The organism is Comamonas sp. HJ-2, assembly GCF_053615495.1.
Genome location: NZ_JBSIFD010000005.1, coordinates 1 through 115,343 on the forward strand (window position 1 = coordinate 1; position 115,343 = coordinate 115,343).

Below are 115,343 nucleotides of genomic sequence, written 5' to 3' on the forward strand. Positions count from 1 at the left end.
GCCTCTACATCCCACCAGGAAAGGGATACCGCCATGTCTGCCCCGCCTGCAAGACGGTCAAAGACGTTATCCCGCCGGACTACTCCCTCACCCTACCCGATCCAGTCAGGCGGACCGTGGTGCAGGGCTGGAAGCTGGTGCCTGTGGAGCCGACAGAAGCCCAGCTGGCAACTGTTCGCAGCCAGAAAAGCCATCCGTGTGCACCAGATCGCTGGGACTCAAACAACCGGCGTATGTACATGCGAATGCTCGCCGCGGCGCCACTGCCACCAGGGGAAGACCCCCAACACCTGACGGACGGCGAAATCATTGCTGCCCAAGAAAGCCTTATCGCGGCCAAAGATGCGCTGTATCGCTCACGTATCGGTCTGCAGTGCTCGCGCTGCAAAAAAGGGACGTACCGCGCTGACGGCAATGGGTACTACGACTTTCACCGCTGTGACAGCTGCCGGCACGTACCCATGTGGGGCAGCGATGGCAATGAATTCGGAATCCAGGAGAAACGAAATGGCCCGTCCATCTAAACGAGAGATCCGCCGCGCTCGCCAAGAGAAGCAGCAAAACCGCAACCCCGAGCCCCGCCACTGAGCGGGGTTCTTTTTTGGAGCAACGCATGAACCCAGCGGTTCTTGATGCCTGCTGCGGCAGTCGAATGATGTGGTTCGACAAAGCAGACCCGCGCGCGGTGTTCGTGGATCAGCGCCGCGAAACCATCACCGTCACTGACAACTCACGCGGCAATGCGACTGGCCAGCGCGTGCTGCGCATCGAGCCCGACTGTCTGATGGACTTTCGCGCTCTGACCTTCCCAGATGGGGCCTTCAAGCTAGTGGCGTTTGATCCGCCTCACCTTGTCCATGCGGGACCGAAATCATGGCTTGGAGCCAAGTACGGAAAGCTAGGACCAGACTGGCGCGAAGACCTGCGCCAAGGCTTTGCCGAGTGCTTCCGCGTGCTGGAGCCAGGTGGGACCTTGGTGTTCAAGTGGAACGAAACGCAGGTGAAAGTGAAAGAAGTCCTAGCCCTGACACCAGAGAAGCCACTGTTCGGTCAAGTCAGCGGCCGCTCGGGAATGACTCACTGGCTCGTTTTCATGAAGCCATGACCCAGGCAACCAGCGCCAGCACCGTGGGCCTGCCAGAAGACAAGGCCTACATAGCCCACCACTTCAACTGCCCTACTTGCTGCGCTGCTGGTCTATCCGGCGGCAAACAGGCGCGCTGCCCCCAAGGCCAAACGCTGTGGGACGCATACAACCGGGCCACTAGCTTCAGCAACTAAGCCAGCAGCACCCTTCATGCACTGCTCCGCGCCGGAATGCTGGACGGCATTAATCACCAGCCCAGTGAGGCTGGCCGCAAATATTTCACCGCACCGAAAGCGAAATCATGACTGCTACAGCTACCCCATTCCCCTTCATTATTCTGTCCAAGGAGGCCGCGGCGAAGGCCTTAACCATTTCCATCACCACTTTTGAAAGCGAAGTGCGCTCCAAGCGATACCCTCCGGCGCGTGAAATCTCACCTGGTCGCATCGGTTGGCTGTATGAAGAGCTGTTGGCTGTGGCTCGTAACCTGCCCGTGTCACACGGACTGCCGCCACGCAACAGCGGTTATGGGCGTGCAGGCAAAGCCAAAGAAGCCAGTTCCTCCAGGCGCTGATCAACCTTGCCGAGCCAGTAAATGCGCTCGGCATCATAGGAGTAGGCGTTGTAAGTGCCTTCGATCTTCTCTGGCATATGGCCCACGATGGCCTCGGCAATCTCCTTGGGGCAGCCTAGCGCGGAGAGCATGGTGCGTGTTGTGCGACGCAAGTTATGAGCACTCCAGTCCGTCACAGGCAAGATCTTTCTCACTCGCCCCTTGCGCTTTGACTTCGGACTATATGGCTGCAAGTCGTAGAGGTATCCCGAAAAAGTATGGGTGCTATAGCGATTGCCTGTGGCACCCACAAACAAATTGCCTTCATCGTCTGCCTCCCTGCGGCGACGTTGAATTATTTCTCGGGCCCGGCCAAGCAGCGGAACCCGTAAGTCTGTCGCGTCAGGGAAGCGCGCATTCTTGGTCAGCGCCTTCGGGATCGTCCACCACAGGACGCCATCCTTTTCAGCAAGGTGCTCGACATTCATCCCAAAAATCTCAGATCCTCGGGTACCCGTCCACAAATACAGAATGACGGCATCCCTGCCGATCACATGCATATTGGGCAGCCAATTCAGCAGCACACCAATTTCGTCGTCGGTCAAAAAGCGCCTACGCCGGCCGATGTGCTTGCCACCCATCTTCTTCCCCTTGGACAGCAAGCGCCCTTTCTGGACTGATCGCCACCAGTTCGGCGTTTCCCCAGAAATACGGCCTGCGTCTAAGGCATAGTCCCAGGCACCGCCAAACATGGAGCGCAACTTCTGCGCTGCACATGGTGCGTCAATTTTTTTGTCTTCAAGGATTCCAAAGGCGATCTGTCGAGTGACGGAGTCTGCGGGCATGTTGGCGAAATCTGGGTTCGCCTCAAACAATCGCAGAAAGGCACTTTTCGCGGCAGCCAGACCTTCAGGCTTTCGCGAATGGGCCAGGTGCCCGTCCACATAGTCCTGCGCCAGACGCTTCACGCTATAAACAGCCTCTTCCTGGGGAAGCAAAGCCTTTTTGCTCTCTTCTTTGGCCTGCTTACGCTGCTCAACAATATTGACACCCGCCTCACGGTCAGCGCGGTACTTTGTCCATATGCCAAGCGCCTCCTGAATGTTCATCTCAGGCCAAGACCCCAGCTTGACCTGCTTGAGGCGACCGGCAACATCTCGATAGCGATAAGTCCAAGTCTTGGACGATTTAACTGCCACAAGGCGTAGGCCTGGGCATCCCTCAACGGCTAGCACCTCACCGGGTGCAAGCAGCTTGGCTGCGCGAACGTCAAAGTACATAACTTCCTGAGCCCTCGGCCTTAGCCTCAACCAAACCCAATCAAACTCGTCCGTATAGGGAAAAGAGTCAGTATAGGTTTTAGTATAGGTTTTGTGGAATTTATGCAGTTTTCAGAGGGAAACTGCCGTTCTACCATTGAACGACACCCGCGTCTGCGACGAAGCCACGGCTGCAGCTGTCTTCGACACGCTCACAGTTCCAAGCTGCGAGCTTGGGCTATCGTACATCAAGGCTGTGTAGCCTCCGTTCAAAATCGGAGCATTTTGGCAATTTTTTGCCTCGGAGTTTCCCCGAAAGCAGGGTTTTGAGGACCAGCCTTTCTTCCTCGTTGTTAGGGACACTCCGGTCACGACTGCCTAGCCTCAAATCACATGGGTAAAATTGTGCGGGATCAAAGAGCCTGCATTCAACTGCTGCTCCAAGCGTCGAGCAAAGTCCTGGTCCTGGAGCACGCAAGTCTCGCTACGGGCAAGCAGGTTGCTCTCGTTTTGCGCTTGACCAAGATCTTCAATAATTTCTGTAAATACTGGCCAAGTACTGACCGCCCCTGCCGAATCATGCCGCTTTGCTTCTGCGATTTTTTCCTGCCCGCTGACCGCCGTGCCTTGTCTGAAGCACAGGCGGCTGAACGATGGAAGCCGGCCCGCGGAGCTGCGGCATGACGGAGCAGCAGCTTTATGACCTGGCTCCTGCGCTGGAGCTGATGGCTTTCGGTCTGGTGCTGGCCCTGGGGCCTTTGTGCTGGGTCTGGTGGCGCAGTCGCGGCACCGGCCCCGGCAAACGTCTGCAGGCCCTTTGCGTGCTGACGCTGTTCCTGACCTTCGATCTGGTCTTGTTCGGCGCCTTCACACGGCTGACGGACTCGGGCCTGGGCTGCCCTGATTGGCCTGGCTGCTATGGCACGGCCAGCCCTATCGCAGCACATGCCCAGATCTCCGAGGCGCAAGCCGCCATGCCGACCGGCCCGGTCACCCATGGCAAGGCCTGGGTGGAAATGATTCACCGCTATCTGGCGACCACGGTCGGCGTGCTCATCATTGCCATGACGGTCATGAGCTGGAAGCAGGCGCGGGCCGCCAGACGCAAGGGTCAGCACGCGCCTTTCAGCGGCGCGGCCAACCCCTGGTGGCCGACTCTGGCTCTGGTATGGGTCTGCATACAGGGCGCTTTCGGCGCCTTGACGGTCACCATGAAGCTGTTTCCGGCCATCGTCACCCTGCATCTGCTGGGCGGTACCGGCTTGCTGGCCTTGCTGGCCATTCCGGCATCGGGACTGAGCCAGCAGCAGGCCGGTCGCTCTGCGGCCCCGATTGCCGGACGCTTGCGCATCGCGCTATGGCTGTGTCTGGCGCTGCTCATCGTCCAGGTCAGCCTGGGCGGCTGGGTCAGCACCAATTACGCCGTGCTGGCCTGCACGAGCTTCCCCGGCTGCCAGGGCAGTTGGTGGCCGGCCATGAATTTTGCCGAAGCGCTGCAGATCTGGCGCCCGCTGGGCATGCTCAAGGACGGCAGCCACATCAGCTTCGAAGCGCTGACCGCGATCCACTACACCCACAGGCTGGCAGCCTATGTGGTGGTTCTGGCTCTGGCCAGCCTGTGGCGGGCATTGCGCCATGCCCCTGCACTGGCCAAGCAGCGCCGGCTGCTGGGATTTTTTGCGGTGCTGCAAGTTCTGACGGGTCTGTCCAACGTGGTGTTGGACTGGCCCCTGGTGGCGGCCGTGCTCCACACCGGTGGAGCCGCGGCCCTGGTAACGATTGTGGTCTGGAGCCTGGCCGTGACGCGTAGCCATGCCGTCACCGCCCCCGACCCTGAAATGGCGCACCGCCCTGCCTGAGGCATAGCGCAAAAGAGTGATTGCATGAGTCAAAGTGAAGCCTTGTTGAACAACACCTCGCGAATCAGCCAGTTCTACGCGCTGACCAAGCCGCGCGTGGTGCAGCTCATCGTGTTCTGCGCCCTGATCGGCATGGTGCTGGCCGTACCCGGCTGGCCCACAGCCAATCAGTGGATCCATATGGGCGTCGCCTGCATCGGCATCTGGCTGGTGGCGGCTGCCGCTGCGGCCTTTAACTGCCTGGTGGAACGTCATATCGATGCCAAGATGAAGCGCACATCATGGCGTCCCACGGCGCGCGGCGAACTCTCCAGTCAGCAGGCACTGGCCTTCTCGGCCATTCTCTGCATGATTGGCGCCACGATCTTGCTGGTCTGGACCAATGCGCTGACGATGTGGCTGACACTGGCCACCTTTGTCGGCTATGCGGTGATCTACACCGTGGTTCTCAAGCCCGCCACGCCACAGAACATCGTGATCGGCGGAGCTTCAGGCGCCATGCCACCCGTGCTGGGCTGGGCCGCCATGACGGGCAATGTCGGCCCCGAGGCGCTGATTCTGTTCCTCATCATCTTCCTCTGGACTCCGCCCCACTTCTGGGCACTGGCCCTGTATCGTGTCGAGGACTACCGCCAGTCCGGCCTGCCCATGCTGCCCGTGACCCATGGCAGCGAATACACACGCCTGCAGATTCTGCTCTACACCGTTGTGCTGTTTGCGGCCGGTCTGCTGCCCTTCATGTACGGCATGAGCAGTTGGCTGTATCTGTTCGCGGCTGTCGTTCTGGGTGCAGGCTTCATCGCCTATGCCGTGGCCCTGTACCGCAATTACTCGGACGAGCTGTCGCGCCGCACCTTCCGTTTTTCACTGCTTCACCTGAGTCTGCTGTTTCTCGCCCTGCTCGTGGATCACTACCTGTTCATGGCCTGATCTTTCAAGCCCCGCCATTGCAAAAGCCCGGCTCGCCGGGCTTTTCTACGTCTGTCGGAAAGTGATCTTCCCGTGCGTTTCGAGTCTAGGTTTGGGTGCGGACTCAATGGATCTTGTGCAGCCCAGCCAAACCATGGGTTCCGTGACCAGGACGCAACGCACCGCCGACGGCTCAACGGCGGCTTGGCCAGACACCCACTCTGATCACCCCGATCACCAAAAAAGGCCAGCCCCGTCTACAGGGCTGGCCTTGAGCCTGCATCCGGCAGACCTAATCAAGCGTCCATTTACAGACCCTTGAGCAGCTTGCCGTTCACTTCCTTGCCGTACATGGAGTATTGGCCATGGTGCTTTTCGGCCGTGGCCTGCAGATTACCGTTGAAGCGCGGATCCTGGCCACGCTCCTGGCTGTTGATGAAGGTCGCCACATCCCAGGCTTCCTGATCGCTCAGCGTTGCATTGCCGTAGGGCATGTTGTTCTTGATGAAGTTGGCCGCCTTGTCGATGTCATGCATGCCTGCACCCCAGTTATAGGAGTCCTTGCCCCACAGCGGCGGGAACACGGCCACATCGCCGACAAACTGGCCCTTGCCGTCTGCAGCGTGGCATAGCGCGCACTTGGCTTCATAAACCTTGGCACCGGCTTCATAGGTGGGAGTCTCTTCGGGCTTGCCCGCCTTCTTGAAACCTGCACCGGGCAGCTTCTCGCCCGTGGGGGCCTTCTGTGCCATCCAGTAGGCATAGGACTCCAGTGCCACCAGAACGTCATGACCGTCGTCCGGTGCCTTGCCGTTCATGGAGTACATGAAGCAGCCGCGCACGCGCTCGGCAAAGGTGTCCACATGGTCGGTCTTCTTGCGATAGGCCGGGTACATGGGGTAGGCCCCCCACATGGGGGCTGCGCCCTTCAAACGACCTGCGTCGAGGTGGCAGTTGGTGCAGCTCAGCGGGTTGCCCGAGAAGCCTACGGCATTGACCGGCGTGCGTGTGAAGATCGCTTCGCCACGGCGCACCCACTCGCCCATGGGGCCTTCCGGATAGTCGCTGACGCCAGGAGGGGTGAATTCACCGGGCTTGGCTGCCACGGTCACGGCCTTGGCGTCTGCAGCAGGCGCGGCCACCTTGGCTGGTTCTTCAGCCTTCTTGGGGCTGCTGATGCTCATGCCATACCAGAGCGCGCCGCCCAGACCGGCGAACAGGCAGGCCACCACCGCGTATTCAGCGAGATTGGAGCTTTTGGAAGCAGTTTGTTGTTTGTCCGACATTGTCAACTCCCGAACTCTTAAGGCTTGGCGGTTGCTGCGGCAGCAGCGGGGTTGTGCAGGCGCTGGTAGTACGCAGCAACGGCCTTGACGTCATCAGCCGTGAGCTTCTTGGCCACAGCCCCCATCAGACCCAGTGGGCCGGCCTCGCGCTGCCCCTTGTTCCAGGCATCGATCTGACTTTGCATATAGTCGGCAGATAGATGGCCGATGGCCGGAAAGTCCTTGCCCACGCCCACGCCACCGGGGCCATGGCACTGCGCACAGGCAGGAATGCCGTCGGCCCAGCGACCACGCTCGACCAACCAGGCACCGCTATCGTCGCTCTTGCCGGGCAAGGCACCACGCACGCTCTTGATAGGCAGTTGCAGGCTGGCGTAATAGACGGCCACATCGGCGCGTTCCTGCTCGCTCAAGGCCTTGGCCATGGGAGCCATGACAGCGGACTGACGGGCTCCAGCCGCCAGCTGGTTCAGCTGACGCTCCAGGTAACCGGCGTGCTGGCCCGCCAGCGCGGGGAAGCCAGGCTGGCCCTCGCCCTTGGCGCCGTGGCAGGTGACGCAGGCAGCCGCACCGCCGGCCGAGCCGGACTGAGCGATCTTTGCACCGGAAGCGACATTGCCGTTCAATGCAGCCTTGGCGGCAGCAGGTTCTTGCGCCCAGGCGCTGGTCGCCATCAGCATGGAAATGCCGACAGCCACCCACGACCGGGGCAGAGTCTTTGTGTTCAAGCGATTCATCTTGGGAATGGAGGTTTAAGCGGCTCAGATCTGCCGCACATCAGGCGTGTGCTGAACGCCGACGTCTGACCTGGAATGTCACGGGCCAAAGCAGCCCAATGACAGCAAGCACATTGCCCGAAGATACTTATAGAAGATTAAGAGCCAATTAATGCTGCAAACAATTGGCCCCCCAATCTGACTAATCAGTAATCAGGCGGCGCAGCACAGGACTTCACCGGCAGGCATAAACGCACCACCAGCCCTGTCGCCGCTTCTGGCGCCATGCCGTTGTGCACCTGCTCGAATGCATAGCCCTTATGCTGCTGCCACTGGGCCAAGGGCAGCAGCTCCAGCTCACCGTCGCTGCACTGTGCAATGCGCTGCACTATCGCCAGCCCCAGACCGCTGCCATGGGCCTGATGCTGCTTGCGCCAGAAGCGCTGGGTCGCCACGGCACAGTCCTCGCTGCTCAGCCCGGGCCCATGGTCAATCACCGTGAACTCCACATAACCGGCAGGATTGACAGGCATCGTCTGCGGCTTGTCGCCGCCGACCTGCGCCAGCTGCGGAATGTGGCGCAGGCCGAGCAACACCGCAGAGTCGCCCGGCTCGCCACTTGCCTGCTGCCCATAGCGCAAGGCGTTTTCCATCAGATTACGCAATGCCGACACCAGCAAGGGCTGAGGCACGGCCACACGCAAGTCCTGCAGCCTGGCGTCATTCAGGGCTTGCCGAGGCAACCAGCGCAAGCGCAGCGAGCCTGAAGGAATGGCCGTGGCGGCCAATCCCCAGGCTTTTTCCAGAGCCTCCCACGCACAGGCGGGCTCGCTACCGCAGGCCATGGCGCGAGAGCCTCCTGCACCTTCGCTCACCGGCTGGCAATCCAGCCTGGCCAAGAGCAGCAATTGCTCCAGCGTGTGCTGCAAATGCTCCACGCCCTCCCCCGCTTGCTCCAGCGCCTGCCGGGTCATCTGCCACTGTGCGGTCTCCGAAATCGGCCTGGGCGCAGCATCCTCTTTGCCAGCGCCGGGCTGATCCCTCAAAGCGACCATCTGAGACCCCGCATTGGCCACCGCCATCTGCGCCACCTGTACATGGGTTTTGACGGCAGTCAGCGGAGTGCGCAGCTCATGGGCGGCATCGTCGCTCCAGCGACGTTCGCGCTCAATGGCTTTGTGCACGCGCTGCAGCAGGTGATTGATGGTCTGCACCAGTGGCGCAAGCTCCTTGACCTGCCTGCCTTGCGCCACGGGCGAATCATCTCCGGGCGGACGCTCGCTCAACTCCTGGCGCAGCGACTCAAGGGGGCGCAGGCCGCGTGTCACCCCCCACCACATCAACACCATGCTGGCCAGCAGAGCCAGCACAAAGGGCAGGATGATGGTGTAGGCGAAACCATGTATCAGCCCCTCGCGCACATCGATGCGGTCGGCCGTGGCAATGCGCACGCCATGCTCCTCAAGCACATAGGTACGCCAGGGCTTGCCGCCCTTGGTGATGCTCGAGAAGCCCAGCGGCAGCGGCCCCTGGAAGCTGGGCGCACCCGCAGTGCGAGCCAGCACCTGAGAATCGGTAGGCTCGGCCGCCTGCTCGGAGGCCGTATCTGCGGAGTCCTCGGCGCGGCCGGTCTTTGCAGTTTTGGCGCGCGGTGCATCCAGCGGAGATGCCGGAATCAGTGCCGGGCGAGCCGCCTTGCCGCTCGCCTCGTCCGACACAGCATCTGCATCCGGATCCATAACATCATGCGTAGGTGCGGTATGCACTTCGCTGCGAATCATGCTGACCTCGCAAGCCACACCATCACGTGCCACCACATTGAGCATGGGACCCCAGTCCTCGGGACTGGTGTTGTGCGGCTTGAACTGGTGAACAATGCCCGCCACCATGCGGGCCGATGCAATCAGCCGGTCGTCGAGCACGGAGCGCAGCTCATGCCTCATGTCGGCAAACATCCATGCCGCCACACCGCCCCACAGAGTGCACAGCGCCAGACACAACCAGACCAGCAAACGGACCCGCAGGCTGCGCATCAGCAACTGCCTCCCTGCACGCGCCCTAATCTGAAGCCCACACCACGCACGGTCTCCACCATGTCCGAGCCCAGCTTGCGACGCAGATGGTGCACATGCACATTGACCGCGTTGCTTTCCACATCAAGGCTGTAGCCATAGAGGCTGTCGCGCAGTTGCTCCAGGCTCAGCACTCGCCCGGGCGACTGCAGCAGCGCGCGCAGCAACGCCCATTCACGACGCGACAGGTCCACGATGCTGCCCTCCCGTATGGCCTGGCCAGCGGCCAGATCCACTTTGACATCGCCCAGCACAATCCAGTCCACGGTACGCCCCGCCGCCCTTCGCAGCAGCGCATGCAGCCGCGCCGCCAGCTCGTGCAGATCGAAGGGCTTGACCAGATAGTCGTCAGCTCCGGTCTGCAAGCCTTCGATGCGCTGGTCCACTGCATCACGTGCGGTCAGCACCAGCACTGGCAGCTCCAGCCCCTGACGGCGCCACCGCGCCAGCAGATGCAGACCGTCCTCATCGGGCAGACCCAGATCCAGCACACATACATCGAAGTGGGAGGATTTGAGCGCCGCATCAGCCTGGCTGGCGCAACCCACCACGTCCACGCCAAAGCCCTGTAGCTGCAGGCCCGCCTTCACCCCGCTGGCGACCAAAGCGTTATCTTCCACTAACAGCACATGCATTTTTTCACTGCGCAACCGCCACCCGCACCATCACATCCGGAGATGTGAGTACCCGTTACGCACCTTGTTTATCCGAAGCGGTCGAGCATCGCAGATTTGTCTTTTCGCAGCGTTAACCCCTGCTTAATCCCTTGCGCCCAAGATGCGGGCTGCCTCATCCAAGACACTCAGCCACCACCATTCATGTCTCTTCGCTCTGCCGCAGCCCTAGCTCTGCTTTCAGTCCTGCTGAAGGGGATGACTGCCTGGGCGCAGCCGCTGACCCTGCCCGGCCTGAGTGCCGACAAGCCAGCTGCGCAACCCGAAGTCCTGACTGCCGAACAGGCTTTCGAGCTGGTCCACACCGAGCAAAGCGCCATCCAAACAGAGGCTGATGGCCGCCGCCTGCTGGAGTTGCGCTGGAACATTGCTCCTGGTCACTATCTCTACCGCGACCAGTTGCGCCTGCTCGATGCTCAGGGTCAGCCAATACCGCTGCAGATTCCTGAAGGTCGGACCCTGAGCGATGCCTTTTTTGGCCGTGTGCAGGTCTTTCACCGGGAGTTGCGCATTCAGGCCGCGCTGCCTGAACGGCCGGCGCAATGGCCGCTGGAGCTGCAATGGCAGGGCTGTGCCGAGATAGGCATCTGCTACCCGGTACAGCAGCAGAGCATCAGCGCCGCTCAAGCAGGCATGGACGGAAATGCGGATGCCCCGACTCCAGCCCTTGGCGAAGGCAATACCGAAGCAGCTCAACCCGGCTTGTTGCAGGCACTGGCCTTGCCCGCCAGTGTGCGGATAGGCCCTCTCGCTCTGCCCACCATGGCTCTTGCCGCATTTCTGGCATTGTTTGCCAGCCAGTGGTGGGCGCGGCTCAGGCAGCGGCAAAGCAATCAGCCTGTAGAGACTGTGCTGCTTCAGGCCACGCTTGCCGGACTGGTGGCAGCGCGCACGGCCTACGTCGTGCAATGGTGGCCCGAGTACTGGGCGCCCGTGAGCGCATCTCCCGCCAGCGTGCTGCAGATTCTGGATATTCGCGACGGTGGCTGGAACCTTTGGGCCGGACTGCTGGTGGCGGTTCTCTGGGCAGCCTGGAGCTGCCGCAGCCATGCACTCCTGAAACGTGGCGTGCTGCAGTCCCTGGGTGTGGGTGCGTTCATCCTGATGGCAGCTTACACATTGCGAAATTGGGTTGAGCCTTCAGAGTCTTCACTCCCCTCTCTGACGCTGATCAGCGCTGCCGCTCAGCCCACGGATCTGCGCAGCTACGGCGGTCAACCGCTGGTCATCAACCTCTGGGCCAGTTGGTGCCCGCCCTGCAAGCGCGAGATGCCGGTACTGGCCCAAGCGCAAAAAGACCATCCAGGTGTGCGTTTCATCTGGATCAACCAGGGTGAAGACGCCGCTGCAGTGCTGCGCTATTTGCAGTCCATGCCTCTCCCCCCAGCCCAGGTGCTCCTGGACCCAGAGCAGCTCGCCGGTCAGCACTGGCAGCAGCGCGCCCTGCCATCCACCTATTTCTATGACGCGAACGGACGCCTGCGGTCCACGCGTACGGGGGAGCTCTCTCGCGCAAGCCTGAGCGAGCAGTTGCGCATCATTGCGCCTCCAACACAGGCCCCATGACTCAAGATGGACAAAGGTTTATCGTGCCACGTTTACAGCCCCTGTCACGCCAATTGATGGCGCTGATTCTCCCCATCTTCGCTGCAGCCGCAGCCACCGTAGTCGCCGTGGCCTATACCCGCGACGTGATTGCCGCCAGTGGCGCTGCAGCAAGCGGTGCGGCAAGCAGCGACCTGCCCTCAGCGCAGTTTCTCGCCGAGCAAGGCCTGCAGATCGTGGGCCCCATGCAAAGCGCCGGCGGCCTCAAGGCCTGGGCCGCCTACCGCGACCAGCAGCCCATCCCCATCTACCGCATGCCTGACGGCAAGCACTGGGTGATTGGCACCGTCATCGATGCCCAGGGCAAGGACGTCAACGCCAAAGCCTTGCACAACGCCGTGCAAAAGCCCATGGGCCAAGAGTTCTGGACCGATCTGGAGCGTACACACTGGATTGGCGACGGCAAGCCCGATGCCGCCCGCATCGCCTATGTGTTCACCGATCCCAACTGCCCTTATTGCAACCAGCTCTGGCGCGATGCCAGGCCACTGGTGCAAGCTGGCCAGTTGCAGTTGCGCCATATTCTGGTGGGCATGCTGCGCCCCAGCAGCGAAGGCAAGGCCGCCGCCATTCTGGCCTCTAAGGTACCCGAGCAGGCTCTTGCCAGCCATGCCATGGCCTATGCCGACGCTCATGGCAAGAATCCCGATGTCCTGGGTATTGCACCGCTGCAGCGCATCCCCCTGTCGGCCCGCGATGCACTAGCCAACAACGCCGCGCTGATGAGCAATGCAGGCCTGCGTGCCACACCCGCGACGATCTGGAAGAATGCCCAGGGGCTGGTGCAGATCCGCACCGGCATGCCGCCCGGGCTACTGGACGAGTTGATGGACAAAGCTCCCGCCAAGTCGCCAGCACATTAGGATTCAAGTCACCGCATAGCCCCTGCACAGAATTTGCAAGCGGCTATCATCGCGCTAGCAAATCTGCCCCAACACCATGAGCCGACCTGACTGGAACACCCTGCTGCCCGCCCTGCGCCCCAGCACCCTCATCGTGCTGCACGCACCCAGCACGCAAGCACTGGTCCGCGCACGCGGCAACTTCAAGAACCTGAAAGCCGCCAACCCCGAGTTGGAAGTCTGGATTGTCGTCAATGCCCAGGCCGTGCAAGCCGTGCTGGACCAGCCGGACGACATGGGTCCTGCTCTGGCACATGTGCTGCTGTGCCCCAACACGCTCAGGAACGCCGGCATCAGCGCACCGGACAATATTCAGGTGCTGCCCATGGGCGCCGTCGAAGCCATCGCCCGCATGCAGCAAGGTGGCTGGACCTATATCCGCAGCTGAGCAGGCTGCGTCCTCGGCACTCCAGAGCCGTGCGCACTCCGGGCTAAAGACCCCAGTCCTTGAGCGCAGGCAACGCCAGCTGGGTTGCGGCATAGCCTTCATCGATCGACTCGCGCCCCCGGTAGAAGTCCATCAGCCCGACATGCGAGAGGCGCGGAGCAATCAGCACCTCGGCCGGGTCACCCGCCATGCGGCTGCGGGTGATGCGCATCTGCATGATGTTGACACTGGCCATGACCACATTGACCAGCGAGGGCACAGGCACAGAATCCCCGTCCTCGGCATCGCCCTCCCCCTTGCGGCCCCTGCGCATCACGGATGAGGACAATGTCTTCACGCTCGTCATACTGCGCATCCATGCGCCCGCCCAACCGAGCGGTGAGCCATTCGCCGCCAGCGCTTCAGGAATCTGGCCCAGCGGCACCGGAGGCTCTTCCTCATCCAGATGCAGCTGCGAGACCCTGAGCTCGCGGGAATGCAGGTTGATCTCGCTCTCGCTCATGTCAACGGGCTTCATATGCCTGCGCATGATGTCGGCATTCAAATCGACGGCGATGACGATGTCCGCACCCATGGCGCGCGCCAGCGACACCGGCACCGGGTTGACCAGACCGCCATCGACCAGCAGCCGCCCTTCCCGCATCACCGGAGTGAACAGGCCGGGCAAGGCGATGGACGCGCGCACGGCTTCGGCAATCGAGCCCTTGCGCAGCCAGACCTCGGCACCTGTCTGCAGATCGGTGGCCACGCAGCCGAACGGCGTGCCCAGTTGCTCCACGGTTTCCTGGACGAAATTCTCGCGCCAGAACTCGATGATCTTCTCGCCCTTGAGCAATCCGCCGCCCAGATTGAAGTCCATGAAGCCGAAGACCTTGCGCTTGCCCAGGCCCAGCACCCAGCTCTCGAAGGCATCCATTTCGCCGGCGGCATAGGTTGCACCGACCAATGAGCCAATGGAAGTGCCGCAGATGATGTCGGGGCTGACACCGGCCTCGCGCAGCGCGCGCAGCACGCCAAAGTGCGCCCAGCCTCTTGCGGAGCCGCTGCCCAGGGCCAGGCCCACCACGGGTTTGCGTCGCAATTTGTTCATGTAGCCCCCTTGCTGCTTCTACAGTCGACTCAACCGGGCTGCTCGCCCCTTAGCAGTGCCAGCATGCCTGCTTCGTCCAGCACGGGCACGCCCAGCTCCTCGGCCTTGGCCAGCTTGCTGCCCGCCTCGGCCCCTGCGACCACATAGCTGGTCTTTTTGCTGACCGAGCCCGAGACCTTGGCACCCGCCGCCTCCAGCATATCCTTGGCGGCGTCGCGGCCCAGCGTGGGCAAGGTGCCGGTCAGCACCACGGTCAGGCCGGCCAGAATCTGAGGCGCCTTCTCGGCTGGCTCGCCTTCCTCCCAATGCACACCGCAGGCGCGCAGCTGCTCCACCACCTCGCGGTTATGGGGCTGGGCAAAAAAGGTGTGAATGCTGTCGGCCACCACGGGCCCGACATCCTTGACTTGCAGCAACTCCTCCACGCTGGCATCCATGATGGCATCGAGCTTGCCGAAATGCTTGGCCAGATCCCTGGCCGTGGATTCGCCCACATTGCGAATGCCCAAGCCAAACAGAAAGCGCTGCAGCGTGGTGCTCTTGGATTTTTCCAGGGCTGCCAGCACGTTCTGGGCCGATTTCTCGGCCATGCGATCCAGCGCTGCCAGCGAGCTCAGGCCCAGCCTGTAAAGGTCAGGCAGCACGCGCACCACCTGGGCATCCACGAGCTGATCGACCAGCTTGTCGCCCAGACCTTCGATGTCCATGGCTCGGCGGTGAGCAAAGTGCAAGATTGCTTCCTTGCGCTGTGCGCCACAGAACAGGCCGCCCGTGCAGCGGTGGTTGGCCTCGCCTTTTTCACGCACCACCTCGCTGCCGCAGATGGGACAGGTCTTGGGCATGCGGAAGTTGGGCACATAAGCAGGCCGCTCGCCCGGCACCCGTCCCACCACCTCGGGGATCACGTCGCCCGCACGGCGCACTATGACCTGATCGCCCACGCGCACACCCTTCTTGCGGATGTCGAACAGATTGGACAGCGTGGCATTGGTCACCACCACACCGCCCACCTGCACAGGAGCCAGGCGGGCCACGGGCGTCAGCTTGCCCGTGCGCCCCACCTGCACATCGATGGCCTCCATGAGCGTAGGCATCTCCTGCGCCGGGTATTTGTGCGCCACGGCCCAGCGCGGCTCGCGCGACTTGAAGCCCAGCTGACGCTGCAGTGCCAGGCTGTTGACCTTGTAGACCACGCCGTCGATTTCATAGGGCAGATTGGCACGCTCGGCACCGATGCGCTCGTGAAACGCTACCAGTTCAGAAGCACCCAGCGCAATACTGACTTGCGGTGCAACCGGAAAGCCCCAGGACTTCAAAGTCTGCAGCATGGCGTAATGCGTGCCGAAGTCCGGCCCGCCCTGCTGCGGCGGCGTGATCTCGCCCAGACCATAGGCGAAGAACGACAGCGGACGCTGGGCCGCGATATTCGAGTCGAGCTGACGGACCGATCCGGCCGCCGCATTGCGCGGATTGGCAAAGGTCTTGGCACCTGCGGCCTGCTGGCGCGCGTTGAGCTTGTCCAGATCGGCCTTGGCCATATGCACCTCGCCTCGCACCTCCACCACGGGGGGTACATCGCGGCCTGCGGACAGGGTCAGGGGAATCTGGCGAATGGTACGGATATTGTGCGTGACGTCTTCCCCCACCTCGCCATCGCCGCGCGTGGTGGCCTGCACCAGGCGACCGTTTTCATAACGCAGATTCATGGCCAGGCCGTCGAACTTGGGCTCGGCCACATATTCGATGGCTGCAGCGGACTCATCCAGCCCCAGCTCCTTGCGCACACGCTGGTCGAAGGCAATGGCACCCGTGGCCTCGTTATCGGTCTCTGTCTGGATGCTCAGCATGGGCACGGCATGGCGAACCGGAGTCAAACCGTCCAGCACCGCACCGATCACGCGCTGCGTGGGAGAGTCCGGCGTAACAAGTGCGGGGTAAGCCCCCTCCAGTGCTTCGAGTTGCTGATAGACGCGGTCATATTCCCCGTCGGGAACCGTGGGCGTATCGAGCACATAGTACTCATGTGCCCATTGATGGAGTTGGGCGCGCAATGCCGCCACCTTGCTCGTCACGCTTTCGGGCACGCCTGCATTGATAGCTGTCGATGGCTTCTGGCCCTGGGGTTCAGCGGAAAAAAGATCTAAATTCTCGGTCATGCTCTGCCCGCTGGAAATTCAAAGTCCGGGATAAAAAAGGCCAACATTGTTGGCCTGTTTGTTTTAGCTGAAAAGCCTTCTGGCAAGAAGTGAGCCGGCCGACAGCTCTGCGCTGTCGAGCTTGTCGTAGAGCAGCTCCAGGTCATGCTGAATCGGGTCCAGTGCCGAAACCGGCAGCAGATAGCCGTTCTGGTCGCAGAGCACGCCGTCCATGGTCTGGCACAGTTGCTCCGCCACCTGACGCAGACGCTCAAATGGCTGCTGCCCACGCGGCACCTGGGCCACGTCCAGGCTGAGCAGGAATTCGCGCACGACGGACTGATCCAGATCATCGCCCATGGCGGCCTGGGGGTCGTAGTTCAGCACCAGCACCGGAGGCAAGCCCTGGATGGGGGAGGCAAGCACCATGCGGCCCGGCATGGGCGTGATGACAAAGCCCAGGCGCTGGGCATTTTGCTGGACATAACCAGCACTCCAGGACGCTTGACGCGCACGCAGCATAAAGCTCAGCTGCGCATCGTGCTCGCTGGCGAACTGATCGAGCTCGCGTGCACGCGAGACCTCGTTGAGCATATTGGGCACGTCGGCCATGGCGCCCAGCGCATCGGCGAAGCGCTGCACCTTGGTGACGAACTCCGAAAACTCGATCTCGTTGAGTGCACCGGTACGGTTGGCCAGCTGGACACCGGCCTGAAAGCCCAGATAGCGCTGGCCGGTCTGCAACGGCTCCCACTGCTTGCTGTCCTGGTTCATGCCTTCAATGGCAAAGGGCTTGTTACCGGCACGGCGGGTACTGGGCTGGGCCTGCAAGGCCACTTCACCAGGAACAATCTGGGCCACAGTGATCGGAGCAATCGCATCGATCAGCGCATCCAGATGGCCGCGTCGCTCCACTGACGGAGCGGGAGGAATCGAAGCGGCCAGAGGAGCGTCCGTCAACACGGGCTCCACAGCCTGCGCGGCCTGCTCGGTCACTGCAGCAATGGCTGCATCCGTGCCCTGAGCGTTCACCTCTTGCACAGCATGCGCAGCCTCGGTCGTCTCGGCTTTGTGCTGGGCGGCCGCCAGAGCTTCCTGACGCTGCGCTTCCTCATGGGCTTCGCGCGCCACCAGGCGGGCCAGCTCGGCATCGGCTTCGGCAAAGCGACCTGCGGATTCGGGCATCTGCAGGGGCTCGGTACCGGGAATGGCCTTGCCGAAATCCCCCAGCACGGGCTCATGCTGGTATTTGGTCAGGTCCGCACCATGACCGACGGTGTTCATTCCGGGCTCGAGGCGCTGAGGATCTGTGCTTTCTTCCTCAGGCTCGGCCCGCTTGGGCGCATTGCGACGCGCAGTCCAGGAGTTGTAGGCAACGATCAGCGCCAACAGCACCACACCCAGGACGGCCAGACTGATTTGCAAGTTACTCATGTGAGAAAACGGTTCTTCAATAGGGGATGACCGGGCTCAGGATAGCTCAGCCATGGAGAGGGCGGACTCCATGTCCACCGCAACAATTCGTGAAACGCCCTGTTCCTGCATGGTCACACCAATCAGCTGCTCGGCCATCTCCATGGCGATCTTGTTGTGACTGATGAACAGGAACTGGGTTCCCTTGCTCATGCTGTAAACCAGCTTGGCATAACGTTCGGTATTGGCGTCGTCCAGCGGCGCATCCACCTCGTCCAGCAGACAGAATGGCGCTGGGTTGAGCTGGAAGATGGCAAACACCAGCGCAATCGCGGTCAGCGCCTTCTCGCCGCCCGAGAGCAGGTGAATGGTCTGGTTCTTCTTGCCGGGCGGCTGGGCAATCACCTGCACCCCGGCGTCGAGAATCTCGTCGCCGGTGATCACCAGCTTGGCCTGACCGCCACCGAACAGCTCGGGAAACATGCGGCCAAAATGGCGATTGACGATGTCGAAGGTGCCGGTCAGCAAATCCCGCGTCTCGGCATCGATCTTACGAATGGCTTCTTCCAAGGTGTTCATGGCCTTGGTCAGATCATCCATCTGCGCATCGAGGAAGGTCTTGCGCTCACGCGCCAGGGTCAACTCATCCAGCGCGGCCAGATTCACGGCCCCCAGGGCTTGGATTTCGCGGTGCAGGCGGTCGATTTCACCTTGCAGGCCGTGCATGCGCACATTGCCTTCGGCAATCGACTGAGCCACAGCAGCCAGATCGGCCTCGGCTTCGGTCAGCAGATTGCTGTACTGCTCCAGTCCCAGGCGCGCGGCCTGTTCCTTGAGCTGGAATTCGGTGATGCGCTGACGCAGCGGGTCCAGTGCCTTTTCCAGGCTCTGGCGGCGCTCGTCGCTGGCACGCAGCTTATTGGTCAGATCCTCATATTCGCTGCGGCGCTCGGCGACGTCTTTTTCGCGCTGCATCTTCAGATCCAGCGCATCCTGCAGGCCGCCCTGCGCTGCGGCATCAGACAGTCTTGCCAGTTCGTCCTGAGCGCGTTGCTGCTCCTCGGCCAGGGACTTGGCCTGCTGGCTGGCGGTTTCGATGGTGCGCGACAGCTCGGCGCGACGCGCGTGCAGCGTGCGCTGCGAGAAGGTCGCCTCCTGGGCCTGACGCTCCAGACTGCGTAACTGCTCGCGCGATTCGTTCAGGCGGCGCTCGGCCTCCAGCACGCGATCCCCCAGCTGGGCATGGCGCTCCTGGCTGTCGGCCAACTGCATGTCCAGCTCTTCAAAGCGGGCCTCGGCGGCGACCTTGCGCTCTTCGATATCGGAGAGCTGGGTTTCGACTTCGGACAGATCCGCCGAAATTTGCGCATTGCGTGCGCGCGCCTGCTCGGCCAGTTGAGACAGGCGCAAGGTCTCGACCTGCAGCTCATGGGCACGGCTTTGCGACTCGCTCGCTTCGCGGCGTGCGGACACCAGACGCTGCGAGGCATCGGCATAAGCGCTTTCGGCGCGCACCAAGGCCGAACGCGATTCATCGGCGATCAGCGCCTGGGCGCGGACTTCCTTTTCCAGGTGCTCGATTTCCTGCGCCCGCGCCAGCAGCCCCGATTGTTCGGAGTCCTGCGCATAAAAGGTCACGCTGTGCGCGGTCACCGCATGGCCGGTGGGCACATAAATGGTCTCGCCAGCCTGCAGATCGGCACGCTTGGCCAGGGCCTCGTCGAGCGTGGGCGCGGTATAGCAGCCCGTCAGCCAGTCCACCAGCACGGCGCGCAGGCCGGCATCATTGATCTTGAGCAGATCGCTGAGACGCGCAAAGCGCGCAGCCACAGGTGCGCCCGCTGCCTGAGCCTGGCTGAAAAAGGCCAGCCGGGCCGGCGGAGCGTCCAGCCCCCCGGAGCCCAGAAAACCGCGCACCATGTCGAGGCGACCGACTTCCAGCGCACCCAGACGTTCGCGCAGCGCGGCTTCCAGCGCATTTTCCCAGCCCGACTCGATGGCTATGCGGCTCCACAGGCCTTGCATGCCGTCCAACCCATGCTTGGCCAGCCAGGGCTGAAGCTTGCCATCGGTCTTGACCTTTTCCTGCAAGGCCTTGAGCGCATCCAGCCGTGCCGACAGATCGGCGTGACGACTGTTTTCGGCATTCACGGCCTGCTGGCGTGCGCGCCTATCCTCATCGAGTTGCGGCACGCTGTCCTGCAACTCATTGAGGACGGCATCGGCCATCTCGGCCAGCTCCTGCGCCTCGGCCAGCTGCGCCTGCAAATTGTTCAGGCGCGCTTCGTCCGGCGTTTCCAGTGCATTGCGGTCGGCCCGCAAACGTTCGTAGCGGGTTTCAAACTGACGGCGCTGCTCATCGAGACTGCGCTGCTCGGCGGCCAGCACCTGAATCTGCTGCTGCACCTGCACCACCGAGTTGCGCTGGTCTGCATCGGCTTTCTGCGCCTTATGCAGAGAATCTTCCAGATCGGGCAGGCGGGTGCTTTGCTCCTCGAGCTGGGCAGCCAGCATCTCGGCCTGCTCTTCGGCATCCATGCCCGCACCCTCGATGTTCTCGATCTCGCCCTGGGCCTCTTCGCTACGGCTGCTCCACAGCAGCAGTTGCTCGGCCAGTTGCTGCAGACGCAGTTGCACGCGCTGGCGGCCCTCGACCACATAGCGGATTTCGGCCTCCAGCTTGCCGACCTCGGCCGTGGCTTCGTAGAGCTTGCTCTGCGCCTGATTGACCTGATCGCTGGCGTCGTAGTGCGACTGGCGCAGGGTCTCGAGTCCGCTCTCGTTGTTGCGGATATCGGCCATGCGCTCTTCGAGCTCGTTGACGACCTTGAGGCCTTCGACACGCACGCGGTCCTGCTCGGCCTCGGCATCGGCCCGCTTCATGAACCACAGTTGGTGCTGCTTGAGCGTGACCTGGGCGTTCAGGCCGTTGTACTTGGCCGCAACTTCGGCCTGCTTTTCCAGCTTGTCCAGATTGGCATTGAGCTCGCGCAGAATGTCTTCCACACGGGTGAGGTTCTCGGTCGTGGCCGAGAGGCGGTTTTCCGTCTCACGACGACGCTCCTTGTACTTGGAAACCCCGGCCGCTTCTTCGAGGAACAGGCGCAGCTCTTCGGGGCGCGACTCGATGATGCGGCTGATCGTGCCCTGACCGATGATGGCGTAGGCACGCGGTCCCAGACCCGTTCCCAGAAACACGTCCTGAACGTCGCGACGACGCACGGGCTGGTTGTTGATGAAGTAGCTGCTGTTGCCCTCGCGCGTGAGCACGCGCTTGACGGCGATTTCGCCGAACTGCCCCCACTGACCGCCTGCGCGGTGGTCGCTGTTGTCGAAGGTCAGCTCCACACTGGCACGGCTGGACGGCTTGCGATGCGTGGTGCCGTTGAAGATCACGTCCTGCATGGACTCGCCACGCAGCTCGCTGGCCTTGCTCTCCCCCAGCACCCAGCGCACCGCATCCATGATGTTGGACTTGCCGCAACCGTTGGGCCCCACCACGCCGACCATCTGCCCCGGCAGAATGAAATTGGTGGGCTCGGCAAAGGATTTGAAGCCGGAGAGCTTGATGGAATTCAGGCGCACGGTGTCGGTGTCGGTCTAGAGGCTGGCCAGCAAAGGCTTGTGATTGGGAAAGAAAAACGGCAAAAGCGGTTGCACAAACGCAAAACTTGAAAAAGCCCTGTTCTTGCTTGCAACCGTCAACAGACGGGAATCATAACGCGGCCTGCCCCCTCGTCAGCCAAGATTGCTGCATACACGCAAACCATAGCGGCCTGCGCAGGATCGGCAAGGGATTGAGGCAGATTTGGATCGAATAAGAGAGCAGCGGATGCCTCAGGTGCGCGGCTGAAAAGCAATCAGACCCGCCCCCAGCAGACAGACGGCCACCCCTGCCATATCCCAGGCGCTGGGTTTGATGCCATCCACCAGCCACAGCCACAGAAGCGCCACGCTGATGTAGATGCCGCCGTAGGCCGCGTAGACACGACCCGAGGCCGAGGGATGCAAAGTCAGCAGCCAGACAAACAAGGCCAGGCTGACTGCGGCGGGCAGCAACAGCCAGGCGCTGCCGCCCTGCTTGAGCCAGAGCCAGGGCAGGTAGCAACCCACAATCTCCGCCACGGCGGTCAGGACAAACAGCAACAGGGTCTTGATCTCAGGCAATTCAATCTCTCACACAGCGAATGCATGCATTGTAGAGAGCATGGACTGCCTCAGCGCATGGACACCGGGCTGAGAGCTGGCGTCGGAGATCCCGGCACATTGCCATTGGTGACCAGGCTCTCGAACTCGCTGACGGGCACGGGCGGACTCATCAGATAGCCCTGCCACGCATAGCAGCGTATGCCTTCAAGAAAACGGCACTGCGCCTGGGTCTCCACGCCTTCGGCGATCACATGCAGACTCAGGCTCTTGGCCAGAGCCACAATGGTGCGGGCAATGGCCGCGTCATTGGGATCGGTCAGCACGTCACGCACAAAGCTGCGGTCGATCTTGAGCTGGTCCAGCGGCAGCCGTTTCAGATAGGACAGCGAGGAATAGCCGGTACCAAAGTCGTCCAGCGAAAATCCGATGCCGTAGGACTTCAGACGCATCATCTTGGCGATGGTGTCGTCCACGTCGGAGACCAGCATGCCTTCGGTCAGCTCCAGCTTGAGCCGACGCGCATCGGCCCCATGCTCGGCCAGCGCCTTGAGCACCTGTTCGACAAATCCGCTCTGATGGAACTGCTTGGGACTGACGTTGACCGAGAGCACCAGTTGCGCATAACGGGGGTGCTTGGCCCATTTCGCCAGTTGCTGGCAGGCGGCCTGCAGCACCCAGTCGCCCAGGGGGAGGATGACGCCTGTTTCCTCGGCCAGCGGAATGAAATGCGCAGGAGGGACAAAGCCTTTTTCAGGATGCTTCCAGCGCAGCAGACCTTCGGCGCCAATCACCTTGCCCATCTCCACCTGGGGTTGATAGAACAGCTCGAATTCACCGGCCTGCAGACCGGCACGCATGTCCTGCTCAAGCGTACGGCGCTCCTGCAGCGCCGATTGCAGCTGGGGGTCGAAGAAGCAACTGACATTGCGCCCCTGGCTCTTGGCCTGGTACATGGCCATTTCAGCGCGGCGCTGCACTTCTTCACCCGTCAGTTCTGGCTCGCCAAACAGGCTCAGGCCCATGCTGACGGTGATGGAGCGCGGAATGCCGCCGATCTCTATGGGCTCACGCAAGCGGCTCAGCCACTGGTCGGCCTGCTGCTCCAGCCTGGCGGCAGCCGCCACGGAATCGCTGCCAAGGTCCTCGATCAGCAGCACAAAATCATCGCCGCCCTGACGAGCAATCGTGGCCCCTGAAGGAAGCAGACCACGGATGCGCTGACTCATCGACTGCAGCAGCAAATCGCCCTGATCCAGGCCATAGGTCTCGTTGAAGGCTTTGAAGTTGTCGATATCCAGCAGCACCACACCACCAAAATGGGCCTTGCGTTGCGCCACGGCCAGAGCCTGTTGCAGCCGATCAGCCAGCAGGCGCCGGTTGGGCAGGCCAGTCAAGGCGTCGTAGAAGGCCAGACGGCGGACCTCCTGCTCGGCCGCCATGCGCTGGCTCTGATCCTGCAGCACCATCAAGCACCCTTCGGCTTGCAACACGGCACTGACCGCGACCGGGCGGCGCAGGCCGTCTACCCCACTGAGCATCAATGTCTGCGCAGACACCGTGCAAGCCGACGCCTCGGTGGCGAGCTCGTCCCACTGAGCCTGCACATCGTCGACACGCTCGGATTGGCGCAGCTGCAATGTCCGGCGGGCCTGAGCCTTGGCGACTTCCCAGCGCTGGATGACGCGCTCGCGCTCAGCGGCATCGGGGAACATGCGCTCCCACCACTGCTGGGTTGATACGCCGGGCTTGCCCCCATGGCCGGCCAGACGCAGAAACTCTTCGTTCCAGTAGACCAGGCGCCCATCCAGATCCTCCATGACCAGACCCACCGGAAGTCTTTGCATGAGATTGCGCAACTGCTGATGACCCAGCCGCTCCATCTGCTCGAGGCGCTTGCGCCCGCTGATGTCCTGCACCAGCACCTGCAGGCGCCGTGATTCATGACGTCCGGTCAGAAACGCATTGAGTTCGACCCAGACTGGCCCGCCCTCCTTGGAACGCAGACAGAATTCGCCCGCGTTGTGCTGGAACTGCTGCAGGTCCAGTCCTTCAAGCAGTTGCTCACAGTGCGCCTGGTCTTCGGGCATGACCAGCTCCAGCACGCTGCGTCTGTGAATTTCCTGGGCCTCATAGCCCAGCAACTGACAGAAATGCTGGTTGACCTTGAGTACGCTGCGCGTGGCGATATCAAGCTCGAGCACGCCCATGGCCGCCTGCTCGCACATGGCATGAAAGCGTGCATCACTCTCCTGCCTTGCCTGCGCACTGAACTTGAGGCGCCGGCTCCAGCTCCAGCGGCTTTGCCACCAGCCCGAGACCCAGGCAGCCAGCACCAGCCCCGCCAGCAGACCCAGGCCCAATACCAGCCAGGGCAGATACCTCTCAAACCTTCTCTGAGTGCTGAGCGCAGGCTTGAACTGCAGCGACCAGATGCGGTCATACACCTGTATCTGCCGCTCCAGCGGCTTGATCAAGGCAAATTCAGGATGGGTTTCCGCCTCCGCCCACAGTGAGCCAGTGAACAAGATCTCCGCACCGCCAGCAAGCATCGACAGCGGCATGGTCAGTCTCATGTGCTCCCCACCAGCCTTTGGCGATGGGTCGGCTGGACTGAGATCCACCAGCTTGAAGGCGACCTGAGGGTAGAGGTTGGCCGGAACCAGCCCCCTCGCAAATTCGCCCAGACGGATCCGGGCATTGAGCGTCCCGAGCGGCTTTCCGGAAGATTTCCCGATCGCGGTGGCGCCGCCCCCCTCTTCTGCAGCCCACAGCGGAGCCCGCAACACCACGCCCTTGGGGCTATCGGGCAGTTGCAGAAAGCGAAATGGAGCCGACATCGACATCTGGCGAGAGTTCCACGCCTGCATCAAGGAATGAAATGCCGCCGCCGGCTGACGCGCGTTGCTTCCCGCCAGCGCCTCGTTGCCTATCAACGGCCAGACGTAGGAAACCTCGAAGGCCTGTGAATCACGCGCAAGATCGGTGTGCTGCTCCGCAGTCACTGCACGGGTCAGACTCAGGGCCTGCAGCCCCACCAGACTATCCTGACTGAGCAGAGCATGGGCATGCTGGGCAAACACCTGCTGGCCCGCATCCGCATTGCCGGCCATTTGCTCGGCGAGCTTGACGAGCAGACGGTCATAGCTGCCCAGGCGTTGCTCCAAAGCTCGCGTCGTCATATCGGCACTGAGCTGCAAGCGCTGTTGCATGCGCGACTCCTGGCGTTGATGGAGCATCCAGCCCCCCAAACTGCCACAGGAAATTCCAAAACCCAATGCCAGCAGCGCCAACCAGGGTTTACGCATTTTCATCACTGGCTGAGTTGCGAATTGCGACATGCAAAAAACACAAGATTCCTGAGTTGCGAGGTGGCTCCAGCCGGCAGTGGCGCCTTGCAGCAAAGGCTGCAGCACCATGAGCCAAGATGAGGAGCGACATAGTTTGTAGGAGCAAACCTACATCCAAAGAACATTCACACCAAGTGATTACCCTGAAAGCCTTGGCATGATTGCGTCTAGATTTAGATCAAATCATAGGCATAAGCTTGTATATCCAATACAAAGCGCTGCAAAATCAAGAGCAACCCCAGGTCGCAAAATTGACAAATGTCAATATTTGTCGGAGCTTAGTCCCATTCAGGCCGCATCACAAACCACGACAACCCGTATCTTTTTAGCAACAATCAAGCAGAACCACAGCGCTCTACCCGGTTATTCCCGCCTGCAAGCGCCTGCGGTTTGTCCACCGGCAATAAAGCAACCATGTCACAACGCACGACCCTGCTGATCGTCTACCACTCACTGACTGGCGGCACACTCCAGATGGTTGAAGCGACCAGCACCGGCGCCCGGCAGGAGGAATCCGTCGAGGTCCGCGTGCTGCATGCCTCCCAGGCCGGCCCGCAAGACCTGTTGCAAGCTCAGGGCTATCTGTTTGCCACGCCGGAGAATCTGGCCGCCATCAGCGGTCTGATGAAGGACTTCTTCGATCGAAGCTATTACGGCGTGCTCGACCGGATACAGGGCCGCCCCTATGCCAGTTTGGTCTGCGCCGGCAGCGACGGTCATAACGCAGCAAGGCAGATGGAACGCATTGCCACCGGCTGGCGCCTGAAGGCCGTGGCAGAGCCGCTCATCATCTGCACCCATGCCCAGACGCCGGAAGCCATACTCGCCCCCAAACAGATACCGGCCGCCGATTTGCAGCGCTGCGAAGAATTGGGGCAATCGCTGGCCACGGGACTGGCCTTGGGCATTTTTTAGAAAAACAAGGGTTTGCCCGCATCATTCCGGGCAGGACAGGCTCCATACAAAGGCAAAAATGGAGCCTTCGAATCGGCTTGTATAAATGTGCCATCATTGCTCGCGCATGCTTTTCCCCGATGCGCGCTCCCAAGCAGGCATAGTCTGCGACTTCACCAGCTCTTGCGTCCATGATTGAACCAGACACCGAACGCCCCAAGCGCACGCCACGCGGCCCCAGTCCGCAAAAGACCCAGGCCACACGCCGCTCCATCGTGGCGGCTGCGTTTGCAGAATTTCTGGAGCACGGCTATGCGCGTGGCACCACGGCTTCGGTGGCACAGCGCGCGGGACTGTCAAAGGTCACGCTGTTTCGCTATTTCGACAGCAAGGAAGCCCTGTTCGAGGCCGTGATCCAGACACATATCGCCTCGGCCGCCGTGGCCTTGCAGTCCAGCCCCATGCACGAGCATGAATCGGTGGGCGAATATCTGCTGCGCACCGTGGGTGCCGCTGCGGAAGTCATAGACAGCAGCGGCCGCTCCGCCACGGCCAGGCTGGTCGTCGCCGAAGGCCTGGAGTTTCCGCTGCTGGCGCAGATGTATCGTCGCTATGTCCACGATGCCTTGCTCGAGCATTTCACCCGGCTCGCACAGCTGGCCGCCAAACGTGGCGAACTCAAGGCTCCGGAGCTGGTTCAACACCCGGAATTGCTGCTTGCACCGCTGTGGCTGGCCATGATGAACAACACCGTCATTCATCCCGAAGTGCCCATGAATGCCGGAACCCTGTTCCGGCTCCAGGTGACCCTGCTGTTCAAGATGCCTTGAGTATTGGCTCGCCAGAATTTCAATGAAATCCGACCCAATCGCTTACTGATAAAGCGCCAGTAGCTATCAAAAAACAAAGCCGCAGTCTTTTGGAGTGCGGCTTTTTTCATCGAGCGAGTTCGCCCATCAACCCGGCTGTGGAGCCTCTTCTCCACCCAGTGCCTTCCACAGGGTCACGCGGTTGAGCTGCTCCGACAGGCGCAGGCCTATCAAAGTCTGCTGCGCGGTATAGAGGCTGCGCTGCGCATCCAGCACCGTCAGATAGTTGTCCACACCGGCCTTGAAGCGAGCATTCGACAAATCAAAGGCTTTTTGCGTATTGGCCACCATGCTGGTCTGGGCGTCCAGCCGCTCGCCCCACTGGGCACGGTCGGCCAGCACATCCGCCACCTCCTTGAAGGCTGTCTGCACAGACTTCTCGTACTGACTCAGCGCAATGCGCTGATTGCTTTCGGCCACTTGCACATTGGCTCGGTTGCGGCCGCCATCAAAGATCGGCAGCTTGACCAGAGGGATGAAACTCCAGGTGCTGTTGTTGTTGCCGAACAGGCGATCCAGCTCGTTGCTGCCGGACCCGACACTGCCGGTAAGCGTGATGCTGGGAAACAGCGCCGCTCTGGCTGCGCCGATATTGGCATTCATGGACTGCAGATTGCGCTCGGCGGCCTGCACATCCGGACGCTTGAGCAGCACCGATGATGGCAGGGGTACGGGCACGACCTTGAGAGCCGCCGTGTCTGCCGCACCCGTCAGGGTCTGGGCGTTAGGCAGCAGCTGTGCAGGCACCGGACCGCCTACCAACAGCTGCAGGGCATTGCGGTCCCTGTCGACCTGGGAGGTATAGCTGGCAACATCGCCGCGTGCCGTATCGACCGTGGTCTGGTTCTGGGCCAGCACCAAACCGGAGGTCGAGCCCAGCTCATGCATGCGCCGCGTCAGCTCAAAAGCCTTGATGCGGCTGTCCAGCGTGTCCCTGGCCAGCTGCAGACGCGCCTGATCGGCCGCCAGCGTCAGCCATGCATTGGCGACATCAGCCACCAGACCGATCTGCACATTGCGCCGGTTGTCCTGGCTTTGCAGAAACTGCTGCAGCGAGGCTTCGCTCAGATTGCGGATGCGCCCCCACAGGTCCAGCTCGTAGCTGGCGAAACCCAGTTGGGCCGTGTATTGCTCGGTGACGCTGGAGCGCCCTGCCGTCGTCAGATCCCCTGCGGTGCGCGTGCGATTGCTCTGTGCCTGGGCCGTGATGCCCGGCAGCAGATCGGCTCTGGTGATGCCGTACTGGGCTCGCGCCTTCTCGATGTTTTCCAGCGCGACGCGCAGATCGCGATTGTTGCTCAGCGCCAGCGCCACCACCTCGCGCAGCTGCGGCGACTGCAACCATTGCAGCGCCTGGGCCTGTTGCAGCGCCGCCTCGCTGGCCTGGGCCGGCGCGGCGTTGCCGGAGACAGTCTCGGGCACGGGCAGATCAGGCGTTTTATAGGCAGGGGCCAGGTTGCAGCCCGCCAGCAAGGCCGTCACTGCGGCGGCCGCCATGGTCGAAAATTTCATGCTCGGGCGCCTCATGCTGCGCTCTCCTTGTTGACGTCAGGCGCCTCATCGCTGCGCGAACGGCTCTTGAACCAGCTGCGAACCAGCAGGAAGAACACCGGCACGAGGAAGATACCCAGCACCGTCGATGCCACCATGCCGCCCAGCACGGCCGTGCCGATGGCATTGCGACCACCAGCGCCAGCGCCGGTGCCGATGGCCAGCGGGATCACGCCGAAACCAAAGGCCAGAGAAGTCATCAGGATGGGGCGCAGGCGCAGACGCACGGCTTCCACCGTCGCATCGAACAGCTTCTTGCCCTGCTCCTGCAACTGCACTGCAAACTCCACAATCAGGATCGCGTTCTTTGCCGCAAGACCCACGGTGGTGAGCAGACCGACCTGGAAATACACGTCGTTGGTCAGGCCACGGGTATAGGTCGCCAGCAGCGCGCCGACCACACCCAGCGGCACGGCCAGCATCACCGACAGCGGCACCGTCCAGCTTTCATAGAGTGCGGCCAGGCACAGGAAGACGAACAGAATCGAGATGGCATACAGCATGGGCGCCTGCGCGCCGGACTGGCGCTCCTGCAAGGAAGCTCCCGTCCATTCGTAAGCGATGCCGTTGGGCAGCTTCTTCAAGATGTCTTCCACCGTCTCCATGGCGGTACCCGAGCTAATGCCCGCTGCGGCACGGCCTTCAAACTCATAGGCCGGGCTGCCGTTGTAGCGCAGCAGCTGGGGCGAGCCGTAGGCCCAGTAGCTTTTGGAGAAGGCTCCGAAAGGCACCATCTCGCCCTTGTTGTTGCGCACCGTCCATTTGGCGATATCGGTGGGCAGCATGCGGTACTGGGCATCGCCCATGATGTAGACACGCTTGACGCGGCCGTTGTTCAGGAAGTCGTTCACATAGGTGCCGCCCATGGCGCTGGAGAGCACGCTGTTGATGTCGCTGTACGCCAGCCCCAGCGCGGCAGCCTTGCGGTCATCCACATCCACGCGCAGCTCGCTGGCGTCTTCCAGATTGGTCGTGCGCACGGCAGTCAGCAGATTGTTGGCGCGCATTTCGCCAAGCACCTGATCACGCGCGGCGAGCAGTGCCTCGTGGCCCACACCATTGATGTCCTTGATCATGAAGTTGTAGCCCGAACTCGAACCCAGGCCGCGCACTGCAGGCGGCAGCACCACTTGCACGCGCGCATCACGGATGCTGGCCAGCTCCCTGGTCGCCTTGTTCGCAATGGCCGCGGCCGATTGAGAAGGCAGCGGACGCATGCTCCAGGGTTTCAGACGGATGAAGCCGCGCGCCGAACTCTGGTCGCCGTTGAGACCGGACACCTGGTTGAAGCTGATCACATCCGGCTGCTTGGCCAGGTACTCGCGCACCTGGTCCAGCACTTCCTGAAGACGGGCATTCGAAGCACCGGAAGGCAGGTTCACGTTGACGTAGACAAAGCCCTGGTCCTCATCGGGCAGAAAGGAAGTGGGCAGCTTGGCCATCAGCAGCCAGACCGCGGCCAGCACGGCCAGGAAGATCAGCATCATGCGCTTGGCCCGGCCCAGGCTGAAGGCCACGGTGCTTTGGTAGCGATTGGCGGCGGCATCGAAATTGCGGTTGAACCAGCGGAAGAACCGGTCGTTGATGCCCAGCACCCCGGAGCGTATGGGACGCTCATGGCCGTCGCCATGGCTGCGATCCGGTGCCTTGAGAAGCGTGGCGCACAGCGCCGGTGTCAGCGTCAGGGCCACGAACACGGACAGCGCCATGGCCGCCACGATGGTGATGGAGAACTGGCGATAGATCACACCCGTGGAGCCGCCAAAGAAGGCCATGGGCACAAACACTGCCGACAGCGTGACCCCGATGCCGACCAGCGCAGGCGTGATTTCCTTCATGGACTGGCGCGTCGCCTCCTTGGGAGACTTGCCCGTCTCGTGCATCACCCGCTCCACGTTCTCGACCACCACGATGGCATCGTCCACCAGCAGGCCGATGGCCAGCACCATGGCAAACATGGTCAGGGTATTGATGGAGAATCCCGCGACGGACAGCACGCCGAAGGTGCCCAGCAGCACCACCGGCACGGCAATGGCGGGGATCAGCGTGGCGCGGAAGTTCTGCAGGAACACGAACATCACGATCACCACCAGCACCATGGCCTCGCCCAGCGCATGCACCACTTCGCTGATCGAGGCCCGCACAAAGGGCGTGGAGTCCGAGCTCACGAAATAGTCGATCTGATTGGGAAAGAAGGGCTTGAGCTCGGCAAGCTTGGCCGCCACTGCATCCGACACCGCCATGGCGTTGGCACCATCGGCCAGGATGATGCCCATGCCTGCGCCCGGCATGCCATTGAGCTTGGCCTGGATGGACAGATTGTCGGCCCCCAGTTCCACCCGGGCCACGTCCTTGATGGTGACGACCGAGCCGTCATTCGAAGACTTGAGCACGATGTCCTCGAACTGCTCCACGGTCTTGAGCTTGGTACGCGCCGTAATGGTCGCGTTCAGTTGCTGGTTCTGCACCGCGGGCAAGGCCCCCAGCTGACCCGCCGAGACCTGGGCATTTTGCGCGTTGAGCGCGCTGCTCAGATCGGAGGGGATCAGCCCGTACTTCTCCATCTTGGCGGGGTCCATCCAGATGCGCATGGCATAGGGCGTGCCGAAGACGTTGATGTCACCGACGCCTTCGATGCGACCGATGATGTCCACCAGATTGCTGTTGATGTAGTCGCCGATGTCCACGGCGGTCACATCTTCATCGGGCGAATAGAAGCTGTAGGTGACCAGAAAATCCTGGCCGCCCTTGTTGATGAAGACGCCACGCGTCTTCACGGAGTCCGGCAGGCGGTTGACCGCGCCCTGGATCTTGTTTTGCACCTGCACCTGCGCCACGTCGACATTGGTGCCCGGAGCAAAGGTCAGCGTGATGCGAGCCTGACCGGAGGCATTGCTGGTCGAGCTCATATAGAGCATGTTGTCGATGCCCTTGATCTGCTGCTCGATGATCTGCGTCACCGAGTTTTCGACCGTCTCGGCCGAAGCACCCGTGTACTGGGCGCCTATGGTCACGCGGGGTGGAGCGATCTCGGGATACTGCTCCAGCGGCAGCAGCTTGATCGACAAAGCCCCGGCCAGCATGATGATGATGGCGATGACCCACGCAAAGATGGGCCGGTTGATGAAGAACTGAGCCATGTGTGTCGCCTGCCTTGCTTACTTCTTGGCAGGTGCATCGGCAGCGGCCTGCACGGGCGGCTCGCCCCGCTGGCTCTTGCGCTCGGCCTTGGCCTTCAGATCCACCTCCACGGTCTGAACCTTGTCGCCGGGCTTGATGCGCTGAAAGCCATCCACCATCACACGCTCGCCGGCTTTCAGGCCCGTCTTGAGCAACCAGAAAGCACCCACAGCGCGGTCCAGTTCCACATCCCGCTTTTCAACCACATCGCCGTCCTTGACGACCATGACGTTGGCACGGCCGGTCAGATCGCGGGTCACCGACTGCTGCGGCACCAGCAAGGCATCCGGTGCCAGAGCCGTTGGCAGCAAGGCCTTCACATACATGCCGGGCATGAGCATGCCGTCGGGATTGGGCACCTCGGCGCGCAGGGTCAGCGTGCCGGTCGTGTCGTTGACGATCACGCCCGCAAAGGCCAGCTTGCCCTGATGCGGGTAGTCGCTGCCGTCGTCGAGCTGGATGCGCACGGGAATCTTGTTGCCTTCCACCTTCTGGTAGCGGCCGGAATCCAGATCGCGCTTGAGCTGCATCAGATCGGTGCTGGACTGGGTAAAGTCCACATACATGGGGTCCAGCCGCACGATGGTGGTGAGCGCCGTGGCCTGATTGGCCGTGACCAGCGCACCGGGCGTGACGGCAGACAGCGCGATGCGACCGCCAATAGGGGCTTCGATCCGGCTGTACTTGAGATTGATGCGTGCGGTTTCCAGATTCGCCTTGGCCACGGCCACATCCGATGCGGACTGGGCCGCCGCCGCCTGGCTTTCGTCAAACGCCTGCTTGCTGATCGCGTCGATCTTGACCAGCTCGGCATTGCGCCGTGCCGTTGCAGCCAGCGTGCGCTGGCTGGCTTCGGCCTTGGCCACGGCGGCCGCAGCACTGGCCTCGGCCGCCTTCAACGACGCGGCGTCGATCTGATAGAGCTGCTGGCCCTGTTTGACCAGAGCACCTTCGGTGAACAAGCGCTGCTGAATGATGCCCGAGACCTGGGGACGCACTTCGGCCGTCATGAAGGCACGGGTGCGCCCCGGCAGGCTGGCATCCAGCTGCTGGCTTTGCGACTGCAAGGTGATCACGCCGACCTTCGGCTCGGACTTGGGCGGGCCTTTTTGCTCCGCCTCGGGCTTGGAGCAGCCCGCCAGCGCAGCGGCAATCAGCATGGCTCCCACAGCCAGTGTCCAGCGCTGCTGGCGATGACCTTGCTGGCTTGCACTGGGAAGGCAAGAAAAATGCGCCTCTCGGCGCGGGCTCAGCGAAGCGGGCTGGTCAATCTTCATACGTGGAGCGGTCTGAACTAAAGAACTTGTCAACATTGTGCGCCGACAATATTAATAAAATGTAAAGCAGCCAAAGGCGCAATGACATGCCGGCAATCACCCGCTTGCCATTCTCCTGTCATGCGGGCATGCGGCGTCGCAGCAGTCTCTGGCTTGAAACACCACTGTAGAAAACCTTGGCAGCAAGGCTCCTCGTCATAACGGACTAGAGCCGGAACCCGCAAAACCCCGGAATCGGCAACTGGCTGCGCTCTCTATATCAGGACAGAAACCGCTTTTGCTGCCAAATCAATGCTGCTGCTTGCCCGGACGTACGCGCAAGATGCTGAAAACTCCGGCCAGCGCCGCAAAACCGCCGGCCACAGCCAGCGCCAGCAGTTCAGCATTGCCGCCATGCCCGCCCGAGATGGCAAAGATGGTGGCCAGCACCACGGCACCCAGTGTCTGACCTGTCATGCGGGCAGAACTGAGCATGCCGCCCGCGGCACCGCTGCGCGACATGGGGGCCGAAGTGACGATGGTGTGATTGTTGGGCGACTGATAGAGCGCGAAGCCGCTGCCCGCCAGCAGCATGCGCCAGACCATGTCCCAGTGCGCCACATCAACCGGCATGGCCGCCAGCAGCCACAGTCCACAGGCAAACATGGCCATGCCGATGCCGCCCAGCAACCCGTCGGGATACTTGCCGATCAGGCGTCCGGCCACCGGCGCCGTCAGCACGGTGGCCAGCGGCCAGGCCGTGATCAGCATGCCTGCCTCCATGGGTGACAGACCGCGCGCCTCCAGCAGCAGGAACGGCAGGGCCAGATAGGACAGCATCTGCGCGCAGAAGGCCGAGACCGAGCCGCACATCGACAGTCGGAACACGGGAATGCGCATCAGATCGACGGGGAACAGCGGAGCTGTCTTGTGCCACTGACGGCGCAGATAGACATAGCCGACCACCAGCCCGGCGCCCAGCAGCCACCAGCCCGAAGGCATCAGCGGGCTGCCCGCAGCACCCTGATCCTGCCCCATGCGCACGCCCAGTTGCTCACCACCCAGGAAAAGCAGGGTGAACATCAGAATATTGAGCAATACGTCAAGCGCCGCTATTGGCTCGCCATTCTTGCGCACCACGGGGTTGGCCGGCAGCGCCTTGCGTCCCATCCACAAGGTCATCAAGCCCAGCGGCACATTGATGGCAAACAGCCAGGGCCAGCTGGCAACCGACAGGATGGCAGCGGCCACCGAAGGCCCGGCCATGGACGAGGTCGCCACCACCAGCGAGTTGATGGCCATGCCGCGCCCCAGCATGGCACGCGGATAGGTCAAGCGCACCAGCGCCGCATTGACGCTCATGATGCCCGCTGCACCCATGCCTTGAAACACGCGCGCTGCAATCAGCGTGCTCAGCGAGCTGGCCAGCGTGGCCGCCACCGAGGCAATGACAAACACCGTCATGCCCAGCAGATAGATGCGCCGATAACCCAGGCGCTCGCCCAGGGCTGCCAGCGGCAGCAGCAACACCAGGCCGGCCAGCTGATAGGCGTTGACCACCCAGAGCGTCAGGGCCGAGCTGGCCTGCAGCTCGCGCGCAATGGCGGGCAAGGCCAGATTGACGATGCTGCTGTCCAGCACCGACAGCGTCAGTCCCAGAATGATGACCAGCATGGCGCGGCCACGCGCACCGTCAGGCAGGCCGTCGTAGGCAGGGGAAGCTTGAGCAGTGCTCTCAGTCATGGGCGACTCGGTGCACACGGCCCAGCGTGATCCAGGTCAGCGCCACACCCACCAGTGCCCCTGTCGCCATGCCCACCACCATGGGCAGGGGCTTGCCATTGGAAAAGTGCCCCACGATCTGCATGGCCGCAGCGCCACTCAGCATCTGCAGCGTTCCCAGCAAGGCAGAGGCCGTGCCCGCAATCTCGCCATGCTCTTCCAGGGCCAGCACCGAGGTTGTGGGAATCACTAGGCCCATGAAGGCGCTGGCAATGAAGTACAGCACGATCAGCACCGCCAGCTTCTCGCCGCCCAGCAGGTAATAGAGCAGCAATGCAGCCATGGTCAGGCCCGAGGCAGAAGCCGCAGCCTTGACCACATTGACCAGGCCAAAGCGCTGGCCCAGCCGCCCCGTCAGTTGCGCCGCGCCGATAAAGGCGATGGAGTTCAGCGCGAACGCCATGCTGTACTGGGTGGACGAAAGGCCGTAGTAGTTGATGAGCACAAAGGGCGAGCCCGCCAGATAGACGAAAAAGCCCGCCATGGCGCAGCCGCCGATGAACACCAGGCCCAGGTAGTGCCAGTCACGCAGCAGGACCAGATAGGCCTTGAGTGCACCGACCAGGCTGCTGTCCAGCCGCGCCTCGGCCGTGCGGGTCTCTTCCACGCCACGCCACGTGGCGATCAGGCCCAGCACGGCTGCGGCCGCCACCACCCAGAACACGGCACGCCAGCCGGCCAGGGCAATCACGCCGCTGCCGGCCAGGGGCGCCAGAATCGGCGAGACGCTGAACACCAGCATCAGCAGCGACATCATGCGCGCGGCCGCGTGGCCGGTATGCAGATCGCGCACCACGGCACGCGGCACGGCCATGCAGGCCGCAGCGCCCAGACCCTGCACAAAGCGAAACGCCACCAGGGTCTCGATATTCGGAGCCAGCGCGCATCCCACGCTGGCGGCGGCAAAAACCGTCAGACCAAAGTACAGCGGCGGCTTGCGGCCCAGCATGTCGGAGACCGGCCCATAGAGCAGCTGGCCCACACCAATGGAGAGAAAGAACGCGGTCAGGCTGGCCTGCACGGCCCCGACCTGGGCATCCAGGCTGGCGCCGATCTGGGGCAAGGCCGGCAGATACATATCGATGGCGAAAGGCCCGATGGCCGACAACAGGCCCAGGATCAGAACCAGACGCAGGGAGACAGAAACTTGCATAGGGGTGTGATTGTCGTGGTAACTTGATTTATGTGCTGAGCAATTGCCGGTTTCCTGTATGACCTTGCAGGCTCAGCCAGTCCGCCGGGCAGCGCCTGTGCCTAAGCCCTCAATTACGAGGCTTTAGACCCGGTCATCCAGGCGATGACTGCATGGACAACCAGCACAATGGGCCCAACCACCCTTCCCTGCTCTCGCCGTGACTGCTGCAAGCTCCTTCCCACGTCTGCCCTTTTCGCTGCCCACCGCGCTCACTGCACTATGCTTGGCGGCTGGACCAACTGGTGCACAGCCCGCGCCTGCTGCCCCGGCCTTTCAGCTCTCGCCCGATGCCAGCATGGTGATAGACACGCGCGCCAGGCTGGCCTGGCCGCGCTGCGCCGAGGGCATGAGCTGGAATGGCAAGGCCTGCGGCGGCCAGGCCGAGGTCTTCAGCTACAAGCAGGCCATGAGCCATGCCGCAGAACGCAGCAAGGCCGAAAACCTGCGCTGGCGCCTGCCGCGCGTCAATGAACTCAAACGCCTGCTGGACCGCAGCAGCAAGCCCCAGGGCCTGAACCCGGAACTCTTTCCCAATGCGCCACGCGACTGGCACTGGACGGGTACGGCCGCCGTGAATGCCCAGCGCCTGAACACCTACAACTACGCCCAGGTGGACAAATCCAGCAGCCTCTCCGGCCTCTCGGCCCAGCAGGCCTGGGCGGTCAACACCGAGACACTGCAGGCCGTGCCCGATATGGGCAAGGGCAATGCCTTGCTGCTGCGCCTGGTGCGCCCTGCCACCGAGGCCGAACTCGGCACCCAGGCTCCGGCCGCACCATGAAAAAAGCCTTGCCGCTTTGGCAAGGCTTTTTCAACTCCCGCCGGCTCAGCCAGCGCGCAGCGCTGCCTTGAGGCTCTCGCCCAGTTCGGGCTTGTGCGCAAACGGATCCGTCGGGTTGCGGCCCTGAACCACATCTTCCAGGCGCACCTGCACCGAACCCAGGGCCTGCGGGTGGCTGTAGATATAGAACTGGCCCGAGGCCATGGCATCGAACACCTTCTGCGCCACCTCGGTCGCCGTGACCTTGCCCGAGCCCACGGCCTTGTCGGTCATGGCCTGGCCTATCTTCTGGCTGGCCGTCAAAGGCTGCGCCTCCAGGCCCTGGGGACGGTTGCGCTCGCTATGACCTATGCCCGTGGGCACGAAGAAGGGGCAGAGCAGACTGGCACTGACCTGGTCCGAGACCAGGGCCAGGTCCTGGTACAGCGTCTCGGTCAGTGACACCACAGCGTGCTTGCTGACGTTGTAGATGCCCATGTTCGGCGGCGCCAGCAGACCCGCCATGCTGGCGGTGTTGACGATATGGCCTTCGAAGGCGGGATCGGCCTTGGCGGCCTCCAGCATCATGGGCGTGAACAGGCGCACGCCATGGATTACGCCCCAGACATTGACGCCCAGCACCCATTGCCAGTCGGCAACGGTGTTTTCCCAGACCAGGCCGCCCGCGCCGACGCCCGCGTTGTTGAAGACAAAGTGCGGCGCACCAAAGGTTTCCTTGACTTCGGCTGCCAGTCGCTCCATCTGCGCCGCATCCGAGACATCGACCCTGCGCGCCAGCACCTTGGCACCGGCAGCCTTGAGCTCGGCCTCGGCCTTGTCCAGCGCCTCCTGCTGCACATCGACCAGCACCAGATTCATGCCTCTGGCGGCTCCGATGCGCGCGCACTCCAGCCCGAAGCCCGAGCCCGCACCAGTCAGAACCGCCGTCTTTCCCGCGAAATTCGTGATCATTCTTGTCTCCGGATATTTTTTATATGGGAATAGCGCCTGCAACTGGCGCACTCCAGATCAGACATGCCAAGCAAGGACCGCCTCGCTGCGGGGCCGCCCCGGCGAAGGCGTCGTCCCCCTCCCGCGAAGCGAGAGAGGGGGAAGGCGCGGGGCCGCCCAGGCAAAGCGCCTCAGGGGGTGATGTTTTTTCAGCCGCAGTGGGTTAAATCAGCTTCACCAGTTGCTTGCCGAAGTTCTTGCCCTTGAGCAGGCCCAGGAACGCGCCGGGTGCCGAGGCCAGACCTTGGGAGATCGTCTCGCGCGGCTTGAGCTTGCCGGCTGCCACCAGACCGCCCAGCTCGGTCAGGGCCTCGCCCCAGACCTCCATGTGCTCGCTGACGATAAAGCCTTCGAGCTTGATGCGGTTGACCAGCAGCAGCGCCGGGTTGGCCAGCGGCAGGGGCTGGCCGTCATAGCCGGCAATCATTCCGCACAGGGCCACACGCGCAAAGGCATTGGTGCGCAGCAGCACGGCGTCGAAGATATAGCCGCCCACGTTCTCGAAATAGCCGTCGATGCCGTTCGGGCAGGCATCCTTCAAGGCCTTGGCCATGGTCTTGACATCGGGGTGCTCGCGGTAATCGATGCAGGCATCAAAGCCCAGCTCATGCACGGCGTAGCGGCATTTCTCGGCACCACCCGCAATGCCCACCACGCGGCAGCCACGTGCCTTGGCCAGCGCCACAAAGGCGCTGCCCACGGCACCGGTGGCAGCGCTGACGACCATGGTTTCACCGGCCTTGGGGTTGATGATCTTGACCAGGCCATACCAGGCCGTCACGCCCGGCATGCCCACGGCGCCCAGATAGTAGGACAGCGGCACATGGGTGGTGTCGACCTTGCGCAGCGCGCCGGGCACGCTGGGGTCGAGCAGCGAGTATTCCTGCCAGCCGCCCATGCCGACCACCTTGTCGCCGGCCTTGAACTTGGGGTGGCGGCTCTCGACGATCTCGCCTACCGTGCCGCCCTGCATGACCTCGCCCAGCGGCTGGGGCTGGGCATAGCTCTTGGAGTCGTTCATGCGGCCGCGCATATAGGGGTCCAAGCTCAGATAGTGGTGGCGCACCAGCACCTGGCCCTCGCCCACCGTGGGCAGCGGCGACTGCACCAGCTTGAAATTGCTCTCCACCGCCTCGCCCTGGGGGCGATTGTCCAGAAGGATTTGCTGATTGACCGTCATGTTTCGTCTCCTGTTTGAACTTCAGATTTCATAGCTGCAAGCGCTTGACATGCCTCACACTTGAAGCCAATAACACACAAAACAACGATAGGAAAAGCGGTAGCCGCTCATAAAAACAGAGCAACCGATCCGTACTCAATCCGTGGGCAGGGCTTGCAATCCGCCTTCGGCCGCAGGCCTGCGCTTCATGTACTTGAAGGTGCCCGTGGCATGTACGCAGAGTCGGCCCTGTGCATCGTAGATGCGGCCTTCGGTAAAAGCCATGGTGCCCGTGCGATGCAGCAGCACGCCCTTGCCCACCAGCGGGCCATTGGCCGCCTGCATGAACGAGGTTTTCATCTCGATGGTGACCACGCCCAGATCGAAATCCACGCTGCGCGCAGCCACGGCCATGGTCACATCCATCAGCGTCATCGAGGCTCCGCCATGGGTGATGCCAAAGGAATTCAGATGTTCGGGACGCGGTGTGAAGTGCAGCTCGGACTCACCGTTCTCCATCTTGTGGAGGGTGAAGCCCAGCTCATGCACAAAGGGAATTTCAGGACCAAATGACAACACCGCGAAACCTTTCAGAAGAGTGATGCGCCGCAGACCGCAGCTGCTGAACCGTGAATGTAAGCGCGGCGGACAGCCTCAGAATGCTGCGCCGCACAAAAAACATGACTCACCCTTCATCCGCCACTATCACACTATCAACCACCGACCAGAGCGCTCACGCCGCCATCCACGGCCATCCACTGGCCCGTGATGTGCTTGCCGGCATCGCTGGCATAGAGCAGCGTCAGGCCCTTGAGATCCTCATCGTCGCCCAGGCGGCGCAGCGGCGCATGGGAGCGCATTTCGTCCTCGCCCAACGTCTCGATCAGCACGGCTGCCATCTTGGTCTTGAAAAAGCCCGGGCAGATGGCGTTGACGGTAATGCCGTGCTCGCCCCACTCGCCTGCCAGCGCGCGCGTGAAATTGATGACTGCGCCCTTGGAGGTGTTGTAGGCAATGGTCTTCATGCCCGTGGGATTGCCGCCCAGGCCGGCGATCGAGGCCAGATTGATGATGCGGCCGCTCTTGCGCTCCAGCATGGACAGGCGGGCGATCTGCTGGCTCAGCAGAAAATAGCCGCGCACATTCAGGTTCATCAACTTGTCCCAGGCCGCTGTCGGGTGGTCCTCGGCAGGAGCACCCCAGCTGGCTCCGGCATTGTTGATCAGAATGTCCACATGGCCGAGACGCTGCGCGGCCTCCTTGGCCAGGCGCGTGATATCGGCCTCGTCCGAGCAGTCGGCAGCAATCCAGTCGGCCTCTATGCCAGCGGCCTTGAGCTCGGCTGCGGCCTCTTCCAGATCCTTGGCCTTGCGCGAGCTCAGCAGAATCTTCGCGCCGGCCTCGCCCAGCGCATGCGCCATCTGCAGACCCAGGCCACGCGAGCCGCCGGTCACCAGGGCCGTCTTGCCCGAGAGGTCGAAAAGTTGCTGCACCGTACGTGTCATTCTCATGTCTCCTGTTTGTTTTCAAGGTTCAAACCGGGTGCGCAGTGCCTTGCAAGGCCTGCCCGTCAAAAGCTGCATGAATTGTGCGGGCGCCTCAGGCCCGGTGTTGTCACCTGCGTGTCGGCGCTGTCCCGCAGGTGGCAGAGCCCGCGCTGGCCCGGCTTGCAGGGTCTGCCAGCAGCAGCAAGGCAAAGCGCATCCGACGCCTTCAATCGGCATCAATCGGCATCAATCGGCAAACAGCGACTGTGTGCCGCCCCAGGCCCCGCCTTCGATCTCCAGCATGCGCAGCTTGGTCAAAGCGCCCTGACCGCCCGAGAAGCCTCCCGGTGCCCGCCCTGCCGCCAGCACGCGATGGCAGGGAACAATCGGTGCAAACGGATTCGCACCCAGGGCCTGGCCCACGGCGCGCGCAGCACCGGCCTCACCCAGCGCTGCTGCAACTTCACCATAAGTGCTTGTCCGCCCTGGCGCCAGGGCGCGCGTGAAGGCATAGACCCGGCTGTGAAATGCAGGCACGGCGAACTCATCGAGTGCAATCTCCTGCAGGTCAGGCAGAACACCAACCGCGCCTTGCCCCCTGTCCTGCCGCATATCTCCCAGCACGCCGGCAGCCACGGCCTCTGCGCTGGGCTGCGCCCAGCCCGGCTCGATCTGCGCATTCACTCCAGCCAGCAGACACTGAACCCCGGCCATGGCCTGCAGGGCAAAGCCCGGAACAGCGGAGATGGAGGTCACGGCACCATAGGCCGCAGGCCCGCGCTGCGGCTGCAGCGCATGGCGTTTGGACAGACCCAGCAGCATGCGCTCCCGGGTCTCGCCCCAGCTGGCCTCGGGCAGTTGCACGGCGCAGATGGCAGCGGCATTCCAGGCCAGACCACAGACACCGATGCGCGTGACAAACAGGGCATGGCCGGGAAATGGCAACGAAGCAGCGTGATTCATGACCACAGTCTACAAAACGCAGCCAGAGAGGTTGCTTAAAAATTTTCCAAGAACTGGATGCAAAAACAGTTAATTACTGTATATTTAAACAGTCAAAACACTGTGGATATACGGACATGCAAGAAGCCCATTTCACCGTCTCTCTTTGCGACTACCCCGAGCTGCCCGAGGACAAACGCCAGCAGGCCGAGGCACGCTATGCGCGTGTGCTGGCCCGCCAGCTCGGCGGAGAGGAACAGGTCGGACAAGCCCTGTCGCTGGTGCAAGGCCTGGAAGACACCCCGCCCGAAGAAATCACCGACGACGCCAAGCTCACCTTCCAGCGCTGGATGAAAGCCGCCCGCGCCGCGGCCGAAGCCGGCCTGCAAGGCATTGGCGGCACCGAAAGCTGTTTTTTCGATGTGCGGCGCATCTACCACTGAGTGAACGGACGCGGGCGGCGCGAGTCCCGAGGCCGTCAGCGCCGGCCCGGGCCGCCAACCATTGCAAGGGACATGTGCCGCCCTGGCCACCGGAGCTCGCTGCAATGCCTACACTGGCGGCTTGTTTGACCGTGTGACTGTTCTCTCTCCATGCAAGCCCTGCTAGCCGCCATTGCCCAGATGCCCTTTCCCACCGATGCCCAGCGCATCTTTCATGGCCGTGGCGGGCGGTATCCGGGCTGCGAGCAGATCTCGCTGGATGCTTTTGCGCCCGTCATCGTGCTGACCAGCTTTGCCCCCATGGAGGAAGCCCAGCTGAGCCAGATTGGTCAGGCGCTGGAGCAGCGCTGGCAGCAGATCGCCCCTGCCGGACTGCCTCTGACCTGGGCCTTCCAGACCCGCGAAAGCGGCGGCAAGGTCGAAACTCGCGTCATGGCCGGCGAGCTGCCCGAGCCGCATGTGGTCACAGAGAACGGCGCCCGCTATCTGATCCATATCGCACGCGGGCAGAACCACGGCCTGTTCCTCGACATGGCCGCCGGCCGCGACTGGGTGCGCCGGCAGGTGCTGGCCCATGAGCGGCCCGCGCGCATGAAGGTGCTCAATCTGTTTGCCTATACCTGCTCGTTCTCGGTCGTGGCCAAGCTGGCCGGCGCGGGCCAGGTTCTCAATATGGACATGAGCAAGGGCGCTCTGGCCACGGGTCAGCACAACCATCAGCTCAACGGCGTCAAGGCCGGCGCCAGCTTCGCCGCCCACGATATTTTCAGCAGCTGGGGCAAGATCAACCGCAGCGGACCGTACGACCTGATCGTCGTGGACCCACCCAGCTACCAAAAAGGCAGCTTCATCGCCACCAAGGACTATGCGCGCCTGATGCGCCGCCTGCCCGATCTGCTGGTGCCGGGCGGCCAGGTGCTGCTGTGCCTGAACGCCCCCGAACTCGGCACCGACTTTCTGCGCGAGCAGATGGCGGAAATCGCACCCGAGCTCCAGTTCGTCGAGCGCCTGGCCAACCCGGCCGTATTTGCCGATGTGAACGAAGAGCGCAGCCTCAAGGTCATGGTCTATCGCGCTCCTGCGCTGGCGGCGGACCAGCAGCCATGAGCGAAGGCACAGATCAGGGCCGCAGCCGGCCTCTGCAGCCCGTGGACCCGGCTCTGGCACGCACCCTGCAGCGCTTTGCCCGGCTCGATGCGGAGACGCCGACCCCGCAGCTCGACTATCTGCAACGCCGGCGTCTGCTCAGCGAGCTGCAGGCAGGGCTGATTCGCTCGGCCCTGCCCGGCATTTCCAGGGCCGAGCATTTCGTGGCGGCCGAGGGCCGCGAGATCTGCGTGCGCAGCTATCGCAAGCAAGGTGCGGGCAGCGGCCGGACGCTGGTCTGGCTGCATGGCGGCGGCTGGATGGTGGGCGATCTCAACACCCATGACGACCTGTGCGAGCATCTGGCCCAATTTAGCGGCCATACCGTGCTGTCCGTGCATTACCGCCGCACCCCCGAGAGCCGCTTTCCCGCGCCGCTGGACGATGTGATGGCCGTGCTGCAGTGGCTGAGCGATATGCGCGGGCTGCTGCCTTTTGCGGCAGAGCAGGTCCTGCTCGGAGGCGATAGCGCTGGCGCCCATCTGGCACTGGCAGCGGCCGTACGCCAGATTCAGCAACCCACCGATGCCTCCCGCATCGCAGGCCTGCTGCTGCTCTACCCGCCGCTTGAGCCCGATCAGGACAATGACAGCATGCGCTGCTTTGCCACGGGCTTCGGGCTCACGCCCGCCGCCATGCAGCGCTACTGGCAGGAACTGGGCAGGCCCGAGGGCCAGGCCTCGCAATGGCTGACGCCGGGCTGCTGCAGCGCAGCCATCGCTGCCTTGCCGCCCACGCTGCTGATGACGGCCAGCCACGATATTCTGCGCGACGAGGCCGAAGCCTTTGCCCATGCAGCCCAGGCCCTGGGCGCACCGCTGCAGCTTTTGCGCGCGCCGGCCATGGTCCACGGCTTTGCGCGCATGCTGGCTGCCAGCCCGGCGGCGCGCCAGCAGGTCGAGCTCGCCTGCTCGGCCTGGGCGGAACTAATAGGCCGCCAACGTCCTCAGAGCAAATAAGCTTTGCTCTCCAGACGGGTAGCGGCATGGCCGTGCAGGTGTACGCTGCACGGCGCCGGGCGCCGCCCCGCCCCTTTCAAACACAGTACCTCGACGCTGATGCATCAAGCATCCGACGCTCGCCGCCATATCTTTCTTAGTCATGAGTCCAACTTCCGCCACCCCACAACAACTGATGCGCCTGGCCGTGGACCTGGCCCATGCCAACCGCCTCAAGGGCGGCCGCCCGTTCGGCGCCGTGCTCGCCCAGGGAAATGAAGTCGTTGCCACCGGTGTCAACGAAATCATTGCCAGCCACGACCCCAGCACCCATGCCGAAATGCAGGCCATACGCGCGGGCACGCAAAAACGCGCCAACCCCAGCCTGGCAGGCCTGTCCATCTATGCCAGCGGCCACCCCTGCCCCATGTGCCTGGCTGCCCTGGTCATGAATGGCGCCGAGCAGGTGTTCTTCGCCTTCGACAATCAGGATGCCGCGCCCTATGGTCTGTCCAGCGAGAGCAGCTATCAGCGCCTGCGCTTGTCGCTGACGCCGCAGCCGCTGCCCATCACCCGCATCGACACCGGCATCCGCGCGGCCCAGCTCTATGGGGATGAGGCCTGGCCCGTCGCCTGATCCTCGTTGCCGCCAAAACCATAACAACAAACCGGGCTGCCCAGGACGAGCGGCGCGCACACCGGCGCGCCGCAGCGCAGCCAGCCCCCGAGCTTCATGACATCGACATCTTCCCGAACACACCACGTGCCACCATTGCTGTGGCTGGCCGTGGTGATACTGGTCACCATCAATCTGCGCCCCTTTCTGACGGCTCCGGGCCCCTTGGCACCGACCATACAGCAGGCCACAGGCATGGATTTGCGCAGCTTTTCCTGGCTCACGCTGCTGCCCATGGCGCTGATGGGCATTGGTGGCTGGCTTGCTCCCACGGCATTGCGACGCTGGGGCGCGCGCGCCGCCATTTGCGCCTCGTTGCTGCTGATTGCGCTGGGCTGCGCCCTGCGCCTGACGCCTGCAGGAGCTGCGACCGGCAGTCTGCTGATCGTCACGGCCGGCCTCTGCGGCGCGGGCGTGGCGCTGGCACAAAGCATTCTGCCGGGGCTGATCAAGCGCCAGTCTCCCCACAACGTGGCGCCCATGATGGGCCTGTATTCAGCCGCGCTCATGGGCGGCGGTGCACTCAGCGCCCAGCTCTCGCCCATGGCCATGCAACTGGGTCTGAGCTGGCAGGCTTCGCTGGCCATCTGGGCTATCCCAGTGCTGCTGGCATTGCCGCTGGCCTGGCATGCGCTGACGCTGATGCACGAGCCCGTTGCCCTTGCACCCTCCGTGCCGCTGGTACAAGCCGATAGCGACACCGGCTGGCTGCTGCGCCGTGGCCGCACATGGCTGCTGCTGATCAGCTTCGGCCTGATGAACGGCGGTTATGGCTCCACCGTTGCCTGGCTCGCTCCGTTCTATCAAACCCATGGCTGGACGGCCACGCAAAGCGGCTCGCTGCTGGCCATCTTGTCGATTGCGCAGGCCGCATCGGCGTTGGCCATGCCCGCTCTCGCGCGCCGCAGCCTGGACCGTCGCTGCTGGCTCATGCTGGCCTTGCTGCTGCAGATCATCGGCTTTGCCGGCCTCGGGCTCTGGCCCGAGGCCATGCCCACACTCAATGCCATCGTGCTGGGTCTGGGTCTGGGCGGCTGCTTTTCGCTCTTCATGCTGGTGGCGCTGGACCATCTGCCATCGCCCACACAGGCCGGTGCCCTCAACTCTCTGATGCAGGGCGGCGGCTTCATCCTCGCCGCACTGGCCCCTCTGGTCATGGCACAGCTGCACCAGATCAGCGACAGCTGGATGACGGGCTGGCTTTATCAGGCCGGCGTCGCCGCGCTGGTCTGCCTGCTGGTGACACGCTTCAACCCCCAGGGCTACCCGCAAGCCATGCAACAGCCTTGAGCACGGCATTGCGATCCCCAAAAAAAGGGCCTGGAAACTTCCAGGCCCTTTTTCCTTTTCGTTTTTGCGCGGACTACTCGTTGACCAGCAGTTGCAGCCCATGCGCCTCGGTCGGCAAGGGTACCTCCCATCGGTGCAACATGCCCAGCAATGCGGCATTGCCGAGCGTGGTGTCGCGCTTGCTGTTACGCGCCAGCAAAGTGGACCTGCTTGCCTCCAGATGCACCAGTTCCACCTGCGCGCCATAGGCCAGGCACAGGTCCAGCGTCTTGCCGCGCATCTGCCTGGACAGATGCGTGGCATTCCAGACAAAAGCGGCCTTGGCGCGCAGCAGGCTTTTGGCCTTGCCCACGGCATGATGGGCCGCAGCACCCTCGTTCTCGCCGTGGCGCAGGCCCAGTTCGGTGCGCGCATCGTCAAACGACACCACGGGCAGGCCCGCATGATGCCGGGCCACCCAGTGGTTCTTGCCCGATGCAGGCAGACCGCACATGACGATGACGCGCGAGCCCGGCTCTTCGTGCAAGGCGTAGTCCGGGTGCAACTCGGCACCGCGGAAATAGCGCACTGCCGTCTCGGCCGAAGCAAAGCTGCGCGGCTTGCGCAAACAGCCCTCTTCCAGCGCAAGCTCCCTGAACAGCTCGATATTCACCAGCACATTGCCCACATCGGGGCAGATGCGTCCGCGAATATCGGCACGGGCCAGCAGCACCAGCAAATGCAGATCGACCTGCCAGGACAGCTCTCTGACCATGAACTCGGGCGAGACGCCTCGGCGCGAATCGGCAAAGGCGAAGAACGGCACCTGATGCACTGCAATCAGGCGGCAGACCGCCTCGCGCCGGGCCACGGGCGCGCCAGCCTCCCAGAGCATGAGCCGCGCATCGAGTGCACCCCGGCGCGAATGGCCGGGTTGCGAGATGCGACCGTCGTCGGCTATCTGCGTGGTCGAGCACTTGGCGACATCGTGCAGCAGCGCGGCCAGAAAGACCGTCTCGCGCTCCTCGTTGGTGAGCCCTGCATAGTCGCCATCCTGCAGCAGTTCGGTCACCACCATCTGCGTATGCGTCCAGACATCGCCTTCGGCATGGTAGATCGGATCTTGCGGCGTGGTCTTGGCCAGCTCCAGTTGCGGAAAAGCCTCCAGGCAGGCCGCCCAGTCCACCGCATGGTGAGCGGAATGCGGCACCAGGGCCGCGATCTGTTTCCAGCTCCACATAAATTCTCCTTTCACCGCAGCCTCCTCATGAAAACCACGGTTTTGATAGCTATCAACGCTTGTTGGACAAGCCTCACCAGCTTTTTTGAATCTTGTTGGCAAAGATATCGACGCCTGTGCGCAGACCGTTGGCGACAATGGGCCGCTCGCTGTGGTGCGAGCCCGACTCCAGGATCACCTGCACGAAGTCGGAGCGCACGAACTTGTAGCGCTCCACGGTCTGGCCGTTTTCCTCGACCTTGATGTACAGACCTTCGGCCAGCTCGGATCGGTCGGTCTGGCGCCAGGCCAACGGCAGATCCAGCTTCTGTCTTTGCACCTGATCCTCGAACATCGCCTTCCAGCCTGTGCTGCGCCCCAGAGACGGTGTCAGCAATGCCAGCAAATCCTGCATGCGCCTCGGTGCAATGCCCGCGTAGAGCACGGGCACGGACACCACGGGCACACCGTCCAGCAGCGCGTGGCGCTGCGGCGTGTCCAGAAACTGCTGCGCCGAGCGGTCCCAGATGTCGAACTCGCAAAACCAGTGCGGCAAGGCGTCGTAGTACAGAGAATGCTTGGCATACAGCCATTCGCCATACATCACATAGCGATCGTCCAGCAGCGCCATCAGCGCGCTCTCATGGGCTCGGGCCCATTGCTTGTAGGCGTTGAACTGACGCTCGCGCCCGCCCATCTGATCGGCTTGCAGATAGTGGCCGCGCGACTGCAGCAGCAAGCTGCCGTCGGCACCAAAGCTCAGTGCCGCATTGGCGCCGTCCAGCTTTTCCTCGACCACGATATGCCGGCCGGCCAGCGCTTCATAAGGCACGGCATCTGCCTGATCGCCGATCTGCAGCCGCGAGCCACGCAGATGCGGCGTGCGCGGATATTTGAGGATCTCCAGATTGAATAGATGTGGTGAAGTCATGTTGTGCTTTCCTAAAAGGGAATAAGCCACGCGCAAAAAAGGCGCGGCAGACAAATCAAGGACATGGACAGCGCCGCTCTCCGCTGCCATCGGAAAAAGACAGAACCCAAGCAGCCAAGCAAAGGGCCGGCCTGGAGTTCAGAGAGTGGGAGGAGCTTGGAGCCCGAATGCAATTCAGGCCAGAGACGCCAAGCAGGAAGATTGCCGCCCTTCACAGAGCGGGAGTTCCACACCGCAGCGCACACGCGAGAAAGATCAGCGTGTGACGAAGTCGTTTAGCTCAAACGAATACGGCGGGACATGATGCACCTCGAAAATGAGAGCGAATAGCGCAGGTGGAGCAAGGCTGGCGAGTGTATTTGCTTGCAAGCCCAACTGCCAAGCGCTTGACCGAAACTTGTTGCGCAAAGAACACGAAACGGTTTCACAGAGATGAAACAGAGGCTGGTTACAAATCGTAGTTTTCTTCCTGCACCTGCCAAACTCTCAATGACATCTGCACAGACCTTGCGCCAACCTCTTCTGATTTCCCTGATCGCAGCCGCTGCCCTGGCCGCCTGTGGTGGCGGTGACAACAACACGAACAACACCACACCAGCGCCTGCTCCGATTCCTGAAGTCCCGGCGCCGGCACCCGAGCCCGAGAAGACGCCCACCTCGCTCACGCTGGAGAAAATCGGCAGCTATCAGTCGGGCATTTTTCTGCAGAGCGCCGCCGAAATTACGGCTTTCGATCCCGTCACCAAGCGCGGCTTTGTGGTCAACGCCCAAAAGGGTGCGCTCGACGTGCTGGACATGAGCAACCCCGCCGCACCGCGCATGCTGGCCAGCCTGGATGCCACAAAGCTCTCGCTGGGTGCGGGGGCCTCCATCAACAGCGTGGCCGTGCATGGCGGCCTGGTGGCTGCAGCCGTGCAGGCATCGGTCAAGACGGACAAGGGCATGGTCGTCATCTATGGCGCCGACAAGCTCGGCGTGATCGCCGAAGTGCCCGTGGGCGCCCTGCCCGATATGCTGACCTTCACCCCCGACGGCAAGACCATTCTGGTCGCCAACGAGGGCGAGCCCAGCGATGACTACCAGATCGACCCCGAAGGCTCGATCAGCGTGATCGATGTGAGCACGCCCGCCAAGCCCGTGGCGCGCACTGCCGACTTCAAGACCTTCAACAGCCAGAAGGCGCAGTTGCTGGCCAAGGGCGTGCGCATCTTCGGCCCGACCGCAGACGGCCTGGGAACGGCCGCCGTGGCCAATGACCTGGAGCCCGAATACATTGCCGTGGCCCCGGACGGCAAGACGGCCTGGGTGACGCTGCAGGAAAACAATGCGCTGGCCATCGTGGACATCGCCAGCGCCACCGTGACCGATGTGGTGGCTCTGGGATTCAAGGATCATGGCGCGGCCGGCAACGAGCTGGACTTCGCCGACAGCGACGGCAAGAGCCCGGTCATCAACATCACCCAGGCCGCCAATGTGTTTGGCATGTACCAGCCCGACTCCATCGCCGCCTACAAGGCCGCCGACGGTGCGACCTATCTGGTCACTGCCAACGAAGGCGATGCACGCGCCTGGGGTGAAGGCAACAAGAGCTATTTCGGCACGGCCGCCGACAAGACGGCTGGCACCCCGGCCACGGCGGGCGATATGAGCAAGGGCTTTGTGGAAGAGTGGCGCATCAAGCACCTGGTGCACAAGGACGGCTTTCTGCGCCGCGCGGGCGACGATCTGCCTGCCCATCTGGCTCAGCTGGCCAGCGGCGCCTATCTGAATGCCAGCAACTTTGCCTGGTGCGGTGCGGTCGGCACAGACCCCAAGACCTGCCGCGACGATGACAAACTGGGCCGCCTCAAGGTCACCTGGACCATGGGCTACCAGACCGACAGCAGCGGCAACCCCGTCAAGGATGGCAAGGGCCACCTGACCTATGACAGGCTATACGCCTATGGCGGCCGCTCCATCTCCATCTGGGATGCCAGGGGCAAGCAGGTCTGGGACTCTGGCGCGGCCATCGAAAAATTCATCGCCAGCCCCGAATGCAAGCTGGGCGCCAGACGTGACATTGCCTGCGCCACCTACTTCAACACCGGTCATGACGAAACGGCCAGGCTCGATGCGCGCAGCAGCGCCAAGGGTCCCGAGCCCGAAGGACTGACCGTGGGCCAGATCGGCAGCAAGACCTTTGTCTTTGTGGGCCTGGAACGCATGGGAGGCATTCTGGTGTTCGACATCACCGACCCCAAGGCACCCAAGCAGATCGACTATCTGAACACTCGCGAAAACTGGACCGCCAGCTTTGACAGCAAATCCGCGCTGGCAGGCACTGCACTCAGCGATGTGGGCGATCTGGGCCCCGAAGGCCTGCACTTCATTTCTGCCGCCAAGTCACCCAACGGCAAACCCTTGCTGATGGTGGGCAACGAGGTCAGCGGCACCACGGCCATCTACCAGCTCAATCTGCAATATTGAAACCTGCAGACAAGCAATCGCTTTCATGCCAGGCCCCGTCCCCACGGGGCTTTTTGCTATTCAAATCAAGCAAAGACTGCACCGAGGGTTTCTCAATTACGTAACAATAAGCGCCAGCGGTCGGTGTACCGCCTATGGGTTCCCATTCGCCGCAAGCCAGACGCTTGCGACCTACTAAACCGCCGTGTATCCGGACGGCGGTGGCTTTTTGAACGGAGCACTTAATGACGCACTCTTTCGCTCGCCGCCAGGCGCTGCGCGGCTTGGCCGTGGCAGCTCTCGCCTCCTCCTCCCTGCTGTCCGCAGCGCATGCAGACACCCCCGCCGTGCTGCGCGTCTCGGCCATTCCCGACGAGGCACCGACCGAGCTGCAGCGCAAGTTCAAGCCCCTGGGCGAATACCTCTCGCAAGCCACCGGCATGAAGGTGGTGTTCACCCCCGTATCCGACTACGCAGCCGTGGTCGAGTCCCTGGCCACCAAAAAGCTGGACCTGGCCTGGCTGGGCGGTTTCACCTATGTGCAGGCCAAGATTCGCACCAACGGCACGACCATCCCCATTGTGCAACGGGCCGAAGATGCGGTCTTCACCAGCAAGTTCATCACGGCCGACCCCGCCATCAAGACGCTGGCCGACCTCAAGGGCAAGACCTTTGCCTTCGGTGCACCTTCGTCCACCTCGGGCAGCCTGATGCCGCGTTTCTTCCTGCAGCAGGACGGCCTGAATCCCGAAAAAGATTTCAAGACCGTGGCCTACTCGGGCGCGCATGACGCCACCGTGGCCTTTGTGGCCGCAGGCAAGGCCGAGGCCGGCGTGCTCAACACTTCGGTGTGGGACAAGCTGGTCGAATCCAAGAAGGTGGACACGAACAAGGTGCGCGTGTTCGCCACGACGCCTACCTACTTTGACTACAACTGGACGGTGCGCGGCGACCTGGACCCGGCCATCGTCAAGAAACTGACTGCTGCCTTCCTGGCACTGGACCCCAGCAAGCCAGAGCACAAGGCCATCATGGACCTGCAGCGCGCCTCCAAGTTCATCGCCACCGACTCCAAGAACTACGACGGCATCGAAGCTGCCGCCAAGTCCGCCGGTCTGCTGAAGTAAGAAATTCAGCTTTTTTGACTGCCAATGCTTATTTATCAGGCGTTGGCAGCTATTGTTTTCAGAGTATTCGTCTCATGAGCTTCATGCTGGACGATGTGGGTCTGACCCACAGCAACGGCTTTACCGCCCTGTCCCATATCTCCTTGTCCGCCATCCAGGGCGAGAGCATTGCGCTCATCGGCCCCTCGGGTGCCGGCAAGACTTCGCTGCTCAGCACCATAGGCACAGCCTACCTGCCCACGGCAGGTCGCATGCAGGTGCTGGGCCGGACCGCGTCTGCGCAATCTGCTGCCCGCGAACTCAAGGCTTTGCGCAGCCGCATCGGCACCGTGCACCAGGCCGCTCCCATTCCGCTGCGTCAGCGCGTGGTCACGGCCGTGCTGGCCGGCAAGCTCGGCCAGTGGCCGCTGTGGAAGGCGCTGGCATCGCTGGCCTATCCGCAGGACATTGCGGGCGCGCGCGAGGCCCTGGCCCGCGTGCAGCTCGAGGACAAGCTGTTTGCACGCTGCGACCAGCTCTCCGGCGGCCAGCTGCAGCGTGTGGGCATTGCCCGCGTGCTCTACCAGCAAGCCGAGCTGATTCTGGCCGACGAGCCGGTCTCGGCCCTGGACCCTGCACTCTCGCAGGCCACGGTGCAGTTGCTGGTGCGGGAAGCCGCCGCGCGCAAGGCCACGCTGGTGGCCAGCCTGCATGCCGTCGATCTGGCGCTGGCCAACTTTGCCCGCATCGTCGGCGTGCGCGATGGCCGCCTGGCCTTTGACCTGCCGGCCGCGCAGGTCAGCGATGCGCAGTTGCAAGCGCTCTATGTCCACACCGATGGCAGAGCGGCCGACCTGCCAATGCTGCACAACCGCCTGGCTCAGCGCGATCCCGCCAGTATCACGCCCACTCCCATCCAGGTGAACGCATGCCGGTAGACATGCTCGAGCAAGCCCGGCCATCACGCCGCGACCCCTCTGCTCGCGGCCGCCTGAGCGGCCTGATCCTGACCCTGGTCGTGCTCTGGCCCATGCTGCAGACCTCGGGCTTTTCGCTCAAGCCGCTATTCGATGCCGACAATCTCAAAGTCATCGGCGGCTTTCTCGCGCAGTTTCTGCCGCCCGAGACCAGTAGGGAGTTTCTGGCCTATCTGGCTCAGGCCACGCTGGAGACCCTGGCCATCGCCACGGCCGGCATGGCGCTGGCCTTTGTGATTGCCGTACCCATGGCCTATCTGTCCACGGGCGCGGCACGCGAGAGAGTCACGCTCAACCCCATCGCCCGCAGCGTGCTCACCATCCTGCGCGGCATTCCCGAGCTGGTCTGGGCTCTGGTGTTCGTGCGTGTCTTCGGCCTGGGCCCGGCAGCCGGTGTGCTGGCCCTGGGCCTGACCTATGGCGGCATGCTGGCCAAGGTCTATGCGGAAATTCTCGAATCCACCGACCCCGCCCCGGCCCGCGCCCTGCGTGCCAGCGGCACCGGCCGTATCCAGGCCCTGCTCTATGGCCTGCTGCCCCAGGCGGCCAAGGAGCTGACCTCCTACACCGTCTACCGCTGGGAATGCGCGGTCCGTGCCTCGGTGGTCATGGGCTTTGTCGGGGCGGGAGGCCTGGGCCAGCTCATGGATCAGGCCATGAAGATGCTCAACGGCGGCGAAGCCGCCAGCATTTTGCTGGCCTTCATGCTGCTGGTGGCTGCGGCCGATCTGCTTTCCTGGTGGCTGCGTCGCGCGCTCGACGCCGCGCCTGCCGCGCGCGCCCTGCCCTTCGGCTGGCGAACCGGCACATTTGTGCTGGCGGCCTGCGCGGCGCTATGGGCCAGTCTGCGGCTTCTGGATATTGATTTCTCGGCGCTGTTCACGGCGGATGCTGCCGCCAGCATGGGCGACTTTGTCCGTGGCTTTTTCCCGCCCGATCTGAGCCAGCCCTGGCTGCTCAAGGTGCTGCAAGGCATCTGGGAGACCCTGGCCATCTCCATAGTCGGCACCTTGCTGGCCGCGATCGCGGGCCTGCTGCTGGCCCTGCCGCGCTGGCGTGCGCCATGGAATGTGGTGCTCAACGTGCTGCGCTCCGTGCCCGAGCTGGTCTGGGCCACGATCACCGCGTTGGCCGTGGGCCTGGGCCCGTTTGCCGGTGCGCTGGCCCTGGCCCTGCATACCACCGGCGTGCTGGGCCGCCTGTTTGCCGAGGCCTTGCAGAATGCTCCGGCGGCTCCCGCGAATGCGCTCAAGCTCAGCGGCAGCAATCGCCTGCTGGCATTTTGCTATGGCACCCTCCCTGGCGCAGCGCCGCAGTTGCTGGCATACACGCTGTACCGCTGGGAAATGAATATTCGCATGGCGGCGATTCTGGGCTTTGTGGGTGCCGGCGGTCTGGGCCAGCTGCTGTACTTCGAGCTTTCGCTGTTCCACTATGCCCAGGCCAGCACCGTGATCATGGCCATGCTTTTGCTGAGCATTGCCGTGGACTGGAGCAGCGCCGGCCTGCGCCGCGCCATGCGTTGAGACAGTTGACGCGGCGCCCCGGCACCGAATCAGCTTCATCCGTTCCTCCATCACATCCGCCGCGCAGCCCCCAGATGGGCCAACGCGGCCGGCGATCCGGTCTGCATCCAGGTCTCGATGAGAGTTGAAACCTGGATGACTTCAGCCACACCTGGCACCGCTTAGAGCGATGCTGCTTCACACTCCCAGGGGCAGGTCGGCCTTCTTCAGCGTGCGCAGCACAAAGCTGGACTGGCTATGGCGTATGCCCTTGATCTTGTAGAGCTTCTCGCGCAGCAGGCGCTCGTAATCACGCGTGTCCTTGACAACGATACGCAGCAGATAGTCGTACTCGCCCGAAACCAGGTGCGCCTCCACTACCTCGGGAATGGTAGCCAGCACCTCGCCGAACTTTTCCAGGGTGTTGTCCGAGTGGCTGTCCAGCGTGACCATGACCAGAACCGAATCGGCCAGTCCCAGCGCCTGCGGGTTCAGACGCACGGTATAGCCCTCGATCACGCCGGCCTCCTCCATTTTCTTGATGCGGGCCCAGCATGGTGATGCACTCAGACCCACGGCCGCGCCAATCTCCTGCAGACTGGCGCGCGCGTTAGCCTGCAATGCAGCAAGAATCTTTTTATCCAGAGTATCCATATCTTGGAATTTACTGCCAAAAATTCAAAAGCAGAAAAATTTTCTGTAGCAACACTGTATTTACAGAATTTGAAGCAACATTTTCTGCACTGCAACATGCACACTTGAGTCCATGGCAGCACGTTTACCGACGCAGCAAAACCATTCAACATACCGCGCCGTTTACCGTCAGCATCCGGTTGGTTGATCCGCAATACGCATATGCAACAGGCCGCATCACTTAAGCACAGTGATGCGGCCTGTTGATATTTGGACTGCTCAGTCACTCCGGCAAACGACAGCGGCATGAAAAAACCCGGCCGGATTTCCATCGGGCCGGGTTTTCGGGAGCCGGCCCGGCGCACAAGGCACCTGGCGGACGTTCATGCTGTCTACAGGGCTCGCTGCGGAGCAGCATCGGCTTGCACATGCTTGCGCACCTTGCTGACCAGGCTTTCGCTCACATCCGAAGCCTGGTTGCCCCAGCCCTTGCGCAGGAAGGTGGCCAGTGCGGCCACTTCGCCGTCCGTCAGGCGGTCGGCATAGCCCTGCATCACCAGATGCATGGGACGGCGCTCCGTAGCGGGCGATGAGGTGCCCTTGAGAATCACCGACACCAGCGGGCTGGCATCCTTGCCCAGCACCATGGCATTGCCTTGCAGCTCGGGGAAGATCTCGGGAGCGCCCTTGCCGCTGACAAAGTGGCAGGCTGCGCAGTTGTCGAGATACAGACGAGCCCCCAAAGGCATGTCGGGCGCTGCGGACTTCAGCAGCTTGGCCGTGGCTTCACCAGCTTCGTCAGCCCTGGCAACCGCAGTGCTGCGAGGGCCTGGCGTGGTCACTTTTTCAGGGGCTGCATCTGCGGCTTGGCCGTCCATGGTCTTGAGGAACTTGGCCATGGCGTTCAGGTCCGCATCGGTCATGTACTGCATGGAGTGTTCGACCACCAGCGCCATTTCTCCGTTGGCCACCGCATGGGCGTTGCGGCCGGTTGCCAGATAGGCGGCCAGCTGCTCGGTGCTCCATTTCTGGGCACGCGCGTCCTTGCCGCGCAGCGCTGGAGCAGACCAGTCATCCACCATGCCGCCAGTAAGAAAACCGGAGTCGGACAGGCGGGTGCCGTTCTGCGCCATGAAGGCCGTGCGGGGGCTGTGGCAGGCTGCGCAGTGACCGGCGCCTTCGACCAGGTACTGACCGCGAATCTGCTGATCGTCACCCGCCATGGGCTTGAAGTCTGCGTCACCCGACAGCGCCAGCCAGTTCCAGGCACGGATGCCGAAGCGCATATTGAACGGGAAGCTCAGGCTGGTGGCCTGTACCTCGTTCCTGACGGGCTTCACCTCGGTCTGGAGGTAGTCGAACAGCGCGCGAATATCGCTTTCCTTCATGAAGCGATAGTTCTCGTAGGGCATGGCCGGATACAGCTGCTGGCCATGACCACCGATACCGTCCACCATCGCGGCACGGAACTGCTCCAGAGTCCAGTTGCCGATGCCGGTTTCCTTGTCCGGCGTGATGTTGGAGGACCAGATCGTGCCCATGGGGCTGTCAATGCCGCGACCGCCGGCCATGGGCTCGCCCCCCCTGGCGGTATGACAGGCCATGCAATCACCGGCGCGCATGACATATTCGCCGCGGCCGGCTTCGGCCTTCCAGTCGGCGGCCAGCGCTTCATTCGCGGGCGTGGGCTTGAAAGGGACGTAGATCAGCGCCAGCGCCGCCACAACGCCCAGAACGATCAGCGCAATCAGAATGCTGAGGATTTTCTTCATGTCTTGCTCTCCTCAGACCAGCGGACGTGGGTTTTTCAGATACATGGTGCGGATCGCATGCAGCGTCCAGTACGCCAGTCCGCCGACCATGCCGGTGGGGTTGTACTGGGTGTTCTGCACGAAGCTGCCGGCACCGAAGACGAACACGTTGTGCTTGTCCCAGGCCTGGCAGTAGCGATTGACCACGCCGTCCGTGGGCTTGTCGGACATGATGTGACCACCGGTGTTGTGCGTGGTCTGGTAGGGACGCACGTCGAACTTGGCACCGATATTCTTGAAACCCGACTGCAGCAGATCCGGTTTCAAGGCGTTGCCCACCTCCTCGGCCTTGATCTTCTGGTACTGAGTCATCCGGATGTCGTTGTCCTGCCAGTTGAAGGTCATGCGCATCAAGGGACGACCATGTGGATCCTTGTAGGTGGGGTCCAGATCCAGATGGTTGTTGCGGTAGGACATGTGCGAGCCGTGCGTGCCGATCGACATGGAATGGCCATACCACTCGCCAATGCCCTTCTTCCAGCCTGCACCCCAGCCCGGCGTGCCCTTGGGCAGCGGCATCGAACGGATGGGCTGACCATTCATGGTGCCCACGCGCCAGTAGGCGCCGCCAATGAAGCCCAGCTTGCCGAAGTCGTTCTGGTTGATGCCGTAGTCGTCGATACACATGCCGTTGGAGCCGTGACCGATGAAGGGATTGAAGTTCTCTTCCTTGAAGAACAGGGTCACGCCACCATTCATCTGGTAGGCGTAGTTCTTGCCGGTCACCCCGGTGTTGGTCTTGGGGTCGTAAGGCTTGCCGATGCCGGAGACCAGCAGCAGGTGCACGTTGTTGAGCTGATAGGACGACAGAATCACCAGGTCTGCGGGCTGGAACACTTCCTCGTTCGTGTTGGAGTCGAAGTAGGTCACGCCGGTTGCGGTCTTGCCGTCTTCCGAGCTCTCCACACGCAGCACTTCGCAGTGCGTGCGATAGGAGAAATTCTTCTTGCGCTTGAGCGCATCCAGCACCGCCGTCTGGGGCGAGGACTTGGAGTACTGGTAGCAACCAAAACGCTCGCAGAAGCCGCAGAAGTTGCAGGGAGCCATCTGCATGCCATAGGGGTTCACGTAGGACGTGGACGCAATGCCGGCGGGCGCCGGGAAGGGATGCAGGCCCATGCTCCTGGCACAGGCTTCGAACTTGCTCGCGTCGTAGGTCGATGGCAGAGCAGGCATGGGATACTCTTTCGAGCGCCAGCCTTCAAACGGATTGCCGCCGGCCTGGATCTGGCCCTTGATATTGCCGGCCTTGCCCGAGACGCCGGCCACTTCGTCAAACCGGGTGAAGAAAGGCTCCAGCTCGTCGTAACTGACGGGGTAATCCATCAGGTTCATGCCTTCCGGAATGATGGACTCGCCCCATTTTTCCCTCACATAGCTGCGCAGCTTGATTTCCTCGGGCTGAGGGCGCCACAGCAAGCCATTCCAGTGCGTGCCGGCACCGCCCACGCCATTCGCAGGCAGGAAGGACCCCATCGAACGATAAGGCAAAGCGATTTCGCTGTCGTCGCGGCGCACCGTCACCGTCGCCTGACGGGGATGCTGCATATTCTTCAGGCGCACGCCATAGGTCAGCTCGTCGATCTGATTGGGGTACTTGAATTCAGGCACCGTGTTCTGGTCGCCGCCGCGCTCCAGCGCGACGATTTCCAGGCCCTCAGCGGCCAATTCCATGCCGGCGATGGAGCCTGTCCAACCGAGGCCAACAATGACCACGTCTTTTTTCTTTTCAATGCGTGCCATGACTCAAGCCCTTTCGCCCTTGATGGATACCGGTCCCAGCGGGTACTTCACGTTGTGCTGATCGACCCATTCGGCATAGCTGGCGCGGGCGCCAGGGAAGCCGATGTATTTCCAGGACTGCATGCCGTGGTTGCCGCCATGCAAGGGGTCGGCGAAATAGCCTTCCTTGGTATTGGCCAGCAAGGTGGTAAAGAAAAAGCTCAGTTCAGGGTCTAGCTTGATCTCGCCCTTTTGCAACGCGGTCAGAGCTTCGTCCTGCTGCTCTGCGGCAAGATTTTTGAACTGCTTGCCAAAGCGCTCCGTGCAAGCTGCATTGAAAGCGGGAATGGCCTTGCGATAGAGCTGCGCAGGGTTCAGAGGCGATTGCCAGCCGCGATCGGGCGTGGCGGCCGGGTCGTGCGGGCCTTCCATGTACCAGATCTCGGCATTGCCGTAGTAGCCCTTGAGCTGGCGATCGATGAACACCGGCACATGAGCTTCAATCGCTCCAGGTCCATCCCCTTCGGACGGGATCAGGCGAGCTGTTGCCGCCAGAACAAAAGCCCACTCGTCCGCATTGAAGTACTCGGGCTTGTATGCATCCAGTTTGAGCGCAGGCTCTTTGGAGTTGGCACGCATTGCCACGGCCGTTCCAGCCAGTGCGACGCCAGCACCGGAGGCGAACAGAAAGGATCTGCGGCTTGGTGGGGAAAAGTTGGACATTGTGCGATTCCTACATCGTGTGAACCTCGGCCATGCACAGCCAGTTGCGCGATGACCGAATGTTCAGGTTTTTTGAATCAGCGGTGGGTTTGGGGTCAGGCAGGAAGAAGCACACACCCAAAGAAAATGCCCGCAAAGCGGGCACTCGTACGCAGAGTCAGAGCCTTTTTCAAGCCGGCCCATACCGCCTTAACAATTTGATAATAGTTGCGCTGACAAGTATCTGTGCCGGGCAAGCAACTTGCCTGCCAGCAGGTCGTGGTTTTTCATTGGAGTGCACAACTGGGGTTTTCACTTAGATATAAGACATAAGACTGCCTACCTACTACTCTGCGGCCCAAGACGCTGCCAGGCAGTGATGCCAGACTCAAGACGATGGAGAAGCCCAGACTCGCCCTTCACTGCTTACACGACCAAAAGAGGGAAGGTGACGGCGCACTTTGTCGACACTAAGCTGGAGTCCGTGGCAATGAAAACCGGAACGTGGTGCCCTGTCCGCCACTCTCGACAAGATGAATGGAGACTCCATGCAGCTCCAGCATCTGATGCACGATTCTCAGGCCCAGGCCACCGTCACGGCGGGCACCACCTACGGTAAATGGACGCCTGAACAGGCCTTCGCGCAACTCTGGCGGGATGCCCGGGCCGGAGTCACTGATCGTCACCTCCAGCTCTTGGCCCACTGCTCTTACGGCGATCCTGATCGCCCCGCCTTCGGGGGTATAGCGCAAGGCGTTATCCAGCAGATTGCTCAGGACGCGCTCTATCATTCCCAGATCCGCACGAACTGCCGGAAGTTGAGGAGCAAGGTCCGCCTGCAGGGCAATATGACGCGACTCTGCCGCAAGCTCGAACTTCTGGAAAACGTCCTGCACCAGATCAACCAGAGAGAATGATTCGAGCTCCGGTTGCACAAAGCCGTATTCCAGTCTGGCCAGCTCGAACAGGCTTTGGGACAGGGCCCCTACTCTTCGACTCTGGTCGAGCGCAATGCCAAGGTAGCGCCTGCGCTCTGCAGGCTCCAGGCTTGCATCCTTCAGAAGCAAAGTCTCCAGATACCCATGCAAGGATGACAGCGGTGTGCGCAGATCGTGGGAAATATTCGCGATCAATTCCCTGCGCTCCTGATCCTGCCGCGTGAGAGCTTCCCATTGCTCGCTGATGCGCAGCACCATCTGCCGATAGGCAGCGTCCAGCACTGCAATCTCGTCACGGCTGTGATTGGCCACATCCGGGGAGCGTTCCGGCATCTCGGAAGGTGCGCCATGCATGTCAAACTGCCGAACCGACTCGGTCAGGCGCCGCAAGGGACGCGTGATCAAGGTGAAGGCGACAAGGCCCGCAGCGAGACAGAGCAGCCCGACCATGCCAATCGACAGCAGTGCCGTCTTCAACACCGCATCTGCCGAGCCTCTGGCAGCAAGAAGATCATGGGCCTCACCAAGCAGCACCACATAGATGAAGCCGACTTGCCGCCCGTTCACGCTCAAAGGGGCCGCACTGAAGACCTTGCGGCCATCGCGGCTGCGCGGATCATCGCCCAGAATCGGCAGCATCTGTCCATCGATGAATCGATGAACCGGCTCAAGATCGACCCGGTCGCGACGCAAACGCCCCTCGGGTGCCGCGTGGCCGGCGATGCGGCCGTCGGGCTCCAGCAGATAGACCTCCACACTCGGGTTCACCATCATCAGCTGGTTGAAAAGATTTCGCACCGCGTTAGGCATCAAGCCATTCGCATCGGTCAGCTGAGCATCGCGGGCAATACTCTCGGCGACATCGCGCGACAAGGCCTGCACCACTTCCAGCTCATGCATGCGGTTGGAGCGAAGCTGCAGCCAGGCCGAGGTACCGCTGCAGACCAGTAGCAACACGGCAAACACGATCGCCAGCCGCTGGGTCAGAGTCAGGTTCATTCGCCCTCTCCAGTCTCAGCGAACTTGTAGCCGCGCCCCCAAACCGTGAGGATCCGCGTCGGCTGTGCAGGATTGAGCTCCACCTTGGCGCGAAGCCGGTTGATATGGGTGTTGACGGTGTGCTCGTAGCCCTCGTGCTGATAGCCCCATACCGCATTGAGCAGGTCCATGCGCGAGAACACCTTGCCCGACTGGCGGGCAAAGAAATACAGAAGATCGAACTCGCGCGGCGTGAGATCGAGACGACGCCCGCTCAGGCTGGCCTCCCGCGCCACCGGGTCCATGACCAGCCCATTGACCGACAGGCTGCCGGATTCCAGGCGCGCACTCTGAGCCAGAGCATCGACCCGGCGCAGCAGAGCCTTCACCCGTGCCACGAGCTCCAGAACGGAAAACGGCTTGGCCAGATAGTCGTCCGCGCCGATCTCCAGCCCCAGAATGCGATGCACCTCACTGGAGCGGGCACTGATGATGATGATCGGCGTGTAGCGGGTCATGGCACGCGCACGCCTGCATATCTCCAAGCCGTCCACGCCAGGCAACATCAGATCCAGCACCAGCGCATCCCAGCCACCGCGCTCCAGATGCGCGAGGCCGTCGTCGCCGCGGGCGCAATGCACGACCTCCAGCCCCTCGTCCCGAAGGTGGAGCGAAAGCAGATCGGCGATGTGGGCATCGTCCTCGACCAGCAGAATGCGACGGACGTTAGTCATGGGTAATCAGGTCTCCGGGAGGGACGGTCGATGCAGAACCGCGTACTTTCATATTGTGCTCAAACTGCTCGCGGGGAGTTATCACGTTTTTTTTAACTTTGCGTGAGGACTTCGGGATCGCCACTCCATAAGCTCAATGTCATCGAACCCAGAAAGCCGATGCCATGACCACCCGACGCCATATGCTGCTGGGCGCAGCAGCCTCCGCTGCAGCGCTTGCCACCGGAATCTTCCAGCGCCACGCGACTGCAGCGACAGAGACCTTCGAAGTCAGCTATACCGACGCCCAGTGGCGTGCACGGCTCAGCCCTCAGCAATATGCGGTGCTGCGCCAGGAAGCGACGGAGCCGCCCGGCAGCAGCCCGCTCAACAAGGAGCATCGTCCTGGAACATTTTCCTGCGCAGGCTGTTCCTTGCCCTTGTTTGCCTCCTCCACCAAGTTCGACAGCGGCACCGGCTGGCCCAGCTTCTGGAAGCCGCTGGACAACGCCGTCGCCACCCGCAAGGACCGAAGCTACGGCATGGTGCGTGTCGAAGCGCACTGCCGGCGCTGTGGCGGCCATCTCGGCCATGTCTTCGAAGACGGGCCGCCTCCCACAGGTCTGCGCTATTGCATGAACGGCCTGGCCTTGGCTTTCACGCCCAGGCCGGCCTGAGGAGAAACAGGCCATGCTGCTGATCGTCCTTGCCTATCTGGGTGGTGTGCTGACCATCGTCAGTCCCTGCATCCTGCCCGTGCTGCCTTTTGTGTTCTCTCGCGCGAACCAGCCCTTTGTGCGCAACGGCCTGCCGTTGCTGGCAGGCATGGCATTGACCTTTGCGATCGTTGCCTCTCTCGCCGCCGTCGGCGGCGGCTGGGTGGTGGCTGCCAATCAGTATGGCCGCTGGCTGGCACTGGCTCTGGTGGCCGTTTTCGGGCTGACACTGCTGCTACCGCATCTGTCGGAGAGGCTGACCCGCCCATTGGTGACTGCCGGATCGCGCCTGTCCGAGTCGGTGCAGCAAGACGGTACACCGAAGATGGCTTCCTCGGTGTTGCTGGGAATCGCAACAGGGCTGCTATGGGCTCCATGTGCCGGGCCCATCCTGGGACTGATATTGACCGGTGCCGCCCTGCTGGGCGCCAACACCACCTCGACCCTGCTACTTCTGGCCTATGCCGCCGGGGCTGCGACTTCCATGGCTGCGGCTTTGCTGCTCGGCGGACGGGTATTTGCCGCGCTCAAGCGTTCGCTGGGTGCCGGTGAATGGGTACGTCGCGGCCTCGGTGCAGCCATGCTCGCGGGCGTGGCCGCCATCGCCCTGGGGATCGATACCGGCGTGCTGGCTCGACTGTCAACGGCATCCACCGGCGGCCTGGAGCAGAAACTGGTCGAGCGCCTGAACCAGCCTCATGGAGAAGACCCCAAGACCATGCGCGGCAATCCGGGCACGATGATGCGGGGAGCATCCCAGGCACCCGCTGAGGGAGCCGCCATGATGTCTGCAGGAGCCGCAATGCGCATGAGCGGACCATCGAATAAAGCCCTTGCACTGCCCGATGAAGGCATCGCACCATCGCTGGGCGGGGCAACCCAATGGCTCAACTCCAAGCCTCTGAGCGGGCAAGACCTGCGTGGCAAGGTGGTGCTGGTGGATTTCTGGACCTACTCCTGCATCAACTGCCTGCGCACCCTTCCCTATGTGAAGGCATGGGCAGAAAAATACCGTGATCAAGGTCTGATCGTGGTCGGTGTGCACGCCCCCGAGTTTGCTTTTGAGCGCGACATAGGCAACGTGAGCAAGGCCATGAAAGACCTGGGCATCAACTATCCGGTGGCCGTTGACAACCAGTATGCAATCTGGCGCGCATTCAAGAACCAGTATTGGCCTGCTCACTACTTCATCGATGCCACGGGACGCATCCGCCACCATCACTTTGGCGAAGGCGGCTACGCCGAGTCGGAGCGGGTGATACAACAGCTTCTCCAAGAGGCGGGCAGCTCCCAGTCAACCATGGGCCTGACGGAGGTAGATGCCGGGGGCGTTCAACTGGCCGCCAACATGGATGAGGTCGCGTCCCCCGAAACCTATCTGGGTTATGAGCGTGCCGAGAACTTTCTCTCCACGCCCAAAGCCGTTCCCGACAGGACGGCAACGTATCGGGAACCGGAACGGCCCAGGCTGAACACCTGGGGCCTTGCCGGGCAATGGATGGTTGGAGCGGAAAGCGCCTTGCTGACCGGTCCATCAGGCAGCATCGTCTACCGGTTCAAGGCACGTGATCTGCACCTGGTGCTGAGCCCCGGCCCTGACGGAAAGCCCGTGCGCTTCAAAGTCCGCATTGACGGCAAACCACCCGGCACCGCCCACGGCGTGGACGTGGCCGCCGACGGCAGCGGCACTGTCACCGGCCAGCGGCTTTACCAACTGGTGCGCCAATCCGGAGTCATTACCGAGCACACCTTCAGCATCGAGTTCCTGGACAGCGGCGTTTCCGCCTATGCCTTCACTTTCGGATAGCCATATGAACACACGCATCATCTCAGGGGCCGCCTTGAATCGGCGCGGCCTGCTCCAGACACTGGCCGGCAGCATCGTTTTGCTGGGCGGCGGACTGCTCTGGCAACCAATGGCCTTCTCGGCCGAAGAAGCGGTTCGCCTTCCTGCCCCTGTCCTGGACCTCCCGGCCACCGGACCGTCCTCGCAACGTGCAATCTTTGCCGGCGGCTGCTTCTGGGGAGTACAAGGCGTATTCCAGCACGTCAAGGGCGTGCAACGCGCGGTCTCCGGCTATAGCGGAGGTGCTGCATCCACCGCCTCCTACGAGCTGGTCAGCCGCGGCAACACCGGCCATGCAGAATCGGTCGAGATCACCTTCGATCCGACCCAGGTGAGCTATGGAAAGCTGCTGCAGATATTTTTCTCTGTCGTCCACGATCCCACCCAGCTCAACCGACAGGGTCCGGACACAGGAACGCAGTATCGCTCGGCAATCTTCACGACCAGCCCGGCCCAGCTCAAGACAGCGCAGGCTTACGTCGCGCAGCTCGATGCAGCGCGCCTGTATCCCAAACCCATAGTCACCCGCCTCGAGGACAAGGCCAGCTTCTATCCGGCCGAGCTCTACCACCAGGACTTCATGACCGAAAACCCGCGCCACCCCTATATCGTCTTCAACGATATTCCCAAGGTGAACAGCCTCAAGCGCCTCTTCCCCGACAGCTACCGCAGCGAACCGGTTCTGGTAAAGAAAACGCGCCCATAGCGACTCCATCTCAGCGATGCTGCGGCAGAGCAGCAATTGTCGGCGCAGCTGATGGCCTGCTGCACGCCCTGACGATCCTGCCGCATCACGGAAGCCCTATGAGTACCATCCTGCCCATCGGCTTCGGTCATGTCCGGCACCACCGCCAGCAGCCTGTGCAGCATGTCTTCGCTCCCCACTCTCCCTCCTCATGCAGCCACCGCTCAGCCAGCGCACGCAGCAGGACGAAGTACTCAGGCACAGCCGGCGCGGCTGGATCAGCGTCCACGATTACCACCACGGCAAGGTCGGGGCCAATGCGCTGGCCTGGCTAGAACAACTTCCGCACGGCGAAGTCTGGTTGCACGCCTTCCGCGCGGTCATCCAAGAATCATCAGGACTGAGCCCGCTGCGCGCCTCAGGCCAGGCAGATTGCAGCATATGCCTCGCCCCTTCGCCTGCCTGGCACAGGCCTTCCTCCGGCCGGAAGGGCTGCTGCCACGCCGTCCACTTCAAGCTGTAAAGCCTGCGCCAACGGGAGGTACGCAGTACGCACACAAACAAAAAAACCTCTTAGATCAATGACCTAAGAGGTTTTTGTATTTGGTGGGTGATACATGGATCGAACATGTGACCCCTGCCGTGTGAAGGCAGTGCTCTACCGCTGAGCTAATCACCCGATAGGCGTGATTATATCAAGGATTGGCGCTCACATTTTCAAAGTTACGCCAGGCAGTCTTGCCACCGCTGGATTTATCCATCTGCTTGAGCACATCGTCGTGGGATTGCTGCTCCTGCTCATTGGCGCGCAGCACTGGCAACTTGAAGCTGCTCAGGTCCACCGAGGGAACGACAATCGCTCCAGCCGCCGGAGCATCAGCCGGCTCCTCGGTCATGAGCAAGGCATCTTGCCCACGCGTGAGATTGATGTAGACATCCGCCAGCAGCTCCGCATCCAGCAAAGCGCCGTGCAGCGTGCGATTGGAATTGTCGACACCCAGGCGATCGCAGAGCGAGTCCAGCGAGTTGCGCTTGCCCGGATACATCTCCTTGGCCATGACCAGGGTGTCGAGGACTCCGCCCACACACTGCTTGAGTGGCGGGCGCTTGGCCAGTTTGAGCTCGTTGTTCAGAAAGCCCAGGTCGAACGGCGCATTGTGGATGATGAGCTCTGCACCCTGCAGATACTCCCAGATCTCGTCGATCTTTTCCTCAAAGCGCGGCTTGTCCTTGAGGAACTCCGTGGTGATGCCGTGCACGCGCAAGGCATCTGGATGGCTGTCCCGACCCGCATTGAAGTACAGATGCAGATTGTTGCCGGTGAGCTTGCGATTGACCAGCTCCACGCAGCCCAGCTCGATCAGACGATCGCCATCGATGGCCGACAGGCCGGTCGTTTCCGTATCCAGAACAATTTGGCGCGACATTCAATTTCTCCCAATTACCTGCGGCGCTCACATCGCCCAACAATTTCTAAAACAAGCGCGCACCAAAGCCAGGACACCGAGGAAGCGCCGCCGCGCACCGAGGGTGTCGTCCCCCTCCCCTAGCGCGAAGCGCGTAGAGAGAGGGGGAAGGCGCAAAGCGCCTCAGGGGGTGCTCAGTGATTTTCCTTAGCGTGGTTGATGGAGTACTTGGGGATCTCCACCGTCACATTCTCGCGCGCCAGAATCGCCTGGCAGGACAGGCGCGACTGAGGCTGCAGACCCCAGGCCTTGTCGAGCAGGTCTTCTTCCTCTTCCTCCGCCTCGTTCAGGGAGTTGAAGCCCTCCTTGACGATGACATGGCAGGTCGTGCAGGCGCAGCTCATATCACAGGCATGCTCGATATTGATGCCGTTGTCCAGCATGGCTTCACAGATCGAAGTGCCAACGGGAGCTTCGATTTCCGTGCCATTGGGGCAGTACTCGGCGTGAGGAAGAATTTTGATGATGGGCATTGTTCTGTTTATGAATTAAATAGTGTTGACACTCTTGCCAGCCAGCGCCTGCTGGATGCTGCGATTCATGCGTTCGGCCGCAAACGACTCGGTTCCCTTGGCCAGGGCCTGTGTTGCGCCCTCCACGACGGCCGGATCATCGCTGGCGACGGCCGCGCGTAGCGCTGTCATCAGGCCGTCGATGCTGTCGCGCTGCTCGGCGCTGAGCACATCCCCATCCACGTCCAGCGCGCTCTGCGTGGCCAGCAGCATGCGATCGGCATCCACGCGGGCCTCGACCAGGGCGCGGGCTTTCATGTCTTCCTGGGCCGTGGCAAAACCGTCCTGCAGCATCTGGGCGATCTGGTCGTCGGAAATGCCGTAGGAAGGCTTGACATTGATATGCGCTTCGACGCCGCTGGTCTGCTCCTTGGCGCTGACGGACAGCAGGCCGTCGGCATCGACCGTGAAGGTCACACGGATGCGCGCCGCACCGGCAGCCATGGGCGGAATGCCGCGCAACTCGAAACGCGCCAGGCTGCGGCAGTCCGCCACCAGATCGCGCTCGCCTTGCACCACGTGAATGGCCAGAGCGGTCTGGCCGTCCTTGTAGGTCGTGAAATCCTGCGCACGAGCCGTGGGAATGGTCTCGTTGCGCGTGATGATGCGCTCGGACAGGCCGCCCATGGTTTCCACACCCAGCGACAGCGGAATCACGTCCAGCAGCAGCAGGTCGCCGGCGGTATTGTTGCCGGCCAGCTGATTGGCCTGAATGGCAGCGCCCAAGGCCACCACTTCGTCAGGGTTGAGATTGGTCAGCGGCTCGCTGCCGAAGAAGTCGGCCACGGCCTGGCGAATCTGGGGCATGCGGGTGGAGCCGCCGACCATGACCACGCCCTGCACCTCATCGCGGCCCAGGTCTGCATCCTTGAGCGCTCGGCGCACGGCCGCAAGGCTCTTGCTGGTTAAGTGAGCAGTCAGCGCAATGAATTCCTCACGCTTGACATCAAAAGACACTGAACCCGAGGAAATATCAGCGGTAAACGCTACAACTTCTGATTCAGTCAGGGCCTGCTTGCAATGGCGCGCGGCAATACGCCAGGCGGTCTTGTCTGCTGCCGACTCCAGCTGCGTGCCGGTCTTTTCCGCCACCCAGGCCGCCAGCGCGTCATCGTAGTCATCGCCGCCCAATGCCGAGTCACCACCTGTGGCGATCACTTCGAACACACCCTGTGCAAGACGCAGCACCGAGATATCGAAAGTGCCGCCACCCAGATCGTAGACGGCGTAGACGCCCTCTGCTGCGTTGTCCAGGCCGTAGGCAATGGCTGCTGCCGTGGGTTCGTTGATCAGGCGCAGCAAGTTGATGCCTGCCAGCTTGGCTGCATCCTTGGTGGCCTGGCGCTGAGCATCGTCAAAGTACGCAGGCACGGTGATGACTGCACCATAGAGATCGTTGTCGAACGTGTCTTCGGCACGGAAGCGCAAGGTCGCCAGAATTTCGGCACTGATTTCCACGGCCGTCTTGGCGCCGTCCACGGTTTCGACGGAGATGACGCTGCTGTCATCGGTCTTGAAGCGATAAGGCAGCTTCTCGGGCGATTCGATATCGGCCAGGCTTCGCCCCATGAAGCGCTTGGCCGAGCTGATGGTGTTGGCAGCATCCTGCGCCTGCGCGGCCTTGGCATCGAAGCCGATCTGTCGGCGGCCCATTTCCATGTAACGCACCACCGATGGCAGCAGCACACGCCCCTGATCGTCGGGCAGGCATTCGGCCACGCCGTTGCGCACTGCAGCGACCAGAGAATGCGTGGTGCCCAGGTCGATACCTACAGCAATGCGTCGCTGGTGGGGATCGGGGGATTGGCCGGGCTCGGAAATCTGCAAAAGCGCCATGAAATTCTTCTTTTGAAACGTCAGAGGCCAGCGTGGCTGGCCCGCTCAAGGTGGATACGCTGCGTGCCTAGGGCACAGCGCGTTGCTCTGGCTCTTATTGTCCCAGTTGATCGCGACGGCGATCCACATCTTGCGCAAATCGCGCAACAAACATGAGGGTTCTCACCTGCTGCACGGCAGCGGCGGCATCGCCAGCCTCGTCCAGCAAACGACCGCATTCGGCAAGCATCTGTTTCTTGGCGGCGAGCATCTCGGCCTCCAGAGCATCGAGCTCCTGCTCGCTGGCAGCGTCTTCCAGCGCTTCGCGCCACTCCATCTGCTGCATCAGGAATGCCGCAGGCATGGCCGTGTTGTCTTCCGCCCGCACCGGAGCGCCGGCCAGCTCACACAGATAGGCCGCACGCTTGAGCGGGTCCTTGAGGCGCTGATAGGCCTCGTTGATGCGCACCGACCATTGCATGGCCACGCGCTGCGCCGCTGCGCCCTGGGCGGCAAAGCGGTCGGGATGTGCTTCACGCTGCAGCTCTTTCCAGCGTGCGTCGATCTGGCTGCGCTCCTGCGCAAACTTGCGCGGCAGGCCAAACAATTCAAAGTCGTCAGATTGCAGATTCATGGCATTAAAAAACCGCCTGCAGCAGCGCTGAGGCGGTTCCGTTCTTACGCTTGGGCGCTCACACGCCAGGGACACCGAGCAAGAGCCGCCTCGCAGCGAAGGTGTCGTCCCCTTGGGGGAAAGGCGCGAAGCGACTCAGGGAGAAATCAAATCCTGAAGCTCTCGCCACAACCGCAGCGATCACGCTCGTTGGGGTTGTGGAACTTGAAGCCCTCGTTCAGGCCTTCACGCACAAAATCCAGTTCCGTGCCATCGATATAGGCTAGGCTCTTGGGGTCGATCAGCACCTTGATGCCGTGGTCTTCAAACACCACGTCATCGGGCTGGACTTCGTCCACATACTCCAGCTTGTAGGCCAAGCCGGAACAGCCCGTGGTCTTCACGCCGAGGCGCACGCCAATCCCCTTGCCGCGACGCGAAAGATAGCGGTTCACATGACGGGCAGCCGCCTCGGTCATTGAGATGGCCATGGCCTTAGGCTTCCGTCGCCGTGCGCTTTGCGCGGTAGTCGTTCACAGCAGCCTTGATGGCGTCTTCAGCCAGGATGGAGCAGTGAACCTTGACCGGTGGCAGCGCCAGTTCTTCGGCGATCTGGCTGTTCTTCAGGGCGGCAGCCTCATCCAGCGTCTTGCCTTTGACCCATTCGGTCACCAGCGAAGACGAGGCGATGGCAGAGCCGCAGCCATAAGTCTTGAAGCGTGCATCTTCGATCACGCCAGTGGCAGGATTGACCTTGATCTGCAGCTTCATCACGTCGCCGCAAGCGGGCGCACCCACCATACCCGTGCCCACGGAGTCATCGCTCTTGTCGAACGAGCCCACGTTGCGGGGGTTTTCATAGTGGTCAACAACTTTTTCGGAGTAAGCCATGGTGTCTACCTCTTGAACTCTTTGTAATCTATGCTTAGTGTGCAGCCCATTGAATAGTGCTGAGGTCGATGCCGTCTTTGTACATCTCCCACAGAGGGCTCAGCTCGCGCAGCTTCAGCACGTTTTCGCGGATCGACTTGATCGCGTAGTCAATTTCCTCTTCCGTCGTGAAGCGACCAAAGGTCATGCGCAAGGAGCTGTGTGCCAGCTCATCGCTGCGACCCAGGGCACGCAGCACATAGCTGGGCTCCAGGCTGGCGGATGTGCAGGCGGAACCCGAGGACACGGCCAGACCCTTGATGCCCATGATCAGCGACTCGCCTTCGACGAAGTTGAAGCTCATGTTCAGGTAATGGGGAACACCGTTGTCCATATCGCCGTTCACGAACACCTGCTCCAGATCCTTCAGACCATCGAGCAGACGCTGGCGCAGTGCACGTGCGTGCTCCATATCCTTGGCCATCTCTTCCTTGGCGATGCGGAAGGCTTCGCCCATGCCCACGATCTGGTGGGTTGCCAGCGTGCCGGAACGCATGCCGCGTTCATGACCGCCGCCGTGCATCTGAGCTTCCAGGCGCACGCGCGGCTTGCGGCGCACGTACAGCGCACCGATGCCCTTGGGGCCGTAGGTCTTGTGCGAAGCCAGGCTCATCAGGTCGATGGGCATGGTCTGCATGTTCAGATCCATCTTGCCCGAAGCCTGAGCGGCGTCGACGTGGAAGATGATGCCCTTCTCACGGCACAGAGCGCCAATGGTGTTCAGATCCTGAACCACACCGATCTCGTTGTTCACGGCCATCACGCTGGCGAGGATGGTGTCGGGACGGATCGCGGCCTTGAACACTTCGATGTCCAGCAGACCGTTTTCCTGCACATCCAGATAGCTGACTTCAAAGCCCTGGCGCTCCAGTTCACGCATGGTGTCCAGCACGGCCTTGTGCTCGGTCTTCACGGTGATCAGGTGCTTGCCCTTGCCCTGGTAGAAATGCGCTGCACCCTTGATGGCCAGGTTGTCGGACTCGGTCGCACCGCTGGTCCAGACGATTTCACGCGGGTCGGCGCCAATCAGATCGGCGACCTGCTTGCGGGCCTTCTCGACGGCTTCTTCGGCTTCCCAGCCCCAGGCATGGCTGCGCGATGCGGCATTGCCAAAATGTTCACGCAGCCAGGGAATCATGGCGTCCGCCACGCGGGGGTCCACCGGAGTGGTTGCACCGTAGTCGAGATAAATGGGAAAGTGCGGGGTCATGTCCATGACTGGCTCGTCTTGTTTTTGGCTGACAAATCGTGAGGAATCGATGCACCTTGTGGTGCCATCAGGGCGAAGAAACATGCCGCACAGCCATGCATGCATCCAGGCCCTGACTATCGGAGTCGGGCTTCATGCCGATCTGGTTGCCGCCCGAGCACTGCTCAAGCGGCCCCGGATCAGGATTTCGCGAAGGCGTTACCCAGGGCGAACACCGAGTTCGGTGCGTTCACACGGATGGGCTTGACCACGGGTGCTGTGGAGATGGCGCGGCGCACCACGGGCTTGTCCTCGATCTGGATGCCCTTGGCCAGTTGCTCGTCCACCAGCTTTTGCAGAGTGACGGAGTCCAGGAATTCCACCATGCGCTGATTCAGTGCAGCCCACAGCTCATGGGTCATGCAGCGGCCCGCTTCGCCCAGACAGTTTTCCTTGCCACCGCACTGGGTCGCATCAATAGGTTCATCCACCGAGACGATGATGTCAGCCACGGTGATGTCCGTTGCCTTACGGGCCAGGGTGTAGCCGCCGCCGGGGCCACGGGTGGATTCCACCAGTTCGTGGCGACGCAGCTTGCCAAACAACTGTTCCAGATAGGACAGCGAAATCTGCTGACGCTGGCTGATGGCAGCCAGGGTCACAGGGCCATTGTTCTGGCGCAGTGCCAGGTCGATCATCGCGGTGACCGCAAAGCGGCCTTTGGTCGTAAGACGCATACGAGCTCCTTCAATCAGGATTGTTCGTTACAGAAACGCACGCCCGGTCACAGTACCTAGACGAGCACAGTCTCCGCCCTTACTCCGTCCTGTGATTAGGTTCAGAGCCCTTCTGTGAGGGAAGTTTGTTGTTGAGTGTTTGAGGCGAGTATATCACATTCCCCATCAATTTTGTCGGGTAACAGCGTGCACTCACGTAATAACCCCGAGATTTGCGAAGAAATATTCCTACGGCGCCGCCCCGAACAATTGTTGTTTGAGAAGCGAAAGCTGGTCTCGCACACGCGCTGCCTGCTCGAATTCCAGGTTCCTGGCGTGCTCCAGCATTTGCTTCTCCAGACGCTTGATCTCCTTGGCGATGTCTTTCTCCGACATATCCTCGACACGTGCCTGTTGTAGAGCCTGCTCCTGCAGACGTTCGGCCTCTTTGCCGCTTTTTTCGCTGTAGACGCCATCAATCAGGTCTTTCACCCTCTTGACAATCTGTTTTGGCACGATTCCGTTGGCTTCATTGAAAGCCATCTGTTTTTCGCGGCGTCTTTCGGTTTCGCCGATGGCTTTCTTCATGGACTCCGTGATGCGGTCCGCGTACAGAATCGCCTTGCCGTTGACGTTGCGCGCCGCACGACCTATGGTCTGGATCAGGCTGCGTTCGGCACGCAGAAAGCCCTCCTTGTCGGCATCCAGAATCGCCACCAGCGAGACCTCGGGAATATCCAGGCCTTCGCGCAGCAGGTTGATGCCGACCAGCACATCGAAGGCTCCCAGACGCAGGTCGCGGATGATTTCCACGCGCTCCACCGTATCCACGTCGGAGTGCAGATAGCGCACCTTCACGCCGTTGTCGGTCAGGTATTCGGTCAGCTGCTCGGCCATGCGCTTGGTCAGCGTGGTGATGAGCACGCGCTCCTCCAGCTCCACGCGCTGGCGGATCTCCTGCAGCACATCGTCGACCTGGTGAATGGCCGGCCGCACTTCGATCTCGGGATCGACCAGGCCCGTGGGGCGCACCACCTGCTCCACCACCTGCCCGGCATGAATCTTTTCATATTCGGCGGGCGTGGCCGAGACAAACACCACCTGGCGCATGCGCTGCTCGAACTCCTCGAACTTGAGCGGCCGGTTGTCCAGCGCCGACGGCAGGCGGAAGCCATATTCCACCAGCGTGGTCTTGCGCGCCCGGTCGCCGTTGTACATGGCGTTGAGCTGGCCGATCATCTGATGGCTCTCGTCGAGGAACATGATGGCGTCGCGCGGCAGATAGTCGGTCAGCGTGCTGGGCGGATCGCCGGGCTTGGAGGCCGAGAGATGGCGCGTGTAGTTCTCGATGCCCTTGCAGTGCCCCACTTCGCTGAGCATTTCCAGATCGAAGCGCGTGCGCTGCTCCAGGCGCTGCGCCTCCACCAGCTTGCCCATGCCCACGAGCTGCTTGAGGCGCTCAGCCAGCTCTTCCTTGATGGTCTCCACGGCCGCCAGCACCTTGTCGCGCGGCGTCACATAGTGGCTGCTGGGATAGATGGTGAAGCGCGGAATGTTCTGGCGCACCCGGCCCGTGAGCGGATCGAACAGCTGCAGGCTCTCGACCTCGTCGTCGAACAGCTCGATGCGCACGGCCAGCTCAGAATGCTCGGCCGGGAACACATCGATGGTGTCGCCGCGCACGCGGAAGGTGCCGCGCGAGAAATCCTGGTCGTTGCGCTGGTACTGCATGCGGATCAGCTGCGCGATCGCGTCGCGCTGGTTGAGCGTGTCGCCCGCACGCAGCGTCATGATCATGCGGTGGTAGCTCTCGGGCTCGCCGATGCCGTAGATGGCCGAGACCGTGGCCACGATCACCACGTCGCGGCGCTCCATGATGCTCTTGGTGCAGGACAGGCGCATCTGCTCGATGTGCTCGTTGATGGCGCTGTCCTTTTCGATGAACAGGTCGCGCTGGGGCACATAGGCTTCGGGCTGGTAGTAGTCGTAGTAGCTGACGAAGTACTCGACCGCGTTTTTCGGGAAAAACTCCCTGAACTCCGAGTACAGCTGTGCCGCCAGCGTCTTGTTGGGCGCAAACACGATGGCGGGCTTGCCCAGACGCGCGATCACGTTGGCCATGGTGAAGGTCTTGCCCGAACCGGTCACGCCCAGCAGCGTCTGGAAAGACTCGCCGTCATTGACGCCTTCGACCAGTTTTTCGATGGCCGCAGGCTGATCGCCCGCCGGTGGATAGGGCTGGAACAGCTCGAACGGCGAGTCCGGGTATTGCACGAAACGGCCTTGCGGCTCGGCAGTCATATTTTGTTCTTGCATGATCTCATGTCCATGACGCATAGGGTAAGCGCGGAGTAGAATGGCAGCCCAACCCTCAAGCCTAACCTAGGCTGATGCGTTTTTTCGAGCACCGGGCGATGCCCTGCCCGTCTAACGCGCTCGGAGCAGTAGCTGGGGGTGACCTGACTTATTTCCATCCCTCAAGGATTTTTTCATGTCTCTGTTTACCGCCGTCGAAATGGCCCCCCGCGACCCCATCCTGGGTCTGAACGAGCAATTCAACGCTGACTCCAACCCCAACAAAGTGAACCTGGGCGTGGGCGTGTACTTCGACGACAACGGCAAGCTGCCCCTGCTGGAGTGCGTGCAGGCCGCCGAGAAGGCCATGATGGAAAAGCCCACCGCCCGCGGCTATCTGCCCATCGACGGTATTGCCGCCTATGACAACGGCGTCAAGGCCCTGGTGTTCGGTGCCGAGTCCGACGTGGTCAAGTCCGGCCGCGTTGCTACCGTGCAGGCCATCGGCGGCACCGGCGGCCTGAAGATCGGCGCCGACTTCCTCAAGAAGCTCAACCCCAACGCCAAGGTCCTGATCTCCAACCCCAGCTGGGAAAACCACAAGGCCATCTTCACCAACGCTGGTTTTGAAGTCGGCACCTACGCTTACTACGATGCAGCGACCCGCTCCATCGACTTCGCCGGCATGCTGGCCGACCTGAACGCTGCCGCCGCCGGCACCGTGGTCGTGCTGCACGCCTGCTGCCACAACCCCACCGGCTACGACATCACCGCCGCTCAGTGGGATGAAGTGATCGCCGTCGTCAAGGCCAAGGGCCTGGTCGCCTTCCTGGACATGGCCTACCAGGGCTTTGGCCACGGCATCGCCGAAGACGGCGCCGTGATCGGCAAGTTCGTGGCTGCCGGCCTGAACATCTTTGTCTCGACTTCCTTCTCCAAGAGCTTCAGCCTGTATGGCGAGCGCGTGGGCGCCCTGTCCGTGGTGGCCTCCGACAAGGAAGAAGCCGCTCGCGTGCTGTCGCAGCTGAAGATCGTCATCCGCACCAACTACTCTAACCCTCCCACACATGGCGGCGCCGTGGTGGCAGCCGTGCTGAACAACCCCGAGCTGCACGCCCTGTGGGAAAAGGAGCTGGGCGAGATGCGCGTGCGCATCAAGGCCATGCGCCAGAAGCTGGTTGACGGCCTGAAGGCTGCCGGCGTGCAGCAAGACATGTCCTTCATCACCACCCAGATCGGCATGTTCTCGTACTCCGGCCTGTCCAAGGACCAGATGGTGCGCCTGCGCTCCGAGTTCGGCGTGTACGGCACCGACACCGGCCGCATGTGCGTGGCTGCGCTGAACAGCAAGAACATCGACTATGTCTGCAAGGCCATCGCCGCTGTGATCTAAGCTCACGATTCAGGGCCTGGTCCCTGAAGGCAAAAGAGCAACGGACTTTTAATCCGTTGCTCTTTTTTTTATGGCTGTTTCATTGCCTGTTCAATATTTTGATAGCTACTAGCGCATCATCCATATTGTTTTCAGGCATAAAAGCATCTGAAAACTTTATATAACAAGCGCAACAAGCTATCAAAATCTTGATCAGGCGCTCAATCCCCAGATGGCCGAGCGCATGGACAGCGCCGCATACTGGTAGGCCGTGTTGAACACGCGCGGCGCTTCGCCCTCCTGCACGGCACCCGCCGCATACAGCAGGGGCAGATAGTGGTCGTGCGTGGGATGGGCCAGACGGGCCTGCGGACCCCAGTCCAGGAAGGTGCTCAGATCCGCCAGATTGCCGCTGTCCAGCCGCTGCTGCACTTCGGTGTCGAACTGTATCGTCCAGTCATAGGCCTGATTGTCGCTGGCACCGCGCTGCATGGCGCGCAGGTTGTGCACGATATTGCCGCTGCCCACGATCAGCACGCCGCGGTCGCGCAGCGCGCGCAGCTGGCGGCCCATCTCGAAATGCTTTTCGGGCGCCAGACCATAGGGCATGCTCAGCTGCATGACGGGAATGCTGGCCTCGGGGAACATGGGCAGCAGCACCGACCAGGTGCCGTGATCAAAACCCCATTTCTGATCCACCAGCAGGGCTGACCCGTCCAGCGGCGAATGCAGCTCGGCCGCCAGCTGTCTGGCCACCTCGGGCGCGCCGGGCGCCGGATATTGCTGGTCGAACAGCTCTTGCGGAAAGCCGCCGAAGTCATGAATCGTGCGCGGCTGGGCCATACCGGTCAGCGCCCAGTCGGACTCGGTCAGCCAGTGGGCCGAAACGCAGAGAATCAGCTGCGGCGCAATGCCCTTGGCCGTCAGCTCCTGGCCCAGCGCCTTCCAGCTCTGGCGCCAGTGCGTGTCCTCGATCACATTCATGGGACTGCCGTGACCCAGAAACATCACCGGCATGCGCGGCGAAGGCTTGAGCTGCTGCAGCAGTTGCTCGGGCAACAAGGAAGAAGAAGTGGAGTTCATGGAAAAAGCCTTCCAGCCCCCGCCGGCGGCCAGCACAAAGGCTGCGCCCAGGGACAAAAGCGTACGTCTACGCATCTCGGTCAATCGAACACGCCCCTAGGGGCGCTTTTTTACAGATAGGGCAAGCTTGCCACAGCGCAACAGAGCACGAAAGCACCGCCACCGCAACAGACTGTCCTGAAAGTGCCAGGGTCAGGGCCCGGCTTGCACTACAACAGCAGTTGCACAAGCACGACTCACCAAACAGGCTCAGGCAAGGGCTTCGCTTCAAGGAAAGCATCCTGATGCCACCCTGGCTTGCACAAGTCCAGACAAGGAATACTCCCACTCATGCCCAGCACCGCCATTCAACCCCTGCAAGGAATTCGCATACTCAGCCTGGCTCTGAACCTGCCCGGCCCCGCCGCACTGTGGCGCTGCGCCGGCATGGGAGCCGATTGCCGCAAGCTCGAGCCTCTGGCCCCCGGCGCAAGCCGCAGCGCCGACCCCATGGACCTCTACTGCCCCGATGCCTACGCGCAGATGCATGACAAGGTGCAGACCCTGCAGGCCGATCTCAAGACCGCCGAAGGCCAGGCCAGTCTGCATGCGCAACTGGCGCAAACCGATGTGCTGCTGACCTCGTTCCGGCCCTCGGCCCTGAGCAAGCTGGGCCTGGGCTGGGAAGCCCTGCAGCAGCGCTACCCCGGGCTGTCGCTGGTGCGCGTGGTCGGCAGCGCAGGCGAGCTGGCCGATGTCCCCGGCCACGATCTCACCTATCAGGCCGAAGCGGGCCTCGTGCACAGCACGGCCCTGCCCCCCAGCCTGTTTGCCGATATGGCGGGGGCGCTGATGGCCAGCGAAGCCGTGCTCCAGGCCGTGCTCGTCAGCAGCCGCAGCGGGCGCGGCATACTGCGCGAGGTCGGCCTGGCCCAGGCGGCGCAGTGGCTGGCCCTGCCCTGGCACTGGGGCCTGACCCAGCCCGCAGGCGATGTCGGCGGCGCCCATGCGGGCTACCGCATCTATCCCTGTGCCGACGGCATCGTGGCCGTGGCCGCGCTGGAGCCTCACTTTGCCCAGCGCCTGTGCGAAGCGGCGGACCTGCCCTTCGGCCACCCAACCGATATGCGCAAGCCCGAGATCCATCAGGGCGTAGCCCGGTTTCTGGCCGCCCGCAGCTGCACGCAACTGATGCAGCTGGCACAGGAGAAGGATATTCCCCTGCACGCCCTGCCCCAAACCTGAAGCCAACCAGAACCTGTTTACGCTCCCCCTCCGCGCTAGGGCTTTCGCGGAATGGGATGCCAGGGGGCGGCCCCCCGCGCGCGATACCGCAGCAATAGTGGTGCTATTGCGAGGATTTGCGCGGCCGGCGAGGCAACGCCACATACCGCCCCTGACCGGGCGTCCGCAAAGGCACTAGCCTGGGCGTTTTTCAAAGGCGTATTTCTCGGTATCCACCTCGCCCTGGCCTTGCAGCGCATAGCGGTCGCCCGCAATGGCTTCGGGCTTGAAGATGTCATCAAGCTCGGCCAGCAGCTCGGCGTCGAGCTTGACGCTGCCGCCGCGAATGTCTTCGTGCAGATGCTCCACGCTGGTGGTGCCGGGCAAGGCGATCACATGCTCGCCCTGGTGCAGCACCCAGGCGATGGCCAGCTCGGCCAGCGTGCAGCCGGCTTTTTCCGCCACGGCCTGCATGGGCGCCAGCAGGCGCAGGTTCTGCGCATAGGCCTCGCCGGCAAAACGCGGCATGGTGGCGCGGATATCGCCCTTGACCAGGTTGTCCACCTGCTGCAGCTTGCCGCTGAAGAAGGCGCGGCCCATGGGACTGAAAGCCACATAGGCAATGCCCAGCTCCTTGCAGGCGGCGAGCGTGCCCAGCTCCGCATTGCGCGACCACAGCGAATATTCGCTTTGCAGCGCGGCAATCGGGTGCTCCTTGTGCGCGCGGCGCAGCGCATCGACGCCCACTTCCGACAGACCCAGAGCGCGAACCTTGCCCTCTTCCTTCAGGCGTGCCATCTCGCCCACCGACTCTTCGATGGGCACGTTCCTGTCCCAGCGATGCAGATAGTAGAGATCGATCACATCGGTGCCCAGGCGCTTGAGACTGTCTTCGCAGTTCTGGCGCAGGGTTTTGGGACGACCGTCGATGACGCGACGCATCACGCCGTCTTCGCCGCGCACGCCCGCCATGCCGCATTTGCTGGCCAGGGTGATGTGGTTGCGATGGGGCTTGAGCACGGGTCCGATCAGCGATTCGCTGGCGCCAAAGCCATAGAGCGCGGCAGTGTCGAACAACGTGACGCCCGCGTCCAGTGCCGCATGCAGCACGGCGTGCGATTGCTCGGTAGAGACGGGGTTGCCGTAGGCATGGCAGAAATTCATGCAGCCCAGCGCGACATTGGCGACGCTGAATGGGCCTAGTGGTCGGTTTTGCACGGATGCTCCTTGAGGATGGCAAAGTTAAGGCATTTATAGCCTATAGCCCATATGAACAGAGCGTTTAAAGCTATAAATTTCAAAGCAAAAACAGCAAAGGCCGGAGCATGCCCCGGCCTTTGTCTGTCTCAATCGATCACCGGGACTTATTCGGCGTTGAGTTGCTGCTCCAGATCGTGCAAGACCTTGTAGCAGTTGAACACCTGCTGCACGCTGGAGTTGGGTTCGCGGCCTTCGCGGATGGCGGCGAAGAATTCGCGGTCCTGCAGCTCGATGCCGTTCATGGACACGTCAACCTGAGACACGTCGATCTTTTCTTCCTTGCCGTTGAACAGATCGTCGTAACGGGCCAGGTAGGTGCCGGTGTCGCCGATGTAGCGGAAGAAGGTGCCCAGAGGACCGTCATTGTTGAACGACAGGCTCAGCGTGCAGATCGCGCCGTTGGCGGCCTTGAGCTGGATGCTCATGTCCATGGCGATGCCCAGATCCTTGTGAATCGGGCCTTGCACGGCGTTGGCCTTGACGATGGGGCTGCCGGCCTGGTAGGCGAACAGGTCCACGGTGTGGGCGGCATGGTGCCACAGCAGGTGGTCGGTCCAGCTGCGAGCCTGCCCCAGCGCGTTCATATTGGTGCGGCGGAAAAAGTAGGTTTGCACATCCATCTGCTGGATGTTGAACTCGCCGGCTGCTATCTTCTTGTGCACCCACTGGTGGCTGGGGTTGAAGCGGCGGGTATGACCCACCATGGCCACCAGACCGGTCTGCTTTTGCAGCTCGGCCACTTCCTGGGCGTCCTTCAGGGCATCGGCCAGAGGGATCTCGACCTGCACATGCTTGCCGGCCTTCATGCAGGCAATGGCCTGTTCGGCGTGCATCTGCGTGGGCGTGCACAGGATCACGGCATCGACTTCGGGCAGCGCCAGGCTTTCGGCCAGATCGGTTGCCACATGCTTGATGCCGTATTTATCGGCCACTTCCTTGGTCTGGTCAAAACGGCGACCGACCAGGGAGACGACTTCCACGCCGTCGATGTTCTTGATGCCGTCCAGGTGCTTGATGCCGAAGGCACCTGCGCCAGCCAGCGCTACTTTGATGGTCTTGCTCATGATTGGGATCTCCGTAGAGCCGCCTCAAGGAGGCGAAGCCCCCCCCACAGGGGGCAGTGAATACGCGAAGCAGCGAACGTGGTGAAACGTTTACTGATTCTCGAGGATCAGATGGCCCACTGCGGTGTTCGATGCGGGCACATGGTAGAAGCGGTGCGCCACCTTGGGCAGCGGTGCGGGGCCGTCCACATCGGACATGGCGCCGCGCGCGATCAGCCACATCACCAGCTCGATGCCTTCCGAGCCGGCTTCGCGCACATAGTCGATATGCGGCATCTGCGCCAGACCGTGGGGGTTCTCGATCAGCAGATCCAGGAACTGGTTGTCCCATTCCTTGTTGATCAGGCCCGCGCGCGCGCCCTGCAGCTGGTGGCTCATGCCGCCCGTGCCCCAGATATGGACGTTGATGTCCTGGTCGTAGCTCTCCACGGCCTTGCGGATGGCGCGGCCCAGGTTGAAGCAGCGCTGGCCGGTGGGCACGGGATACTGCACCACGTTCACGGCGAAGGGGATCACCGGGCAGGGCCAGGAGCCGGTCTTGGGGTCCTGCTCGCCGCACATCAGCGACAGCGGCACCGTGAGGCCGTGGTCCACGTCCATCTTGTTGACGATGGTCAGGTCGAAGTCCTGCTGGATCACGGACTGGGCAATGTGGCTGGCCAGATCGGGATGGCCGACCACCTTGGGCACGGGGCGCGGGCCCCAGCCTTCGTCGGCGGGCTGGAATTCCGCAGCCGTGCCGATGGCGAAGGTGGGAATGCAGTCCAGGCTGAAGGCCGTGGCGTGGTCGTTGTAGACCAGGAAGATCACATCGGGCTTGTTGTCCTTCATCCACTGGCGCGAGAAGTCATAGCCCTTGAACAGGGGCGCCCAATAGGCTTCCTGGGTCTTGCCCATGTCCATGGCGGCGCCGATGGCTGGCACGTGCGAGGTGAAAACGGATGCGGTGATGCGTGCCATGTCTTAGTTGCCTTCCTTGTTCTGGTTGCCTGCGCTGCCCTGGGGCTGATGGTGCGCCTGCGCATCACCGTCCTCGCCCACATAGCGATTGCCATCGGCAGAGCGGCCGCCGCCCATCATCATGGCGCGGTACTCTTCTTCGGTCATGCCGGTCATGGAGCCCGCCATCTGCTGGAAGCTCTTGCCGTCGGTGGCACCGATCTTGGCCAGGAAGTAGATATTGCCGCCGGTGCGCATGCACCAGTTCAGATCGCGCGCCAGCACGGCCTGCTTCTGCTCCTCGGTCATCGCCCACTCGTCCAGATAGGCTCGCTCGTTGGCGCGGAAGCGCTCGCGGTTCTCGGCCTTCATCAGGCTCATGCAGAACTGGTTGAGCCAGTAGCCCTTGCGGGACTGCTCGGCATCGAAAATGATGGTGCCGGGCACGTCCAGATACGGTTTTTCCAAAGCCATAAATTCTCCTCGTTACGGATGGCGCAGCCCATGCGACAAGGCTGCGGCCTGTTTCCGGGTGTATGTGTCGCCGGAACTCCGTCAGACCTCTTCGGGCCAGTACAGACGCATGGGGTTGTCCACCAGCAGCTTTTGCTGCAACTCTGCGGTGGGAGCGATATGAGGAATGAAGTCCACCAGCAGGCCGTCGTCGGGCATGTGGTCCTTCAGGTTGGGGTGCGGCCAGTCCGTGCCCCAGAGCACGCGCTCGGGGAACTCCTCGACCACGCGGCGCGCGAACGGCACCACGTCCTGGTAGGCATTCTGCTCACCATGAAGCGCCTTGGGGCCGGAGACGGACAGGCGCTCGGGGCAGGACACCTTGCTCCAGACATTCTTGTGCTCGCGCATGAACTTCAAGAACAGGGCGAACTCCTCGCTGTCCACGCCCTTGGTCACGTCGGGGCGGCCCATGTGGTCAACCACCACGGTGGTGGGCAGCGCGGTGAAGAAGTCCCACAGCTCGGGCAGATCCACGGCTTCGAAATAGATCACCACATGCCAGCCCAGCTTGGCGATGCGACCGGCGATCTCCATCAGCTCGTCCTTGGGCGTGAAGTCCACCAGACGCTTGACGAAGTTGAAACGCACGCCGCGCACGCCGGCGTCGTGCAGCTCCTGCAGTTCGGCATCGCTGATGGAGCGCTTGACCGTGGCCACGCCACGGGCCTTGCCGCCCGAGGACTTGCAGGCATCGACCATGGCGCGGTTGTCCGCACCGTGGCAGGTGGCCTGCACCACCACATTGCGCGCAAAACCCAGATGGTCGCGCAGCGCATACAGCTGGGCCTTGCTGGCGTCGCAGGGGGTGTACTTGCGCTCGGGGGCGAAGGGGAACTCGTTGCCGGGACCGAACACATGGCAGTGCGCATCCACAGCGCCGGCAGGCAGCTTGAACTGGGGCTTGCTGGGGTTGGCATACCAGTCCAGCCAGCCGGGGGTTTTTTCAAAGGCGCTCATCTGTTTGCTCCTCAATTGTTGATTGCACCGTGCGCTGCGCACTTCCCACCATCCATGAAACTGGCGCTGCCACATCTCAGAGACACCGAGGAAGGGCCGCCCCGCACCGAGGGTGTCGTCCCCTTCCCGCGCAGCGAGAGAGGGGGAAGCGGCGCAGCCGCTCAGGGGGTGTTAATCCACATAGCGCAAGCCGGCCTTTTCCAGGGGCTCGCGCATCTTGTACATATCCAGGCCCAGGACGCCCGAAGCCAGCTTGGCGCGCTTTTCGCCTTCGAAGCTTTCGCGCTTCTGGGCAGCGGCCAGCACCTCCACGGCACGGGCAGCGGGCACGCAGACCACGCCGTCGTCGTCGGCCACGATCACGTCACCGGGCGTGACCAGCATGCCGGCACAGACGATGGGGATGTTGACCGAGCCCAGGGTGGCCTTGATCGTGCCCTTGGAAGAGATGGCCTTGCTCCAGACCGGGAAGTCCATCTCCTGCAGCGTCTTCACGTCACGCACGCCGGCGTCGATGATCAGCGCACGTGCGCCACGCGCCTGGAAGCTGGTGGCCAGCAGATCGCCGAAGTAGCCGTCGGAGCACTCGGCGGTGACGGCAGCAACCACGATATCGCCGGGCTGAATCTGCTCGGCAGCCACATGCATCATCCAGTTGTCGCCGGGCTGCAGCAGCACGGTGACGGCGGTGCCGGAGACCTGCTTGCCGGCGTAGATGGGGCGCATATAGGGCTTGAGCAGGCCGACGCGGCCCATGGCCTCGTGCACGGTGGCGGAGCCCAGGGCGGCCAGGCCGTCAGCAGCAGCGCGGTCGGCGCGCTGGATATTGCGGTAGACAACTCCCAGTTCGTACATGGAAATACCTCTTTGCTTTGACGTTATTGAATCCAAAAAGTGAGCTGGTAGCGCTTGTCATTCATCAGATTTGAATAGTTTTCTTATTGAAAACCTTTCATACCGTACGCCAGCAGCTCTCTTCTTTGAGAAGTTACAGACCCTTGGCCTTGAGCGCCTTGTCCAGACGCGTGAACACGCGGCGGGCATTGCCTTCGTAAACGGCGTGCTTTTCATCGGCCGTCAGGTTCTGCGTGGCTTCGATGTAGCGCTTGGTGTCGTCGTAGTAGTGACCGGTCTGCGGATCGATGCCGCGCACGGCGCCGATCATTTCGCTGGCGAACAGGATGTTCTTGGTGGGAATCACTTCCGTCAGCAGGTTGATGCCCGGCTGGTGGTAAACGCAGGTGTCGAAGTAGATGTTGTTGAGCAGATGCTCTTCCAGCAGCGGCTTCTTCATCTCCTGCGCCAGACCGCGGAAACGGCCCCAGTGGTAAGGCACGGCTCCGCCGCCATGGGGAATCAGGAACTTCAGGGTCGGGAAGTCCTTGAACAGATCCGAAGTCAGGCACTGCATGAAGGCCGTGGTGTCGGCATTCAGATAGTGGCTGCCCGTGGTGTGGAAGCAGCTATTGCAGCTGGTGGAGACGTGGATCATCGCGGGGATGTCGTACTCCACCATCTTTTCGTAGATGGGGTACCAGCTCTTGTCGGACAGCGGGGGCGAAGTCCAGTGACCGCCCGAGGGATCGGGGTTCAGGTTCAGGCCCACGTTGCCGTATTGCTCCACGCACTTGACCAGCTCGGGAATGCAGGTCGCAGGGTCCACGCCGGGCGACTGGGGCAGCATGGCGGCGGGAATGAAGTGATCGGGGAACAGCTCGCTGACGCGGAAGCACAGCTCGTTGCAGATGGCGGCCCAGGTGCTGGAGGTCTGGAAGTCACCGATGTGGTGCGCCATGAACGAGGCACGGGGGCTGAAGATGGTCAGATCGGAACCACGTTCCTTCATCAGGCGCAGCTGATTGGTTTCGATGGTCTCGCGGATTTCATCGTCGCTGATCTTCAGATCGGCCACCGACGGGGTCTTGCTCGGGTCCTTGAGGCCGGCGATCTGCAGATCGCGCCATGCGCCCAGAGCCGCAGGCGCCGTGGTGTAGTGACCGTGTACGTCAATGATCATCTTCAAGCTCCGTTAAAAAATAATTCGTCTATCAAAAAGTTCAGTGCGCGCCGCCCAGGCCCAGCATGGAGGTGCGCGGTGCGCCGCCGGCATAGCGGTTCTTGACCAGCAGCGCCAGCGCGGCGATGACACCGGGAATGGCAACCACCATGAAGACCTGCGGCAGCTCCAGGTGACGGCGCGACAGCTCGGCCACCAGGAAAGAGCCTGCAATGCCGCCAAAGCGGCCGATGCCCAGCATCCAGGACACGCCACTGGCGCGGCATTCCGTGGGGTAGTACTCGGCAGCCAGCGCCTGCATGGACGACTGTGCCGCATTCATCAGCAAACCGGCAATGAATACCGAAGCCACCAGCATGCCCACGCCACCTCCGAGCACCTGGCCGATGAAGGCCACGCCCAGGCTGGTCAGGAAGTAGCCCGTCGCGATGATCAGATTGGCATTCCAGCGGTCCATCAAAAGGCCGACGAAGATCGCGCCCACGCCGCCGAGCTGGAACAGCGCGGCAATCACGGCTGCCTGGCTGGCGGGCACGCCTGCTTCCTTGAACAGCACAGGCATCCAGTTGACCAGGCCATAGACGATCACCAGGCCCATGAAATACGTCACCCACAGGGCCAGCGTGCCGACCAGATATTTCTGCGAGAACACCAGACGCAGGCCCTGAGGACCTTGCTGTGCCTGGGCAGCCGCCTCGCCGCCGTCGTTCAGCACAAAACGCGCTGCATTGCGGGTGCCGGCGGCGATGCGCACCATCACCTTGCGCACGCGGTCGGCCGAGTAGTTCTTGAGCACCATGAAGCGCACCGACTCGGGCAGCATCACGATCATCAGCACGGCCAGGATCAGGGGCACCACGCCGCCCACGATCAGCAGGCTGCGCCAGCCGAAATGCGGAATCATCCAGGCCGCGATAAAGCCGCCGAAGGCCGAGCCGATGGGGAAGCCGCAGAACATGCAGTTGGTGATGAAGGAACGCTTGCTGTCAGGGCAGTATTCGTTCATCAGCGTGATGGCGTTGGGCATGGCCGCGCCAAGACCCAGGCCGGTGATGAAGCGCCAGATGGTCAGGCCTTGCAGATCGTGCACCAGACCGGAAGCAATCGATGCACCGCCCATCACCACCGAGGCGATGATCAGCACGGTCTTGCGGCCCACGCGGTCCGCCAGCGGACCCGCGCCCAGCGCGCCGAACGCCAGGCCGAACAGGGCCGCGCTCAGCACCGGGCCCAGATGGGACTTGTCGATGCCCCATTCGCCGAGCAGCGAAGGCGCGATGAAGCCGATGGCGGCGGTATCAAAACCGTCGAGCAGAACAATCAAAAAACAGAGGAAGAAAATCCCCCACTGGAAGCGTGAAAACGGGCTCTCGTTGAGCACGGTCTGCACATTGACGACCGCCGGGCCGGTGCTCTGTTTGCTAGTTTGCGAAGTCATATTTGGAATCTCAGTTGCCTCTCTTTGTCGCCTCTATCTCCTGTCTCGCGGCTGGCGCCAAAGCCTCAAAGGCATCTGGTACGTCCGTCACGAAAGGGCTATGACTGCCCTTTTGCTGGATGGGGTGTCAGTGCCAGGCCCCCGCCTGGACACGAATCAATTCAAGCGGGCTCCATGCCCTGGCGGCGCTTGGCCGCTTCGGCTTCAGGCGCAGCCATGAAGGCCAGCAGACGCTGCACGGCATCCGCATGTGCCGAGCCCGTCACAACGCCGGCAGAAAACACCGTATCGATGGCAATCGCGGCAGGCAGGCCGCCCACGATCTGTATGCCCGCAACATGGATCAGCTCGCTCAGCTGCTGAAAGCCCAGCGCCACTTCGCCCGAAGCAATCATGGAGCCCACGGGAACGCCGGGCCGGGCCTGCACGATGCGGGCCTTGATCTCGTCGGCAATGCCCCAACGCTCGAACAGCTTTTGCAGCGCCACACCGCTGGGGCCGGTGGAATAGCCAATGCTGGGCGCGGCCAGCACGGCAGCGCGCACGGCCTCTTCGGAGCCGATATCGGGCAGGGCTGCAGCAGCAGGCACGGCCACGGCGGTACTGGAGAGCACCAGGTCCACCTTGCTGCCTGCAACCACACGGCCGGCGGCCTGCAGCTTGTCGATGGCGTTGGAAGCCAGGAAGACCACATCAAAGGCCTCTTCACCGGACTGCACACGCTGCGCGGCATCCACACCACCCACGGATTCGATCTGCACCGGCTCGCCGCCCTGGGCCTGCCAGGCTGCAACCAGATCCGCGAGGACCTGGCGGGTTGCCATGGAAGAAATGCCTTTGAGTGCTGCGCTCATGCCGGAAGACTCCTGAAGTGGATGCCATGGCTGCCCCGCAATCCCGAATGCCGAGTCCCGGCCATCGAGGCCTTTCGAGCCACTCCCGTCACGCTGCGGGCAGACTGCACCGGCAGGACGAGGCGCTCGACAGGGCGTGCATCAGGGCAACCATCTAGTCAAAACGAATGAGACTATTGTCGGCAGCCCTGCCCCCTCCCACTAGGCAAGCCCTCCGCTAGCAGCTATGCCGCAAAGGCATAGCAAAGTGCTTGCTCATAACACGTATAAATACCTACAAACCAAGCATGAAGCCAATAAAAATAAAAGGCCGGTTGCTATTTTTTCAATAGCAATCAGCCTTCATTGCTGTGCATAAGCAACAGTGAATTTAGTGGTTAACCCCTAATTTAGTCGTCATGGCGTCCATGCCCACGCCCGTGACCATGACCATGACCACGCCCCCGGTCATCGCGATCATGCCTGTCCCAGTCACGTCGATCGCGGCGATCGTCTCTGTCCCAGTGCCTATGATCCCGGCGGTCGTCATGCCAGTCGCGTCGCTCGTGGTGGTGGCGCGGCGGAGGTCCTGCACGCCAATGGGGTGGCGGATTGCGCAGGAAATAGACCGGCTGGCCGCAGGCGTGATAGCGGCCGCAGTAGCTGCGCCAGTTGCGCGAATGGCCGGGCGGCACCCACATATAGATGGGCTGCACCTGCGGCACTACCGGGCCGCCCCACATCGGCTGGGCATACAGCAGCGGCGGTGGTGCATTACCGATATTGACCTGACCGTAAACCCCGGGCGCCAGCTGCCCTGAGATGGAGCCGCTGATATAGGCCTGTGCCTGGGCGGCACCCGCTGCGCAAACCAGCGCCAAGGCTGCCAGGCTGCGGATGAGTGAAGTGCGATTGGACATATGTCTCCATGCTCGATATAGATCACCGTGGGCCGGCGAGATCGCGCTTCGTCCCGGAAACGCTTCAGTCCTTAACGCGCCAGAGCCACTTTCGGCTGACCAGAATCGACAGCAAAGATGGATTACCAAAATTCAGACCAGCCATCGCCAGATCACATACCGCAGCCCGTGCCTGTTTATCGAGGCCGATAATAGATTCCTGCCAAACAGGATATCAAAACACCTCCGCTCTAGCCCAAACTCGGCAAGAGCAGTGCAGCACTGCGGTGACTGCAAGTTAACCTACAGCCATGAACTCCACCACATCCACTAGTACTTCCTCCCCCGCGACCCCGCGCCTGACTTCTCTCTCTCACGGCGGCGGCTGCGGCTGCAAGATTGCACCCGGCGTGCTGTCGGAGTTGCTGGCCAAAAGCAATCTGCCCAAGCAGTTTTTTCCTGACCTGCTGGTAGGCACAGAGACCGCAGACGACGCGGCCGTTTACAAGATCAATGACGAGCAGGCCATCGTGGCGACGACGGACTTTTTCATGCCCATCGTTGACGACCCCTATGACTTTGGCCGCATTGCCGCCACCAACGCGCTGTCCGATATCTATGCCATGGGCGGCACGCCCCTGATGGCACTGGCCATTGTTGGCATGCCCATCAATGTGCTGCCGCACGATGTGATTGCCAAGATTCTGGAAGGCGGCGAATCGGTCTGCCGCGATGCAGGCATTCCTCTGGCGGGCGGCCACTCGATTGATTCGGTGGAGCCCATCTACGGCCTGGTCGGCATCGGTATCGTCAACCCCAAGCAGATGAAGCGCAATGCCGATGCCAAGGACGGCGATGTGCTGATTCTGGGCAAGCCCCTGGGCGTGGGCATTCTCTCGGCGGCGCTCAAGAAGAATCTGCTGGACGATGCAGGCTACCGCGCCATGGTGGATGCAACCACCAAGCTCAACCGCCCCGGCGCCGAGCTTGCCAAGCTCGAGGGCGTGCACGCGCTGACCGACGTGACCGGTTTTGGCCTGCTGGGCCACGGCCTGGAACTGGCCCGTGGCGCCCAGCTCAGCGCACGCATTGAAAGCGCCAAGCTGCCCGTGCTGCCCGGTGTTCAGGCGCTTGCAGAGCAAGGCATTTTCACGGGCGCATCGGGGCGCAACTGGGCATCCTATGGCGAGCACATCCAGTTGGCATCGACCGTGACAGATGCCCAGAAAGCGCTGCTGACCGACCCTCAGACCTCTGGCGGCCTGCTTGTTTCCTGTGCGGCAGATGCTGTCCAGCAGGTGCTCAAGGTCTTTGCCGACAGCGGCTTTGGCGATGCTGCAGTGATTGGCCGCATGGAGGCAGGCTCGCCCAAGGTCTTTGTGGACTGAGCGCACCAGGCAATCGAGAAGGAGCGCAGCCCTGCTCTCCTTTCACCACAGAATGCAAAACGCCCGGTTTGAACCGGGCGTTTTGCATATGAGCGTCAGATACTGACTCTGGGCTTCTAAGCCTCTCCCACGACCTCGGCCGTGGTGCGGCGGTCGATCTTGCGGCTCAGCACCACCGAGGTATAGGTCTGCTGGATGCCGTCGATCAGGCCGATACGATCGAGCAGCGCATCCAGTTTCTCATTGCTCTCGCAGCGCACAAACACCATGTAGTCGTACTGTCCGCTGACGGCCGACACCTCTTCCACCTCGGTGAAGCGGTTGAGCGCCTGCATCACCGAAGTTGCTGTCTTGGGCTGAACACGGATACCGCAATAGGCGCGCACGGCAGACTGCTCCATGCGCGAGCCAAGGCGAACGCCATAGCCGGCGATCACGCCCTCCTGCTCCAGCTTGGCGATGCGAGCAACCACCGTGGTCCGAGCCAGATTCATCTGCCGAGCCAAATGCGCGGTCGAGGCACGCGCATTGGTCTGCAGCAGGCGCAGCAGCTGGCGGTCCGTTTCATCCAGTCGATATTCCATACCTTGTCTATCCAAATCTTGCCGTGCACTTACGCAAACGCTGCGTTAAACACAAACCCCAAGAACTCTCTGCCACCACCTGCAGCCATGCATTGCGCCAATCGGCTTCTGTTGCTGTTCGACCTCAGCCAAACGCGCGGAGCGAACCTCAGCGACACCCAACAGCCGATCATTGTGTCAGCTAACCCAGCCTGGTAGTGAGCTTGTCTTTTCAGATGGCAAATATGTATACATTTGTTTCAATCAGGCAAGATATATCAACATATTTGCACTTGCCTGCGCTTGTGACCAGGGCAAGGCGCACTGCGGTACGTCAGAGTGACTCCGGCCGAGACCAGGCCTCTGTCGTGGGCGAGCGGTCAAGCTCGCTCACAAGGACCCAAGTGCGCTCACCGAGTAACAGCGACACAAAAGAGCGAAGAGTCTAATGGTTGTTTTCCCGCGCTCATCGATGCCACTGACGATACGGCGAAAACACTCGGTAAGTTTGGCTGGTTTGCCGCAAATATCTGCAAAAGGTAAGTGCTTACCCTAGGTTATCCCTTGGCCTGGTACGTCGATTTCAGCAATGCCTGAGCCCACCAGACGGCAAGCAACCGCCAATCACCGACAACTGCGCCTTGTGCTGCCCGGCAAGGCTTGATGCGCATAGCGCAACCTGAGTGCCCCAATTGCGCATGACTGAAAGCTTTGGGCTCGCTTGCATGCGCCCCAAGCTCACAAACAAAAAACCCTGCTCATTGCAATGAGCAGGGTTTTGGATTTTGGCAGGGGAGGAAGGATTCGAACCTTCGCATGCTGGAATCAAAATCCAGTGCCTTAACCAGCTTGGCGACTCCCCTACGATGGAACGAATTCTACAACGACTTTTCGCTATAAATTTCGAAGTAGTCCAAAAATGTGCAATTGCACATGGAATAGGTTTGCAGCCTTTCTGGCGTCAAGCCAGCTCAGTCGCTGGCTGCCTATTCCACGACGACAGCCGTGCCGCTGGCCGAGACCATGAGCATGCCATTGCCCTGACCCAGCACCTCGAAATCAAGGTCCACGCCAACCACCGCATTGGCTCCCGCCTCCGCAGCGCGTTGCTCCAGTTCCTTGAGGGCAATTTCACGCGCTTTTTGCAGCTCGCGTTCGTAGGTTCCAGAACGCCCGCCCACGATGTCGCGAATTCCGGCAAAGAAGTCCTTGAACACATTGGCGCCCAGAATGGCCTCGCCCGCCACCACGCCGCAATAACGGGTGATGCGCTTGCCTTCGATGGAGGGAGTGGTTGTGACGATCATGCTTTGCTTTCTTAAAAATCAGCGCAAGGAGACAGGCAGCCATACGCTCTGGTCATAGCGCTGCGCGTGGCAAAGGCAGATACAGGCCTGACCTTGCCGCAGGCGCCGAGTCATCCGGTCGGATCAGTATATGCGTGCAATCCGCGCTGTTATCAAGACGATGGCGACGGCATCCATCGGCGCTCAGGACTTTTCATGACTGACTCCAAACTGGTCTGGCGGCGCAGACCAGCCTCCACCATGCAGCGCATGGATGCAGGTCAAATCAGAAGTCAGGCCGCCCCATCAAGGGCAAGACGCCATCAAAAATCATGCATCGGGCAATAGCAGCTTCTGCATGCCTTGCACGGCATCGCGCAGAAAGCTCCAGGTCGTGGCTATGCGCGGAATCTGGCGCGACTCCACGGGCATGCTCATCCAGAAGGTGCGTGTGAAACAAGCCTGCTCGGGTAGCACGCGGCTCAGTATCGGGTCCTTGTCGGCCACAAATGCCGGCAGCACGGCCAGACCGGCACCGGCACGCACGGCCTCGTATTGAGCGGTAATGCTAGTGCTGCGCAGCGCAAAACGCTCGGGCCGGTGCAAGGTATCCAGCAATTGCAGCTCGCGCGTGAACAGCAGATCGTCCACATAGTGCACAAAGCTGTGATGGCGCAGATCCTCGGTTCTGGCCACCAATGGCTTGCGCGCCAGGTATTCACGCTGGCCGTACAGATAGAGCCGGTAGTCGGTCAGCTTGGTGACGACAACCGAGCCGCGCTTGGGCCGCTCCAGCGAGATGACGATATCGGCCTCGCGGCTGGACAAATGCAGCATGCGCGGCAGCGCCAGCAGGTCCACGCTGAGCAGCGGATAGCGCAACGTGAGCCTGGCGAGCTCGGAGGCCAGCATCTGCGTGCCAAAGCCTTCGGTGGCCCCCACCCGCACCAGCCCGGCCAGCCCTTCGGCAGTCGCTGCATGCGCCAGGGGCCCCCGCTCCAGCCCGTCGACCGCGCTTTGCATGGTGTTGGTCACTTCTTGCAACTGCCGCCCAGCCTCGGTCAGCCGCCACTGCCCGCCTTCGCGCGCAAACAGTACGGCACCGAGCTGCTTTTCCAGCGCCTGAATGCGCCGCGACACCGTGGTGTGCTCGACTCCCATGCGTCGCGCAGCCGCCGCCATGCTGCCGCTGCGCGCCAGTTCGCCAAAAAAACGCAGATGGTCCCAGTCCAATGTCTTTCCTTGCGATCCGTGGTTCAGTCGTTCACGCTGCCCTGCATCTTGCCCGTAAGGCCCTTAACCGCCTTGACGGCAGCACTGCGCTTGCGCTCAGCACTGCGCTGGGCCACCGCGCTCGGGGCGCGCGCGAACTCGTCGTTCTCGTGAATCAGCAGCGACAGCATTTCCATGAACTGCGCCCGTTTGTCGTCAGGAAGAGGCTCCAGCATGCGACGCTGAGCGCGCAGCACCGAAGGCTCGGCGGCCACCAGCAGGCCGCGCCCCTCTTCGGTCAGGCTCAGCAAACGCACACGCCGATCTGCAGGGCTGGCGTTGCGCGCCATCAGGCCGCGTGCTTCCAGGCGGTCGATCACGCTGCCTATGGTGGAGGTGTCGAAGCCGATATTGCGTGCCAGCGTGCGCTGGTCGATGCCCGGCTGACGCAGCACGGCCGACAGGGCCGCGTACTGCACGGGCGTCACGCCGAATTCCTCGGTTTCTTCCATGAACACGGCTACGGCAATCTGCTGCAGCCTGCGGATGTGGTAGCCGGGATAGTTTTCTAGTTCTGCGGGTTGGTATTGCATGTCTTGGGTGGCCGAAGCCGAGCCCGCCCTGCCATGCGGCAGTTGAAGGGCCATGACTGAAAGACCCCGATATTCGCACGACTGCCGCCCCGATTCGAGCCAGGCCTGCTACCGGGTTTAACCCAATCATCGCTGATGCAGATCAACATTATGCTAATCATCAGTGTGCTGTTTATTTAATTCGCAGCCTCTCTTTGACCCCATTTCAGGCCACAAGCCACCAGACCCGGCAGCAACGCACTGCCCGGCAGATACCAAAGAAAGAGACAAACCATGAGCCTTGCGCAAGCCCAGCCCTCACCGGTCAAGCTCACGGCCCGCGACGCCCCCGGCCAACCCGAGCCCACAGCTGCGCTTGCGCAGCTGTACCGAGGCTTCGAGCAGGAAATGCTGGTGCCGCTGTGGACCGAGATCGGCGGCCTGATGCCTGCCCACCCCAAAAGCCAGGCCGCCGCCCATCTGTGGCGTTGGGAGAATCTGCTCAAGCTGGCTGATGAAGCCGGTCGCATCGTCCCCGTGGGCCGGGGCGGCGAGCGCCGGGCGATTGCCCTGGCCAATCCGGCGCTGGGCGGCCGCCCGTTTGCCACGCCCACGCTGTGGGCTGCCATCCAGTACCTGATGCCCGGCGAAGATGCGCCCGAGCACCGCCACACCCAGCATGCCTTCCGCTTTGTGGTCGAAGGAGAAGGCGTGTGGACCGTGGTCAACGGCGACTCGATCCGCATGTCGCGCGGCGACTTTCTACCCCAGGGCGGCTGGAACTGGCACGCCCACCACAATGCGGCCAGCCAGCCCATGGCCTGGATAGACGGGCTGGATATTCCGTTTGCCTACTACACCGAGTCCCAGTTCTTCGAGCATGGCCGCCTGCATCTGGACCCCGAGGAGCGTGCCACGCCCGAGTTCTCGCGCTCCGAGCGCCTCTGGGGCCATCCCGGGCTGAGCCCTGTGGCGCATCTGCAGAACAGCCCGAGCACGCCTTTGCTGGCCTACCGCTGGGTGGACACCGACCGCGCGCTGACCGAGCAACTGGCGCTCGAAGCCGAAGGCTGCGCCGCCACGATCAGCCCAGGCCATGCCGCCGTGCGCTACACCAACCCCAGCAATGGCCGCGACGTGCTGCCCACCATTCGCTGCGAAATGCACCGCGTGGCTTGCGGCGCCAGCACCCGACCAAAGCGCGAAGTGGGCTCTGCCGTCTTCCAGGTCTTCGACGGCCAGGGAACGGTGACCGTGGGCGAGCGCCAATGGCAGGTGCGGCGCGGCGACATGTTTGTCGTGCCCTCCTGGCAGCTGTTCAGCGCGCAATGCGATGCCGACCAGGCGCAGCTGGATCTGTTCCGTTTTGCCGATACCCCGATTTTCGAGGCCGTCCACGCGTACAGGGTGGATACCCCCTGAGCCGCTTCGCGTCTTCCCCCTCAAGGGGGAGACAGCCTTTGCTGCGGGGCCGCCAAGGCCCTTGCCGGCTGTCTCACACATGGAACGCGTCTTTTTCAAGTACCTAGTCACCGATACCCATCAGGAATCACACATGACCCAAGCCAACTATCTCTGGGCGCCATCCCCCGTGCAATCCCTGCCCGTGCGCGGCAGTGAGCAGCGCCTGCCCGTCAACCGCCTGTTCTTTGTGGGCCGTAACTACCACGCCCATGCGCTGGAGATGGGCCGCCCCGTGGACAAAAGCACAGAGCGCCCCTTTTATTTCACCAAGGCCCCGCAGACGCTGACCGAATCGGGCGCCACCGTGGCCTATCCACCCGAGACCAGCAACTACCACTTCGAGATGGAGCTGGTCGTGGCCATCGGCAAAGCGGGCTTTCGCATTCCTGCCGACCAAGCCCATGAGCACATCTACGGCTATGCCTGCGGCCTCGATATGACGCGCCGCGATCTGCAGCTGGTGGCACGCGACAAGGGCCGTCCCTGGGATCTGGGCAAGGATGTGGAGCAGTCCTCCGTCGCCGGTGAAGTCGTGCCCATGGCCGGCAAGGTGATCGAGTCCGGCCTCATCGAGCTGAGCGTCAACGGTCAGGTCAAACAGCAGTCCGATGTGAACAAGCTGATCTGGAACATCCGAGAAATCATTGCCGACCTGTCGCTGTTCTATCACCTGCAAGCCGGTGATCTGATCTACACGGGCACGCCCGAGGGCGTGGGTGCCGTGCTACCCGGCGACCGGATCACAGGTCGTGTGGAAGGCGTGGGCGAGATTGCCCTGAACGTGGGCCAGCCCGAGTAAAGCGCGCAGACCATGAAGCTCTACAGTTTTTTTCGCAGCGGCACCTCGCACCGTCTGCGCATCGCCCTCAATCTCAAGGGCCTCACGCCCGACTACCTCCCTGTCGATCTGCGTGTGGACGAGCAGGCCGAAGCGCCATTCAAGCGCATCAACCCTCAAGGCCTGGTGCCCGCGCTGACGCTGGACAGCGGCGAGACGCTGATCCAGTCGCCGGCCATCATCGAATGGCTGGAAGAGCGCTACCCCGAGCCTGCGCTGCTGCCTGCCGACCCCGAGGCCCGCGCCCATGTGCGCGCCCTGGCGGCCATCGTGGGCTGTGATGTGCACCCCATCAACAACCGCCGCATCCTGCAGACCCTGCGCCAGCAGTTCGGTGCCGACGAGGCCGGCATCAACGCCTGGTGCACCACCTGGATCACGGCCGGCTTTGACGCCGTCGAAGCCTTGCTGGCACAGGACGACACACGCGGCAGCTTCTGCTTCGGCAAGGCTCCCGGCCTGGCCGATGTCTATCTGATTCCGCAGGTCGAAAGCGCACGCCGCTTTGGCGTGGATCTGGCCCGCTGGCCGCTGATCAGCGCTGTCGATGCGGCTTGCAGCGCCCTGCCCGCCTTTGCCCAGGCAGCGCCTCTGGCCCAGCCCGACGCTCCGCAATAGACCCGTCCCCTGCGGCCGCGCCCGGACGCGGCTGCCCAGCAACGCTTTGCAGTCCCTAAAAAACACCCACCGGAGACAAACTGTGAAATACGAGCAAAATCAGCACCAAAGCCAATCCATAACTACACAAACAGCTATCAAAACAATAGCTTCCGCAGCGGCGCTGCTGGTCGCAGCCGGCCAGGCGCTGGCCCAGGGTGATGCCTCCAGCTATCCCAACCGCCCGGTGACCGTGGTCACTGCCTTTGCCGTGGGCAGCGGCCCCGATGCCGTGCTGCGCATCGTTGGCGAAAAGCTGGCCCAGCGCTGGAAGCAAGGCGTGACCGTGGACAACCGCCCCGGTGGCGGCGGCTTTGTCGCCATCGAGTACGCGCGCCGCGCCAAGCCCGACGGCTATACCCTGCTGCAACTGGACAGCGAACATATCTCGGCCCTGCCCTATCTCTACAAGAACAAGAACTTCAACACGCTGAGCCACTTCGACCCCGTGGCCCCGCTGTTCCTGACCCCTTTCTTTGTGGCCGTCCCCACGAATTCGCCATGGAAGAACATGGGCGACCTGATCAAGTCCGCCAAGGCCGAGCCCGGCAAGATCAGCTACGGCTCCTGGGGCGTGGGCAGCCCCGGCCATCTGGGCGGCGAATGGCTGGACTATCTGACGGGCAGCAAGATGACCCATGTGCCTTACCGCGAGGTCAGCCAGCTGTTCACCTCGGTCGCCAACGGCGACCCAAGCTGGAGCTTTGCCAGCCTGCCCTCCAGCCAGGGCATCTACAAAAGCGGCAAGATCCGCTATCTGGCCGTGGCCGCGCCCAAGCGCATCGCGCAAATGCCCGACGTGCCGACGGTCGCCGAAGCCGGCGGCCCCGCCGAGCTGGATGTGAACTCCTTTGTCTCCCTGCTCAGCCCCAAGGGCGTGGACGCCGCCGTGCGCGACAAGATCCGCAGCGATGTGGTGGCCGTGCTGCAGGACCCGCAGGTCCGCGAGAAGTTCTCCACCTTCGCCTTCCAGCCCATGAGCTTCACCGTGCCCGAGATGCAGCAATTTGCCAAGAAGAAGTCCGAGCAATACAAGCTGCTCATTGAAAAAGCCCAGATCAGCCTCGACTGAGAGCCGGCTGCGGCCATCCCAAAAGCGCGGCCCGGACACATCCCCCCAACCCTCAAAAGCCCCGTCAGCATTGGCTGAATGGGGCTTTTTTGCCTACCGCACCGACACTGGGCAACAGCTGCGGCGCATGGCCGTCAGTTCTCGACCCCGTTGCAGCTCAGCTCCAGCAGGCCTGCAAAAATGCTAGCAAGCCGGGGTTACACTTATTGCGAGGCGCTCCCACGGACTTGCATCCAGACTCTGGAGCGCCCCATGCCAAGAAGCTGCAGCCGATTTGCGAGAGGCCCGCTCTCAAGGCAGCTTCCCGCCCAGGCCGCAGCGCCGGGCTTCCTTCTGTTTTCACGTGACTCCACGCGATTCAGACCCTTTAAATCGTTATAAAAAGATGAACAATTCCATCAAGACTGCCATCGCTTTTTTGCTGCTGCCGCTGGCCGCAGCTTCGCAGGCGGCCGAGCCGCCTTCGCCCATTGCTGCTGCCGAGTTGTATATCCGCACCCTGGTCAATCACGACGAGCAGGCCATCAGCCAACTCAATGACTATCTGCGTCCGGACCGCCTGCGCTCGGGCCGCAGCGCGGACTACGCCAACGCCGCCGAACTCAAGCAAGCCGATAAGGACTTCCCGCGCGAAGTCACCGACGTGGCCCTGCCCCTGTTCCCCGAGGCGCAGCGCAGCGCCCTGCGTGCGCCCGTGGAAAGCCTGATGAGCACGGTGCAAAAGGCGCGCCAGCAATCGCAGTGCAAGACCGTCTCGGCCACCAAGCCCAAGCTCGACAAGCATGGCGTGCTCAATACCGATGTGAAGTTCAGCTGCCAGCTGGTCAAGACCCCCGAGACCTGGGCCGAGGGCATTCAACGCATGGTGCGCAACAAGCTCAGCCTGGATCAGGTGCAGGGCGAACTCAAGAAGCTGCAAGCTGCATACTCAGCCCCCGCCAGCTACACCTACGAGGGCGTACTTTCCCTGGGCATGGTGCCCAAGGACAAGGACAAGGCCTGGCGCAACGACTTCGCGAGCGAAGCCTTTGACGAGATGTTCAGCGAGCTCTAAGAGCACCTGAGAACGGCAAAAGGGCCCGGGTGGGCCCTTTTGCATTTTGCCGCCGCAGGTACTGCAGCCATGCCTGCACGACAAGCTCCAAAGCGCTGGCAGACATAGCATCCACTTGTGCACATTTGCACACCCTATGTGCAGTGTTTGCTATTGCTACAGCAAATCCGCACACATACCATGAGGAACGAATTCACCAACGGAGACACCTCATGAACGCACCGACTTCCGCCAAGGTTCTGGCGCCCACGGTCAAGCTGCTCATCAACGGGCAGATGGTCGAATCCAAAACCACCCAGTGGCGCGATGTGGTCAACCCCGCGACGCAGGAAGTGCTGGCGCGCGTACCGTTCGCCACGCCCGACGAGGTCAACGCCGCCGTGGCCAATGCCAAGCAAGCGTTCAAGACCTGGAAAAAGACGCCCATCGGCGCACGCGCCCGCATCTTTCTGAAGCTGCAGCAGCTGATCCGCGAAAACATGAAGGAGCTGGCCGCCCTGCTGACGGCCGAACAGGGCAAGACCCTGCCCGACGCCGAAGGCGATGTCTTCCGCGGCCTGGAAGTCGTGGAGCACGCGGCCAGCATCGGCAATCTGCAGCTGGGCGAGCTGGCCAACAATGTGGCCAACGGTGTCGATACCTATACGCTGAACCAGCCGCTGGGCGTGTGTGCAGGCATCACGCCCTTCAACTTCCCGGCCATGATTCCGCTGTGGATGTTCCCCATGGCGATCGCTACGGGCAATACCTTCATTCTCAAGCCCTCCGAGCAGGACCCCATCGTCACCATGCGTCTGGCCGAGCTGGCACTGGAAGCCGGCGTGCCTCCTGGCGTGCTCAACGTCATCCACGGCGGCGAGGACGTGGTCAACGCCATCTGCGACCACCCCGATATCAAGGCCATCAGCTTTGTGGGCTCGACCAAGGTCGGCACCCATGTCTACAACCGCGCCAGCCTCAACGGCAAGCGCGTGCAATGCATGATGGGCGCCAAGAATCACGCCATCGTCATGCCCGACGCCAACAAGGAGCAGTCGCTCAATGCCCTGCTGGGCGCTGCCTTCGGTGCGGCCGGCCAGCGTTGCATGGCGGTCTCCGTGGCCGTTCTGGTGGGAGAGGCCCGCAACTGGATTCCCGATCTGGTGGCCAAGTCCAAGACCCTCAAGGTCAATGGCGGTACCGAGCCCGGCACCGATGTCGGCCCTCTGGTGAGCTGCGCGGCCCTGTCGCGTGTCGAAGGCCTGATCGAGCGCGGCCTGGCCGACGGCGCCACGCTGGAGCTGGACGGTCGCAAACCCGAGGTGGCAGCCTATGCCAAGGGCAATTTTGTCGGCCCCACCATCTTCAGCGGCGTCAAGCCCGGCATGAGCATCTACGAGCAGGAAATCTTCGGCCCCGTGCTGTGTCTGGTCGCTGCCGAGGATATCGATCAGGCCATCGAGTTCATCAACGCCAACCCCAATGGCAACGGCACGGCCATCTTCACCCAATCGGGTGCGGCCGCGCGCAAGTTCCAGGAAGAGATCGATGTGGGCCAGGTCGGCATCAATGTGCCCATCCCCGTGCCCGTGCCGCTGTTCTCGTTCACGGGCAGCCGCGCCTCCAAGCTGGGCGACCTGGGCCCCTACGGCAAGCAGGTGGTCATGTTCTACACCCAGACCAAGACCATCACGGCGCGCTGGTTCGACGACAGCACGACCAGCCACGGCGTGAACACCACCATCAGCCTCAAGTAAGCCGGCCATGAAACCCGACAGTGCAGCCCTGCCTCTTGCCAGGCCCGGGCTGCGCTGTGCGGCTTTGCCGATGATGGCAGGCATGTACGCTCAAGAATTGTCACGCTCCTCACCACTGCGCCGAGCCGCAAGCACATCTCACAGCCCCGCACGACGGCTGGCCCGTCTGTGCGCCCTGGCAGCCGGCAGCCTGCTGATTGCCCATCTGCCTGTGGCATCGGCCCAGGACAGCGAGCCGGCCCCGTTGCACTGCCCCTCAGATCAGCCACTGTCTCTTGCCTGCCTTGAGCAACAGGCCCAGATCCTGGAACGGGGCATGCAGGTGCTCTACCTGTACCTGCAGCGCCAGCTGCCGCAGGCCAACGCCCAGGCCCTGCAAACCGAACAGGACGACTGGACGCAGGAGCGCGACCGGCGCTGCCAGCCCAATGGCTATGTCCATGAGGCTGAAGACATGGCTGCTTGCCGCATCGGCATGGCCCTGAGCCGGGTCAAGGCCTTCAAGAACCAGTGGTATCCGTTGGCAAAGAACGCACAGGGTGAAAAGCAGCCATGAACCGGGCAAACCCATATCACTTGCGCCAGCAGGCCAGCCCGGGCTGCGATGATACAGGCATGACGATCCGCATTCAGAAATTCAGGCAGCTGCGGCCTGCAACCATTGACACCAAATCGCTTGCCGCTCTTCTTATTGCAGCAAGCTTGAGCCAGCACGCCCTGGCCCAGGCCGGAGCCGACTGCGTGCCCGGCGGCACCACGGCCCAGACCAATGCCTGTGCCATCAAGGATTTCCAGCAAGCCGACACCGACCACCAGATTCTCTACGGGGATGTGATGCGCGCGCTATCGGCCCATGAGCGCCCCGCCCTGCGCAAGGAACAAGGTGAATGGAGCCGACAGCGCATTACCCAGTGCAAGCAGGCCACAAAGGCCTTTGAAGCGCTGCCCGACTGGCCCAGCCGTTACCACGGCTGTCTGGTGCAGCAGATCACGGCCCGCGATGCGGTGCTCAAACGCTGGCTACACCAGGGGCCGCCGGACTGAGTGGCAAAGCCGTCAGGGGCCAGAAGACGAGTAGAACAAAAAAGGAGACATGAAATGGACTTTGAACTCAGCGAAGATCAACGCGCTTTTGCCGATACTGCCCGTGCTTTTGCGCAGGCCGAGCTGGCACCGCATGCAGCCGAGTGGGACCGCGAGCACATCTTCCCGCGCGAGGCGATTGCCAAGGCCGGCGAGCTGGGCTTCTGCGGCCTCTATGCGCCGGAAAGCATTGGTGGCCTGGCCCTGCCACGACTTGATGCAACGCTGGTATTCGAAGAAATGGCGGCCGTCGATCCATCGACCACGGCCTTCATCACCATCCACAATATGGCGACCTGGATGCTGGGCACCTGGGCCACCGATGCCGTGCGCGCCGAATGGGGCGAGCAGCTCACCAGCGGCAGCAAGCTGGCCAGTTACTGCCTGACCGAGCCCGGCGCAGGCTCGGATGCGGCCTCGCTCAAGACCCGGGCCGAACTGGTCGGCAACGAGTACTTCGTCAACGGCAGCAAAGCCTTCATCAGCGGCGCGGGCAGCACCGATGTGCTGGTGCTGATGGCAAGAACCGGCGATGCCGGCTCCGGGGCTTCGGGCATCTCGGCCTTTGCCGTGCCTGCCGATGCGGCCGGCGTGAGCTATGGCAAAAAGGAAGAAAAGATGGGCTGGAACAGCCAGCCCACGCGCGTCATCAGCTTCGACAATGTGCGCATTCCCGCGCACAACCTGCTGGGCCGCGAGGGCGAAGGCTTCAAGATCGCCATGAAGGGCCTGGACGGCGGCCGCATCAATATCGCCACCTGCTCGGTGGGCGCAGCCCAGGGGGCACTGACCCAGGCACAAAGCTATATGCAGGAGCGCAAGCAGTTCGGCAAGGCCATTGCGAGCTTTCAGGCCCTGCAGTTCAAGCTGGCCGACATGGCGACCGAGCTGGTCGCAGCGCGGCAGATGGTGCGCCTGGCTGCATCCAAGCTGGATGCCGGCGCGCGTGATGCATCGACCTACTGCGCCATGGCCAAGCGCTTTGCCACCGATGCCGGCTTCATGGTCTGCAACGAGGCTCTGCAGCTGCATGGCGGTTATGGCTATATCCGCGAGTACCCGCTGGAGCGCCTGATGCGCGATGCCCGCGTGCACCAGATTCTGGAAGGCACGAACGAAATCATGCGCGTCATCATTGCCAGGCGCATGCTGGAGGGCGATGCTCCGGAGGTCATTCGCTAAGCTGCTGCCATCACGCAACGCAAGGATCGTCATGCCCGCCAAGCCCATCGCCCCTGAAACCCTGCAGCTCATAGATTCCGTGCGCGATGCGCTGCTCGATTGCACAGCCGTGGAGGAGAAGACCATGTTCGGCTGCCATGTGTTCATGGTCGACGGCAAGATGTGCCTGGGCGTGGAAAACGACGAGTTGCTGGTGCGCCTGCCCCCCGCCAGTCATGCGCAGATTGCGGAGATGCCGAGCGTGCGTCCGCTGTCCTCGCGCGGACTGATGGACGGCTACTTTCTCGTCGGCCCCACGGCCTATGCCCGGCGGGATCAATGGCTGTACTGGATAGGCGAGGCCCTGGCCTTCAACCCGCTGGCAAAGGCCACGCCAAAACGCAAGACCGCTAGCAAGGCCAGCAGCGAGACCGATAGCAAGAAGCCGGGCGATGGAGAAAGCCCTGCCGGTCAGGGCACCAGCAGCGGGCGCAAGCGCACCAGGGCTGCCCCGAAACCGGCTGATGCCGACGCCCCCAGAAAACATCCTATTTTCGACAGCGAATAAGTACAAAGGACTGACCTCATGGCCATACGCATAGTCCAGCTAGGCAGCGAACGCGCCCCCGACGAGGGCCTGCGCATAGGTACGGTGCGCAGACCGCCGCGCGGCGTGCCCAAGGCCGAGTTCGCAAGCCGCAACTATTACGACTGCTGGTATCCCGAGCTCTCGCCCGAGGTGGAGCTGATGCAGCAGGCCCTGGAGGCCATCAAGCTGCGCACGGCCGGCCAGGAGGCACAGGCCGACAAGCTCTGGAAGCAGTTTGAAAAGCAGTTCCGCAAGCAACTGGCCGAGCCCGCAGCCGATCGCACCCTGGGCCTGCTCGCAGCCTTGTCGCACAGCTCCGCCTTTTCTCTGGGCTGCTACTGCGACGACGAGGCGCATTGCCACCGCAGCATCTTGCGCAGCCTGCTCGCTGACAAGGGTGCCATTCTCAAGAATTAAGCGAGAAACCAATCAATCGCTTATGGATAAAGCGCTAGACGCTATCAATTCAATAACAGCAAGGAGACAGACATGCAAATCGCTTTTATCGGTCTAGGCAATATGGGCGCGCCCATGGCCGTCAATCTGGCCAAAGCCGGCCACAGTGTCAAAGCCTTCGACCTGAGCCAGGAGGCCATCGCCAAGGTCGTGGCCGCCGGGGCACAGGCGGCCTCCAGTGCCCAGGAAGCCGTGCAAGGCGCCGAAGCCGTCATCACCATGCTGCCCGCCAGCCAGCATGTAGAGAGCCTGTTCCTGGGCCGCGACGGCGCGGCCGGACTGCTCGCGCACATCGCCAAGGGCACGCTGGTGATCGACAGCTCCACCATCGCCGCGGCCACCAGCCAGAAGGTGGCCAAGGCGGCCCAGGCAGCGGGCATAGACTTCATCGACGCCCCGGTCTCGGGCGGCACCGGCGGTGCCATTGCCGGCACGCTGACCTTCATGGTGGGCGGCAGCGACGCGCAGCTGGCACGCGCCCAGCCATTGCTCGAAAAAATGGGCGCCAATATCTTCCACGCGGGCGGTGTCGGCGCGGGCCAGACGGCCAAGATCTGCAACAACATGCTGCTGGGCATTCTGATGGTGGGCACCAGCGAAGCAATCGCTCTGGGCGTGGCCAACGGTCTGGACCCCAAGGTGTTGTCCGAAATCATGCGCCGCAGCTCGGGCGGCAACTGGGCCCTTGAAAAATACAACCCCTTCCCCGGCGTGCATGAGAACGCGCCGGCCAGCAAGGGCTATGCAGGCGGCTTCGGCACGGACCTGATGCTCAAGGATCTGGGCCTGGCGCAGGACAACGCCACGGCCAACCGCGCCAGCACGCCGCTGGGCGGCATGGCGCGCTCCATCTATGCGGCGCACAGCCTGTCCGGCCATGGCGGCGAAGACTTTTCCAGCATCATCAAGATGCTGCAGAAAAAGGCCTGAGACCATGGCCCTGCCCCACGCCCAACCCGGGGTTCCCGTCGAAGTGCAGCCCTACGGCACTTCGCTGGGAAACCAGAAGACCGCTGCACTCTTCAAGTCCGACACCCTGGAAGTAATCCGTCTGGTGTTGATGGCAGGCAAACGCCTGCCTGCGCATCAGGTGCCGGGCGAACTGACGATTCAATGTCTGGAGGGGCAGCTCGCCGTCATCCAGGGCGCAAGCCGCCAGACATTGAACGCGGGGCAGCTGCTGTTTCTGCCCGCCCAAACCATGCATGAGGTCGAGGCCGAGCTCGACTCCTCGGCCCTGATCACCATCGTGCTGCACAAGCACTAACTACCAGACCCGGTCACCGGCCCGCTGACCCCGTTCTGCTGCAGCGGGTGTCACAGCTGGCCTCCGGGCTTGAAGCCTGTCAAGCTGTCAGCTCTGACCCCGCAAGCGCTGACAGCTATTCTTTCCGAAGCGGACTGCTCCTGCTGAAGACTCCTTGTCTGCCCACGCAAATCGACTCCTGCTGACGCTTTTCTCAGTGGTGCAAATCGCTGCCCTGTGTTTAAGATGGCCCCAGAGGAAGTGATCGCTGCGTTGCTCTCAAGGAGTTCTCCATGATGAAGCTGACTGGACAGAACATTCTCATCCTCGGCGCCGGCAAGATCGGCTCAACGATCGCCGACATGGCTGCCGAGCTGCATGAAGCCACCGTCACGCTGGCCGATATGCAGCTCCCGCCCGGCAACGACCCGCAGATCCGCCCGCTGCAGCTGGACATCGACGACGATGCGGCGCTGACCCACGCGCTGCAGCAGCACTCGCTGGTCATCAATGCCCTGCCCTTCTTCTGTGCCGAGCGCGTGGCCCGGGCAGCGGCGCAGCAGGGCGTGCATTACTTCGATCTGACCGAGGATGTGGCGGCCATGCGCGCCATACAGGACATGGCGGCGCAGGCACGCTCGGTGCTGATGCCGCAGTGCGGACTGGCACCGGGCCTGATCGGTATGCTGGGCGGCCATCTGGCCCAGCAGTTCGATGAGCTGTTCGATCTGCAGCTGCGCGTGGGCGCGCTCACGCGCCATGCGACGAATGCGCTGCGCTACCACTTCACCTGGAGCGTGGACGGCGTCATCAACGAGTACTGCAAGCCCTGCAACACCATCGTCAATGGACAGCCCATGCTGGTGCCGCCGCTGGAGGGGGTCGAGCCGCTGATCCTGGACGGCGAGAACTTCGAGGCCTTCAACACCTCGGGCGGTCTGGGCACCCTGTGCGAGACGCTGCAGGGCCGGGTGCGCAACCTCAACTACAAGACCATACGCCACCCCGGCCACCGCGATGCCATGCATTTGCTGCTGCATGGACTGCGCCTGATCGAGCGACGCGATCTGCTGCGCCAGGTGCTGGAAGGCGCGGTGCCCCACAGCCGTGAAGACATGGTGGTGGTTGCCGCCATGGCCAGCGGCAAGCGCGCGGGCCGGCTGGAGCAGCTGACGCGCGGCGCCCGCATCTTCGGTGCGGCGCTGCGCGGCAGACAGCGAACGGCCATAGAGCTGACGACCTCGGCCGGCATGCTGGCCGCCGTGGAGCTGTTCGCCACGGGCCAGCTGCCGCAGCTGGGCTTTGTGCGCCAGGAGCAATGCACGCTGGCCGCACTCTCGAACACCCGCGTGGCCCCCTTCTTTGAAGGCCTGCTCGGCTGAAGCCTGTATCTCACACCCATCAGGAGGGACTGCCATGACCGCCATCTCCGCAACTGACTTCCAGACCGTGCTGAGCCGCTGCGGCATAGAGCTGCAGGCCCTTGAGGGCAAGGACATCAGCGTGCACTCGCCCATCGACGGCACGGAACTGGCCAGTCTGGCCGCCCTGCCCGGTGCCCAGGTGCCTCAGGTCATAGACCATGCGGTGCAGGCTTTCAAGCAGTGGCGCCTGGTGCCCGCCCCGGTGCGTGGCGAGCTGGTCCGGCTCTGGGGCGAGGAGCTGCGCCGCGCCAAGGCCGATATAGGCCATGTGATTTGCTGCGAGGTCGGCAAGATAGCTCAGGAAGGCCTGGGCGAGGTGCAGGAAGGCGTGGACATCTGCGAATTCGCGCTGGGCCTGTCGCGTCAGCTGCATGGCAAGACCATTGTTTCCGAGCGTCCCGGCCACCGCATCATGGAGCAATACCACCCGCTGGGGCCGGTGGCCGTCATTACGGCCTTCAACTTTCCGAGTGCCGTGTTTGCCTGGAACGCGGCGATTGCCCTGGTCTGCGGCAACCCTGTGATCTTCAAGCCCTCCGACAAGGCACCGCTATCGGGCCTCGCCACCTTCAAGGCGCTGGAGCGCGCCATTGCCCGGTTTGGCGACCGAGCTCCGGCAGGTCTGGCGCAGATCGTGCTGGGCGGCGCGGCTGTCGCCGAGGCCCTGGTGGACAGCCCCCGGATTGCGCTGGTATCGGCCACGGGATCGAGCCGCATGGGCCGCGCCGTGGGTCCCAAGGTGGCGGCGCGCTTTGGCAAGCGCATTCTGGAGCTGGGCGGCAACAATGCCATGGTGGTCACGCCGGCAGCCGATCTGGATCTGGCCGTGCGCGCCATCGTCTTCAGCGCCGTGGGCACGGCCGGCCAGCGCTGCACCTCGCTGCGCCGCCTGATCGTGCACCGCGATGTCAAACAGCCGCTGCTGGACAGGCTGCTGCCGGCCTATCGCAGCCTGCGCATCGGCAACCCGCTGCAGCCGGATACCCTGGTCGGCCCGCTGATCAACGAGGCATCATTCGAGGCGCTGCAGCACTCGCTGAGTCAGGCACTGAAAGACGGCGGTCATTTGCTGATGGGCGGCCAGCGCCAGCTGGAGCATCAGTTTCCGCAGGGCTTTTATGTGGCACCGGCCATTGTGGACATGCCGGCCCAGACCAGCATCGTGCGACACGAGACCTTTGCCCCGCTGCTCTATGTGCTGAGCTACGACGAGCTGGAGCAGGCCATTGCGCTCAACAACGATGTGCCTCAGGGCCTGTCATCCTGCATCTTCTCCAACGATTTGCGCGAGGTGGAAGTCTTTCTGAGCGCGGCCGGTTCGGACTGCGGCATGGCCAATGTCAATATCGGGCCCAGCGGTGCCGAGATTGGCGGCGCCTTTGGCGGCGAAAAAGAGACTGGCGGCGACCGCGAGAGCGGCTCGGACGCCTGGAAGCAATACATGCGCCGCACGACCAACACCATCAACTACTCGCGCGAGCTGCCGCTGGCGCAAGGCATTCAATTCGGGTGAAGCACAGGCATTGTCATCTTTGACTGCCGGGGAACACCGGGCCCCAGAGAGCTGGTTTTCTCGCTGAGCAGCAAGAGATGCACCGCAGTTGCGGGCCTAGCGGACTGCGGCTGGGAGTTCTGGCTGTGCGGCCTGCACCAGGTTCTGCACGCTGGCCACAAAGGCTTCGAGTACGGCCGGCATGCCCCGTGGCCGCCAGGCCAGCACGGCCGGAGTGGTCACCCGGCTGCCGCGCAGCGCCGCAAAGCACACACCGTTCATGCCCACGGTCTGCATGCAGGCCGGCACCAGGGCCACGCCCTGACCGGCAGAGACCAAGGCCATGACGGTCAGCCACTGGCGCGCGGCATGCCGTGTATGGGGATGGATGCCGGCCTGCTGCAGACAGGCGATGACATTGTCGTAGTTGGCTGGCGCCACCTCGCGCGCAAACATGACAAAAGTGTCCTGGGCCAGTTCGCGCAGGTCGATTTCGGCACGCCGGGCCAGCGCATGCTCACTGGGCAGACAGCAGACAAAAGCCTCCTCGCCTATGGACAGCGTGCGTATATCGTCCTGGGGCGTGCCGATGTTGAGAAAGCCGCAGTCGATCTGCCCCCTGGCAATGGCCTGCAGCTGATCGCGCGTGGACATCTCGTGCAGGCATAGCTCGACCAGCGGGCGCTCGGCGCGAAAGGCCCGGCAGAACCCCGGCACCTGGCGGTAAACCATGGACCCCGTGATGCCTATGTCCAGCCGCCCCTGCAGCCCTTGGGCCACGCCACGCACCACCTCGGCCGCATGCTGGAGCTGAGCCAGCACCTTGCGCGCCTCATGCAAAAAGGCCTCGCCTGCCGGCGTGAGCTTCACGTTCTTGGCGTCACGCTCCATGAGTACCGTGCCCAGATCCTGCTCCAGCGCCTTGAGCGCCATGCTCAGCGGCGGCTGGGTGATGCACAGGCGCTGGGCGGCCCGGCCGAAGTGCAGCTCCTCGGCCAGAACCACAAAATAGCGCAACAGATGAGTCTTCATAACCTGATCTTGCCATGCAGGCACGGCGGCAGGCATCGTTCCTTTCGCCAGGGACGCCGAGCAAGAGCCGCCTCGCGGCGAGGGCGTCGTCCCCCTTCCAGAGGGAAGCCGCGCAGCGGCTCAGGGGGTCATCAATATGACTTCGGCAAGCCCAGCACCTTCTCGGCGATAAAGCACATGATGAGTTGCGGGCTTACGGGCGCCAGGCGCGGAATCCAGGACTCGCGCATATAGCGCTCCACATGGAACTCCTTGGCATAGCCCATGCCGCCATACGTGAAGATGGCGGTCTCGCAGGCCTTGGCGCAGGCTTCGGCGGCCAGGTACTTGGCGGCATTGGCCTCGGCGCCGCAGGGCAGGCCCTTGTCGTAGAGGAAAGCGGCCTTCTGCACCATCAGGTGTGCGGCCTCCAGCCCCATCCAGGCCTGGGCCAGCGGGTGCTGCACGCCCTGGTTCTGGCCTATGGGCCGGTCGAAGACCACGCGTTCGTTCGCATACTGGGTGGCGCGCGCGAGAGCCGCACGGCCCAGGCCTACGGCTTCGGCCGCAATCAGGATGCGCTCGGGGTTGAGGCCGTGCAAGATGTACGAAAAGCCCTTGCCCTCCTCGCCGATGCGGTCCTGCACCGGGATGCGCAGCCCGTCGATGAAGAGCTGGTTGGTGTCCACGCATTTGCGGCCCATCTTCTCGATCTCGGTCACGGCGATGCGGCTGCGGTCCAGGTCGGTGTAAAACAGCGACAGGCCCTCGGTGCCCTTGCACTCCTCCACGGGCCTGGTACGAGCCAGCAGCAATATCTTGTTGGCCACCTGGGCCGTGGAGATGAAGACCTTCTGCCCGTACACCACATAGACATCGCCTTCGCGCACGGCACGGGTCTGCAGCTTGAGGGTGTTGAGCCCGGCATTGGGTTCGGTCACGCCGAAGCAGGCCTTGTCCCGGCCAGCGATCAGCGGCGGCAGCCAGCGCTGTCTTTGCTCATCGGTGCCGAAGACCACGGCCGGGTGCAGGCCGAAGATATTCATGTGCACGGCCGATGCGCCCGACAGGCCCGCCCCCGTGGCCGAGATGGTGTGCATCATCAGCGCGGCCTCAGTGATGCCAAGACCCGCGCCGCCGAACTCCTCGGGCATGGCAATGCCCAGCCAGCCGGCTTCGGCCAGGGCCTGGTGGAAGTCGTGCGGAAAGCCGCCGTCCCTGTCCTTCTTCAGCCAGTAGTCGTCGTCAAAAGGCGCGCAGGCCCGCTGCACGGCGTCCCGGATCTGTTCCTGCTCGGCGCTCCATAAAAAATCCATGGCGGCTTCTCTCTATCAGTTGAATTTCATTGAAATCCGCATCAAACGCCCGTCCATAAAGCGCCATCAGCTATTGTTTTTAATCAATCAGGCCGGCGCACGCGCGCCGGGTTCTCGCCATAGGGCGGGCTGTAGATGACCAGCAGACGCACAGGCGTGTCGCTGGTGACGCGAAACACATGCATGCAGTCCTCGGGGAAGAAGCAGGTATCGCCCGCCTGCATGGCAAAGCGCTCGGTCTGGCCCTGGCTTTGCACCTCCACCTCGGCAGTGCCCTCCAGCAGATAGCAGGCCTGCTCCATGCCCGGGTGGGCATGCGGCAGCGCACCGCCGCCTTTTTCCAGCGTTCCGAGCACCACTTCCATGTGCTGTGCGCCGACATTGGCCTGGCTGACCAGGCGCCGGTTCACCGTGCCGTGGTGGTTGGCGGGGCTGTAGCCCTGTACGTCCTGCTCGCGGATCAGATAGCGGGGCATATGTCTGTCTCTCTTTTATCGTTGGATGATGAAGCCTGCATGCAGCCGCCGCTGGCCTGCAGCGCGGCGATCTGCGCCTGGCCAAGGCCCGCCTCGCGCAGCACCTGCAGCGTGTGCTGGCCCAGTTGCGGCGCAGCGCTGGCATCGAGTCCCGGAGGCGTTGCACTCCACTGCGTGGGGTTCGCCGTGGTGCGCAGCCGCCCCTCGCTGGGATGCTCGATCTCGCGCACAAAGCCCGTGGCCGCATGGTGGGGGTCGGCCAGCAAGTCCTCGGGTGAGGCCATGGGCATATTCGGCACGTCGGCCGCATCGAGCAGCGCACGCCACTCGGCCGTGCTGCGCTCGCGCATCAGGCTCGCCACCTCGGCATAGACGGCATCGATATTCGCCGCGCGCTGGCCGTGGGTGGCAAACATGGGCTCGCGCATGCGCTCGCCCTGCCCTATGGCGTTGAAGAAGCTGTGCCAGTGCTTGTCGTTGTAGATCAGCACGCACAGGTGGCCGTCGCTGGTGCGGTAGGGCTTGCGATGGCGCGTCAGCAGCCGCGCATAGCCGGCATCGCCCAGCGGCGGCTCAAAGCTCAGCCCGGCCATGTGATCGCCCAGGATGAACTGCGTCATGGCCTCAAACATGGGCACGACCACCGCCTGGCCCTGGCCGCTCTTCTCGCGCGCATACAGCGCAGCGGTGACCGCATAGACCGCATGCAGGCCCGTGACCCGGTCGCCCAGCGTCATGGGCGCATAGGACGGCTCGCCCCCGCCGTACTGCTGGGCCAGCCAGGGCACGCCGGTCGCCCCCTGTATCAGGTCGTCATAAGCCGGCTTGGCCGCATAGGGGCCGGCCTGACCGAAGCCGCAGCAGCTCACATGGATCAGGCGTGGATGGCTCTGCTCCAGCGTCTGCCAGTCCAGGCCGAGTCTGGCCATGGCCTGGGGCCGCACATTGCTGATGAAGACATCGGCATCGGCCAGCAGCTGCAGCAGCGCCTGGCGCGCGGCGGCCTGCTTGAGATCAAGCACCACGGAGCGCTTGCCCTGGTTGGCCTGCAGAAAAATGGGGCCCATGCCGGGGTTGCGCATGGGGCCTACATGGCGCATGTTGTCGCCCTCGGGCGACTCCACCTTGATCACATCGGCGCCCAGGGCGGCCAGAATCTGCGTGGCAAACGGCCCCATGATCACCGAGGTCATGTCCACTATCCTGGCGCCAGCCAATGGACCGGTCGAAGTACCCGCTGAGGGGCCCGCTGTGTGGCCCGCTGTGTGGCCCGCAGCCTGACGGCTATCGCTGTGCATGCTCGTCATCTCACTGCGCCTCGATGCCGGCCTGCTTGACCAGTTGCCCCCATTTGGCCAGTTGCTCCTTCACATAGAGCGCGAACTCGTCGGGCGTGGCCGTGGGCCAGACTTCGAAGCCGACCTGGGCCAGTTGCTCCTGCACGGCCTTGTCCTTGAGGATGAGCTGCAGCTCGCCGTTGATGCGCTCGGCTATGGCCTTGGGCATGCCGGCCGGGCCGAAGATGCCATTCCACGAGGTGATGTCGAAGCCCGGCAGCGTCTTGCCGATGGCGGGCACATTGGGCAGCAGTTGCGACCCCTTGGCCGCCGTCACGCCCAGCGTGCGCACGCGCTCGGTCTTGAGCGTGCCCCAGGCCGACCCCAGGTCGGCCACATACATCTGGATCTGGTTGCCCATCACATCGGTCAATGCCTGCGGGCTGGACTTGTAGGGCACGCCGGTGATCTGCGTACCCGTGATGTATTTGAAGGTTTCCGAAGCCACCAGCGAGGTGCTGTTGGGCGTGCCGTAGGAGAGCTTGTCCGAATGCGACCTGGCATAGGCAATCAGCTCGGCCACGGTCTTGGCCGGCACCGAGGGATGGACCACCAGCGCGAACGGCAGCTCGCCCACGCGGGCCACGGGCGTGAAGTCCTTGATGGGGTCGTACTTGAGCCCCTTGACCAGCCAGGGATTGGCCGAATGCGAGGTGTTGGTGGTCATGAACAGCGTATAGCCATCCGGCTTGGCCTTGACCACATGCGCGGCTGCAATCTGGGCATTGGCCCCGGCCCGGTTGTCCACCACCACGGGCTGCTTGAGTCGCTCGCCCAGCTTGTTGGCCACCACGCGCGCCACCGCATCGGTGCCGCTGCCCGCGGCAAACGGCACCACCAGCGTGATGGGGGCTGCGGGATAGCTCTCCTGAGCCAGCACCGTCCCGCCAAAGCCCATGCTCATGGTGGCTGCCAGGCCTGCGCTCGCACAGGCGCGCAGTAAGAATCGCTTGTTCATGCTTGTCTCCTTGTTCAGGCTGCGGCACCTGTATCCGGTGCCTGCACTGCATGCTGAAGCGTTCAATCATTCAAGTCCAATTGTTTAAACCGCATGAATGATTCGATTTGCGAATCATTAAATCCAGCCAGACATTCCCAGCCGCTGCGCACGACGCCTCGCCCTTCCCTCTGCACGGAGAAATGAGCCGGATTTGTACCTGCGCCCCCAGCCCTTATGCCCTTGAGGTGGCGGCAGCAGCCCGCTCTGGCCAGGCCCAGAGGCGTCGAGATCGACGGAGCTTTTTGGCTGCGGCGGCGGTGGCAGCAGCGACAGCGAGAGCAAGAGCGGCTCCGACGCCTGGCGGCAATACATGCGCCGCAGCGGGCTTCAGCCCCATGTCTGCCGAGAATCTACGGCACCTGGCATGACAGCTGCCAGTCGTTCCCGGACCTCTGCGATACGCGCCAAACAGCGCTGATGAGCAACGAAACGAGGTGATAAGGCCTGATGCCCTACAGCGCTGTCACAAAACGGTGATTGAACTTGGGCCCCACTCGGGGGAGAATGCCTTATTACCGCTTTCGCTCAGGTGCTGTCATGGACCATATCCACTCCACGCCCACCCACCAAGCTCTGGATGTCGCTCCTTACGGAGCCAGGCTTCCTGCCGCTCACTCGAGCGTGCTCTTCAAGGCGGAAGATCTGGAAGTCATTCGCGTCGTGCTGCGCTCGGGCCAGTCGCTGCCGCCGCATCGCGTGCCTGGCAGCGTCAGTCTGCAATGCCTGGAAGGTCGGCTCGAAGTTCTCATCGGCCAGACCGTGCATGAACTGGGCCCCAAGCAACTCATGCATCTGCCAGCCAATATGCCCCACGCCGTGCGTGCCATGGAAGACTCGTCCGCGATTGCCACCATCGTGCTCTGTGAGGCCTGAAGAACTTCTATCGAACGGGCAAAAACTGCATGAACGGGCCGGCAAGCAATCCCTGCGCATAGCCGATGACGGAGCGCCGATAGCGCTCGGTGGTGTAATCCGCCACCAGATCCAGCCGGCCTATGATCTTTCCCATCTCGCGCTCGAAGCTCAGGTTGCGCCCCTCTTCCGCTATCTGATTCGATAGCAGCAAGGGCTTTCCACCGGGTGCCTTGCGCGAGTTGAGAATCCAGTTGGCAATTTCCAGATTGCGCGCCGCATTGAAGACATGCTGCGGGTCCAGCCCGTCGATCAGCGTGAAGCTGGTTCGCCCGCCATGCGCGGTGATCAACATATCGGCTGCAGCATGGACGAAGGCCGCGACCCTGTCTCCGGCGAACTCGGGCTGCAAGGCCAGGGACAGCGCTGCCACGTCACGCTTGTCCTGCAGTTCATGCCAGGGCTGGCGCTCCATGACGGCAATACGCACATAGGTCATGGCCGCGTCCCGGCTGGAAGCCGTCTTTTTCCATTCGGCGGGGTTGCGGCGATAGAGCTTGTCCATGATGAGAAACAGGCTCTCCAGATTTTCCTTCATGGCCAGCGTTGCCATGCGGTTGCTGTCGGACTGCAGCAGCTCGCGCGAGTGAAAGTCCTCGCCCTTCACTTCGCCGTGATTCGTGGGGGCGCTGGAACAAGCGGCCAGACCGCAAAGCACAAGCCCTGACAGCAGCCACCGCCCCATGAGCGGGCGAGCACGCAGGAAATCGCGCGTGCAGTGGCCTGCGGCGGCATGGGGCAAAGCTCGTGCTGCTGTCATGCTACAAACATAACAGCAGATGCCGCTGGGTCAGTCACCCCAAAGGCGCGCGATTGTTATCAATCGTGAACGACGCCCTGCCCTGGCACCGGTTTCGGCGCTATTTGCGCAGCTGCCTGAGGATCTGCTCCAGCACCGTCCATGGCTCGGTCTGGTCGGCCATCGCCACGGGCACGCGCAGCTTGCTGCTGGTTGCCTGCTGCGGCGAAAACAGCAGGCCCGGAGCCAGCAGCAGATTGCTCAGCGCCGCCTGACGCGCCAGAACCTCGGTGTCCACGCCGCAATCAACCCAGGCAAAAGTGCCGGCCACGGGTTCGTACTCCGCATGGCAGCCCAGCGCTTCGAGCTTGCGCAGGCAACGCCCACGCGCGCGGTCCACGCGCTCGCGCAGCCGGTCCACATGCTTGCGAAACGAACCATCGGCCAGAATATGGTGCACGATCTGCTCCGCCGGCAGCGAAGAGGTCAGGCCTGCCAGCAGCTTCATGTCGGTCAGGCGGTGCACATACTCGGGTTTGGCCGCGATATAGCCCACGCGCAGTCCGCCCGACAAGGTCTTGGAATAGCCCCCCACCAGAATCACGCGCTGCAATCTGTCCATGGCCGCCAGCCTCAGCGGCATGGCGCCCAGGAATTCGGCATAGGTATCGTCCTCTACCAGCAGGAAATCATGGCGCTCGGCAATGCGCAGCACCTCGTGGGCGACACCGGCAGACAGGCTCAGCCCCGTGGGGTTGTGCACCGCCGTGTTGAGGATGAAGAGCTTGGGCTTGTGGCTCTGGGCCAGCGATGCCAGGGCAGCCACATCGGGCCCGCCGGGCAGGCGCGGCACGCCGACCACATTCACGCCCATGTACTTGAGCCGCCCGAAGATCAGAAACCAGGCCGGATCTTCGACCAGCACGGTATCGCCGGGCTTGAGAAAGCAGCGCACGACCAAGTCCAGGCCATGGGTCACTCCGCCCACCGTCATGAGGTTGGCCTCGGGATGGGCCGGCACCTCCTGGGCCTGCAGATTCGAGGCGATCTGCTGGCGCAATGGCAGAAAGCCCTGTGGATGGCCATAGCTGAGAAAGCTCTGCTCGGCCCGCGCATTGTTACGGGTGATGGCGCGCATGGCGCCCGTGATCAGGCCCTGGTCCATCCAGCTCGAAGGCAGGCAGCCCGCCCCCCCGGTGCCCGCGCTGTCATC

At 62.5% G+C, this 115,343-nt stretch carries 101 protein-coding genes and 2 tRNA genes (1 of these 103 running past the window's edge); 41 read left to right on the forward strand and 62 right to left on the reverse strand.

Annotation, left to right across the window (positions count from 1 at the left end; translation table 11 throughout):
- A partial coding sequence (locus tag ACWGXF_RS05845; RefSeq protein ID WP_452101758.1) for a hypothetical protein occupies positions 1-524 on the forward strand: 524 nt, incomplete at its 5' end.
- Between the two features lie 89 nt (positions 525-613).
- Positions 614-1,105, forward strand: a complete 492-nt coding sequence (locus ACWGXF_RS05850) for a class I SAM-dependent methyltransferase (protein WP_059439666.1) — start codon at positions 614-616, stop codon at positions 1,103-1,105.
- A gap of 507 nt (positions 1,106-1,612) precedes the next feature.
- Here ACWGXF_RS05850 and ACWGXF_RS05855 read toward each other — a convergent pair.
- Entirely contained in the window at positions 1,613-2,920 is a 1,308-nt protein-coding gene (locus ACWGXF_RS05855; RefSeq protein WP_059439668.1) for a tyrosine-type recombinase/integrase, read from the reverse strand.
- A gap of 659 nt (positions 2,921-3,579) precedes the next feature.
- Between ACWGXF_RS05855 and ACWGXF_RS05860 the strand changes: the two genes are divergently transcribed.
- On the forward strand, positions 3,580-4,758 hold the full coding sequence (locus ACWGXF_RS05860) for a COX15/CtaA family protein (RefSeq protein WP_452101759.1): 1,179 nt from the start codon (positions 3,580-3,582) through the stop codon (positions 4,756-4,758).
- Between the two features lie 24 nt (positions 4,759-4,782).
- On the forward strand, positions 4,783-5,688 hold the full coding sequence (gene cyoE / locus ACWGXF_RS05865) for a heme o synthase (protein WP_452101760.1): 906 nt from the start codon (positions 4,783-4,785) through the stop codon (positions 5,686-5,688).
- A 287-nt stretch (positions 5,689-5,975) separates the two neighbouring features.
- Here the strand turns inward: cyoE and ACWGXF_RS05870 are convergent, their stop codons facing one another.
- From ACWGXF_RS05870 to ACWGXF_RS05885, 4 genes are all read right to left on the reverse strand, one after another.
- Positions 5,976-6,953, reverse strand: coding sequence for a c-type cytochrome (locus tag ACWGXF_RS05870; RefSeq protein ID WP_012838687.1), 978 nt, complete (start codon positions 6,951-6,953; stop codon positions 5,976-5,978).
- 17 nt (positions 6,954-6,970) lie between these two features.
- A complete protein-coding gene (locus tag ACWGXF_RS05875; protein ID WP_034361443.1) occupies positions 6,971-7,690 on the reverse strand; it encodes a c-type cytochrome in 720 nt (239 codons plus the stop codon).
- A 185-nt stretch (positions 7,691-7,875) separates the two neighbouring features.
- On the reverse strand, positions 7,876-9,702 hold the full coding sequence (locus ACWGXF_RS05880) for an ATP-binding protein (protein WP_452101761.1): 1,827 nt from the start codon (positions 9,700-9,702) through the stop codon (positions 7,876-7,878).
- The gene (locus tag ACWGXF_RS05885) at positions 9,702-10,376 is read right to left on the reverse strand and encodes a response regulator (protein WP_003062385.1); all 675 of its coding nucleotides are present in this window, start codon (positions 10,374-10,376) and stop codon (positions 9,702-9,704) included. Before ACWGXF_RS05885 ends, ACWGXF_RS05880 begins: the two co-directional genes overlap by 1 nt.
- 237 nt (positions 10,377-10,613) lie before the next feature.
- On the opposite strand from ACWGXF_RS05885, the gene ACWGXF_RS05890 reads away from it, so the two are divergent.
- The 3 genes from ACWGXF_RS05890 (at position 10,614) to ACWGXF_RS05900 (ending at position 13,310) form a co-directional block, all read left to right on the forward strand.
- Positions 10,614-11,981, forward strand: coding sequence for a prolipoprotein diacylglyceryl transferase family protein (locus ACWGXF_RS05890; protein WP_256630720.1), 1,368 nt, complete (start codon positions 10,614-10,616; stop codon positions 11,979-11,981).
- A gap of 56 nt (positions 11,982-12,037) precedes the next feature.
- A complete protein-coding gene (gene dsbG / locus ACWGXF_RS05895; protein ID WP_452101802.1) occupies positions 12,038-12,883 on the forward strand; it encodes a thiol:disulfide interchange protein DsbG in 846 nt (281 codons plus the stop codon).
- 76 nt (positions 12,884-12,959) lie between these two features.
- A complete protein-coding gene (locus ACWGXF_RS05900; RefSeq protein ID WP_452101762.1) occupies positions 12,960-13,310 on the forward strand; it encodes a DsrE family protein in 351 nt (116 codons plus the stop codon).
- 43 nt (positions 13,311-13,353) lie between these two features.
- Here ACWGXF_RS05900 and ACWGXF_RS05905 read toward each other — a convergent pair whose 3' ends face one another.
- The 6 genes from ACWGXF_RS05905 to ACWGXF_RS05930 form a co-directional block, all read right to left on the reverse strand.
- Positions 13,354-14,400 carry a patatin-like phospholipase family protein gene (locus ACWGXF_RS05905; RefSeq protein WP_012838693.1) on the reverse strand — a complete coding sequence of 349 codons (1,047 nt, stop codon included), beginning with the start codon at positions 14,398-14,400 and terminating at the stop codon, positions 13,354-13,356.
- A gap of 29 nt (positions 14,401-14,429) precedes the next feature.
- Entirely contained in the window at positions 14,430-16,556 is a 2,127-nt protein-coding gene (gene ligA, locus ACWGXF_RS05910) for an NAD-dependent DNA ligase LigA (protein WP_012838694.1), read from the reverse strand.
- 63 nt (positions 16,557-16,619) lie between these two features.
- Positions 16,620-17,969 (reverse strand): cell division protein FtsZ, encoded by a 1,350-nt coding sequence (locus tag ACWGXF_RS05915; protein ID WP_452101763.1) that lies wholly within the window; start codon positions 17,967-17,969, stop codon positions 16,620-16,622.
- 36 nt (positions 17,970-18,005) lie between these two features.
- Complete coding sequence (gene smc, locus ACWGXF_RS05920; protein WP_003062399.1) at positions 18,006-21,533, reverse strand: chromosome segregation protein SMC; 3,528 nt, start codon at positions 21,531-21,533, stop codon at positions 18,006-18,008.
- 252 nt (positions 21,534-21,785) lie between these two features.
- Complete coding sequence (locus tag ACWGXF_RS05925) at positions 21,786-22,115, reverse strand: YnfA family protein (protein WP_012838696.1); 330 nt, start codon at positions 22,113-22,115, stop codon at positions 21,786-21,788.
- 50 nt (positions 22,116-22,165) lie between these two features.
- On the reverse strand, positions 22,166-25,306 hold the full coding sequence (locus ACWGXF_RS05930; RefSeq protein WP_256630723.1) for a bifunctional diguanylate cyclase/phosphodiesterase: 3,141 nt from the start codon (positions 25,304-25,306) through the stop codon (positions 22,166-22,168).
- A 552-nt stretch (positions 25,307-25,858) separates the two neighbouring features.
- Between ACWGXF_RS05930 and ACWGXF_RS05935 the strand changes: the two genes are divergently transcribed.
- Together ACWGXF_RS05935 and ACWGXF_RS05940 are read left to right on the forward strand one after the other, a co-directional pair.
- A complete protein-coding gene (locus ACWGXF_RS05935) occupies positions 25,859-26,359 on the forward strand; it encodes a flavodoxin family protein (RefSeq protein ID WP_452101764.1) in 501 nt (166 codons plus the stop codon).
- A gap of 170 nt (positions 26,360-26,529) precedes the next feature.
- Positions 26,530-27,168 (forward strand): TetR/AcrR family transcriptional regulator, encoded by a 639-nt coding sequence (locus tag ACWGXF_RS05940; protein WP_256630724.1) that lies wholly within the window; start codon positions 26,530-26,532, stop codon positions 27,166-27,168.
- 126 nt (positions 27,169-27,294) lie between these two features.
- Here ACWGXF_RS05940 and ACWGXF_RS05945 read toward each other — a convergent pair whose 3' ends face one another.
- The 5 genes from ACWGXF_RS05945 to ACWGXF_RS05965 all read right to left on the reverse strand — a co-directional run bounded on the left by ACWGXF_RS05945 (position 27,295) and on the right by ACWGXF_RS05965 (position 36,129).
- Positions 27,295-28,734, reverse strand: coding sequence for an efflux transporter outer membrane subunit (locus ACWGXF_RS05945; protein WP_256630725.1), 1,440 nt, complete (start codon positions 28,732-28,734; stop codon positions 27,295-27,297).
- A complete protein-coding gene (locus ACWGXF_RS05950) occupies positions 28,731-31,898 on the reverse strand; it encodes an efflux RND transporter permease subunit (RefSeq protein WP_003062414.1) in 3,168 nt (1,055 codons plus the stop codon). Before ACWGXF_RS05950 ends, ACWGXF_RS05945 begins: the two co-directional genes overlap by 4 nt.
- Positions 31,899-31,916: 18 nt before the next feature.
- Positions 31,917-33,215 (reverse strand): efflux RND transporter periplasmic adaptor subunit, encoded by a 1,299-nt coding sequence (locus ACWGXF_RS05955; RefSeq protein WP_012838702.1) that lies wholly within the window; start codon positions 33,213-33,215, stop codon positions 31,917-31,919.
- A gap of 288 nt (positions 33,216-33,503) precedes the next feature.
- Positions 33,504-34,937, reverse strand: a complete 1,434-nt coding sequence (locus tag ACWGXF_RS05960) for an MFS transporter (RefSeq protein ID WP_034391985.1) — start codon at positions 34,935-34,937, stop codon at positions 33,504-33,506.
- Positions 34,930-36,129 carry a multidrug effflux MFS transporter gene (locus ACWGXF_RS05965; protein WP_256630726.1) on the reverse strand — a complete coding sequence of 400 codons (1,200 nt, stop codon included), beginning with the start codon at positions 36,127-36,129 and terminating at the stop codon, positions 34,930-34,932. Before ACWGXF_RS05965 ends, ACWGXF_RS05960 begins: the two co-directional genes overlap by 8 nt.
- A 265-nt stretch (positions 36,130-36,394) precedes the next feature.
- Here ACWGXF_RS05965 and ACWGXF_RS05970 point away from each other — a divergent pair, with 265 nt between their 5' ends.
- Positions 36,395-36,952, forward strand: a complete 558-nt coding sequence (locus tag ACWGXF_RS05970; protein WP_012838705.1) for an Lcl C-terminal domain-containing protein — start codon at positions 36,395-36,397, stop codon at positions 36,950-36,952.
- 45 nt (positions 36,953-36,997) lie between these two features.
- Here ACWGXF_RS05970 and ACWGXF_RS05975 read toward each other — a convergent pair whose 3' ends face one another.
- From ACWGXF_RS05975 to ACWGXF_RS05995, 5 genes are all read right to left on the reverse strand, one after another.
- Complete coding sequence (locus ACWGXF_RS05975; protein ID WP_012838706.1) at positions 36,998-37,903, reverse strand: SDR family oxidoreductase; 906 nt, start codon at positions 37,901-37,903, stop codon at positions 36,998-37,000.
- 202 nt (positions 37,904-38,105) lie between these two features.
- Positions 38,106-39,122: an NADP-dependent oxidoreductase gene (locus tag ACWGXF_RS05980; protein ID WP_012838707.1), complete on the reverse strand. Its 1,017-nt coding sequence runs from the start codon at positions 39,120-39,122 to the stop codon at positions 38,106-38,108.
- A 135-nt stretch (positions 39,123-39,257) separates the two neighbouring features.
- Positions 39,258-39,680, reverse strand: a complete 423-nt coding sequence (locus ACWGXF_RS05985; RefSeq protein WP_012838708.1) for a PaaI family thioesterase — start codon at positions 39,678-39,680, stop codon at positions 39,258-39,260.
- 134 nt (positions 39,681-39,814) lie between these two features.
- Positions 39,815-40,606, reverse strand: a complete 792-nt coding sequence (locus ACWGXF_RS05990) for an SDR family oxidoreductase (protein ID WP_452101765.1) — start codon at positions 40,604-40,606, stop codon at positions 39,815-39,817.
- A gap of 228 nt (positions 40,607-40,834) precedes the next feature.
- Positions 40,835-41,551: a methylated-DNA--[protein]-cysteine S-methyltransferase gene (locus tag ACWGXF_RS05995; protein ID WP_087865418.1), complete on the reverse strand. Its 717-nt coding sequence runs from the start codon at positions 41,549-41,551 to the stop codon at positions 40,835-40,837.
- A 116-nt stretch (positions 41,552-41,667) separates the two neighbouring features.
- Between ACWGXF_RS05995 and ACWGXF_RS06000 the strand changes: the two genes are divergently transcribed.
- The 5 genes from ACWGXF_RS06000 (at position 41,668) to ACWGXF_RS06020 (ending at position 46,023) form a co-directional block, all read left to right on the forward strand.
- Positions 41,668-41,973 (forward strand): hypothetical protein, encoded by a 306-nt coding sequence (locus ACWGXF_RS06000; RefSeq protein ID WP_012838710.1) that lies wholly within the window; start codon positions 41,668-41,670, stop codon positions 41,971-41,973.
- Positions 41,974-42,123: 150 nt separating this feature from the next.
- Complete coding sequence (locus ACWGXF_RS06005; RefSeq protein WP_087865419.1) at positions 42,124-43,080, forward strand: class I SAM-dependent methyltransferase; 957 nt, start codon at positions 42,124-42,126, stop codon at positions 43,078-43,080.
- A complete protein-coding gene (locus ACWGXF_RS06010; protein ID WP_087865420.1) occupies positions 43,077-44,078 on the forward strand; it encodes an alpha/beta hydrolase fold domain-containing protein in 1,002 nt (333 codons plus the stop codon). Before ACWGXF_RS06005 ends, ACWGXF_RS06010 begins: the two co-directional genes overlap by 4 nt.
- A gap of 175 nt (positions 44,079-44,253) precedes the next feature.
- Positions 44,254-44,694 (forward strand): nucleoside deaminase, encoded by a 441-nt coding sequence (locus ACWGXF_RS06015; RefSeq protein ID WP_054075129.1) that lies wholly within the window; start codon positions 44,254-44,256, stop codon positions 44,692-44,694.
- Between the two features lie 96 nt (positions 44,695-44,790).
- Positions 44,791-46,023 carry a cyanate transporter gene (locus tag ACWGXF_RS06020; protein ID WP_256630728.1) on the forward strand — a complete coding sequence of 411 codons (1,233 nt, stop codon included), beginning with the start codon at positions 44,791-44,793 and terminating at the stop codon, positions 46,021-46,023.
- A 73-nt stretch (positions 46,024-46,096) separates the two neighbouring features.
- Here ACWGXF_RS06020 and ACWGXF_RS06025 read toward each other — a convergent pair whose 3' ends face one another.
- Together ACWGXF_RS06025 and ACWGXF_RS06030 are read right to left on the reverse strand one after the other, a co-directional pair.
- Positions 46,097-47,242, reverse strand: coding sequence for an AAA family ATPase (locus ACWGXF_RS06025; RefSeq protein ID WP_256630729.1), 1,146 nt, complete (start codon positions 47,240-47,242; stop codon positions 46,097-46,099).
- A gap of 73 nt (positions 47,243-47,315) precedes the next feature.
- Positions 47,316-48,152, reverse strand: a complete 837-nt coding sequence (locus ACWGXF_RS06030; RefSeq protein ID WP_012838716.1) for an RNA ligase family protein — start codon at positions 48,150-48,152, stop codon at positions 47,316-47,318.
- A gap of 489 nt (positions 48,153-48,641) precedes the next feature.
- On the opposite strand from ACWGXF_RS06030, the gene ACWGXF_RS06035 reads away from it, so the two are divergent.
- The 4 genes from ACWGXF_RS06035 (at position 48,642) to phnE (ending at position 54,206) form a co-directional block, all read left to right on the forward strand.
- On the forward strand, positions 48,642-50,618 hold the full coding sequence (locus ACWGXF_RS06035; RefSeq protein WP_452101766.1) for a choice-of-anchor I family protein: 1,977 nt from the start codon (positions 48,642-48,644) through the stop codon (positions 50,616-50,618).
- 224 nt (positions 50,619-50,842) lie between these two features.
- Positions 50,843-51,724, forward strand: a complete 882-nt coding sequence (locus tag ACWGXF_RS06040) for a putative selenate ABC transporter substrate-binding protein (RefSeq protein ID WP_256630731.1) — start codon at positions 50,843-50,845, stop codon at positions 51,722-51,724.
- A gap of 74 nt (positions 51,725-51,798) precedes the next feature.
- The gene (locus ACWGXF_RS06045) at positions 51,799-52,641 is read left to right on the forward strand and encodes a phosphonate ABC transporter ATP-binding protein (RefSeq protein ID WP_256630732.1); all 843 of its coding nucleotides are present in this window, start codon (positions 51,799-51,801) and stop codon (positions 52,639-52,641) included.
- Positions 52,632-54,206, forward strand: a complete 1,575-nt coding sequence (gene phnE / locus ACWGXF_RS06050) for a phosphonate ABC transporter, permease protein PhnE (RefSeq protein ID WP_256630733.1) — start codon at positions 52,632-52,634, stop codon at positions 54,204-54,206. Before ACWGXF_RS06045 ends, phnE begins: the two co-directional genes overlap by 10 nt.
- Before the next feature lie 177 nt (positions 54,207-54,383).
- Here the strand turns inward: phnE and ACWGXF_RS06055 are convergent, their stop codons facing one another.
- The 6 genes from ACWGXF_RS06055 to ACWGXF_RS06080 all read right to left on the reverse strand — a co-directional run bounded on the left by ACWGXF_RS06055 (position 54,384) and on the right by ACWGXF_RS06080 (position 61,703).
- Complete coding sequence (locus tag ACWGXF_RS06055; protein WP_003062481.1) at positions 54,384-54,839, reverse strand: Lrp/AsnC family transcriptional regulator; 456 nt, start codon at positions 54,837-54,839, stop codon at positions 54,384-54,386.
- Positions 54,840-55,210: 371 nt separating this feature from the next.
- On the reverse strand, positions 55,211-56,590 hold the full coding sequence (locus ACWGXF_RS06060; protein ID WP_256630734.1) for a cytochrome c: 1,380 nt from the start codon (positions 56,588-56,590) through the stop codon (positions 55,211-55,213).
- Between the two features lie 12 nt (positions 56,591-56,602).
- Positions 56,603-58,372, reverse strand: a complete 1,770-nt coding sequence (locus ACWGXF_RS06065) for a GMC family oxidoreductase (RefSeq protein WP_229227194.1) — start codon at positions 58,370-58,372, stop codon at positions 56,603-56,605.
- A 3-nt stretch (positions 58,373-58,375) separates the two neighbouring features.
- Positions 58,376-59,074 carry a gluconate 2-dehydrogenase subunit 3 family protein gene (locus ACWGXF_RS06070; RefSeq protein ID WP_012838723.1) on the reverse strand — a complete coding sequence of 233 codons (699 nt, stop codon included), beginning with the start codon at positions 59,072-59,074 and terminating at the stop codon, positions 58,376-58,378.
- A 449-nt stretch (positions 59,075-59,523) separates the two neighbouring features.
- Positions 59,524-60,990 (reverse strand): sensor histidine kinase, encoded by a 1,467-nt coding sequence (locus tag ACWGXF_RS06075; protein WP_452101767.1) that lies wholly within the window; start codon positions 60,988-60,990, stop codon positions 59,524-59,526.
- Positions 60,987-61,703, reverse strand: a complete 717-nt coding sequence (locus ACWGXF_RS06080) for a response regulator transcription factor (protein WP_012838725.1) — start codon at positions 61,701-61,703, stop codon at positions 60,987-60,989. Before ACWGXF_RS06080 ends, ACWGXF_RS06075 begins: the two co-directional genes overlap by 4 nt.
- A 164-nt stretch (positions 61,704-61,867) precedes the next feature.
- Here ACWGXF_RS06080 and msrB point away from each other — a divergent pair, with 164 nt between their 5' ends.
- From msrB to msrA, 3 genes are read left to right on the forward strand one after another with little or no spacing between them, the layout of a single operon-like run.
- Positions 61,868-62,359 carry a peptide-methionine (R)-S-oxide reductase MsrB gene (gene msrB, locus ACWGXF_RS06085; protein ID WP_003067612.1) on the forward strand — a complete coding sequence of 164 codons (492 nt, stop codon included), beginning with the start codon at positions 61,868-61,870 and terminating at the stop codon, positions 62,357-62,359.
- A 13-nt stretch (positions 62,360-62,372) separates the two neighbouring features.
- A complete protein-coding gene (locus ACWGXF_RS06090; RefSeq protein WP_452101768.1) occupies positions 62,373-64,205 on the forward strand; it encodes a cytochrome c biogenesis protein DipZ in 1,833 nt (610 codons plus the stop codon).
- A 4-nt stretch (positions 64,206-64,209) separates the two neighbouring features.
- Positions 64,210-64,950, forward strand: coding sequence for a peptide-methionine (S)-S-oxide reductase MsrA (gene msrA, locus ACWGXF_RS06095; protein ID WP_256630737.1), 741 nt, complete (start codon positions 64,210-64,212; stop codon positions 64,948-64,950).
- A 583-nt stretch (positions 64,951-65,533) separates the two neighbouring features.
- On the opposite strand, the gene ACWGXF_RS06100 is transcribed toward msrA, so the two are convergent.
- The 10 genes from ACWGXF_RS06100 to uvrB form a co-directional block, all read right to left on the reverse strand.
- Positions 65,534-65,608: transfer RNA gene (locus tag ACWGXF_RS06100), tRNA-Val, on the reverse strand.
- Positions 65,609-65,624: 16 nt separating this feature from the next.
- Entirely contained in the window at positions 65,625-66,356 is a 732-nt protein-coding gene (gene dnaQ / locus ACWGXF_RS06105) for a DNA polymerase III subunit epsilon (RefSeq protein WP_003067586.1), read from the reverse strand.
- Between the two features lie 173 nt (positions 66,357-66,529).
- Positions 66,530-66,868 carry an ISC system 2Fe-2S type ferredoxin gene (gene fdx / locus ACWGXF_RS06110; RefSeq protein ID WP_003054218.1) on the reverse strand — a complete coding sequence of 113 codons (339 nt, stop codon included), beginning with the start codon at positions 66,866-66,868 and terminating at the stop codon, positions 66,530-66,532.
- Positions 66,869-66,883: 15 nt separating this feature from the next.
- Positions 66,884-68,743 (reverse strand): Fe-S protein assembly chaperone HscA, encoded by a 1,860-nt coding sequence (gene hscA / locus ACWGXF_RS06115; RefSeq protein ID WP_003067582.1) that lies wholly within the window; start codon positions 68,741-68,743, stop codon positions 66,884-66,886.
- Positions 68,744-68,837: 94 nt separating this feature from the next.
- A complete protein-coding gene (gene hscB / locus ACWGXF_RS06120) occupies positions 68,838-69,356 on the reverse strand; it encodes a Fe-S protein assembly co-chaperone HscB (protein ID WP_256630738.1) in 519 nt (172 codons plus the stop codon).
- Positions 69,357-69,502: 146 nt separating this feature from the next.
- The gene (gene iscA / locus ACWGXF_RS06125) at positions 69,503-69,826 is read right to left on the reverse strand and encodes an iron-sulfur cluster assembly protein IscA (RefSeq protein ID WP_003054214.1); all 324 of its coding nucleotides are present in this window, start codon (positions 69,824-69,826) and stop codon (positions 69,503-69,505) included.
- A 4-nt stretch (positions 69,827-69,830) separates the two neighbouring features.
- A complete protein-coding gene (gene iscU / locus ACWGXF_RS06130; protein ID WP_003054213.1) occupies positions 69,831-70,226 on the reverse strand; it encodes a Fe-S cluster assembly scaffold IscU in 396 nt (131 codons plus the stop codon).
- Between the two features lie 34 nt (positions 70,227-70,260).
- Complete coding sequence (locus ACWGXF_RS06135) at positions 70,261-71,481, reverse strand: IscS subfamily cysteine desulfurase (protein WP_039048945.1); 1,221 nt, start codon at positions 71,479-71,481, stop codon at positions 70,261-70,263.
- A gap of 173 nt (positions 71,482-71,654) precedes the next feature.
- Positions 71,655-72,191: a Fe-S cluster assembly transcriptional regulator IscR gene (gene iscR, locus ACWGXF_RS06140; RefSeq protein WP_003054211.1), complete on the reverse strand. Its 537-nt coding sequence runs from the start codon at positions 72,189-72,191 to the stop codon at positions 71,655-71,657.
- A 228-nt stretch (positions 72,192-72,419) separates the two neighbouring features.
- Complete coding sequence (gene uvrB, locus ACWGXF_RS06145; RefSeq protein ID WP_306164101.1) at positions 72,420-74,486, reverse strand: excinuclease ABC subunit UvrB; 2,067 nt, start codon at positions 74,484-74,486, stop codon at positions 72,420-72,422.
- A gap of 175 nt (positions 74,487-74,661) precedes the next feature.
- On the opposite strand from uvrB, the gene ACWGXF_RS06150 reads away from it, so the two are divergent.
- Positions 74,662-75,858 carry an amino acid aminotransferase gene (locus tag ACWGXF_RS06150; protein ID WP_256630739.1) on the forward strand — a complete coding sequence of 399 codons (1,197 nt, stop codon included), beginning with the start codon at positions 74,662-74,664 and terminating at the stop codon, positions 75,856-75,858.
- Between the two features lie 192 nt (positions 75,859-76,050).
- On the opposite strand, the gene ygiD is transcribed toward ACWGXF_RS06150, so the two are convergent.
- Positions 76,051-76,977: a 4,5-DOPA-extradiol-dioxygenase gene (ygiD, locus tag ACWGXF_RS06155; RefSeq protein WP_256631255.1), complete on the reverse strand. Its 927-nt coding sequence runs from the start codon at positions 76,975-76,977 to the stop codon at positions 76,051-76,053.
- 273 nt (positions 76,978-77,250) lie between these two features.
- On the opposite strand from ygiD, the gene ACWGXF_RS06160 reads away from it, so the two are divergent.
- A complete protein-coding gene (locus ACWGXF_RS06160; protein WP_256630740.1) occupies positions 77,251-78,144 on the forward strand; it encodes a CoA transferase in 894 nt (297 codons plus the stop codon).
- 174 nt (positions 78,145-78,318) lie between these two features.
- Here ACWGXF_RS06160 and ACWGXF_RS06165 read toward each other — a convergent pair whose 3' ends face one another.
- The 10 genes from ACWGXF_RS06165 to ACWGXF_RS06210 form a co-directional block, all read right to left on the reverse strand.
- On the reverse strand, positions 78,319-79,341 hold the full coding sequence (locus ACWGXF_RS06165; RefSeq protein ID WP_045839485.1) for an aldo/keto reductase: 1,023 nt from the start codon (positions 79,339-79,341) through the stop codon (positions 78,319-78,321).
- 146 nt (positions 79,342-79,487) lie between these two features.
- Positions 79,488-80,447: a Gfo/Idh/MocA family oxidoreductase gene (locus ACWGXF_RS06170; RefSeq protein WP_427773367.1), complete on the reverse strand. Its 960-nt coding sequence runs from the start codon at positions 80,445-80,447 to the stop codon at positions 79,488-79,490.
- 90 nt (positions 80,448-80,537) lie between these two features.
- Positions 80,538-81,407 carry a class III extradiol dioxygenase subunit beta gene (locus ACWGXF_RS06175; protein ID WP_012838736.1) on the reverse strand — a complete coding sequence of 290 codons (870 nt, stop codon included), beginning with the start codon at positions 81,405-81,407 and terminating at the stop codon, positions 80,538-80,540.
- A 3-nt stretch (positions 81,408-81,410) separates the two neighbouring features.
- Entirely contained in the window at positions 81,411-81,860 is a 450-nt protein-coding gene (gene ligA, locus ACWGXF_RS06180) for a protocatechuate 4,5-dioxygenase subunit alpha (RefSeq protein ID WP_034379438.1), read from the reverse strand.
- An 81-nt stretch (positions 81,861-81,941) separates the two neighbouring features.
- Positions 81,942-82,859, reverse strand: a complete 918-nt coding sequence (locus ACWGXF_RS06185; RefSeq protein WP_034379439.1) for an amidohydrolase family protein — start codon at positions 82,857-82,859, stop codon at positions 81,942-81,944.
- 171 nt (positions 82,860-83,030) lie between these two features.
- Complete coding sequence (gene ligK, locus ACWGXF_RS06190; protein WP_012838739.1) at positions 83,031-83,714, reverse strand: 4-carboxy-4-hydroxy-2-oxoadipate aldolase/oxaloacetate decarboxylase; 684 nt, start codon at positions 83,712-83,714, stop codon at positions 83,031-83,033.
- Positions 83,715-83,847: 133 nt separating this feature from the next.
- Positions 83,848-84,876 carry an amidohydrolase family protein gene (locus tag ACWGXF_RS06195; protein WP_003054189.1) on the reverse strand — a complete coding sequence of 343 codons (1,029 nt, stop codon included), beginning with the start codon at positions 84,874-84,876 and terminating at the stop codon, positions 83,848-83,850.
- A gap of 40 nt (positions 84,877-84,916) precedes the next feature.
- Positions 84,917-86,314 carry an MFS transporter gene (locus ACWGXF_RS06200; protein WP_034408249.1) on the reverse strand — a complete coding sequence of 466 codons (1,398 nt, stop codon included), beginning with the start codon at positions 86,312-86,314 and terminating at the stop codon, positions 84,917-84,919.
- Positions 86,315-86,475: 161 nt separating this feature from the next.
- Complete coding sequence (locus ACWGXF_RS06205) at positions 86,476-87,168, reverse strand: substrate-binding domain-containing protein (RefSeq protein WP_314352677.1); 693 nt, start codon at positions 87,166-87,168, stop codon at positions 86,476-86,478.
- Positions 87,169-87,557: 389 nt separating this feature from the next.
- A complete protein-coding gene (locus tag ACWGXF_RS06210; protein ID WP_452101769.1) occupies positions 87,558-88,067 on the reverse strand; it encodes a hypothetical protein in 510 nt (169 codons plus the stop codon).
- 290 nt (positions 88,068-88,357) lie between these two features.
- Between ACWGXF_RS06210 and selD the strand changes: the two genes are divergently transcribed.
- The gene (selD, locus tag ACWGXF_RS06215; protein ID WP_256630745.1) at positions 88,358-89,434 is read left to right on the forward strand and encodes a selenide, water dikinase SelD; all 1,077 of its coding nucleotides are present in this window, start codon (positions 88,358-88,360) and stop codon (positions 89,432-89,434) included.
- A gap of 116 nt (positions 89,435-89,550) precedes the next feature.
- On the opposite strand, the gene ACWGXF_RS06220 is transcribed toward selD, so the two are convergent.
- From ACWGXF_RS06220 to ACWGXF_RS06240, 5 genes are all read right to left on the reverse strand, one after another.
- Complete coding sequence (locus ACWGXF_RS06220; RefSeq protein ID WP_003067511.1) at positions 89,551-90,018, reverse strand: Lrp/AsnC family transcriptional regulator; 468 nt, start codon at positions 90,016-90,018, stop codon at positions 89,551-89,553.
- A gap of 765 nt (positions 90,019-90,783) precedes the next feature.
- Positions 90,784-90,860: transfer RNA gene (locus ACWGXF_RS06225), tRNA-Gln, on the reverse strand.
- A 123-nt stretch (positions 90,861-90,983) separates the two neighbouring features.
- Complete coding sequence (locus ACWGXF_RS06230) at positions 90,984-91,304, reverse strand: heavy metal-binding domain-containing protein (protein ID WP_003067510.1); 321 nt, start codon at positions 91,302-91,304, stop codon at positions 90,984-90,986.
- A gap of 309 nt (positions 91,305-91,613) precedes the next feature.
- Positions 91,614-92,516 carry a LysR family transcriptional regulator gene (locus ACWGXF_RS06235; protein WP_003067507.1) on the reverse strand — a complete coding sequence of 301 codons (903 nt, stop codon included), beginning with the start codon at positions 92,514-92,516 and terminating at the stop codon, positions 91,614-91,616.
- 23 nt (positions 92,517-92,539) lie between these two features.
- Positions 92,540-93,088: a MarR family winged helix-turn-helix transcriptional regulator gene (locus tag ACWGXF_RS06240; RefSeq protein ID WP_034358594.1), complete on the reverse strand. Its 549-nt coding sequence runs from the start codon at positions 93,086-93,088 to the stop codon at positions 92,540-92,542.
- 273 nt (positions 93,089-93,361) lie between these two features.
- Here ACWGXF_RS06240 and ACWGXF_RS06245 point away from each other — a divergent pair, with 273 nt between their 5' ends.
- The 15 genes from ACWGXF_RS06245 (at position 93,362) to amaB (ending at position 107,360) form a co-directional block, all read left to right on the forward strand.
- Positions 93,362-94,489 carry a cupin domain-containing protein gene (locus ACWGXF_RS06245; RefSeq protein ID WP_256630746.1) on the forward strand — a complete coding sequence of 376 codons (1,128 nt, stop codon included), beginning with the start codon at positions 93,362-93,364 and terminating at the stop codon, positions 94,487-94,489.
- Positions 94,490-94,622: 133 nt separating this feature from the next.
- On the forward strand, positions 94,623-95,330 hold the full coding sequence (locus ACWGXF_RS06250) for a fumarylacetoacetate hydrolase family protein (protein WP_256630747.1): 708 nt from the start codon (positions 94,623-94,625) through the stop codon (positions 95,328-95,330).
- 12 nt (positions 95,331-95,342) lie between these two features.
- Positions 95,343-95,987, forward strand: coding sequence for a maleylacetoacetate isomerase (gene maiA, locus ACWGXF_RS06255; protein ID WP_314352679.1), 645 nt, complete (start codon positions 95,343-95,345; stop codon positions 95,985-95,987).
- A 118-nt stretch (positions 95,988-96,105) separates the two neighbouring features.
- The gene (locus tag ACWGXF_RS06260) at positions 96,106-97,098 is read left to right on the forward strand and encodes a Bug family tripartite tricarboxylate transporter substrate binding protein (protein WP_409338879.1); all 993 of its coding nucleotides are present in this window, start codon (positions 96,106-96,108) and stop codon (positions 97,096-97,098) included.
- Between the two features lie 385 nt (positions 97,099-97,483).
- Positions 97,484-98,152: a hypothetical protein gene (locus ACWGXF_RS06265; RefSeq protein ID WP_256630749.1), complete on the forward strand. Its 669-nt coding sequence runs from the start codon at positions 97,484-97,486 to the stop codon at positions 98,150-98,152.
- Positions 98,153-98,364: 212 nt separating this feature from the next.
- Complete coding sequence (locus tag ACWGXF_RS06270; protein WP_012838771.1) at positions 98,365-99,888, forward strand: CoA-acylating methylmalonate-semialdehyde dehydrogenase; 1,524 nt, start codon at positions 98,365-98,367, stop codon at positions 99,886-99,888.
- 82 nt (positions 99,889-99,970) lie between these two features.
- Complete coding sequence (locus tag ACWGXF_RS06275) at positions 99,971-100,444, forward strand: lysozyme inhibitor LprI family protein (RefSeq protein WP_256630750.1); 474 nt, start codon at positions 99,971-99,973, stop codon at positions 100,442-100,444.
- A 20-nt stretch (positions 100,445-100,464) separates the two neighbouring features.
- Positions 100,465-100,932 carry a lysozyme inhibitor LprI family protein gene (locus tag ACWGXF_RS06280; RefSeq protein ID WP_452101803.1) on the forward strand — a complete coding sequence of 156 codons (468 nt, stop codon included), beginning with the start codon at positions 100,465-100,467 and terminating at the stop codon, positions 100,930-100,932.
- Positions 100,933-100,986: 54 nt separating this feature from the next.
- Positions 100,987-102,153: an acyl-CoA dehydrogenase family protein gene (locus ACWGXF_RS06285; protein ID WP_452101770.1), complete on the forward strand. Its 1,167-nt coding sequence runs from the start codon at positions 100,987-100,989 to the stop codon at positions 102,151-102,153.
- A 31-nt stretch (positions 102,154-102,184) separates the two neighbouring features.
- Positions 102,185-102,700 carry a TfoX/Sxy family protein gene (locus ACWGXF_RS06290; protein ID WP_452101771.1) on the forward strand — a complete coding sequence of 172 codons (516 nt, stop codon included), beginning with the start codon at positions 102,185-102,187 and terminating at the stop codon, positions 102,698-102,700.
- Between the two features lie 18 nt (positions 102,701-102,718).
- Positions 102,719-103,138, forward strand: a complete 420-nt coding sequence (locus tag ACWGXF_RS06295; RefSeq protein ID WP_012838776.1) for a DUF488 domain-containing protein — start codon at positions 102,719-102,721, stop codon at positions 103,136-103,138.
- Between the two features lie 72 nt (positions 103,139-103,210).
- Complete coding sequence (mmsB, locus tag ACWGXF_RS06300) at positions 103,211-104,107, forward strand: 3-hydroxyisobutyrate dehydrogenase (protein ID WP_003067480.1); 897 nt, start codon at positions 103,211-103,213, stop codon at positions 104,105-104,107.
- Positions 104,108-104,111: 4 nt separating this feature from the next.
- Positions 104,112-104,444 (forward strand): cupin domain-containing protein, encoded by a 333-nt coding sequence (locus ACWGXF_RS06305; protein ID WP_256630753.1) that lies wholly within the window; start codon positions 104,112-104,114, stop codon positions 104,442-104,444.
- A 272-nt stretch (positions 104,445-104,716) separates the two neighbouring features.
- Entirely contained in the window at positions 104,717-105,805 is a 1,089-nt protein-coding gene (locus ACWGXF_RS06310; RefSeq protein WP_256630754.1) for a saccharopine dehydrogenase family protein, read from the forward strand.
- A 34-nt stretch (positions 105,806-105,839) separates the two neighbouring features.
- Positions 105,840-107,360, forward strand: a complete 1,521-nt coding sequence (gene amaB / locus ACWGXF_RS06315) for an L-piperidine-6-carboxylate dehydrogenase (RefSeq protein ID WP_012838780.1) — start codon at positions 105,840-105,842, stop codon at positions 107,358-107,360.
- A gap of 96 nt (positions 107,361-107,456) precedes the next feature.
- Here the strand turns inward: amaB and ACWGXF_RS06320 are convergent, their stop codons facing one another.
- The 5 genes from ACWGXF_RS06320 to ACWGXF_RS06340 all read right to left on the reverse strand — a co-directional run bounded on the left by ACWGXF_RS06320 (position 107,457) and on the right by ACWGXF_RS06340 (position 112,437).
- Positions 107,457-108,407, reverse strand: coding sequence for a LysR family transcriptional regulator (locus tag ACWGXF_RS06320; RefSeq protein ID WP_034389660.1), 951 nt, complete (start codon positions 108,405-108,407; stop codon positions 107,457-107,459).
- 95 nt (positions 108,408-108,502) lie between these two features.
- Positions 108,503-109,666: an acyl-CoA dehydrogenase family protein gene (locus ACWGXF_RS06325; protein ID WP_256630755.1), complete on the reverse strand. Its 1,164-nt coding sequence runs from the start codon at positions 109,664-109,666 to the stop codon at positions 108,503-108,505.
- 83 nt (positions 109,667-109,749) lie between these two features.
- Positions 109,750-110,142, reverse strand: coding sequence for a cupin domain-containing protein (locus ACWGXF_RS06330; protein WP_087863406.1), 393 nt, complete (start codon positions 110,140-110,142; stop codon positions 109,750-109,752).
- Entirely contained in the window at positions 110,127-111,449 is a 1,323-nt protein-coding gene (locus ACWGXF_RS06335) for a CaiB/BaiF CoA transferase family protein (RefSeq protein ID WP_256630756.1), read from the reverse strand. The genes ACWGXF_RS06330 and ACWGXF_RS06335 overlap by 16 nt, the downstream gene beginning before the upstream one ends.
- Position 111,450: 1 nt before the next feature.
- Entirely contained in the window at positions 111,451-112,437 is a 987-nt protein-coding gene (locus ACWGXF_RS06340) for a Bug family tripartite tricarboxylate transporter substrate binding protein (protein ID WP_256630757.1), read from the reverse strand.
- A gap of 579 nt (positions 112,438-113,016) precedes the next feature.
- Between ACWGXF_RS06340 and ACWGXF_RS06345 the strand changes: the two genes are divergently transcribed.
- Positions 113,017-113,352: a cupin domain-containing protein gene (locus ACWGXF_RS06345; protein WP_029158280.1), complete on the forward strand. Its 336-nt coding sequence runs from the start codon at positions 113,017-113,019 to the stop codon at positions 113,350-113,352.
- Between the two features lie 7 nt (positions 113,353-113,359).
- On the opposite strand, the gene ACWGXF_RS06350 is transcribed toward ACWGXF_RS06345, so the two are convergent.
- Together ACWGXF_RS06350 and ACWGXF_RS06355 are read right to left on the reverse strand one after the other, a co-directional pair.
- Positions 113,360-114,151: a hypothetical protein gene (locus tag ACWGXF_RS06350; RefSeq protein WP_034389668.1), complete on the reverse strand. Its 792-nt coding sequence runs from the start codon at positions 114,149-114,151 to the stop codon at positions 113,360-113,362.
- Positions 114,152-114,251: 100 nt separating this feature from the next.
- Positions 114,252-115,343: the 3' portion of an aminotransferase-like domain-containing protein gene (locus ACWGXF_RS06355; protein WP_034389670.1), read on the reverse strand. It continues 396 nt past the right edge of the window; 1,092 of the gene's 1,488 nt are visible here — the last part of the coding sequence; its start codon lies off the right edge, out of view — the gene reads right to left on this strand; its stop codon occupies positions 114,252-114,254.

Coding starts and splice junctions, on each gene's coding strand:
- ACWGXF_RS05850 (WP_059439666.1), top strand. CDS start 614: ATGAACCCAGCGGTTCTTGATGCCTGCTGCGGCAGTCGAATGATGTGG.
- ACWGXF_RS05855 (WP_059439668.1), bottom strand. CDS start 2,920: ATGTACTTTGACGTTCGCGCAGCCAAGCTGCTTGCACCCGGTGAGGTG.
- ACWGXF_RS05860 (WP_452101759.1), top strand. CDS start 3,580: ATGACGGAGCAGCAGCTTTATGACCTGGCTCCTGCGCTGGAGCTGATG.
- cyoE (WP_452101760.1), top strand. CDS start 4,783: ATGAGTCAAAGTGAAGCCTTGTTGAACAACACCTCGCGAATCAGCCAG.
- ACWGXF_RS05870 (WP_012838687.1), bottom strand. CDS start 6,953: ATGTCGGACAAACAACAAACTGCTTCCAAAAGCTCCAATCTCGCTGAA.
- ACWGXF_RS05875 (WP_034361443.1), bottom strand. CDS start 7,690: ATGAATCGCTTGAACACAAAGACTCTGCCCCGGTCGTGGGTGGCTGTC.
- ACWGXF_RS05880 (WP_452101761.1), bottom strand. CDS start 9,702: ATGCGCAGCCTGCGGGTCCGTTTGCTGGTCTGGTTGTGTCTGGCGCTG.
- ACWGXF_RS05885 (WP_003062385.1), bottom strand. CDS start 10,376: ATGCATGTGCTGTTAGTGGAAGATAACGCTTTGGTCGCCAGCGGGGTG.
- ACWGXF_RS05890 (WP_256630720.1), top strand. CDS start 10,614: ATGACTGCCTGGGCGCAGCCGCTGACCCTGCCCGGCCTGAGTGCCGAC.
- dsbG (WP_452101802.1), top strand. CDS start 12,038: ATGGCGCTGATTCTCCCCATCTTCGCTGCAGCCGCAGCCACCGTAGTC.
- ACWGXF_RS05900 (WP_452101762.1), top strand. CDS start 12,960: ATGAGCCGACCTGACTGGAACACCCTGCTGCCCGCCCTGCGCCCCAGC.
- ACWGXF_RS05905 (WP_012838693.1), bottom strand. CDS start 14,400: ATGAACAAATTGCGACGCAAACCCGTGGTGGGCCTGGCCCTGGGCAGC.
- ligA (WP_012838694.1), bottom strand. CDS start 16,556: ATGACCGAGAATTTAGATCTTTTTTCCGCTGAACCCCAGGGCCAGAAG.
- ACWGXF_RS05915 (WP_452101763.1), bottom strand. CDS start 17,969: ATGAGTAACTTGCAAATCAGTCTGGCCGTCCTGGGTGTGGTGCTGTTG.
- ACWGXF_RS05930 (WP_256630723.1), bottom strand. CDS start 25,306: ATGCAACAGCGCTTGCAGCTCAGTGCCGATATGACGACGCGAGCTTTG.
- ACWGXF_RS05935 (WP_452101764.1), top strand. CDS start 25,859: ATGTCACAACGCACGACCCTGCTGATCGTCTACCACTCACTGACTGGC.
- ACWGXF_RS05940 (WP_256630724.1), top strand. CDS start 26,530: ATGATTGAACCAGACACCGAACGCCCCAAGCGCACGCCACGCGGCCCC.
- ACWGXF_RS05945 (WP_256630725.1), bottom strand. CDS start 28,734: ATGAGGCGCCCGAGCATGAAATTTTCGACCATGGCGGCCGCCGCAGTG.
- ACWGXF_RS05950 (WP_003062414.1), bottom strand. CDS start 31,898: ATGGCTCAGTTCTTCATCAACCGGCCCATCTTTGCGTGGGTCATCGCC.
- ACWGXF_RS05955 (WP_012838702.1), bottom strand. CDS start 33,215: ATGAAGATTGACCAGCCCGCTTCGCTGAGCCCGCGCCGAGAGGCGCAT.
- ACWGXF_RS05960 (WP_034391985.1), bottom strand. CDS start 34,937: ATGACTGAGAGCACTGCTCAAGCTTCCCCTGCCTACGACGGCCTGCCT.
- ACWGXF_RS05965 (WP_256630726.1), bottom strand. CDS start 36,129: ATGCAAGTTTCTGTCTCCCTGCGTCTGGTTCTGATCCTGGGCCTGTTG.
- ACWGXF_RS05975 (WP_012838706.1), bottom strand. CDS start 37,903: ATGATCACGAATTTCGCGGGAAAGACGGCGGTTCTGACTGGTGCGGGC.
- ACWGXF_RS05980 (WP_012838707.1), bottom strand. CDS start 39,122: ATGACGGTCAATCAGCAAATCCTTCTGGACAATCGCCCCCAGGGCGAG.
- ACWGXF_RS05990 (WP_452101765.1), bottom strand. CDS start 40,606: ATGACACGTACGGTGCAGCAACTTTTCGACCTCTCGGGCAAGACGGCC.
- ACWGXF_RS05995 (WP_087865418.1), bottom strand. CDS start 41,551: ATGAATCACGCTGCTTCGTTGCCATTTCCCGGCCATGCCCTGTTTGTC.
- ACWGXF_RS06000 (WP_012838710.1), top strand. CDS start 41,668: ATGCAAGAAGCCCATTTCACCGTCTCTCTTTGCGACTACCCCGAGCTG.
- ACWGXF_RS06005 (WP_087865419.1), top strand. CDS start 42,124: ATGCAAGCCCTGCTAGCCGCCATTGCCCAGATGCCCTTTCCCACCGAT.
- ACWGXF_RS06010 (WP_087865420.1), top strand. CDS start 43,077: ATGAGCGAAGGCACAGATCAGGGCCGCAGCCGGCCTCTGCAGCCCGTG.
- ACWGXF_RS06015 (WP_054075129.1), top strand. CDS start 44,254: ATGCGCCTGGCCGTGGACCTGGCCCATGCCAACCGCCTCAAGGGCGGC.
- ACWGXF_RS06020 (WP_256630728.1), top strand. CDS start 44,791: ATGACATCGACATCTTCCCGAACACACCACGTGCCACCATTGCTGTGG.
- ACWGXF_RS06025 (WP_256630729.1), bottom strand. CDS start 47,242: ATGTGGAGCTGGAAACAGATCGCGGCCCTGGTGCCGCATTCCGCTCAC.
- ACWGXF_RS06030 (WP_012838716.1), bottom strand. CDS start 48,152: ATGACTTCACCACATCTATTCAATCTGGAGATCCTCAAATATCCGCGC.
- ACWGXF_RS06035 (WP_452101766.1), top strand. CDS start 48,642: ATGACATCTGCACAGACCTTGCGCCAACCTCTTCTGATTTCCCTGATC.
- ACWGXF_RS06040 (WP_256630731.1), top strand. CDS start 50,843: ATGACGCACTCTTTCGCTCGCCGCCAGGCGCTGCGCGGCTTGGCCGTG.
- ACWGXF_RS06045 (WP_256630732.1), top strand. CDS start 51,799: ATGAGCTTCATGCTGGACGATGTGGGTCTGACCCACAGCAACGGCTTT.
- phnE (WP_256630733.1), top strand. CDS start 52,632: ATGCCGGTAGACATGCTCGAGCAAGCCCGGCCATCACGCCGCGACCCC.
- ACWGXF_RS06055 (WP_003062481.1), bottom strand. CDS start 54,839: ATGGATACTCTGGATAAAAAGATTCTTGCTGCATTGCAGGCTAACGCG.
- ACWGXF_RS06060 (WP_256630734.1), bottom strand. CDS start 56,590: ATGAAGAAAATCCTCAGCATTCTGATTGCGCTGATCGTTCTGGGCGTT.
- ACWGXF_RS06065 (WP_229227194.1), bottom strand. CDS start 58,372: ATGGCACGCATTGAAAAGAAAAAAGACGTGGTCATTGTTGGCCTCGGT.
- ACWGXF_RS06070 (WP_012838723.1), bottom strand. CDS start 59,074: ATGTCCAACTTTTCCCCACCAAGCCGCAGATCCTTTCTGTTCGCCTCC.
- ACWGXF_RS06075 (WP_452101767.1), bottom strand. CDS start 60,990: ATGAACCTGACTCTGACCCAGCGGCTGGCGATCGTGTTTGCCGTGTTG.
- ACWGXF_RS06080 (WP_012838725.1), bottom strand. CDS start 61,703: ATGACTAACGTCCGTCGCATTCTGCTGGTCGAGGACGATGCCCACATC.
- msrB (WP_003067612.1), top strand. CDS start 61,868: ATGACCACCCGACGCCATATGCTGCTGGGCGCAGCAGCCTCCGCTGCA.
- ACWGXF_RS06090 (WP_452101768.1), top strand. CDS start 62,373: ATGCTGCTGATCGTCCTTGCCTATCTGGGTGGTGTGCTGACCATCGTC.
- msrA (WP_256630737.1), top strand. CDS start 64,210: ATGAACACACGCATCATCTCAGGGGCCGCCTTGAATCGGCGCGGCCTG.
- dnaQ (WP_003067586.1), bottom strand. CDS start 66,356: ATGTCGCGCCAAATTGTTCTGGATACGGAAACGACCGGCCTGTCGGCC.
- fdx (WP_003054218.1), bottom strand. CDS start 66,868: ATGCCCATCATCAAAATTCTTCCTCACGCCGAGTACTGCCCCAATGGC.
- hscA (WP_003067582.1), bottom strand. CDS start 68,743: ATGGCGCTTTTGCAGATTTCCGAGCCCGGCCAATCCCCCGATCCCCAC.
- hscB (WP_256630738.1), bottom strand. CDS start 69,356: ATGAATCTGCAATCTGACGACTTTGAATTGTTTGGCCTGCCGCGCAAG.
- iscA (WP_003054214.1), bottom strand. CDS start 69,826: ATGGCCATCTCAATGACCGAGGCGGCTGCCCGTCATGTGAACCGCTAT.
- iscU (WP_003054213.1), bottom strand. CDS start 70,226: ATGGCTTACTCCGAAAAAGTTGTTGACCACTATGAAAACCCCCGCAAC.
- ACWGXF_RS06135 (WP_039048945.1), bottom strand. CDS start 71,481: ATGGACATGACCCCGCACTTTCCCATTTATCTCGACTACGGTGCAACC.
- iscR (WP_003054211.1), bottom strand. CDS start 72,191: ATGCGTCTTACGACCAAAGGCCGCTTTGCGGTCACCGCGATGATCGAC.
- uvrB (WP_306164101.1), bottom strand. CDS start 74,486: ATGCAAGAACAAAATATGACTGCCGAGCCGCAAGGCCGTTTCGTGCAA.
- ACWGXF_RS06150 (WP_256630739.1), top strand. CDS start 74,662: ATGTCTCTGTTTACCGCCGTCGAAATGGCCCCCCGCGACCCCATCCTG.
- ACWGXF_RS06160 (WP_256630740.1), top strand. CDS start 77,251: ATGCCCAGCACCGCCATTCAACCCCTGCAAGGAATTCGCATACTCAGC.
- ACWGXF_RS06170 (WP_427773367.1), bottom strand. CDS start 80,447: ATGAGCAAGACCATCAAAGTAGCGCTGGCTGGCGCAGGTGCCTTCGGC.
- ACWGXF_RS06175 (WP_012838736.1), bottom strand. CDS start 81,407: ATGGCACGCATCACCGCATCCGTTTTCACCTCGCACGTGCCAGCCATC.
- ligA (WP_034379438.1), bottom strand. CDS start 81,860: ATGGCTTTGGAAAAACCGTATCTGGACGTGCCCGGCACCATCATTTTC.
- ACWGXF_RS06185 (WP_034379439.1), bottom strand. CDS start 82,859: ATGAGCGCCTTTGAAAAAACCCCCGGCTGGCTGGACTGGTATGCCAAC.
- ligK (WP_012838739.1), bottom strand. CDS start 83,714: ATGTACGAACTGGGAGTTGTCTACCGCAATATCCAGCGCGCCGACCGC.
- ACWGXF_RS06195 (WP_003054189.1), bottom strand. CDS start 84,876: ATGATCATTGACGTACACGGTCACTACACCACGGCGCCTGCGGCTCTG.
- ACWGXF_RS06200 (WP_034408249.1), bottom strand. CDS start 86,314: ATGACTTCGCAAACTAGCAAACAGAGCACCGGCCCGGCGGTCGTCAAT.
- ACWGXF_RS06205 (WP_314352677.1), bottom strand. CDS start 87,168: ATGAGCGCAGCACTCAAAGGCATTTCTTCCATGGCAACCCGCCAGGTC.
- ACWGXF_RS06210 (WP_452101769.1), bottom strand. CDS start 88,067: ATGTCCAATCGCACTTCACTCATCCGCAGCCTGGCAGCCTTGGCGCTG.
- selD (WP_256630745.1), top strand. CDS start 88,358: ATGAACTCCACCACATCCACTAGTACTTCCTCCCCCGCGACCCCGCGC.
- ACWGXF_RS06220 (WP_003067511.1), bottom strand. CDS start 90,018: ATGGAATATCGACTGGATGAAACGGACCGCCAGCTGCTGCGCCTGCTG.
- ACWGXF_RS06230 (WP_003067510.1), bottom strand. CDS start 91,304: ATGATCGTCACAACCACTCCCTCCATCGAAGGCAAGCGCATCACCCGT.
- ACWGXF_RS06240 (WP_034358594.1), bottom strand. CDS start 93,088: ATGCAATACCAACCCGCAGAACTAGAAAACTATCCCGGCTACCACATC.
- ACWGXF_RS06245 (WP_256630746.1), top strand. CDS start 93,362: ATGAGCCTTGCGCAAGCCCAGCCCTCACCGGTCAAGCTCACGGCCCGC.
- ACWGXF_RS06250 (WP_256630747.1), top strand. CDS start 94,623: ATGACCCAAGCCAACTATCTCTGGGCGCCATCCCCCGTGCAATCCCTG.
- maiA (WP_314352679.1), top strand. CDS start 95,343: ATGAAGCTCTACAGTTTTTTTCGCAGCGGCACCTCGCACCGTCTGCGC.
- ACWGXF_RS06265 (WP_256630749.1), top strand. CDS start 97,484: ATGAACAATTCCATCAAGACTGCCATCGCTTTTTTGCTGCTGCCGCTG.
- ACWGXF_RS06270 (WP_012838771.1), top strand. CDS start 98,365: ATGAACGCACCGACTTCCGCCAAGGTTCTGGCGCCCACGGTCAAGCTG.
- ACWGXF_RS06275 (WP_256630750.1), top strand. CDS start 99,971: ATGTACGCTCAAGAATTGTCACGCTCCTCACCACTGCGCCGAGCCGCA.
- ACWGXF_RS06285 (WP_452101770.1), top strand. CDS start 100,987: ATGGACTTTGAACTCAGCGAAGATCAACGCGCTTTTGCCGATACTGCC.
- ACWGXF_RS06290 (WP_452101771.1), top strand. CDS start 102,185: ATGCCCGCCAAGCCCATCGCCCCTGAAACCCTGCAGCTCATAGATTCC.
- ACWGXF_RS06295 (WP_012838776.1), top strand. CDS start 102,719: ATGGCCATACGCATAGTCCAGCTAGGCAGCGAACGCGCCCCCGACGAG.
- mmsB (WP_003067480.1), top strand. CDS start 103,211: ATGCAAATCGCTTTTATCGGTCTAGGCAATATGGGCGCGCCCATGGCC.
- ACWGXF_RS06305 (WP_256630753.1), top strand. CDS start 104,112: ATGGCCCTGCCCCACGCCCAACCCGGGGTTCCCGTCGAAGTGCAGCCC.
- ACWGXF_RS06310 (WP_256630754.1), top strand. CDS start 104,717: ATGATGAAGCTGACTGGACAGAACATTCTCATCCTCGGCGCCGGCAAG.
- amaB (WP_012838780.1), top strand. CDS start 105,840: ATGACCGCCATCTCCGCAACTGACTTCCAGACCGTGCTGAGCCGCTGC.
- ACWGXF_RS06320 (WP_034389660.1), bottom strand. CDS start 108,407: ATGCCTGCCGCCGTGCCTGCATGGCAAGATCAGGTTATGAAGACTCAT.
- ACWGXF_RS06325 (WP_256630755.1), bottom strand. CDS start 109,666: ATGGATTTTTTATGGAGCGCCGAGCAGGAACAGATCCGGGACGCCGTG.
- ACWGXF_RS06330 (WP_087863406.1), bottom strand. CDS start 110,142: ATGCCCCGCTATCTGATCCGCGAGCAGGACGTACAGGGCTACAGCCCC.
- ACWGXF_RS06335 (WP_256630756.1), bottom strand. CDS start 111,449: ATGACGAGCATGCACAGCGATAGCCGTCAGGCTGCGGGCCACACAGCG.
- ACWGXF_RS06340 (WP_256630757.1), bottom strand. CDS start 112,437: ATGAACAAGCGATTCTTACTGCGCGCCTGTGCGAGCGCAGGCCTGGCA.
- ACWGXF_RS06345 (WP_029158280.1), top strand. CDS start 113,017: ATGGACCATATCCACTCCACGCCCACCCACCAAGCTCTGGATGTCGCT.
- ACWGXF_RS06350 (WP_034389668.1), bottom strand. CDS start 114,151: ATGACAGCAGCACGAGCTTTGCCCCATGCCGCCGCAGGCCACTGCACG.